Origin of the sequence: Limnohabitans sp. JirII-29, from assembly GCF_003063395.1 — a bacterium.
GTDB lineage: Bacteria > Pseudomonadota > Gammaproteobacteria > Burkholderiales > Burkholderiaceae_C > Limnohabitans.
In genome coordinates this window covers 1-110735 of record NZ_NESB01000007.1, presented here as the reverse complement: position 1 = coordinate 110735, position 110735 = coordinate 1, and the positions used below count along the sequence as shown (strand labels likewise).

Below are 110735 nucleotides of genomic sequence, written 5' to 3'. Positions count from 1 at the left end.
GCGAGGCCACACCCGGAAAACTGCCCAACACGACCAAGCGGGTGTTGGCGCTGAGCAAAGGCGGCAGGCCTTGCAGCGTGGGCTGCGGCGTCGGGTGGCGTGTCATGGGTGCAGCGCCGCCAACGGCCAGGGTGGGCTGAGCTGGACTCAGGGCCGCACCACGTCCACGCCCTTGGGCGGCACAAAGTTGAACTGCGCCACACCCAGATTGGCAGGGTTGATCTCGAAGCGCTCAAAGCTCAGCACCGAGCGTTGGCCCAAGGCGTCCAAGATGTCGAGCTTGTCCAAGGCTGTGCCCTGTGCTTGCACACGCAAGCCAATGCGCACCGACTGCAAAGCACTGTCGCGGCCCTTGGGTGTGGCTTGCACCCACTGCAAGCCGTTGGCGTCGGGCTCGGCTTGCAAGGTGAATTCTTTTTGCAAGGCCGCCAGATCGGCGGCAGTGGCAATCAAGGCGGCGGGCGTGCTGCCCAAGGCTTGGGCTTGCTTGCGGGCTGTCACCTGGGCCAAGTCTGCGTCATACAACCACAAGGTTTGCCCGTCGGCAACGATGGTCTGAGGAAACGGTTTTTGGTAGTCAAAGCGAAAGCGCACCGGCCGCACAAATGCAAAGCTGCCCACCGAGGTTTTGCTGCGCACGGCTTGGTCGGGCCTGGCCGGGGACGTCACCACCTGGGTGAAGTCGGCGCGTCCACTTTGGGTGGTTTTCAAAAAAACAGCCAAGGTGTCTAGGCTGTTGGCATGCGCCACGCCGACGCACGCACACGCCCCAGCCAAAACCCACCCCATCGCCGCATGCCGCATCGCGTGTGTCCAACGCTTCAAGCTGCCCAGAGTCTGTGCGAGCGACACATGAAGTGCTGGCTTGTTCATGGCGAACAGCCGAGGTTTGTCATGCGGTGGACGTGTGACGCTACTCATCGCGCTTGGGCACCAAGATTTCGCGCTGGCCGTTGTTGCTCATGGCGCTGACCATGCCGGCTTTTTCCATGTCTTCCACCAAACGCGCGGCTCGGTTGTAGCCAATTTTCAAGTGGCGCTGCACCAACGAGATGCTGGCCTTGCGGTTTTTCAACACCACCTCGACGGCTTGGTCGTACATCGGGTCTTTTTCTGCGGGTGCGTCGCCAAACAAGTCGGGGCCGCTGGCATTGCCCTCGCCATCGACCGTGCCGCCTTCGAGCACGCCCTCGATGTAGTCGGGCTCGCCTTGGGTCTTGAGGTAGCTCACCACGCGGTGGACTTCTTCATCGCTCACAAAGGCGCCGTGGACGCGAATGGGCAGTCCTGTGCCGCTGGCCATGTAGAGCATGTCACCCATGCCCAACAAGGCTTCGGCGCCCATTTGGTCGAGGATGGTGCGGCTGTCAATCTTGCTGCTGACCTGAAAGGCAATGCGGGTCGGAATGTTGGCCTTGATCAGGCCTGTGATCACGTCCACGCTGGGACGCTGGGTGGCCAAAATCAGGTGAATGCCTGCGGCGCGGGCCTTTTGGGCCAAACGGGCAATCAGCTCTTCGATCTTCTTGCCCACCACCATCATCAGGTCGGCCAATTCGTCGATCACCACCACGATGTGTGGCAAACGCTGCAAGGGCTCAGGCTGCTCGGGTGTCAGGCTGAAGGGGTTGTAGATGAATTCTTCGCGCGCGGCAGCTTCGTCGATCTTGGCGTTGTAGCCGGCCAAGTTGCGTACACCCAGCTTGCTCATGAGCTTGTAGCGCTTTTCCATTTCGCCCACACACCAGTTCAAGCCCTGTGCGGCTTGGCGCATGTCGGTGACCACCGGTGCCAGCAAATGCGGAATACCTTCGTAGACCGACATCTCCAGCATCTTGGGGTCGATCATCAACAGACGCACGTCGCGCGCTTCGGCTTTGTAGAGCAGCGACAAGATCATGGCGTTGATACCCACCGACTTGCCCGAGCCGGTGGTACCAGCCACCAGCACGTGAGGCATCTTGGCCAAATCGGCCACGACGGGGTTACCGACGATGTCTTTGCCCAGCCCCATGGTGAGCATGGACTTGGCTTCGTTGTAAATGTCAGAGCCCAAAATTTCACTCAGGCGAATTGACTGGCGTTTGGCGTTGGGCAGTTCAAGCGCCATGTAGTTTTTGCCGGGAATGGTCTCGACCACACGGATCGACACCAGCGACAAAGAGCGCGCCAAGTCTTTGGCCAGGTTCATCACCTGCGAACCTTTGACACCGGTGGCGGGCTCAATTTCGTAGCGCGTGATCACGGGGCCCGGCGACGCCGCCACCACCCGCACTTCGACGCCAAAGTCTTTGAGCTTTTTCTCGATCATGCGGCTGGTCATCTCCAGCGTCTCGGGGGCCACGGTGTCTTGACGCACCAAGGGGCCGTCGAGCAAGTCCACCTGAGGCAGGCGCGAATCCACCATCTCGGTGAACAAGGGCTTTTGGCGCTCTTTGGCCACGCGCGCGCTCTTGGGCACTTCGACCATTTCAGGCTCAATCACCACCGGCACGGGGTGGTGTTCTTCAATTTCGACCCGCTCTTCAAACACCACTTCTTCGCGTTCACGGGCAGCGGCTTGGCCATAGGCCTCGTCTTGTTCGCGCTCACGGCGCTCGCGCCAAGCCTCGATCCAGCCGTCGACCCAAGCCCCGATGTTCTCGGCGGTTTGAGCCCAGGAGAAACGAAACACCCAAGAGGCACCCACCACACCAAACACAATGAAGATCAAGCCCGACCCGTTGAAGCCCAGCCACTTCAAGCTGAATGGCCCCACCAAATAGCCCAGCACGCCACCGCTCACATGCCCAGGCAAGCGCCCTTCAAAGCGGTACAGGCGGGTCCACTCCAAGCCTACGCTGGAGACGAGCAACAAGGCCAGCCCCGCCCAAAAGGCAAAACGGGTATGCCGCCAGCCCAAGCCATCAGCAGGCGGGGCATCGTCTTCACGCAAACGCTCGGCCAAAGCGGCCAGCCAAGCCACCAAGGCAGCCACATAGCACCACCACACCGAATAGCCGAGCAAGAAAAAGCTCATGTCCCCCAACCAGGCACCCAAGCGGCCACCGAAGTTGCGCACGCTGTTGCCTGTGCCTGAGGTGGTCCACGCAGGATCAAGCGGGTTATGGGTGAGCAGTGCCAACAACCAAAACAGCATGAACACAAAACCAGCGGTGAGCGCGATTTCTTGTGCAAAGCGCCTGAATCCGGTGGGTTTGGCGTCGTCGTCGCCTCGGGTCGGACGACGGTCATTGTTGAGGGTGTTGAGCGAATAGGTCATGTCAGATGGGAGAGCTTACCCGAGGGACGGCCCCACATCACGCAGGGCCGGGGCTGGGTTCTTACAATCTTGTCTTTATTGTCTCTTTCGATCGAGTGGTCCCGATGTCTACCCCCCAACACGCCCAAGTTTTGATTCTCGGTTCTGGCCCTGCGGGCTACACCGCCGCTGTGTACGCGGCGCGCGCCAACTTGAAGCCCTTGCTGATCACGGGCATGGCTCAAGGCGGCCAATTGATGACCACCACCGAGGTGGACAACTGGCCTGCCGATGTGAACGGCGTGCAAGGCCCCGAGCTGATGCAGCGATTTCAGCAACACGCTGAGCGTTTCAACACCCAGATCGTGTTTGACCACATCCACACGGTTGATTTCTCCAAGCGCCCTTTCACACTGACGGGCGACAGCGGTGTCTACACCTGCGACAGCCTGATCATTTGCACCGGTGCTTCGGCCAAATACCTGGGCCTGCCCTCTGAAGAGGCGTTCATGGGCCGTGGCGTGTCGGGTTGTGCCACCTGTGACGGCTTTTTCTACCGCGAGCAACCGGTATGCGTGGTGGGCGGTGGCAACACCGCGGTGGAAGAGGCGCTGTACCTCTCCAACATCGCCAGCGTGGTGCACCTGATCCATCGCCGCGACAAGTTCAAGGCTGAAGCGATCTTGATTGACAAGCTGATGGACAAGGTGGCCGCAGGCAAGATCGTGTTGCAAACCCACAGCACCCTGGACGAAGTGCTGGGTGACGCCTCGGGCGTGACCGGCGTGCGCCTGAAAAGCACCCAAGACGGCAGCACCCGTGACCTGACGCTGCAAGGCTGTTTCATTGCCATTGGCCACCACCCCAACACCGACATCTTTCAAGGTCAGCTGACCATGAAGGACGGCTACATCGTCACCCAAGGCGGCTTGCAGGGTTTTGCCACCATGACCAGCGTGCCGGGTGTCTTTGCGGCTGGCGACGTGCAAGACCATGTGTACCGCCAAGCCATCACCAGCGCCGGCACGGGCTGCATGGCCGCCTTGGACGCCCAACGCTTCTTGGAACAAGAAGGCGTTTGATAAAACGCTATAATTTCAGGCTTTGTTGAATATGGCCCCGTCTTTCAGATGGGGACAAAGCTGCAAATGTCGGGTTACCGCCACCCTTTCTGGCGAGGTGAGGCGCTCGTGACAACGAGCTGCCGTATAGAAAATCATGGAGTGTCCACATGGCACGCGTATGTGAAGTAACGGGCAAAGGCCCGATGACGGGGAACAACGTTTCCCACGCCAACAACAAAACCAAGCGCCGGTTCTTGCCGAACCTGCAATACCGCCGTTTCTGGGTGGAGACCGAAAACCGTTGGGTGCGCTTGCGCGTGTCTAGTGCGGCTCTGCGCCTGATCGACAAAAATGGCATTGACTCTGTGCTGGCCGATTTGCGCGCCCGCGGTCAGGCTTGATGATTTGCGGGACAGACCGAAGCTTGCAAGCTCTGTCCTCAACTGACTAAATCAATTTAAGGAAACGATCATGGCATCCAAAGGCGGACGCGAGAAAATCAAGCTGGAATCGACAGCCGGCACCGGTCACTTTTACACGACCAGCAAAAACAAGAAAACCATGCCCGAGAAAATGTTGATCATGAAATTTGATCCCAAAGCTCGCAAGCACGTGGAATACAAGGAAACCAAGCTGAAGTAATTCAGACTGGCCCAATAAAAAACCCGCTGATCGCAAGAACAGCGGGTTTTTGTTTGAAGGAGCGAGGCTTAAGCGTGCACGGCACGCAAGCGCACAGAGAACTCTTGCAACGCAGCAATGCCACTGTCTTCAGCGCGCTTGCACCAGGCTTGCAGGTCCAGCGCCAACTGGGCGCGGTTGTGGCCCGTGTTGAGCCACAGCTGACGCAGTTCTTCGCGCATACGCACCATCTTGTCTGCCACAGGCAGCACCGCACGGGCTTGGGCGAGTTGGGCCACCACCGCCGCAGGGATTTTCTCTGCATCACGGTGCATCCAGCGCTTGGCGGCAGCCAACACAGATTCGGCAGGCTTGGCTGGCAAGCTGGCAATCTCTTGCTGCATGGCACTGCGCAATTGGCGTGCGTAATTGGCCATCACTTCGTAGCGGTTGGCAATCACGGCTTCCAGAGTCTTCTCATCAGCCACAGGCTTGATGTCGCCAAACGCCAGCTTAGGAGGCGTTTTCTTGACCGTGGCCAAACCGAAAGTTTCCAAAATACGGATGTACGCCCAGCCCAGATCAAACTCATAGGGCTTGACCGACAGCTTGGCCGAAGTGGGGTAGGTGTGGTGGTTGTTGTGCAACTCTTCGCCACCAATGATGATGCCCCAGGGGGAAATGTTGGTGCTGGCGTCAGGGGCCTCAAAGTTACGGTACCCCCAGTAATGCGCCGCACCGTTGATGATGCCCGCGGCAGTGACAGGAATCCACATCATCTGCACGGCCCAAATGGTCAGACCGATGGCACCGAACAGCGCCAAATTGATGATCAGCATCAGGGCCACGCCCTGCCAAGAAAAACGGGTGTAGACGTTGCGCTCGATCCAGTCGTCCGGTGTGCCATGGCCATAACGGGCCAGGGTGTCGAGATTTTTGGATTCTTTGCGGTACAGCTCAGCACCGGTCAACAACACGGTTTTGATGCCGTACACATGGGGGCTGTGCGGGTCTTCAGCCTGTTCGCACTTGGCGTGGTGCTTGCGGTGAATGGCGGTCCACTCTTTGGTCACTTGGCCCGTGGTCAACCACAGCCAGAAACGGAAAAAGTGCGACACGATGGGGTGCAAGTCCAGCGCACGGTGTGCGGAATGGCGGTGCAAATAAATCGTCACGCTGGCGATGGTGATGTGCGTCAACCCTAAGGTCACCAACACCACTTGCCACCAGGTCAGGTCAAGCAGGCCGTGGCCCAACCAAAACAGGGTTGCGTCAAGCCAAGGCCAATTGGGTAACAACATGCGAAGTTTCCAGTTTCAATGAATATTTGATAATTTTACTTGCGGGTCCAGGCGGCAGCAAAAAAGCCATCCGTGGCATGTAGATGGGGCCAAAGGCGCAAATACAAGCCATCTGGCGTGCAAAGAGACGCCGCGTTTTCCACCTTCAGCTCGACCAGGGTCTGGGCTGCCGACATCGGAACAAAGTCAGGATGGGCGGCGCTGAAAGCTTGGGCAATGGCTTCGTTCTCTTCAGGCAACACGCTACAGGTGGCGTACACCAGACGACCACCGGATTTGAGCAAGCGTGCGGCGCTGGCCAAAATAGCCGTTTGTTTGACGGTCAACTCGGCCACCGCTTGCGGGGACTGACGCCATTTCATGTCAGGGTTGCGGCGCAAGGTGCCCAGGCCCGAACAGGGCGCATCGACCAGCACACGGTCAATCTTGCCGCTCAAGCGTTTCACCCGGTCATCACGTTCATGGGCAATGGCCGCAGGGTGCACATTGGAGAGCTTGCTGCGGGCCAAGCGTGGCTTCAAGGCTTCCAAACGGTGGGCGGAGGTGTCAAACGCGTACAACCGTCCAGTGCTGCGCATGGCCGCACCAATGGCCAAGGTCTTACCACCGGCACCGGCACAAAAGTCCACCACCATTTCGCCTCGCTTGGCGTCGAGCAACAAAGCCAAGAGCTGCGAGCCCTCGTCTTGCACCTCGATGGCCCCACGGGCAAAGGCGTCGAGTTGGCTCAGGGCTGGTTTGCCGTCAATGCGCAAGCCCCAGGGGGAATAAGGCGTCAGCGTGGCTTGGATGCCTGCCAGTTTGAGCTCGTGCTGCACATCGCTGCGTTTGTCGGTGAAAGTGTTGACGCGCAAGTCCAGCGGAGCGGAACCATTGAGGCGCGCCACCAAGGGCCAAAACCCATCGCCCACTTGGGCTTTGAGCGGGGCCACCAGCCACTCGGGCAGGTTGTGGCGATGGCGCTCCATCAAATCGGCTGTTTGCACCTGGGCACAGGCGTCGAGCCAGACAATTTCTGGGTCACTCAGGGCACTCTTCAAAAAGTCGCGCGGACCCGAGCTGTCGGCCTTGCGTTTGCCGGGGGCTGGCTTGTTGCCTGACGCGCCCGAAGCCATCGGCGCTTGCTGGTCCAAGTGCTCCGCAAAGCCCAGGATGGCCAAACGGCGCTCTTTGGGGCCAGAGCCTGAGGGCGCAAAGTGGTCGTAGCGCAATTTGTAGCGCAAGACGTTGTAAACCGTCTCAGCCAGGGCAGCACGCTCGCGCGGGCCAAAGGCATAGGTTTTGCGGTAGTCACGGAAAAACTTAGAAACCACGGCGTCAGCCGGGTGGTCAAACTTCAAGGTGAGGCGAACAAGCTCGGTACAAGCTTCTAACAAGGCTTTTGGGTGCATAAGGTGTATTGTCCCACCCATGAACGACCAAGACCTCCCCCCTCTCGAAGAAACCCCCACCGGCCTGTACCGCCACTACAAAGGCGGCATGTACGAGGTGATTGGCACCGCGCGCCACAGCGAAACGCTAGAGCCCATGACGGTGTACCGCGCACTCTATGGCGCCCATGGTCTGTGGGTGCGACCCGCGGCCATGTTCACCGAACAGGTGGTGATCGACGGCCTGCTTCAACCGCGCTTTCAGCGCGCCAACTGAAGGCCACATTCAGCCTGCGTCAGGCAAACACGCCTGCGGTGTCTTGCATTTGCGCCGAGACCTGGCCCAAGTGGTGCAGGGTGTCGCCAAAGCTCAGCTCAAGCTGCGTGAGCTTCTTGAAGTAGTGGCTCACGATGTATTCATCGGTCACCCCAATGCCGCCATGCAGCTGCACCGCCTGTTGGCCCACAAAGCGCATCGACGTGCCCAACTGGTACTTGGCACGCGCCATGGCACGGCGACGTTCGTCCTGCGGGGCGTTGAGCTTGAGGGATGCGTAGTAGCTCATGGAGCGGGCCAACTCCAGTTGCATCTTCATGTCGGCCACGCGGTGGCGCAAGGCCTGAAAACTGCTGATGGCCACACCAAACTGCTTGCGCATGTTCATGTACTCCACCGTGATAGCCACGGTTTTGTCCATCACCCCCACGGCCTCGGCACACACAGCCGCAATGCCAATGTCTTGCGCGTGCAGCAAAGCCGTCATGCCGTCGGCGGTCACCAAGGTGGCTGGCGTTTGGTGCAAGCTCAGCTCAGCCGCACGGCTGCCGTCTTGCGTGAGGTAACCCCGGGTCGCCACGCCAGCGGCGTTGCGCTCCACCAAATACAGCCCCATTTGGCCCTTAGCCATGGCAGGCACCAGCCACGCATCGGCCTGGTCACCCGCAGGCACCACGCTCTTGGCACCAGTCAAGGTCCACTGCCCGTTTTGCAATTCGGCAGTGGTCTGGCAATGGGCCAATTGGTAACGCGCGGCGCGCTCTTGATGCGCCAGCACCACCAAAGCCTCACCCGTGGCCACCTTCTCGCACCATGCCGCTTGCACCTCGGCAGGGGCATAGCCTGAGAGCACTGCCCCGGCGATCAAGGTCTGCGCCAAAGGTTCGAGCACGATGCCACGCCCCAACTCTTCCATCACCACCATGCCCTCGACTGGCCCCATCCCCAAGCCACCCAAGGCTTCAGGAATGTAGAGGCCACCCAGCCCCAAGTCGGTCAATTCGCCATAAGCGGCACGCGAAAAACCGCCCTCGGCCACCACCGCACGGCGACGCTCAAAGTCGTAGCCTTTGTCGACCCACTTGCGTACCGCATCACGCAGTTGCTCTTGTTCGTCTGAAAAATTGAAGTCCATGTCTGTTCCTTATCCGAGCACCACTTGGGCCACGATGTTGCGCTGCACTTCGTTGGAGCCACCGTAAATGGTGGTCTTGCGCATGTTGAAGTAGCTCGATGCCAGCGGCGCAGCATGCATGGCACCGCCCGTCCACAAGCCACTGAGCGCAGGGTCGCCCTGCCAGCCCGCCTCCATCGCTTCTTCGATGAACGGCACACTGGCAGGCCCAGCGGCCAGCATCATCAGCTCGGTGTAACGCTGCTGAATTTCGCTGCCTTTGATTTTCAGCAAGCCTGCGATGTCGAGCGTTTGTTTGCCCGACTTCTCGGCGGACAGCACGCGCAGCACCAGCATCTCCAGCGCCACCACATCCACTTCGAGCTTGGCAATTTCATCGCGAAAACGCAGGGCCTCCACACCGCCTGTGGCCGGGTCGTAGACGCCCTCGGCTTTGGCAATGCGCTTCAAGCGTTCCAATTCACGCTTGGCACGGTTGACGTCGGCAATGTTGGTGCGCTCATGCGCCAGCAAATGCTTGGCGTAAGTCCAGCCTTTGTTCTCTTCGCCAATCAGGTTTTCAACGGGTACCTGCACGTTGTCAAACCACACCTCGTTGACCTCGCACTCGCCGTCCAGCAGCTTGATGGGGCGCACACTCACGCCAGGCGACTTCATGTCAATCAGCAAAAAGGAGATACCGGTTTGCGGTTTGCCCTCGTTGCTGGTGCGCACCAGACAAAAAATCCACTCGCCGTATTGACCCAAGGTGGTCCAAGTTTTTTGGCCATTGACCACATAGTGGTTGCCCACACGCTCGGCACGCGTTTTGACCGAGGCCAGGTCTGAGCCGGAGCCAGGCTCGCTGTAGCCCTGACTCCACCACACCTCACCGCTGGCGATGCCGGGTAAAAAGCGCTGCTGTTGCTCGGCATTGCCAAAGGCCATGATCACCGGGGCCACCATGACCGGGCCAAACGGCACGATGCGTGGCGCGCCTGCCAACGCACACTCTTCTTCGAACAAATGTTTTTGCACCGCTGTCCAGCCTGGGCCACCAAATTGCTTGGGCCAGCCGTAACCCAACCAGTTCTTTTGGCCCAAAATTTTGGCCCAACGCTGCATGTCGTCGCGCGTCAAGCGCAAGGCGTTGTGCACTTTGTGCGAAATGTCAGGCGGCAAATTGGCGTGCACCCATGCACGCACTTCTTGACGAAACGCCTCTTCTTCGGGGGTAAAAGCCAAATCCATCGTGGTACTTCCTTCGCCAAAACGTGATTCCTCGTTTTTAGCACGACCGTGCGATTTTTTACCCCTGGATAATTCGGACCAGATGAAAAATATCGTGATCCTGATTTCTGGCAGCGGCTCCAACATGGCTGCCATCGTGCAAACCGCACAAGCCGAGCAATGGGCCAAGCACCTGAACGCACGCATCAGCGCCGTCATCAGCAACCGCCCCAACGCGCCCGGCTTGGCATTGGCCAAGTCCCAAGGCATTGCCACCGCAGTGGTCGAGCACACCGCTTTTGCCGCACACGCGCAACCACGTGAGGCCTTTGACGCCGCCTTGATGGCCGTGATCGACACCTATCAACCGCATCTGGTGGTGCTGGCGGGTTTCATGCGCATCCTGACCCCTGGATTTGTGACGCATTACGCCGGGCGTTTGATCAATATTCACCCTTCGCTGCTGCCCGCGTTCACGGGACTGCGCACCCACGAACGTGCGCTGAAAGCCGGTTGCAAATTCGCTGGGGCCACCGTGCACCGCGTGACCGCAGAGTTAGACCACGGGGAAATCTTGGCGCAAGCGGTGGTGCCCGTATTAGTCGGTGACACCCCAGACACCTTGGCCGAGCGCGTGCTGGCGCAAGAGCATGTGATGTACCCGAAAACAGTGGCGCAACTGCTGCAATAACTCAAGCCAAGAGCCGAGAGCTCTTGGGCACATGCGCCATCAAAAACTCCATCTGATCGGACAGGATGCGGCGGTTGCGCAAGATGAAGTCTTCCCACAGGCTGGGTACGTAAGGGGCATACAGCAAAGGCATATGCGCCTGTTCCGGCGTGCGGTTGCCTTTGCGGTGGTTGCATGACTTGCACGACGTGACCACATTCATCCAGTGGTCCATGCCTTGTTGGCCAAAGGGCCGAATGTGCTCACGCGTGAGTTCGGTGTCGTGAAAATGGTCGCCGCAGTAAGCACAAATATTGCGATCACGGGCAAACAACTTGGCGTTGGTCAGGCCGGGCTTTAAATCAAAAGGGTTGATGTTGGGCACACCTCGCGTGCCGATGATGCTGTTGACAGCAATCACCGACAACTCGCCCGTGATGGCATTGGTACCGCCATGAAACACCGCCACCTCGCCGCCAGACTCCCAGCGCACGTCTCCCGCTGCGTAATGGATGACCGCTTCTTCCAGCGAGATCCAGGATTGGGGCAGCCCCTGGGCCGAGAGTTTCAAGACCTTCACAACACACCTCCATCATTCGAGTTCAAAACACCGATTCGGAATGCACACGTCTATCAAGGACAATATACAGCGATTGCGTGTCAAGTCCTTGTCACGCACCAACTATTCAGCACCATGCAAGTTTTCAGAGGTTTTCACCACCGTGCGCTCGCACCTGCCTGCGCCCTGACCATCGGCAACTTTGACGGTGTGCATCGAGGCCACCAGGCCATGCTGGCCTTGCTACAAAACGAAGCCCGCCACCGGGGCGTGCCCAGTTGCGTGATGACGTTCGAGCCGCATCCACGCGACTTCTTCGCCCAACGCTTTCAACAGCCCGAACTGGCGCCTGCGCGCATCGCCACGTTGCGCGACAAACTCAACGAATTACGGGCCTGCGGCGTCGACCAATGCGTGGTGCTGCCTTTCAACCACGCCTTCGCTTCTCAACAACCTGAAGCTTTTATCCAGGACGTGCTGTGCCAAGGCCTGGGCGTGAAGTACGTGCTGGTCGGCGACGACTTCTGCTTTGGTGCCAAGCGTGCGGGCGACTACGCCATGCTCGATGCCGCAGGGGCGAAACTGGGCTTCGACGTGGCACGCATGAACAGCTACGAGGTACATGGCTTGCGCGTATCGAGTTCAGCCGTGCGGGATGCCTTGGCGCGGGGCGACATGCACGCAGCGGCTCAGTTGCTGGGGCGTCCCTACGCCATCTCAGGCCATGTGGTGCATGGCCGCAAACTCGGACGCGAACTCAACTGCCGCACCCTGAACTTGCGCTTTTCGCACTGGAAACCTGCTGCCAGTGGCATCTTCGTGGTGCGCGTCCACGGCCTGGACGACACCCCCTTGACCGGGGTGGCCAACTTAGGCATTCGACCCTCGCTTGACGCCAACGATGTGAACGGGGGCCGAGTGCTGCTGGAAACCCATTGCCTGGACTGGCCGACTCGCCTAGGCGACGAAGGGGGCTACGGTAAAATCATCCGCGTGGAACTGCTACATAAATTGCACGACGAGCGCAAATACGACGGTCTGGAAGCCTTGCAACAAGGCATACGCCAAGACTGTGAGGACGCGCGTGCCTGGGCCCTCAGCGCCCGAATTTGACGGGGCACGCCCGACGCACCTTGCCCCGCGTCTGTCCTTGAAGCCCTAAGCCCGCCCCTTCAGCGAGCCTTCGCCCAACCCGCCTTGCCCGATTTGAAACTGCCATGACCGACAAAACCGCCTCCCCCGACACACGCATCAACATGATGGACACGCCGTTCCCCATGCGTGGCGATTTGCCCAAGCGCGAGCCCGGTTGGGTCAAGCAGTGGAACGAACAAGGTTTGTACAAAAAGCTGCGTGTGGCGCGCCGAGGCGCACCCTTGTTTGTGTTGCACGACGGCCCGCCCTACGCCAACGGCAAACTGCACATTGGCCATGCGCTCAACAAAGTGCTCAAGGACATGATCGTCAAGTCCAAGCAACTCGCGGGGTTTGACGCGCAGTACATCCCCGGCTGGGACTGCCATGGCCTGCCGATTGAAAACGCGATTGAAAAACTGCACGGACGCAAGCTCAGCCGCGATGACATGCAAGCCAAAAGCCGCGCCTTTGCCACCGAACAAATTGAGCAACAGCGCGAGGACTTCAAACGCCTGGGCGTGCTGGGCGACTGGGAGCGCCCCTACCGCACCATGGACCCAGCCAACGAAGCGGGCCAACTGCGCGCCTTCAAACGCGTGATCGAGCGTGGCTTTGTCTACCGTGGCTTGAAGCCCGTCTACTGGTGCTTTGACTGCGGCTCGTCTTTGGCCGAGTTTGAAATTGAATACGCCGACAAGAAAAGCGAAACCCTGGATGTGGCCTTCCAATGCGCCCAACCCGACCAGCTCGCCACAGCCTTCGGACTGCCCAAGCTCGACAAAGACGCTTATGCCGTGATCTGGACCACCACCGCATGGACCATTCCTGCCAACCAGGCTTTGAACCTCAACCCAGAGTTGACCTACGCCTTGGTCGACACCGAACGTGGTTTGTTGATGTGCGCCGAGTCCTTGGTGGCGAAATGTCTGGAGCGCTGGCAACTCAGCGGCGCCGTCGTTGCGACCACCTTGGGTAAAACACTCGACCACATCGCATTCCACCACCCGCTGTCACACGTGGACGCAGGCTACCAACGCACCGCACCGGTGTACCTGGCCGACTACGCCACCGCCGACGACGGCACCGGCATCGTGCACAGCGCCCCGGCTTATGGCGTGGATGACTTCAACTCCTGCATGGCGCACGGCATGAAGTACACCGACATCTTGAACCCGGTCCAAGGCAACGGCGCGTATGCCGCTGACTTCCCCTTGTTCGGTGGCCTGCACATCTGGAAAGCTGTGCCTGTGATTTTGGAAACCTTGAAAAGTGCCGGACGTTTGCTGGCCACACAAACCATCACCCACAGCTACCCGCATTGCTGGCGGCACAAAACGCCCGTCATCTACCGCGCGGCGGCCCAATGGTTCATCCGCATGGACGAAGGCCCAGGTGTCTTCACCACCGACAAAGCCCCGAAGACGCTGCGCCAACTCGCACTCGACGCGATCGAACACACCCAGTTCTACCCAGAAAACGGCAAAGCGCGTTTGCGCGACATGATTGCCAACCGCCCCGACTGGTGCATCTCGCGCCAACGCAGCTGGGGCGTGCCGGTGCCGTTCTTCTTGCACAAAGACAGTGGCGAGTTGCACCCACGCACCATGGCCATCTTGGACCAAGCGGCTGACATCGTGGAACAAGGCGGCATCGAAGCCTGGAGCCGCGTGACGGTGGAAGACATCTTGAACCAAGCGGGCGACGACGCAGCCCAGTACACCAAGAGCACCGACATCTTGGAGGTGTGGTTTGACTCGGGCTCGACCTTCCAACACGTGCTGCGCGGTAGCCACAAAAACGCCTATGACCGCGCGCCTTTCCACGCAGAAGGCCCCGAAGCCGACCTGTACCTCGAAGGCCACGACCAGCACCGGGGCTGGTTCCACAGCTCGCTGTTGTTGGGCTGCGCCTTGTATGACCGCGCGCCCTACAAAGGCCTGTTGACGCACGGCTTTGCCACCGACGGTCAAGGCCGCAAGATGAGCAAAAGCCTGGGCAACACGGTCGCGCCCCAGGAAGTCACAGAGAAGATGGGCGCAGAAATTGTGCGTCTGTGGGTGGCCTCCACCGACTACTCGGGTGACCTCAACATCGACGACAAAATCTTGGCCCGCGTGGTCGACGCCTACCGCCGCATTCGCAATACCTTGCGCTTTTTGCTCGCCAACGTGAGCGACTTTGACCCGGCACAAGACGCGGTAGCGTTTGACGATTTGCTGGAGATTGACAAGTACGCGCTGTCACGCGCCGCGCAACTGCAAGCCGATATCCGTGCGCACTTTGATGTGTACGAGTTCCACCCCGTGGTGTCCAAATTGCAGGTCTATTGCTCAGAAGACTTGGGCGCGTTTTACCTGGACGTGCTCAAAGACCGCCTGTACACCTCAGCGCCTAAATCGCTGGCACGCCGCAGTGCGCAAACCGCGTTGCACCAAATCACCCATGCCATGCTGCGCTGGATGGCACCGTTCTTGAGCTTCACCGCCGAAGAGGCGTGGGGTTTGTTTGGCAACTCCGAATCCATCTTCCTGGAAACCTTTGTAGATTTGGGTCAGGCCGACACCGCCTTGCTGGCCAAGTGGGCACGCATTGGCGAAATTCGCAATGCAGTCAACAAAGACATCGAGACCGTGCGTGCTGATGGCAAATTGGGCTCGTCGCTGCAAGCCAACATCGCGTTGCAAGTCAATGCCAACGACTACACCCTCTTGAACAGCCTGGGTGAAGACTTGAAATTTGTCTTCATCACCTCCGCCATTGCCTTGACACAAGGCGAAGCCCTGGCCACCCAAGTGAGCGTGAGCTCCGATGCCAAATGCGAGCGCTGCTGGCACTACCGCGACGACGTGGGCCACAACGCAGCCCACCCCACCTTGTGTGGTCGCTGCACCAGCAACCTGTATGGCGAGGGCGAAGTACGCCACTGCGCTTGACGCCTTCCACTCATACTGACACTCGACACCTGACATATGACACGCCACCACACCCCGTCCCATTGGCTTTGGCTCGGCTTAGCCTTGGTGGTGGTGCTGGCTGACCAGTTCACCAAGGTGTTGATCGTGGGTCGCTATGGCTTGGGTGAGGGTTTTGCAGTCACAGAGTTTTTCAACATCGTGCGGGTGCACAACACAGGCGCTGCGTTTTCGTTTTTAGCCAGCGCAGGTGGCTGGCAACGCTGGTTTTTCACTGGTCTGGGCTTGGTCTCGGCAGGCGTGATCATGTGGATGCTCAAAAAACATCCTGGACAAAAACTCTTTGGCTTTGCCCTGGCCTGCATCTTGGGCGGTGCGGTGGGCAATGTGATGGACCGCGTGCTCTACGGCTACGTGGTCGACTTTCTGGACTTTCATCACGCAGGCATCCACTTTCCGGCCTTCAACTTGGCCGACAGCGCCATCACCCTGGGCGCAGCTTGCTTGGTACTGGACGAGGTGTTGCGCGTGCGGCGCGGGCATTGAACCCACGCACGCCATCAAGCACTGATGGCCAAATGCGCGATGTAGGCTGAACGAGACTCGCCAAATGCCTTGGCCTTGGCATCCAAACGGGCCAGCACACGCTTGGGCAGCGTGATATTCACACGCTCGATCTCGTCGGACAACAAGGCCGGATCAATCTCTGCCACAGCCCAAACCCAGCCTTTGAATTCACGTTTTCTTTGCAACTGCGTGATCGAACTCGCAGCAGGAATGGTTTGTCCCAAATCCAACGCTGTTTCAATCCAAAGCTCAATCGCCTCTTTGGCATTTTCAATGGCCTCATCCATGCCGGAATCAGAGGCAGAAAAACAGCCCGGCAAATCGGGCACCACAACGCCCCACGAGGTCGTGGCGTTTTCAGGTTCAATGGCAATCGGGTACTTCATGGTGTGTTCTCGCTTTAAAAAAGCCCTGCTGTCACCAGCAGGGCTTTTTACCAACTCAGGTTGAACAATCAGATCACAGCGTGATGATGGTGCAACCGGTGGTCTTGCGTGCTTCCAAGTCGCGGTGCGCTTGGGCAATGTCGGCCAGCTTGTAGGTTTGGTCGATGTGGATCTTGACCTTGCCGCTGGTGACGGCTTCAAACAAATCGTCGGCCATTTCTTGCGTGCTCTCGCGAGTCACGATGTGGCTGAACAAGGTTTGACGGGTCACATAGATCGAACCCTTGTTGCCCAAGATGCCGGGGGCAAATGGCGGCACAGGACCGGATGCATTGCCAAAGCTGGCCATCAGGCCGAACGGTGCGATGCAGTCGAGCGATTTGTCCCAGGTGTCTTTGCCCACCGAGTCATAGACCACTTTCACGCCTTTGCCGCCGGTGATTTCTTTCACGCGAGCCAAGAAGTCCTCGGTGGAATAGTTGATCACAAAGGCCGCGCCGTTGTCTTTGGCCAGCTGGCATTTGGCGTCACTGCCTGCGGTGCCAATCAGTTGGTAGCCCAGGGCACGCGCCCATTGGCAGGCGATCAAGCCCACACCACCCGCGGCGGCGTGGAACAAGATGAAGTCACCAGCTTTCAAGCCACCTTGGGGCAAAGTGCGCTTGAGCAGGTACTGGGCCGTCAAGCCCTTGAGCATCATGGCGGCACCGGTTTCAAACGAAATGGCGTCAGGCAATTTGCACACGCACTTGGCAGGCATCACACGCACTTCGCAGTAGCTGCCCGAGGGGTGGCTGGCGTAGGCTGCACGGTCACCGACCTTCAAATGGGTCACGCCTTCGCCTACGGCTTCCACAATGCCGGAAGCTTCCATGCCCAAACGCACCGGCATGGGTGCAGGGTACAGCCCAATGCGTTGGTACACGTCGATGAAGTTCAAGCCAATGGCTTTGTGGCGGATGCGGATTTCACCGGGGCCTGGTTCGCCCACGGTCACATCGACCAATTTCATTTCTTCGGGACCGCCGTGTTTTTCAATGATGACTGCTTGGGTCATGGGATGAGCTCCTGAGGGGAATGGCAAAAAATTTAAGGTTCGGCATCCTGCCATGAAACGCCGTACCTCGGGTGTCACCTCGGTTATTCATGCTCGGTTAGAGTCCAGCCCATGCATTTTTCTGCCCAAGCCCTGACGCCGCGCTCTGCGGCGCTTTTGTTGATACCTCCACTCCTTTGGGCCGGCAACGTCATCGTGGGTCGCATGATCCACGCGATGATCCCGCCGATGACGCTCAACTTTGTGCGCTGGGTCTTGGCCGGGCTGCTGCTCTTGCCCTTTACCTACCAGGTGTTGCGGCGTCACAGCCCCTTGTGGTCGCACTGGAAGCGCTATGCCGTGCTGTCTTTCTTGGGCGTCGGCTGCTACAACAGCTTGCAGTATTTGGCGTTGCAAACCTCCACCCCCATCAACGTCACCTTGGTGGCATCTAGCAACCCGGTGTTCATGCTGGGCATTGGCGCCCTCTTTTTCAAACAAACCGTTCGCAAACGACAAATTGTTGGGGCCTTGTTGTCCATCACCGGCGTGTTGCTGGTGTTGTGCCGAGGCGATTGGCAAGCCTTGCTGCAAGTGCAGTTGGTGATGGGCGATGTGTTCGTGCTCATCGCCACCGCCTCATGGGCGGGTTACAGCTGGCTGCTGGCAAAAACCACCGAGCCCACCGAGGTGCGAAACGATTGGGCCAACTTCTTGATGGCACAAATCGCATTGGGGCTGGTGTGGTCAGGGCTGTTCACCGCAGGTGAATGGGCCATCACCGACGCGCACATTCTGTGGAGCTGGCCGCTGGTGGCTGCGTTGGTGTTTGTGGCCGTGGGCCCGGCCATGCTGGCCTACCGCTGCTGGGGTCTGGGTGTGCAACAAGTCGGGCCCAACATCGCGGGTTTCTTTGCCAACCTCACGCCCTTGTTTGCGGCCCTGCTATCTGTCTTGACCTTGGGTGAGTTGCCCGCTTGGTACCACATGGCCGCATTCGCGCTGATTGTGGGCGGCATCGTGGTGTCGTCGCGGCGATAAAAAAGCCCCTGATGCTTAGGCGCATCAAGGGCTGTGGGTCGAGCAGGTTTCTTTAGAACGTGCCGCTGTAGGCCCCGCCATCGGTCAACACGTTTTGTCCCGTGATGTACCCCGCCTGTGCCGAACACAAAAACGCACAGGTGTCGCCAAACTCCGAAGGGTGGCCAAAGCGCCCCGTCGGAATGGTTTTCTTGCGTGCTTCAGCCACTTCCTCAATCGACTTGCCCGTTTTTTCTGCCGCGCCTTTCAAGGTGGTGCGGATGCGGTCTGTGTCGTAGGCACCTGGCAACAAGTTGTTGATGGTGACGTTGCGTGACGCCAATTTAGGCTGGCGCGCCAAACCCGCCACAAAACCAGTCAGGCCCGAACGTGCGCCGTTGGACAAGCCCAACACATCGATCGGTGCCTTCACCGCGCCCGACGTGATGTTGACGATACGGCCAAAGCCACGCTCGGCCATGCCGTCTACCGTGGCTTTGATCAGTTCAATCGGGGTCAGCATGTTGGCGTCCAAAGCTTTGACCCAATCCTCACGCTCCCAGTTGCGAAAGTCGCCAGGAGGTGGCCCACCAGCATTGGTCACCACGATGTCAAAGCTTTTGCCAGGGCCACCCGCCACCGACCAAACAGCTTCACGCCCCTCAGGGGTTGTGATGTCCATGGGCACGGTCAAAATGGTGGTGCCAAATTTACGCAGCTCCACTGCAGCCGCGTTCAGCGCCTCTGCACCACGCGCCACGATCACCACGTTAACGCCTTCTCGCGCCAGCGATTGCGCGCAGCCCAAGCCCAGACCCTTGCTTGCACCACCCACCAACGCCCACTTACCTTTGAGACCTAAATCCATCACTTTGCTCCGTACTTTGAAACGATAAACACACCACTCAACACCAGCAGGGTTCCTAACCCAATCCACAGATTGAGTGGTTCATCCAGCACCATTACGCCCAGGGCAATGGTGGCCATGGGGCCGATCATGCCAGTTTGCGCTGTCAAGGCGGCACCAATGCGCTCAATGGCCATCATCACCATCAGCACCGGAGCCACGGTACAAGCCACCGCATTCAAGCCCGCCAGCCACAACACATCCACGGGCACATCGGCTGCCGACCAAGGGCGCAGCACCACAAACTGCACGATGCAACACACACAGGCCACACTGGTGGCCCATCCCACCAAGCGCATGGCGCCAATGCGTTGCACCCACTGACCGCTGTAAATCAAATACATCGCATAGGTCAGTGCACTGGCAAACACCAAGCTGCCGCCCAGCAGCACATCGGCACCCGCAAACGACAGTTCATGCGCAAACACGAGCAACACGCCGCTGTAACTCACTGCCATGGCCAACATGCGGATGGGTTGAATGGGTTTTTTGTACAACAGCCAACCGATCAACACCACCAGGGTGGGGTTGAGGTACAGAATCAAACGCTCCAAACTGGCGGTGATGTATTGCAACCCCAAAAAATCGAGGTAGCTCGACAGGTAGTACCCCACAAAACCCAGTGCAGCAATGCGCGCAGCGTCGGCACGGGTCAGCGGGTTGGCACGGGCATGCGCCTGGCGCTCAGACCACCAGCCCAGCAATAAGAAAAACGGCAAGGCAAACAGCATGCGGTACATGATGATGGTGACCGCATCCACGCCATAACGGTAAGACAGCTTGACGATGATGGCTTTGCCACTGAAGGCAATGGCACCTGCAGATGCCAGCAAGAGCCCCGGTACGCTGGGTTTGATGGTGTGTGGCATGCCTCAGAAAAAACGCGACAACACCACCGCCAAAGCCAAGGCTGCCAACACCACGGCGATGAACAACCAAAGGCCGTGTTTGGGCGCGGGCTCGTTGGACGTCACCACAGGACGAGGCGACAAATGCAACTTGGCCCTGAGCTTGCGCAGACTGGTTTGCATGATGGTTTGAAACAACATCAACGGTTCCTTGGGTTCGATGGCCCTCAAGTTTAATGGCCTGGGGATGACCGGTTTGTGTCGAGGTCAATTCGGGCGGTTGATACCATTCACCTATGTCTTCCCTCGAACTGACCCTGCTCTATCTCTGCGCCGCAGTCGTCAGCGTGGTGGGGTGTCGCTTGCTGAATTTGCCGGCCATGCTGGGCTACTTGCTGGCAGGTTTGGTGATTGGCCCCAATGCTTTGGCGCTGGCCAAAGACTCCACTGCCGTTGAGCACTTGGCCGAATTTGGTGTGGTGTTTTTGATGTTCGTGATCGGGCTGGAGTTCAACCTGCCCAAGCTCAACAAGATGCGCAAGGTGGTGTTTGGGCTGGGGCTCGGCCAAGTGGTGCTGACCTTGCTGGGCACCTGGGTGCTCAACCTGGGCATTGCTTGGTGCATGACACAACTCGCCCGCCCCTGGCATGTCAGTTGGCAAACCGCCTTGGCCATGGGCAGTGCACTGGCCATGTCGAGCACGGCCATTGTGGTCAAGCTCATGGCTGACCGGGTGGAGCTTGAATCGCCACACGGCCAGCGCGTGATGGGCGTGTTGCTGTTTCAAGACTTGGCGGTGGTGCCCTTGCTGGTGCTGATTCCCGCGTTGGCCGACATGGGCGACAACAACTTGTGGCGCGCCCTGTCCATCGCCGCGCTCAAAGCCGCTGTATTGGTGGGTGTGCTGCTGTGGGGCGGCCCGCGCGTGATGCGCCATTGGTTGATGCTGGTGGCGCGGCGCAAGAGCGACGAGTTGTTCATGCTCAACCTGTTGTTCATGACATTGGGGCTGGCTTGGTTGACGGAGTGGGCTGGCCTGTCGCTGGCCATGGGAGCTTTCTTGGCCGGCATGTTGATTGCCGAAACCGATTTCAAACACAAGGTGGAAGCCGACATCCGCCCCTTCCACGATGTGCTGCTGGGCTTGTTCTTCATCACCATCGGCATGAAGCTGGACTGGGAGGTGGTGGTCGACAACTGGGCCTGGGTGCTGGGACTCACCGTGGTGCCCGTGCTGATGAAAGCCGCAGTGGTGTTTGTGTTGGCGAGACTGCACGGCGCAACGGCTGGTGTGAGCTTGCGCACCGGCATTTATTTGGCCCAGGCGGGTGAGTTCGGCTTTGTGTTGCTGTCTTTGGGTCAAGGCCACGGGTTGATCCCATCGGCTTGGATCAGCCCTATCTTGGCGTCGATGGTGCTGTCGATGATTGCCACACCTTTTTTGGTGATGAATGCTGACCGCATCGTCAGCCGCTTAGTCAGCACCGACTGGTTCGAACAATCGTTGGCCCTCACCGGCATGGCGCAGCGCACCTTGCAGACGGAGAACCACGTCATTGTGTGTGGCTACGGGCGCAGCGGCCACAACTTGGTAGACCTGTTGAGTCTGGAAGGCGTCGCGTATGTAGCGCTCGACAGCGACCCCGACAAAGTGCAAAGCGGCCGCAACATGGGCCACCATGTGGAGTTTGGCGATGCCACGCGCTTCACCAGTTTGATGTCTGCGGGCTTGGCCCGCGCCGCGGCGGTGGTGGTGACCTACCCCGACACCGCGTCTGCACTCAAAGTGCTGGCGTGGGTCAAAGAGCACGCGCCCCATGTGCCGGTGGTGGTGCGCACCCATGACGACAAAGACTTAGAACAACTGCGCGCCGCAGGCGCTGCCGAGGTGGTGCCTGAAGTGATTGAAGGCAGCCTGATGCTGGCCAGCCAGACCTTGGCCCTGATCGGCACGCCCCTCAAGCGGGTATTCCGCTTGGTGCAAGCGCAGCGAATGAGCCGCTATGCCCTGATGCGCGAGAGTCCCAAGCCTCAGGATGACGCTGCACCTTAACGTACACCCAGTGTCTGCCCTAGCGACCACCCTCACCTTTTTTTCCACATGACCCAATTTTTCGGACGGCGCTTGCGCCTGGCCCAACACCGCACTCACCGCGCCGCAGGCAGACTGCCGCGCCCCTTGCAGGGCATGCTTTGGATGGTGGCCGGCGGCATGATGTTTTCCATGCTCAATGTGATTTCACGCAAGATGTCCATCGAGCTCGATGCATTTGAAACCCAGTTCCTGCGCTACTTCTGTGGCCTGCTGGTACTGCTGCCCGTGGTGTGGCGATCGGGGGCTGCGGCCTATTGGCCCAAAGACATCAAGGGTCAGTTCTGGCGCGGCGGCGTGCATGCTGCGGGCCTGATGCTGTGGTTCATCGCCCTGCCGCATATTCCCATGGCCGACATGACGGCCATCAGCTTCACTGGCCCCATCTTCATCATGATCGGTGCCGCCTGGTTCTTGGGCGAACGCATGCACCGTGACCGTTGGATTGCCGCATTGTTTGGCTTTGCAGGTGTTTTGGTGGTGCTGCTGCCGCACCTCTCCAACAATGGCGGGGTGTACCACTTGGTCATGCTGTCGTCAGCGCCGGTGTTTGCGGCCTCGTTCTTGATCACCAAAGCCTTGACCCGTTACGAAAGCCCTGGGGTCATCGTGCTGTGGCAAGCCATCACGGTCGCCATCTTCAGTTTGCCCATGGCCGTGTTGCACTGGAAAAATCCCAGCGCCTGGCAATGGGCCAACTTTTTTGCCGCAGGCATCATGGGCACTGTCGCCCATTACTGTTTGACGCGTGCCTTCCATGTGGCCGACATCTCGGCCACGCAGTCGATGCGGTTCCTGGACCTGGTGTGGTCGTCACTCATGGGGTGGTGGGTGTTCACCGAGGTGCCCAGCGAAACCACCTGGATAGGTGCCTCGGTGATCTTGCTGTCCACGCTGTGGATTGCCCGACGCGAAGGGCAACGCAAGCCCATCGCCACGCCCGAGCCTTGATCACTGGCCCATGACCACGCCTTCGCGGCGTGGGTCACTCGCGCCCACCCACACCGCACGCCCCTCGCGCGTCTGGCGCTGCAAGATTTGAGTGCCACTGGTGAGGTCGCGTGTTTGCACGTCACCGCCGCGTGCGCGCAAAGCCTCCACACTGGCAGCACTGAAGCGTTGTGTCTCCAACACCATGGGGCCACCGAGATTGCCAAAGTTGGGCAAGTCCACCGCCTGCTGCGGCGAGAGCCCCCAGTGCAGCACCCCCAGCAACACCTTGGCGGTGAAATGAATGATCATCTCGCCACCGGGGCTGCCCAGGCTCATCACCAACGCACCCGTGTCTTGGTCGAACACCAGCAACGGCGACATGGATGAGCGTGGCCGCTTGCGTGGCTCGACCCGGTTGGCCACCGGGCGACCTTGGACATCACGCGGCACAAAAGTGAAATCGGTGAGTTCGTTGTTGAGCAAGAACCCATGCACCATCTGGCGCGCGCCAAACGCACTCTCAATGGTGGTGGTCATGGCCACGGCACGTCCCTGCCCGTCCACGATGCTCAGGTGTGAGGTGCCGTACTCGGGCTGCACTGGGCTGGGCGCGTACTGGCTGTGTTCGTCCCGCACAGGGTTGCCGTGGGTGACCTGGGGCATGCGTGTGGGGCCGATCAAGGCCGCGCGTTCGCGCAAGTAAGTGGGCTTGAGCATGTGCCGCCAATCGCCCCCGGGTGCCGTCACAAAGGCGGGGTCTGCCACATACTGCGCGCGGTCAGCGTAGGCCAGGCGAGAAGCCTCGCTGTAGGCATGCAACCACTGCGGTGTGGGCAGGCCATCGCGCAAGGGGGTATCAGCCTCTGCGGTGTGCTGCAACAGTCCCAAAATTTGGCCAATCGCCAAGGTGCCAGAACTCGGCGGCGGAAAACCGCAAATGCGGTAGCGGCGTTGCATGGCAAGGTGCGCAAAGCACACAGGCTCGCGCTCCAGGGCTTGGTACTGCGCCAAGTCTTGCAGGCTCAAACGGCCGGGATTGCCGGGGTGCTGCTGCACTTTTCGCACCATGGCTTGCGCCACCTCACCGGTGTAAAACGCCTGTGCCCCCTCGGTGGCAATGCGTTGCAGCAAAGTCGCCAAGGCCGGGTTGCGCAACACATGCCCCACGGGGTGGGGCGCGCCATTGGCTTGGTAAAAATAAACGCGGGCCACCGGGTCCAGGCGCAGGTAAGCATCAGCCTTGAGCTGTGCATGCAAGCGCGGGCTGATGGCAAAGCCTTGCTGCGCCAGCCGTATCGCAGGTTCAAACAAACGCGCCCAGGGCAACTGGCCATGACGTGCATGTGCCAGCGCCAGCATGCGCAACACACCCGGTGTGCCTACCGCGCGGCCGCCGACCACCGCTTGGTAAAAAAGCAGGGGCTGCCCTTGGGCATTGAGAAACAGATCTTCGCTCGCTGTGGCAGGGGCGGTTTCGCGGCCATCGAAGGCCTCCACCTGTGTGCCTTGGCTGTGCAGCAACAAAGCGCCACCGCCCAAACCGCTGGACTGCGGTTCGACCAAACCCAACACCATTTGCACGGCCACCGCCGCGTCCACCGCAGAGCCACCGGCTTGCAAGATGTCATAACCCGCCTGTGTGGCCAGCGGGTGCGCCGCCGCCACCGCCCAATGCGCACGAACCACCTCGGTCTTGTGTTGCAAGCCGGTGGCGATTTCTGGTTGCTCAGGCGCTTGCGCCAGCGCGGCGGGTGCAGCGCCCACACACAGCAAGCACACCAACCAGCCAACACCCAGGGCACGCCACGTTGGGCTGAGCTGACACGGGCTGTCACCGCTCAAAGCATGCATGCAGTGGGGCGTTGGCAATGTGAGCTTGTGTGATGGGCTTAAAAGCCTGCGGCCAAACCGTCACGGCGTGCGTCGCTGGCCACCACATAGCCTTCGACCTTGGGGTCGCCAGCGCGCCAGATGAACTGACCGGCCCCAAAGTCTTGGTAGCTGTCGTTGATCACCTCCACGCGGTGACCGCGTGCCTGCAAGCCCGCCACGGTGTCGTGGTTCAGGCTGGACTCGACGTTGATCTCTAGCCCCGCGTTGTAGCGCCAGCGCGGCGCGTCGCACGCCGCTTGCGGGTTTTGTCCGTAGTCCAGCATGCGCACCAAGGTCTGCATGTGGCCTTGCGGTTGCATGTTGGCGCCCATCACGCCGTAGCTCATCACGGGTTGGCCGTTTTGGGTGAGGAAGGCCGGGATGATGGTGTGGAAGGGCCGCTTGCCAGGGGCCACCAAGTTGGCGGGGTTGAGGCCCTGCGCATCCAGGCTGAAGCCGTGACCGCGGTTTTGCAAGCTGATGCCAAAGTTGGGCTCGACACAGCCCGAGCCAAAGCCCATGTAGTTGCTCTGGATGAAGCTGACCATCATGCCGTTTTCGTCGGCGGTGCTGAGGTAAATCGTGCCGCCTTTGACGGGGTTGCCAGCACCAAAGTCTTGCGCCTTCTTCATGTGGATGAGTTGGGCGCGGCTCTTCAAGTACGCGGGGTCCAGCATTTGGGCCGGGGTGACTTCCATCTGCTGGGGCTCGGCGACGTAGCGGTACACATCGGCAAACGCGAGCTTGATGGCTTCGATTTGCAAGTGCTGTGAGTCCACACCGTCCACCGCCAAACTGGCCACGTCAAAGTGCTCCAAGATGCCCAGCGCAATCAGCGCTGCAATGCCTTGGCCATTGGGTGGGATCTCGTGCAAGGTGTAGCCACGGTAGTTTTGTGCAATGGGCGTGACCCATTCGGCTTTGTAGTCTGCAAAGTCACGGGCGGTGATGCTGCCACCGTTGGCGGCGGCAAATTTCTCAATCGCATGTGCGATCTCACCGCCATAAAAAGCCGCCCCTTTGGTTTGCGCAATGGCACGCAGGCCTTTGGCCGCAGCGGGAAACTTGAACAACTCGCCCACATGGGGCGCACGGCCCCAGGGCAAAAAGTTTTGGGCAAAGCCGGGCAAGCCTTGCAGCTCGGGCGTGGCGGCGGCCCACTTTTGTTGCACCACCACGGGCAGCAAGTAGCCACGTTCGGCAATCTCGATGGCGGGTTGCAGCAGGTCTTCAAAGGGCAGCTTGCCAAAGCGCTCACTCATCGCCACCCAACTGGCCACGGCACCGGGCACGGTGACCGAGTCAAAGCCGCGCTTGGGCGGCGTTTTGGCATCAGCGCCGTATTTGCGCTGAAAGTATTCAGGCGTCCAGGTTTGCGGCGCGCGACCAGAGGCGTTCAAACCATGCAGTTCTTTGCCATCCCACAAAATGCAAAACGCGTCCGACCCCAAACCGTTGCTCACCGGCTCGGTCAAGGTGATGGCGGCTGCCGCTGCAATGGCCGCGTCCACCGCATTGCCACCTTGCCACAGCATGCGCAAGCCGGCCTGGGCAGCCAAGGGATGAGAGGTAGACACCACATTGCGGGCGAACACGGGCAAACGGGTGGAGGTGTAGGGGTTGTTGAAATTGAAGTTCATTTTTCTCTTTTACTCTGCGGTGATTTTTCTGTCGACGATGATCTTGCGCCACTTGGTGGATTCGCGTGCCAGCATGGCGCTGAACTCTGCGGGTGTGCCCCCGACGGGTTCGATGCCTAGGCGAAACAACTTGTCTTTGACTTCTGGGTCTGCCAAGGTGTGGTTCACGGCCGCATTGACTTTGGCCACAACCTCGGCGGGCAAACCTTTGGGACCGTATAAGCCAAACCAAGTGTTCGATTCGTAACCCGGCACGGTCTCGGAGATGGCGGGCAAATCGGGTGCCAAAGGCGTGCGCTTGGCACTGGTCACGCCCAAAGCGCGCAAGCGACCATCACGCACATGGGGAATACCGCTGGGCAAGGAGTCAAACAGCACATCGAGTTTGCCGCTCACCAAATCGGGAATCGACAAGGCCGTGCCCTTGTAGGGAATATGGACCACAAACAAACCGGTCTCGGCTTTGAACAACTCGGCCGTGAGTTGCACGATGGTGCCGTTGCCACTGGAGGCGTAATTGAGTTTGCCGGGGTTGGCGCGGGCATAGGCGATCCACTCTTTCACACTGTGTGCGGGCGAGCTGTTGGGCACGAGCATGATGCTGGGCGCATTGCCCACATGAACAATGGGCGTGAAGTCGCGCACCGCGTCATACGGCAAGCGCGCGTTGAAGGCTGGCCCGATGGTGTGGGTGCTGGTGGTGGCCAGCAGCAACACATAGCCATCGGCGGGCGCTTTGGCGGCCAAGTCGGTACCTAAGGTGCCGCCAGCGCCTGGGCGGTTTTCCACCACCAGCGAGGTACCTAATTTCTCCGGCAACTTGATCGATAAAGCGCGCGCAAAAATGTCGGTGGCGCCGCCCGCCGGGAACGGCACGATCAGACGGATCGGTTTGTTCGGGTAGATTTGTGCCAGGCTAGGTAGGGCGCATGCAGCCAGCGCCAGTGCGGTGCACAGTCGCACCCAACGTGAAAGAGTCATGATCGCAAATCCTGTATGTGCTTAAGCTTGAAAGACCTTGTGGTGCAGACGGCGCATCGACCACCACACCGCAGCAGCCACCAACGGTAACGCACAAGCCGCCGTCAAATCGGGTGAAAAAGGCCAGCCAGAATGCACCGCGCCCTTGGCTAAATAACTCACCAAGCCCGTGATGTAGTACGTGATAGCGGCCACCGACAAACCCTCCACCGTGGACTGCAACTTGAGTTGCAAACCTTGGCGTTGGTTCATGGCTGCCAGCAGCGCTTGGCTGCTTTCTTGCTGCTCAAAGTCCACCCGCGTGCGCAACAAGTTGCTCATACGCGAGACCCGCTCGGACAACGCCGTTTGTCGCCGCGCCGCCCAGTCGCAAGTGCTGCGCGCAGGAGACAAACGTCGCTCCATGAACTCGCCGATGGTTTGCATGCCAGGCATGCGCGATTCGGCAATGTCACGGATGCGGCGATCGACCAACTCAAAATAAGCGCGGGTGGCCGAGAAGCGCGAATGGGTGGCCGCGTATTGACCTTCCACCTCACCCGCCAAACGGGTCAATCGGTCCAACAGACCTGCCTCGTGCTGGGTCTGGGCGCTACGCACCGCGTGGGCCAAGGCTGCCAGCTCACGCTCGGCATCGGCCAAGGCCGCAGATGCCTCACGGGCCGCCGGTAAACCCAGCAAGGCCGCCATGCGGTAGGTCTCGATCTCCAGCAGTTGCTGCACCAAACGTCCTTGGCGACGGGGCGACAAAGAGCCCGCCAGCAACACGATGCGGGAATACCCATCGGGGTGCAACTGAAAGTCGGTGTAGACCTCGCCATGGCCTTCGGCCACGGTAGATGCGACCAAGGTGTCCTCGTGCAGCATGCGCGGCAACATGTCATGCATGTCGTGACCGCCGGTGGCAAGCAACCACAAATGCAAGCGGGCCAAACACTGACCCGGCAAATCGGACAACCACTGCTGGGGCACGCCTTCAATCGCCGTGACCAGGTTGCTCTGCGTCAACATCTGCGAGGACCCCGCTCGCATGAACGTCCACGACACGAACTCGGTGTGCAATTCCCAGCGCAGGCGAAAGGCCCCCAGGTCCATGCGCACGTGGTTGGTGTGCACGTCGGGTGCTGGCAAATGGTGATCTCGCAGCAAACGCGCCAAATGGGCCCGACTGGCTTGGGCCGTGTCACGGTCAACCCACATCACCACGTGCGAGATCGCCAAGGGTGCGTGCATAGGTTCAGGCGGGCGTGCATGAACTTCGTTGTGCAATGCGAGGCGTTGCGAGTGATCCATCATGGGCAGCCTTTCTGTTTAGAAAGATTGTGTCGCAAAACTCAAGCCCTATGAAAAACGGCACCCGAAGGTGCCGTTTCAAGACAAGGCGTGAGCCCTGATCACTCTTCCACGAAGGCTTCTTCGCGTTTGGAGCGGATCGATGGCAACAGCACAATGATCAGCAGCAAGAGTGCAGCAGCCAACAGACCACCCGACAGAGGACGGGTCACGAACACCGACCAGTCACCGCGTGACAGCAGCAGGGCACGACGCAAGTTCTCTTCCATCATGGGGCCCAAGATGAAACCCAGCAGCAAAGGCGCAGGCTCGCAACCCAACTTCACGAACAGGTAGCCGATGAAACCAAAGGCTGCCACCAACCAGATGTCGAAGGTGTTGTTGTTGGTCGAGTACACACCAATGGCGCAGAACAACACAATGGCGGGGAACAAGAAGCGGTAAGGCACCGACAACAGCTTGATCCACATGCCAATCAAAGGCAGGTTCAAGATCACGAGCATCAGGTTACCAATCCACATCGAGGCAATCAGACCCCAGAACAACTCAGGGTTGCTGGTCATCACCTGAGGACCCGGCTGGATGTTGTGAATCGTCATGGCACCCACCATCAAGGCCATCACAGCGTTGGGTGGAATGCCCAAGGTCAGCAAGGGAATGAAGGAGGTTTGTGCACCGGCGTTGTTGGCCGACTCAGGTGCCGCCACACCGCGGATGTTGCCTTGACCGAAAGGAACTTCGCCAGGCTTGAGCTTGGTTTTCTTCTCAATCGTGTAAGCCGCAAACGCTGCCAGCAAAGCACCGCCACCTGGCAACACGCCAAGAATAGAACCCAAAGCCGTGCCACGCAGCACCGCAGGAATCATGTTCTTGAAGTCTTCCTTGGTGGGGAACAAGCCCTCCACCTTGGCGGTAAACACTTCACGCTCGTCTTCGGGTTGCGACAGGTTCGAGATGATCTCGCCGTAACCAAACACACCCATGGCCACAGCCACAAAGCCCACACCGTCGGTCAACTCTGGAATGTCAAAGCTAAAGCGTGCCACGCCAGAGTTCACGTCGGTGCCAATCAGGCCCATCAGCAAACCCAACACGATCATGGCGATGGCTTTGAGCAACGAACCCGAAGCCAACACCACGGCACCCACCAAACCCAAGATCATGAGCGAGTAGTACTCGGCAGGACCGAACTTGAAGGCCAACTCGGTCAAAGGCGGTGCGAACGCAGCCAAGATCAAAGTACCCACGGAGCCGGCAAAGAACGAACCCAGGCCAGCAGCAGCCAGTGCAGGACCCGCACGGCCTTTGCGCGCCATTTGGTAGCCGTCGATGGTGGTCACCACGGACGACGACTCACCGGGCAAGTTGACCAAAATCGCGGTGGTCGAACCACCATACTGGGCGCCATAGTAAATACCGGCCAACATGATCAGCGCTGACACAGGGGGCAGCGCATAGGTGGCAGGCAACAACATGGCGATGGTGGCGACTGGGCCGATGCCTGGCAACACGCCAATCAGCGTGCCCAAGATACAACCGACCAGGGCGTACATCAGGTTGATGGGCGTGAAGGCCACGCCAAAACCCAAAGAAAGGTTTGAAAGCAGATCCATTTTTTATTCTCCCGACTCAACCAGTGATGAAGGTAGGCCACACCGGCATCTGCAGTTTGAGCAGAACGATGAACGCCAAGTAGCTGCCAACCGACAGAATGGTTGCAAGAACCAACACGTCTTTGAGGACGAAGTTTTCACCCGCTTTGCTGGCAATCAAAACCAAGGCATAAATCGCCATGATCAAGCCCATGGCTGGCAGACCGATGCTGGGCAGACCACCCAACAACACACCAAACGCCAAGTTAGAGCCCAAGATGTAAAAGATAGGCCGCCAAGCGAACTTGCCCACCTTGTCACCGTCTTCGGCGTGCTCTACCAGCGAATAAAAGATGATGAAGGCACCCAACACGGCCAGCACGATGCCCAACAACAACGGGAAGTACCCAGGGCCCATGCGAGCACCGGTACCCACGGAGTAATTCATGGCACCTACAGCAAAACCACCACCGACCAATGTGAACATTAGGCCGGAGAAAAAGTCTTTTTGACTTTTGATCATTTCTTCTCCTCAAAGAACAGCGAACATGGCGCGAATTGTGCGGGTCACAGTGCTTACACATGATGTGGGTTCCACCTACGCCCTGTCACGTCGGGAAACCGGGTAAACCCTGATCTGGTGCGGCTTGGCGCTCAGAGGCTCAAGGGTTTGAAGACACGCACCCATTTGGTCGCAGGCAATGGCCAGCGGGCTTGGATGGCTTCCGCCCGGGCCATCAACTCGGCCCGCTTCACCACCTTGGGCGTGCGTTGCGCCAACACAATGGTGTTGCCCTCGCGTGTCGGCTTGAAAGCCCACAAGGCATCGGCGCCAAAGGCTTGTGCCATTTTTTCCACGCTCTGGGCAAAGCTGGAGCTGCGACCAAACAAATTCACCGTCATGCACCCGTCGTCGGTCAGCAAGCGGCGGCAGTCGGCATAAAACTCGGCGCTGTCGAGCACGGGTGAGGCGGCTTCGTGGTCGTAGAGATCAACCTGCAAGGCATCGATTTGACCTTGCCAATGGGCATGCTTGGCCACCTCGGCCGCATCGCCCAGCACCACGTTGAGCTTGGCCGTGTCGGCGGGCAGCTTGAACCACAGGCGGCACGCCGCAATGACCTGCGGGTTGAGCTCGATGGCGGTGGTCTTCATGCGCAAATGTTTGTGGCAAAACTTGGTCAGCGCCGCAGACCCCAAGCCCAGTTGCATGGCATGCAGTTTGGCCACGCGGTCGGGCTCGACAAACAGCAGCCACGCCATCATGCGCTGCACATACTCCAGCTCAATGTCGAACGGCTTGTCAATCAGCATCGAGCCCTGAATCCATTCGGTGCCCAGGTGCAAATAGCGCACGGGTCCGTACTCGGAAAAATTCACGTCGGGGAGCTGCTGCTTTTTATGGGTCGCCATGGGTATCTCGGATGTGTCGGTTTATTCGCCCATGGCTTCCACCACAAAGCGCACGCGTTGGTTGCCCTGCCACTCGTCGGCTTCCAGGCGAAAAGCCAAATGGGCAAGAGAGGGCAAAGGGTCAACCCGGCCAAACCATATGCCGTCCACCAGTTGGCCTTGGTGGCGCAACTTCAAGGCCAAGTGTTTCTCGCCCACCAGCCGCTGACCCAAGACCTCGACTTCTTCGCTGAAGGTGGGTGCCGCAAAACCTTGGCCCCAAACCTCACGCGCCAACGTATGGGCCACATCGTGGCGGCGGTACTCAGGCAGCAAGGGGCCATCGGTTTCCAGGCGGCGTTGCAAGGTGGCGGCATCGAGCCACTCCTGAGCCACCTGTTGCAAGGCTTCTTCGAAGGTGGCCAGGTGTTCTTCGTCCAGCGTGCAACCCGCGGCCATGGCGTGTCCACCAAAACGCAGCAACACACCGGGGTGGCGTTTGGCCACCAAGTCCAAGGCATCGCGCAAATGAAAACCTGGAATGGAACGGCCCGAGCCTTTGAGCTCATGACTTTTGCCATTCGCTTGGCTGGGGGCAAAGACAAAGGTGGGGCGATGGTGCAGGTCTTTGAGCTTGGAGGCCACGATGCCCACCACGCCTTCATGAAAGTCGGGGTCAAACACGCACAAGGCCGACGGCGGTTCTTCCTCGGGGTCGAACATGTCTTGCGCCAAGGCCAACGCTTGTTCACGCATGTCGCCTTCGATGTCACGGCGCTCTCGGTTGATGCGGTCGAGCTGGGTGGCCAGCTCGGTGGCGCGCGCCACGTCGTCGGTGCTCAAGCACTCGATGCCCAAGGTCATGTCCGACAGACGCCCCGCAGCGTTGATGCGCGGCCCTAAGGCAAAGCCAAAGTCTTGCGAGGTGCATTGCGCGCTCTGTCGGCCTGCTGCCACAAACAAAGCCGTCATGCCAACTGGCATGTGGCCTTTGCGCACACGCACCAAACCTTGCGCCACCAAACGGCGGTTGTTGGCGTCGAGCTTGACCACATCGGCCACAGTGCCCAGCGCCACCAGAGGCAGCAAACTGTCAAGCTTGGGCTGCGCCGCCAAGGCGAACACGCCACGCGTGCGCAGCTCAGACCGCAGTGCCAACAGCACATAAAACATCACGCCCACCCCGGCCAGGGATTTGCTGGCAAAGGTGCAGCCGGGTTGGTTGGGGTTGACGATGGCGTCGGCTTGCGGCAACACCGCAGCAGGCAGATGGTGGTCGGTCACCACCACTTGCAGACCCAGAGCTTTGGCCGTGGCCACGCCGTCCACACTGGCAATGCCGTTGTCCACGGTGATCAACACATCCGCACCACTGGCCTTGACGCGCTCGGCAATCGGTGGCGTCAGGCCATAACCATCCACCACGCGATCGGGCACGATGTACGACACATGACGTGCCCCCAACATGCGCAGCCCACGCAGCGCCACGGCACAAGCGGTGGCCCCGTCGCAGTCGTAGTCGGCCACGATGCACAGCCGTCGGTCGGCAGCCACCGCGTCGGCCAACAACACCGCCGCTTGTTGAATGCCCTTCAATCCGTCAGGGGACAATAAATGCGCCAGCGAGACGTCCATGGCGTGCGGATCGCTCACGCCACGTGCGGCATACAGACGCGCCAGCAGTGGGTGCAGGCCTGCTTGCTCCAAAGCCCAGACACTGCGAGGCGGCATATCGCGTGGAATCAATTGCATGGGGTCATTCTTTCGGGGCAGTCACCGCTAACACAGTGTCTAAGATGAGGGGCTTGAAGTGGCCACGTAAACGTTGCCACAAGCCTGGCTTGGCGCTGTCGTACACATGGTGCTCATGCTCGCCGCACAGCACCAACTGGGGCGTCTGCCCTTGGGACACCGCAGCCAGCAAGGGTGCAATGACCTCCGCGTCCACGCGCTGCCAGGCCTCTAGCCAGGCCATCAGGTCTTGTTGCATCGCGCTGTCGCGCAAGTGGTTCACCAAGTGCATGGGTACGGGCTGGTGTGCCAACGACACAGGCAACGCACCGGTGCCATGCAACCAAAACGAGTTGATGCTCACCGCACGGTGCGCGTTGACCGCATGGGTGTAGAGCAACATTTGCATCTCGTTTTGCAAACGTCGCAGCAACTTGGCCACCCCGCTCGGAGCGTCACCGCCCACCAGCCAGGGGTCGATGTTGCGACCGATCACGCGCTCGAGCGAGGCCGTGGGCACATCGGCCAACACAGGCGAGTGCACCAGCCAACGTCCCGGGACATCGCGGTGGAGCGTGAAGCCGTCTTCGGCAAAAAATGGGGCCATGGCGTTGAACAGCGCCGAGTCGGTGCCGTCATCGAGCGCCAGCTGTGCCGGGTGACCCAGGGTGACTTGACCATTGCTCACTTGCCAATTGCACAAGCTGATGAAGCCCCAGGCGGCGGGCGCCCCCGTGTCAGACGAGGCGACCTGTAGCCCAAGTTCAGCGGCGCGCTGCGCAGCCCAAGGCAGACAGCCATCGACCACGGGCCAGCCCAGGGCTTGGGCCTGAAGGCGCTCGTGCGGCAACGACAACGCAGCGGGTGCCCACCCTGTCGGCGGTTCTTGCACCACGACACGGCGTTGCGACTGCGAACCCCAAGCGCGCAGATTGGGCAGGGGCAGCGCATTGAGAACTTGCGCCAACGCGGCTTGTTCACTCTCGTGCACGGTCCACAAGGCATAGGGCAACACAGTGAGAGGGACAACTGACGCAGGCAAAACAGAAGGCATGGGCGTGATTGTCTGTGATGTGATGACACAATCGCGCCTGACATGACTGCCCCCTCCCGAATTCCCTACGAACTGCTGATTGGCTGGCGCTACACCCGCGCTGGCCGCTCCAGCGGACGCAATGGTTTCATCTCGTTCATCTCGGGGGTGTCCATGCTGGGCATTGCCTTGGGCGTGGCGGCGCTGATCATTGTGTTGAGTGTGATGAACGGTTTTCAAAAAGAAGTGCGTGACCGCATGTTGGCTGTGGTGGCCCACATCGAATTACTAGCCACCGACAGTGAAGGCTTTGCGGATGTGACGGGCTTGATGGCCCAAGCGCGCCAACACCCCTCGGTGCTGGCAGCCGCGCCTTTTGTGGCACAGCAAGCGCTGATGGCGCGTGGTGACGACATGCGCGGCGCCATGGTGCGTGGCATTGCGCCTGAACTGGAAACCCAGGTCACTGACTTCACCTTGCAATTGCCTCCGTCGGTACGCGATGCCTTGCAACCCGGCAGCTTCAACGTGGTACTGGGTGGCGAGTTGGCACGCGCACTCAGCGTGCAAGTGGGTGACCGCGTGACGCTGGTGGCACCCGGCGGCCAAGTGACCCCTGCGGGCGTGATGCCACGCCTGAAACAACTCACCGTGGCCGGGCTGTTTGACTCAGGCCACTACGAATACGACGCCACGCTGGTGCTGCTGCACATTGACGATGCACAGCGCATCTTTCGCTTGACCTCGCCGAGTGGCGTGCGCCTGAAACTCAAAGACAGTCAACAAGCCCGCAGTGTGGCCTCTGACTTGGCAGCGCAACTGGGACCGAATGTGATCGTGCGCGACTGGACCCGACAAAACCGCAACTGGTTTGCGGCCGTGCAGGTGGAGAAACGCATGATGTTCATCATCCTCACACTCATCGTGGCGGTGGCAGCGTTCAACCTGGTCACCACCCTGGTGATGACGGTGACCGACAAGCGGGCCGACATTGCCATCTTGCGCACCTTGGGTGCGAGCCCGCGCAGCATCATGACCATCTTTGTGGTGCAAGGTGCCACCGTGGGCGTGCTCGGCACCTTGGCGGGCTTGCTGCTGGGCTTGGGCGTGGCCTTCAACATTGACGTCATCGTGCCCGCCATCGAAAACGCCTTGGGGGCGAGCTTTTTGCCGCGCGACATTTACCTGATCAGCCGCATGCCCAGCGACCCGCAATCGGCCGACATTTGGCCCATTGTGTTGCTCTCACTGGCCATGGCACTGGTGGCCACGCTGTACCCGAGCTGGCGCGCCAGCCGCATCAACCCTGCCGAGGCGCTGCGCTATGAGTGAACACAGCCAGACCGTCCCATCAGACCCCGTGCTGGTGGCACGCGCTTTGGGTCGACGCTTTCGCGAAGGCCCTTTGGATGTGACCGTGTTGCAAGGCGTCAACTTGACGGTCCATGCAGGCGAAACCTTGGCCATCGTGGGCGCATCAGGTTCTGGCAAAAGCACCCTGCTGCATTTGCTGGGTGGCCTGGATGCTCCCACCTCAGGCACCGTGTCTTGGTCAGGGCAGCCACTGCAAGGACTCAGCGTGACCCAGTTGGGCGTGTTACGCAACCAACACCTGGGCTTTGTCTACCAGTTTCACCACCTGCTGCCCGAGTTCAGCGCTCTCGATAACGTGGCCATGCCGCTGTGGATTCGTCGCCTAGACCGCGAAGCGGCCACGGTGCAGGCCCAAGCCATCTTGCGTGCTGTGGGCCTGGGGCAACGTTTGCACCACCGTCCTGCCGAGCTGTCTGGCGGTGAACGCCAGCGCGTGGCGATTGCCCGTGCATTGGTCACACGTCCCGCCTGTGTGCTGGCCGACGAGCCCACCGGCAACCTCGACCGCAGCACCGCCGACCAAGTGTTTGGCTTGATGCTGCAACTGGCCCGAGAGCAAGGCACCGCTTTTATCTTGGTGACCCATGACACCGCACTGGCCGCACGGTGTAGCCGCCAATTGCAGTTGAACCAAGGCCAGCTCGAAGACGAATTGAATTCAATCAAATAATTCACTTCTGTTAATTTGTAATACTTTTTATTGGTTTTTCTATACAATCCGCCACATGGACGGATTTCAAGACCATTACGCATTGCTAGGCGTGGCACCGACGGCGGAGCCCGACGTCATTCGTGCGGCTTATCGCGCCTTGGCCAAGCGTTACCACCCAGACCGCACGACAGGCCAACTGCCTGCCAGTGGTGAGCACATGGCCGAACTCAATGCCGCTTATGCCACCCTGTCTTCGCCTGAGCGGCGCTACGCCTATGACCAATGGTTGCGCCAGGTGCAGGGGCCTCGTGCCATCCTCCAGCCCGCTGCCCACGCTGACGACCCGCATGCCCTGTCAGACCACCACGGGGTGTTGACCACCTACGACCGTCGGGGTCGATTGCACGCCTACATCTGAGCGATCCTCCGCACCTGCGCTATGCGCTTGGCCTCGATAATCAAAGGCCATGTTCTGGATCGACACTCACTGCCACCTTGACGCTGCGGAATTCGCCACTGACCGCGCCCTGGTTCGGGCTCGCGCACGAGAGGAAGGCGTGACATGTTGCGTCATTCCCGCCGTACAAGCCGCTGACTTTGACGCTGTGCGCGCGTTGTCACATCAAGGTAGCGACGCCTACGCGCTGGGCATTCACCCGCTCTACACGCCACAAAGCACGCTGAGCGATCTCGAACAACTTGACCAGTGCCTGCATGCCCAACGTGACGACGGTCGTTTGGTGGCTGTGGGTGAGATCGGCTTGGACGGCTTTGTACCCACTTTGAACACGCCAGAAGCCTGGCAAAAACAACTGCTGTTTTACCGCGCGCAACTCAAGCTTGCGCAACGCCACCAACTGCCGGTGATCTTGCATGTGCGTCGCTCGGCAGACAGCTTGCTCAAGGGCCTGCGCGATATTCCCGTGGTGGGTGGGATTGCCCATGCCTTCAACGGCAGCCTGCAACAAGCGCAAGCCTTCATCGATATGGGGTTTAAATTGGGCTTTGGCGGCGCGCTCACGTTTGACCGCGCCTTGCAGTTGCGCCGCTTGGCCACCGAGTTGCCGCTGTCGGCCATCGTGCTCGAAACAGACGCACCCGACATTCCACCGCACTGGCTGTATGCCACCGCAGCCCAACGCAGCGCCGGCCAGCCACAAGGTCGCAACACGCCGGCTGAGTTGCCACGCATTGCGCAAGTGCTGGCCGATTTGCGCGGCATCCCCTTGAGCGAGTTGGCCCATGCCACCTGTGCCAATGCGTGCGCAGCGCTGCCACGCCTACAATTGGGCGCGTGAGTACCTCCATCTTGAACGCCGATTTGCACTGCCACTCCGTGGTGTCGGACGGCACGCTCACACCCGAAGCGCTGGCCGCACGGGCACATGCCAACGGTGTGGAGTTGTGGGCCTTGACCGACCATGATGAAGTGGGCGGTCAACAACGCGCCGCAGCCGCTGCCAAAGCGCACGGCATGAAGTACCTCACAGGCACCGAAATTTCTGTCACCTTTGCTGGCCAAACCGTGCACATCGTGGGCTTGGGCTTTGACGCCGAAGACGCACGCATCGTCGAGGGCCTGCGCCGTACACGCGGTGGGCGCAGTGAACGCGCCCAGGAAATGTCCGAAGGTTTGGCCAAGGTTGGCATTCGCGGAGCCTATGAAGGGGCGCTCAAGTACGTGGGCAACCCCGAGCTGATTTCGCGCACGCACTTTGCCCGCTTCATGGTGGAGACCGGCGTGTGCCAGGACACCTCTGAGGTATTTCGCCACTACCTGACAGAAGGTAAGCCCGGTTTTGTGCCACACCGCTGGGCCGCACTCAAAGATGCCGTGCAATGGATCACCGACTGCCAAGGCGTGGCGGTGATTGCGCACCCAGGCCGCTACAACTTCACCGCCAACGAAGAGTACGCGTTGTTCACCGAATTCAAGGCACACGGCGGCCAAGGTGTCGAAGTGGTCACGGGCAGCCACACACCGCCCGAGTACGTGAAATACGCCGACATGGCGCGTGAGTTCAACTTGGTCGCCTCGCGTGGCAGCGATTTCCACAGCCCCGATGAAAGCCGCATCGACTTAGGCACCCTGCCTTGGTTGCCTGGCCAGCTCACACCCGTGTGGGAGTTGCTGGCCGACCGCATCCAATGAAGGCAGGCGTTCATTCCCGTGTGCCATTGGCAGGCATGACCTACGCCATTTTGGCGATGGCTTGTTTTGCCGTGCTCGATACCACCAACAAGTTTTTGATTGCCAGCGTACCGCTGCTCATGGTGCTGTGGTTCCGTTACGCCTTTCAGGCGGTGGCGAGCACCGCCATGCTGTGGCCGCGCAGTGGCGTGACGATGTTCCAGACCCAGAATGTCCGCCTGCAAATCGTGCGTGGGTTGCTGCTGCTGATGTGCAGTGTGTTGGGTTTTGCCAGCTTGAAATACATGCCGGTGGCCGAATTCACGGCCTTTGTCATGCTCACGCCTTTGGTGGTCACGGCCTTGGCGCGCTTTGTCATGAAAGAACAGGTGTCGGTGTTGCGCTGGTTGTTTGTCAGCGGTGGTTTGGTTGGGGCTTTGCTGATCGTGCGTCCCGGTGGCAGCATGGACACCAGCCATGCATGGTTGCCCTTGAGCCTGGTGGTATCGAATGCGCTGTTCCAAATTTTGACCAGCCACATGGCCAAAACCGAAAGTCCCGTCACCATGCACCTCTACACCGGTTGGGTCGGTGCGCTGATTGCTTCTGGGCTGGTGGGCTTGGGCGCTTGGACCACCGACCTCACGCCCTTTGAATGGGTCTTGATGTGTCTGATTGGCTGCGCGGGCACCCTGGGCCACTACCTGTTGATCTTGGCTTTTTCGCGCGCGCCAGCGGCCAACGTGACCCCTTGTCTCTACAGCGGCATCGCCTTCGCCACTTTTGCTGGCTGGCTGGTGTTTGCCCATGTGCCTGATCATTGGGCACGCATGGGCATGCTGCTGATTGCCTTGTGTGGCTTGGGCGCAGCTTGGCTCAGCCAGCGTGAACACCAATCGGTTTGACATGGCCCAGTTTCTTCAAGTTCACCCCGACAACCCACAAGCACGCTTGCTCAAACAAGCGGTGGCCTTGCTCACACGCGGAGGCGTGGTGGCCGTTCCCACCGACTCCAGCTATGCCTTGGTGTGCCAACTCGATGACAAAGCCGCCGTTGAACACATGCGCCGCATGCGCCAAGTCGACGACAAACACCACCTGACGCTGATGTGTCGCGACCTGTCGGAATTGGCCAACTACGCACGGGTCGACAACCGTCAATACCGCCTGCTCAAAGCCGCCACCCCTGGGGCCTACACCTTCATCCTGGAAGCCACCAAGGAAGTACCTCGTCGGGTCAGCCACCCACAGCGCAAAACCATTGGCCTGCGGGTGCCGCAAAACCGCACCCTGCTCGACTTGCTGGCACTGCACGGCGCGCCTTTGCTGGCCACCACCTTGATTGCCCCAGGTGACAGCGACCCCATGAACGACGCCGAAGCGATTCGCGATCGTTTTGAGCACGATCTGGCCGCCGTCATCGATGCAGGGGCCTGCCCCTTGGCCCCTACCACCGTGGTGGACCTGACCTCGATGGACGGCGGGGGTGACCCCACCTTGATCCGACAAGGCCGTGGGCCGTTGAGCACGTTGGGAATGGATTAACACGCAAGTGTTCGATGCGACAATGGGTGTGTGAATTTTTCTGACCTGATTCAAACCGTTCTGATTTATGCCTTGCCGGTGATCTTTGCCATCACCTTGCATGAAGCCGCGCATGGCTATGTGGCTCACCGTCTGGGTGACAACACGGCCTGGATGATGGGTCGCGTCACCTTGAACCCCATTCCACACATCGACCCCATGGGCACTCTGGTGATGCCGGTGTTGTTGTTCCTCGCCACGGGCGGCAATTTTTTGTTTGGCTATGCGCGCCCCGTGCCCGTTCGCTTTGGCAACCTCAACCATCCCAAACGCGACATGGTGTGGGTGGCCTTGGCAGGTCCTGCCATCAATTTGGCACAAGCCCTGGTGTGGGGTATCGCTTTGTATCTGTGCGTTGGCATGGGCGTGAACGAGCGCTTTGTGCTGGAAGTGTGCAAAGCGGGCATCAAGGTCAATGCCGTGATGTTTGCCTTCAACCTGTTTCCCCTGCCGCCGCTCGACGGTGGCCGCATCTTGGTCGGCGTGTTGCCTTGGAAGCAAGCCGTTTGGCTGTCCAAAGTGGAACCCTGGGGTTTCTACATCGTGATGGCCTTGGTCGTGATGGGCGTCATCAACAGCTTGTGGATGGCCCCTTTGATGACCCTCACCTTTGAGTTGCTGAGCCTGTTGCTCAGTCCTTTGGAATTTTTGTTGAAGCCTTGATCTCATGAAAGAACGCGTTCTCTCCGGCATGCGCCCCACGGGTGCTCTGCATTTGGGCCATTACCACGGCGCCTTGAAAAACTGGGTGCGTCTGCAATCCGAGATGGACTGCTACTTTTTCGTGGCCGACTGGCATGCATTGACCACCCACTACGCAAGCCGTGAGGTGATCGAGAAGAACGTCTACGAGATGGTGATCGACTGGCTGGCCACCGGGCTCGATCCCGAACAATGCACGCTGTTCTTGCAAAGCCGCATCCCCGAACATGCCGAGTTGTTCACACTCTTGGCCATGGGCACACCGCTGGGTTGGCTGGAACGTGTCCCCACCTACAAAGACCAACAAGAAAAGCTCAAGGACAAAGACCTGACCACCTACGGCTTTCTGGGCTACCCGCTGCTGCAAGCGGCGGACATCTTGATCTACAAAGCCAAATACGTGCCCGTGGGCGAAGACCAAGCCAGCCACGTCGAATTGACGCGTGAAGCCGCGCGCCGCTTCAACCACCTGTATGGCCGTGAAATCAACGCCGAGGCCAAGATTGAAGCCAGCCTGGCCAAATTGCCCAAAGACAGCGTCAAACGTTTGGAAAAATCACGCAAGGCTTACCAAGAAACTGGCGACACCAAGGCCATGGAAGGTGCGCTGGGCTACATCGCCTCGGCACCTGAGCTCTCGGTCGAAGACCGTGAACGCCTGGAAGGCTACTTCAAGGGCACGGGCAAGATCGTGCTGCCTGAACCCCAGATCCTGCTGACTGAGGCCAGCAAATTACCCGGGCTGGATGGTGCCAAGATGAGCAAGAGCTACAACAACGCCATCGCCATCCGTGAAGACCGTGCCACCATCGAGCAAAAAGTCAAACGCATGCCCACCGACCCGGCACGCGTCAAACGCACCGACGTCGGCAACCCTGAAAAGTGCCCTGTCTGGCAATTTCATGTGGTCTACGGCAACGAAGCGCAGCGTCAATGGGTGTCGCAAGGCTGCACCACGGCAGGCATTGGCTGCCTGGAATGCAAGCAGCCGATCATTGATGCCATCTTGCGCGAACAGCAGCCAATGCTCGAACGCGCGGAACCTTATATGAAGAACCCTAAAATAGTTCGTGATATCGTTGACGCAGGTACTGAAAAAGCACGTGTCACCGCCCAAGAAACCATGCGCGATGTGCGCGAGGCCATCGGTCTGAACTACTGAAAGCAGGAGAAGAAAATGAGTTTGTACATCATCGATGACCACCCACTGGTTCGCCAAGCGATAGCCATGTTGCTGCGCCGCATGAAACCAGCAGCCAAAGTGGTGGAGCTGGAAAAATTCAGCGAGCTGCAAGCCGCCATCATCAAGAACGGCACGCCCGAACTGTTCGTGCTCGACTTGCTGTTGCCCGGCGTCAAGGGCACCTCTGCGGTGAGCGAAGTCAAAGGCATGTACGGCGAAGTGCCTCTGGTGGTCATCTCGTCCATGCCCGCTGGTGAAGCCGAAGAAACCTGCATCGAAGCAGGTGCCGACCTGTACATCGAAAAATCAACCCCTGCGAACGAAATCTCGGCAGCCATTCAGGGCCTGTTTGCGGCAACTGACGGCAACCCGGATGAAGAAGTCGTGGTGGCCGGCGACACCAAGTTGTCCAAGCGTCAAAAGCAGCTGATCATCATGCTCGACCGAGGCTTGAGCAACCGCGACATTGCCACTGAGCTCGACATCAGCGAACACACGGTGAAAGTTCACCTGTGGCGTTTGTTCCGTCGTTTGAACGTCAAGAGCCGCACCCAGACGCTGCACTTTGCACGCATGAACGGCTTGCTGTAAACAGCTTCTTGGCCCCAAAAAAATCCCCCAACACTGGGGGATTTTTTTATGCCTTCACCAACACCAGCCTCAACGCAAGGTGTCTCTCACCATCAGGTTTAAGCCCGTGGTTCCTGGTTTGACCGGGCTCACGCTCACACCCAAATCACCGGGCTGCGCCACGGCTTGGCCGCTCTTGGAGATACGCACGCGCACCGTCACTTCGTCAGCACTTGAGAGTTTGGCTGCCGGGTTCATGGCGGTGCTGTCATCGAGCACAAAGTCAAACGGCAACTTGGCCGCTGTGGTGCGCACAATGGCCAAGGGCATGCGTGAACCCGTGACCGGTGTGGCATACACAAACACGGTGTCCGTAGGTGCCACCTTGCCCTCCAACTCACTGACCAAACTCACGCGACCACTGATGCTTGACGCTTGAAGCGCTGCATCTCGCTCGCTCACGCTGTCCGCACGCGGTGGAATGGGCGGCAAGCCCATCTTGCTGCGCGCCTGCGCAATGGCACGGTCCAGTTCGGGTGCATCGGGTGAGTCAGGAGACACCTCTTCGCGGGCACGTTCCCAAAAACGCAAGGCAGAACGGAAGTTTTCTTCGGCATACGACGCACTGCCCGCCAGCAGCAGGGCATTGAGTTGATGCGGATCGGCTGTCAGCACCCGCTGAATGATGGCCCAAGGCTCACCGGTGAAGTTACCGCCATTCTTTTGGGCCAGCACTTCAGCGCGCTCAATCAACACGTTGTCGTCATGGCTGAGTTCGAGCGCCTTGCGCAAGGCTTCATCCGACTCACCAAAGCGACCCAAGGCGCGCTGCACGCGCCCCAGCATGACCCAACCGTCCACATTGTTGGGCTCATCTTGCAAGCGACGTGACAAGGCACTGGCCATGGAAGCGAGCTTTTCCGGGGTGACATCGCCTTCTGTGTCTGCGCCTTGTTGCAACGCCAAGGGATCCAAGGCCTGGGGTTGCCCCAAAACACCGTACATCACCATCGACAAAACTGGCACCAAAAAGATCACCGCAAACATCAACGCCCATGGTTTGCGCATGCTTGCCACAACCGCTGAGGTGGACGCAGACACGCGTTCCTCAGACAGCGCTTGCGGTTGGGCCAAAGCCTCAGGCCCCACGTCGTCCAACAAGCGCCGGGTCAACTCGTCGCGTCCGGCTTGCAGCTCTTCATCGTTCAAATTGCCCAAGGCGTGTTCGCGCTGCAAGTCGGCCAACTGGTCGCGATACACCGCGGCATTGGCTTGTGCGGGATGGTCCAGCGCCTGGGCAGCGTTCAACGTGGCACGTGCGCCACGCAACGCACCACGCCAAAGCGCCATGCACAACACAGCCACCACCAACAAGGTCAAGCCTGTGGCAGCAAAGATAAAAGCAAGCGCTGGCGTCACATCAATCTTTCAACAGTTGCTCAGCACGTGCACGATCTTCGTCGCTGAGTGCTTGGGGGTTGAGCTGGGCACGGCGCGCCTGCAAATAACGGCCTAAGAATAAAACCGCCAACAACAGCAATACAAAGGGGCCAAACCACAGCACCCACGTCAGGGGTTTGACTTCGGGGCGATACAGCACAAAGTCACCATAGCGCGCCACCAGAAAATCTTTCACCTCTTGGTCGGTCTTGCCTTGTCGAATCAAGTCACGCACCTCGCGGCGCAAGTCATCGGCCAACTCGGCGTGCGACGACGCCAGTGATTCGTTTTGACACACCAAGCAACGCAGCTCTTGTGACAGGCCGACCAGTCGAGCTTCGACCACCGGGTCTTGTGCCAGCGGTGCTGCCTCAGGCCCTGTTTGTGCGTGTGCACTCAGAGCGGCCACACCACAGGCCATGCAAAGCCAAAAATGTTGTAGCCAGCTCATGATTTATTCAGCGTATCAATCAGCGGCATGATTTTTTCAGCCAGCAAGGCAGGGGTCACCGCACCCACATGCTTGAAGCGAATCACGCCGGTTTTGTCGATGATGTAAGTCTCGGGCACGCCATAGACCCCATAGTGAATGCCGACACGACCATCCAGGTCCATCACCGAGTTGATGTACGGGTTGCCATGGCGTTTGAGCCACACCTGGCTGCGCTCGCGTGCCACTTGCAACTTGATGTCAACGCTTTGTTTGGCCGCCTCATCTTGCGGCTGGATTTCTTTGTAACTCAAGCCCACGATGGGCACGTTGTACTTTTGTGCAAAGGCCACCAGCACGGGATGCTCTTCGCGACACGCCACACACCAGGTGGCCCAGACGTTGAACATCCACACCTTGCCACGCATGTCGGCGGGCGAGAACGGCGTGTCACCGTTCAAGGTAGGCAGGCTGAATTCAGGCGCCGGTTTGTTGATCAGCGGCGACGGGATTTCACGCGGGTCACGGTTCAAGCCGATGGCCAAAAAAATCACCAAGCCCAGAAACAAGACCAAAGGAATCAGAAACTTCTTCATGACACAGCCTTGCGGTATCTGCGGTCCAAAGCGGCCAACACACCGCCCAACACCATCAGCAACACCCCGCCCCACAACCAGGGCACAAAGGGTTTGTAGTACACGCGCATGCTCCACTCGGTGCGCGCATCGTCGAGCGCGTCGCCCAAGGACACATACAAATCACGCATAAAGCCTGAATCAATGGCCGCTTCGGTCATGGGCATGGCCGACGAGAAATAACGCCGCTTCTCGGGCTGCAACACCTCGACCACCTGACCCTCGCGCAGCACTTGCACATCGGCACGCACCGCCTTGTAGTTGGGCCCCAGCACTTCGGCCAGTTTGTCCAGACGGAAGGTATATGGAGCAATCGTCACCACATCGCCCACGTGCATGCGCACATCGCGCTCCACCTCGTAAGACTTGACGCCCGTGACACCGATCACCAGCACCGCCATGCCAAAGTGGGCAATCTGTTGCCCCCAAAACGACAAGCCAATGCGCCCGGGCTTGCGCACACGCGCCAACACTTGCTGCGCCGTGCCCAATGCCACCCAAGCGCCCAAGAACAAGCCCAGCACGGTGCCCGCAGACCAACCGCCCAAAAAGTAGGGCCAAACCAAGGCCACCGCCAACGCGCCTGCTGCGGTGAAGCGCAACTGGTGCGCCATTTCCGCCACGCGCGCCTCGCGCCAACGCGCGATCGAACCCGGAATCATCAAGAACACCACCGGCACCAGCAGCGGTGCAAACACGGCATTGAAATAAGGCGGTCCCACCGACAGCTTGCCCAAGTTCAAGGCATCGATGATCAAGGGGTAGATGGTGCCCAGTAACACAGCCGCCGTAGCCACCACCAGCAACACGCTGTTGGCCAGCAAGAACGACTCGCGCGACACCAAGGCCATGCGCCCACCCAAGGTGACACGCGGGGCACGCCAAGCGAACAGGGTGAGCGACGACCCCACCACCACAGCGAGGAAGATCAGCACAAAAATACCGCGCTTGGGATCTGACGCAAAGGCATGCACCGAGGTCAGCACGCCCGAGCGAACCAAGAACGTGCCCAACAGCGAGAGCGAAAACGCCGCAATCGCCAGCAGCACCGTCCAGGCTTTGAAGCTGCCGCGCTTTTCGGTCACCATCAGGGAATGGATCAAGGCCGTAGCCACCAGCCAGGGCATGAGCGAAGCGTTTTCGACCGGGTCCCAAAACCACCAACCGCCCCAGCCCAATTCGTAATACGCCCACCACGAACCCAAGCCAATGCCAAAGGTCAGGAAGGTCCAGGCAATCACCGTCCATGGGCGCGACCAACGCGCCCAGGCGGCATCCAAACGACCACTGAGCAAAGCAGCCACCGCAAACGCGAACGCCACCGACATGCCCACATAGCCCATGTAGAGCATGGGCGGGTGAATCACCAAACCGGGGTCTTGCAACAAGGGGTTCAAGTCCCGGCCATCCAGGGCCGCAGGCAACAAACGTTCAAACGGATTGGAGGTGGTCAAGATGAACAGCAAAAAGCCCACCGAAATCAGCCCCAGCACACCCAGCACCCGCGCCACCATGTCCAGCGGCAAGCTGCGCGAAAACAGCGCCACCGAGACCGACCACAGCGCCAGCAACAACACCCACAGCAGCAGCGAGCCTTCATGGCCGCCCCACACCGCAGCAAACTGGTAGGGCTTGGGCAACAAAGAATTGGAGTGTTGTGCCACGTACTGCACAGAAAAATCGTTGTTCAAAAAGCACGATGCCAAGGCACCAAAAGCCAGCGCCACCAACACGAACTGCAAGGCCGCCGTGGGACGCGCCAGGCTCTGCAAGGTGACTTGCATCTGCGTGCCGCGCACATACGTGCCCAGCAAGGGCAGCACGCCTTGTAGCAGCGCCACCACCGCCGCCAAGATCAGCGCGAAATGTCCGAACTCAGCGTTCATGGGGTAGCTTTCAGAGATTGAGCGGCTTTGGCAGCCGTGGCTTGATCGAGCGCATGTTTGGCTTCCGGTGGCATGTAGTTTTCGTCGTGCTTGGCCAATACCTCGCTGGCCACAAACACACCGTCCTCACCCAGCTTGCCTTGGGCCACCACGCCGCGGCCCTCTTTGAACAAGTCGGGCAACAGACCGACATAGGTCACAGTCATGTCTTGCGCGGTGTCGGTGATGACAAAACGCACGGTGTTGCCATCGCGCTGCAAGCTGCCGTCTTTCACCATGCCACCCGCACGGAAGGTACGCCCCTTGGGAGCCTCGCCCTGGCTGACCTGGGTCGGCGTGAAGAAGAACACCAAGTTGCTTTGGAAAGCATTCAACACGAAGGCCGCAGCGGCTGCAAGCACCACGATGCCTGCGGCAATCAGGGCAAAGCGTTTGGTTCTGGGTTTCATCACGACATATCCTCTGCCGGCAATTCGGCCAACACACGTTCGGCACGCAACTGCGCCAGCACCTGGCGACGCGCCACACGCGCTTGCAGCACTTCCAGCGCCAACAGGCCAAAAGTCACCCCCATGCTGCCCCACACATAAACGGCATAGCCGCCCATGGCCCAAAAATCAGCCCAACTGTTCCAGGTCATGACTGCACCTCCGGCAACTCGTTGACCCAGCTTGCATGGCGCTCACGCTGCAAGATCAAGGTACGCACGCGGTACAGCACCAGCGCCAAGGTGTAAAACCAAAACGCCAAGGCCATCAACAACATGGCCCACAGCATGACCGCCGCCATGGTGGGCGATTTGGTCAACGACACAGAAGCACCTTGGTGCAAAGTGTTCCACCACTTCACTGAGAAATAAATGATGGGCACATTGATGGCGCCCACGATGGCCACCAAGGCGCCGGCTCGGTCACCACGTCGCGTGTCGTCAATGGCCGAGGTCAAGGCGATGTAGCCGAGGTACAAAAAGAAAAGGATCAACTCTGAAGTCAGGCGCGCATCCCACACCCACCAGGCGCCCCACATGGGCTTGCCCCACAAGGCACCGGTCCACAACGACAGAAACGCAAACAAAGCGCCCGTGGGTGCCAGCGCACGCGTCATCATGCCCGACAAGCGTGTGTTGAAGGTCAAACCCAACACGCTCCAAAACGCCATGGCCAGGTATATGACCATCGACATCCAAGACGCGGGCACATGCACGAAGATGATGCGATAGCCCTCGCCTTGCTGGAAATCGGTGGGAGCCACCATGAAGCCCAACCACAGCCCAGCCCACAACAAGACCGATGCCAACACGGCCAACCACGGCCACCAGCGACCCGCCAAACCATAGAAAGTTTGCGGGGCCGCATAGTAAAACCAGGGGGTGCCGGAGCGAGACTTATTGATCACCAATTGATTACAGCGCAATGCGCAAAAACAGCTAACGGCACAGAATACCAAACAGCCCATCGGTCCATGGTCTATAAGGTCATCACGGAGCTCACAGGCCCCATTCGCGCGAGGCCTTGATTTTAAGCGCCGCCCCAGACAGCCCTCAGCCTTAGCCCTCAGCTTCTTCTTTTGATGTGGGTCAAGCGGTCATGAGGCTTGGTATGACATCCTGCGAACACAACATTTCGTACCCAAGAGGCAAGACCATGACACACCCCAGCATCCGCATCATCCGAGAAGAACACGCAGCCTTGTCGGCCATGCTGCAGTCGCTGCGCATGATGCTCCAGCGCGGCCCCAAAGATGCGCCAGAAAGATTCTTTGATGTGCTGCGCAGCATGCTGTTCTACATCGACGAATTTCCCGAACGCTTGCACCACACCAAAGAATCGGCCTTGCTATTTCCGGCTGTGGCCGAAAAATCACCGCAGTGCAAAGAGGTGATCCAGCAACTCGAGCGCGACCACACCAAAGGCGAAGCCAACGTACGTGAGTTGCAGCACCTGCTGCTGGCTTGGGAACTGCTGGGCAATTCGCGCCAAACCGCTTTCGAGTTGGCGGCCAATCGCTTCATTGACTTCTACATGCAGCACATGCAGTTGGAAGAAACAGCTGTCATTCCCGCAGCACTCCAGGTGCTCAGCCCGCAAGACTGGGAAAAACTCGATGCAGCGTTTGAGAAAAACTGCGACCCCTTGACCGGCAAATACCCACGCGAACCTTTGTACGACCGCCTGTTCACCCGCATCACCATGAACGCCCCCGAGCCCATTGGACTGGGCCGCGGTTGACCCCCTCACTCCAACGCAATGCGCAAGGCGGCGGAACAGGCCCAGGGACTGAAGAAGGTGGCGGGCAACAACATGGCCATCAAAATCGAGAAATGGGCCTGGCTGCCCAAGCCACTGGCCTGGGCCTCGACAGCGCCCGCGCCAAACACCAACACTGGCACGAACAAGGGCAAGACCAGCAAGGACAACAACACCCCGCCTCCGCGCACACCCAGCGTCAACGCGGCACCAATGCCCCCCACCAACGACAGAATGGGCGTGCCCACCAACAAGGCCAAGGTGAGGGTGAGCAAAGCATCTGCGGACAGATCAAACTGCAAACCCAGCACCGGTGCCAGAAGTACCAAGGGCAGTCCGGAGACCAACCAGTGCGCCAGCATCTTGGCGCTCACCAAAACCGGCAAAGGTGTGGGTGACAAAGCCATTTGCTCCAAGGTGCCGTCTCGGTAGTCAGCCTCAAACAAACGCTGCAAGGCCAGCATGCTCGACAACAGCGCGCCCACCCACAACACACCCGGTGCCACCAGACGCAAGGTGTTGAGCTCGGGGCCAATGCCCAACGGAAACAAGGCCGCCACGACGACAAAGAAAAACACAGCGGTCAAGACTTCGCTTTTGCGGCGCATGGCCAGCAGCAAGTCCCGTCTTAGCACCGCAGCAAAAGCGGCCCCAGTGGTCGAACTCATGGAGCAGCCTCCAAGCGATAACGCTGCACATCGACCGGTGTGCCATCGGTGCGCGCCAGACTGACCGTTTGGTGGCTGGTGAAGAGCACCATGCCACCCTGGGCCACATGCTCGGCCATCAACACCCGCAACGCATCCACCGCCTTGATATCCAGGGCCACAAAAGGTTCGTCCAGCACCCACAGCGGGGCCTGACTGGCCCACAAACGGGCCAAGGCCGTGCGACGTTTTTGCCCCTGCGACATGACACGCAATGGCAAGTGTTCACGCCCACGCAAACCCATGCGGGCCAACGCAGACAGTGCTTCGGCCTGGCTTAAAGCACGTCCGGCCACAGCCGCATCGGACAACAGGTTTTCCAAGGCGGTGAGTTCTTCTTTGAGCGACAACGCATGCCCCAAATAGAACAAAGCTGCGCGAAAGGCAGCAGGGTCGTCCCGCGTGGGGTGGCCCATCCAACGCACCTCGCCGGCATCAGCCGGCGACAAGCCGCACACCATGCGCAGCAAACTGGTTTTACCCACGCCGTTGTCACCCTCCAAGTGCAGGGCTTGGCCAGCTTGCAGGTCCAGATTCACCTCAGCAAACAAAGGTTTGTGGCCACGGGTGCAAGAGAGCTGAGACAAAGTCAACATGTGCGTGCGCTCAGATGAAAGTGCCAGCATAGGTGATCACGCGTCCGCCAGTGCTCATCTTGAAACGCGCAATGCCCGCGCTGCGGATGGTGTTGACGCCACCCAAGTCCAGCATGCGCACACCGCGTTCACGCAAGGCTTCGATGCCACGCCACAAAATCAGGTTGTGGGCGTGCAGGTCACGTCCCGCATCGCTGGTCCACCCCACGTGGTAGGTGGCGGCTTCGCCGTGGATCAAAAACATCATGCCCGCCATACGGTCGCGCCCCACATCCGCGCGCACCGTCAGCATGGTTTTGCTGGGCTGCTGACGCGAAGGCACATACATGTCAAAAAAGGGCAAAGGCAAACCATGTAAGCCACGTTGTTCACGTTGCTGCATTTCAGCGTCCAGCAACCAACGGTACTGGCCTGCATTGGTGCCCACGCGGTGTACGGTCAACGCCGAGGCCTCGGCCCCGCCCAGACGGTGACGCCAACGTTTGTCGAGTTGTGCGCGCAACACGTCCATCGACGGCGTGAGATCGAGCATCACTGTGCTGTGGCCCGTCATCACACGACGCCACATGGACAGGCCCAACTCAGGCCCCGCAGGCTCTTCTGGCGTGATGGCCACCAAACGCAAGTGGGTCAACGGGATGGTGCGACGCAGTGCTTGGTACACACGGCTTTTGTCGGGCCCGCTCAAATCTTGCAGCCACACTGGCCCACGCGAGCACAGCGCCATGCCAGCCGTTTGCCCCAAGAATCGACGCACGATGAACTGCGCCAAAGCCACAGGCTTGCCATCTTGACTGACACAGGCGCGCAACACAGGCACACCCAAAGTTTTCATGGTGGAGCCATAGGCCCAGTCTTGCTGCAAGGGTGCCGCCGCACGGGCGTGCTGGGCATCCCAAAAGGCCATGTCCACCTGATCCCATTGAACGTTCATGCCTCTAGAATCCTCACACGCTTGTCACACCCACACCCATGCTGAACTTCCTGCGCGAACGCCGAAAGAAACAAACCGTGATGGGTCACCGTCTGGAAGAGCCCCGTCTGACGTTGCAAGCCGTGTTGTGGGCGCTGGTGTACCTGGGACTGCCGTTGCTGGCGTTGGGCACCTTGATGGACCTGCTGATACAAGCCATCACAGGCCACTGCACGGGCTTTTGGTGTGGGCTGTGAGCGGGCTGGGACCCACCTGCGGGGAGTGAACGGCACGGTGTGTTGACAAGGTCGATTGAAACGAGAGGAATGATCGCACACGACGTCTGGCCTCACTGTGCAGGCACCGTACACGGCCCCTCAAACTGAAGACGTACCGTTTTGCCACGGTAGATGATGTCGTTGAAGGCGTACAGCGTCACCGTCTCGCGCTCAATCCGAATTTCTGACATCAAGCCTGTGAGCTGGTGTTTGCGCTGTGCCCCCATTTGCTTGGAGCTGGTGAGGTTTTTGCCCGCAAAGTCATCGGTGGTCAAACTGCTGGCTTGCACTTGGTAGAGCTTGGAGCCATTGACCTTGAGGAAAATGTTTTTGCCCAAGGACTGAATTTCCACCTCCACCTTTTCAGGTGGGATCTTGCGGTCGTCCAATGCAGGAATGACGCCCTCCACCTGGCAGGGCATTTTGAAGGTCTGCGCCGAAGCAGCCTGCACGCCGAGCACACACAGGCACATCACCACCAACGAACGTGGCCAAAACAAGGCGGCAAACATGGGCTTCATAAGTGCTTCTTGTGATCAATGCGCTGTGCGCGGTAAATGCCGGTATGACCTGAAAACAAATAGCTGCTGACACACGCGAGGGCGGCAAACACGCCCACCTCAGCGCCGAACAACTCCATGGCCATCAAGGTCGATGCAATCGGTGTGTTGGCAGCGCCCGCAAACACGGCCACAAAGCCCACGGCGGCCAGCAAGCCGAATGGCAACTGCAGCAAAGGTGCCAAAGCATTGCCCAAGGTGGCCCCGATGTAGAACAGGGGTGTGACCTCGCCGCCTTTGAAACCGGTACCCAGGGACACCACGGTGAACACCATCTTGCCCAACCAATCCCACGGGGCCAACGGTTGCTCAAAAGCTTGCACCATCACCGGAATACCCAGGCCGATGTAGCGCTCCAAGCCCCACAGCATCACCACCGCGGCCACGACGACGCCGCCCATGAAAGCGCGCGCAGGTGCGTAAGCCACGTGTTGTTTCATGAACGTGCCCAGTGCATGGGTGCTGTGCGCAAAAGCTTGTCCGGTGAGACCAAACACCGCACCTGCCAGCACCATCGCCAGCAAACCCCAGGCAGTCACTGCGGGCACAGAAGCCAAGGTATAGGCCGTGTGGTGCACACCCCACAGCAAGCCCACTTGGTCTGCCACCACCGCCGCCACCACGCACGGCAGCAAGGCGTCATAACGCAAACGGCCAATCGCCAGCACTTCCAAGCCAAACACGGCCCCTGCCAAAGGCGTTCCAAACACCGAGGCAAAACCGGCACTGATGCCGGCCATCAAAATCAAACGGCGGTCTTGGTGCTTGAGCTTGAAGAGATGGGTCAACTGGTCAGCCAATGCGCCGCCCATTTGCACCGCCGTGCCTTCGCGGCCCACTGACGCGCCAAACAAATGCGAGATCACCGTGCCTCCCAGCACCAGAGGTGCCATGCGCAAGGGAATGATTTTTTGCGGGTCGTGGATTTCGTCCATCAACAGGTTGTTGCCCGCATCAACCGACTGGCCCCAAACCAGGTACAGCCAGCCCACCGCAAAACCAGCCACCGGCAAAGCCCAGATGAGCCCAGGGTGCGTGTCGCGGGTGGTGGTGGCCCAGTCCAGTGCCCACAAGAAGAAAGCAGAAGCGCTGCCTGCCAAAACAGCCACGAGGGTTGACAGCAACAGCCACTTGAGCAGTAGTGGCCACATCAGCCACCATTCGGGACGCTTGAAGTCAGCCATCCATCGGCCCCAAGCCACAGACCTCGAAGACATCACGATGTGCAGGGCGTCTGTTGGGAGTGAAGTCCATATGGCGGTGGATTCTAGCGATCACTCACTGAGCGACTCAGAGACCCGCGGCATTCCAGTCAGGTGCTGGCTCGCCAGGTTCGGGCGTCAAACCTGCCGCTTTGATGGCTTCAATCGCGCAGAACTCGTCTTTCTCAGACGCATCGCCGCTGATACCCACCGCACCAATGGCAATGTGCTCGCTGTTCAACAACAACACACCGCCCGGCGTAGGAATAAACCGGCCGTCTGAGGCTGCTGCCAAGGCACTCTGAAAATTCGGTCGTGTCGCCGGACAGTTCGCAGCGTCTCCGATCAATTAAAAAGTTGTCTATACATCATCGGATTGCATCAGAATGTAGGCACATTCGAGGCAGATGGCTGTCTGACCGCCAACAAATAGCGCTCGGTCTCAACGGAGATGAGTTTGCTGCAACTCTTGAAAGAATTTTTACCATGATCGACCGTCGTACCTATCTCTGCACAGCGGCCGCGTTAGTCGCCTTGCTTTCAGTGACTCCCCTGTTTGCGCAAAGCAAATACCCGGCTCAACCAATAAAAGTCATCGTCGCATTGCCAGCGGGCGGTGGGGTCGACATGTTGGCGCGCACATTGGGTCAAAAGTTATCTGCCAATTTAGGGCAGCCGGTGATAGTGGACAACAAGGCCGGGGGATCTGGCCAAATTGGTATGTCTCAGGTGGCCAAGGCGCCTGCGGATGGCTACACAATCACCATCTCGCCACTTTCCTTTTTGGCGACCAATAAAAGCATCTTTAAATCACTGTCGTACGATCCAGAGACTGACTTTGCACCAATCACACGTTTGGTCACTCAGCCCATGGTCTTAGTGGTTAAGGACAAACAAAAATACCCCAACGCAGGTGCATTCGTAGCCGCCGCGAAAGCCAACCCAGGCAAGCTGACCTATGCCAGCTCCGGAGATGGCAGCCCGCAGCATTTGGTCGGGCTTTTGTTCGAATCTAAGACCCGTACCAATTTGCTACATGTGCCGTACAAGGGCGGTGCTTTAGCGATCAATGATTTATTGGCTGGCACAGTCGATAGCGTGTTTGCGGTGATGACCGAAGCCATGCCGCACATCAAGGCTGGCACCTTGCATCCGCTTGGTGTGATGGGTCAAAACCGCTCACAGCTGTTTCCGCAAGTTCCGACTATGCAAGAACAAGGTCTGGCTAACCTGAGCGTGGAGTTATGGATCGCCATGCTGGCACCCGCCAATACACCTGCACCCATCATCAATCAGCTCAATCGCGCAGTAAGGGATGCATTTGATCCGGAAATGAAAGCCAAATTGGCAGAAACCGCGATGGATGTGGCGACAACCAGTCCGGAGGAATTGCGCCAGATGATTTCCCGCGAAATCAAGTTGCACAGTGAATTGCTCAAAGGGGCAGGTTGGGTGCCTCAATGATCGAGCCTGACCCTATGGGCCTAAAGATGCTCTGCGAAACCCCGGTCAGCGCGAGCTCGCGGTTGTACAGCCGCCCCAAGTGCAAGCAATAAGTGGATGGATTAGACGGTAGAAACAAAAAAGCGCCCGGAAGGCGCTTTTTTGTTTACTGGCGGAGCAAGAGGGATTCGAACCCTCGATACGGCATAACCGTATACCGGATTTCGAGTCCGGCGCATTCGACCACTCTGCCATCGCTCCTGTGTTCGAAGCCGCTATTCTATCTCAGGGGCGGCGCGCGCCTGTGCTGCCCAAGGGTTGCGCCACTGCTGCGGGCAGGGATGCCGCAGGACTTCCCGTTGGGCTGACGGTGATGTGAGCCACCACATTGCTCAACAAGCCCCCTTCATCCAGCTCTATCGTGGCCGAGCGGTCACCACGCGTGAACACCAACAGGTTTTTCTTGCCACGCACAGCAGCCACCAAGGTCCAGCCCTGGCGTGGGAACTGGTCGGCAAAGAAGTTGTAACTGGCTGACGCATCGGTGGGCAGCTCCACCACGGCACGCCCCATCCAGTTGTCGCCCACACCAAAAATCAAAGACTCAGGGCCGCGCATTTTGGCGCCCACCGGCAAAGGTGTGCGACCGAGTTGGTCCACACCCAATCGCGCGGTGGTGCTGTCAGGGCCATTCTCAAGGCTCACCGAGGGCGCGGTTGAGCTGCACGCCACCAAACCGACCGCCAAGCAAACCATGAGGATGTGTTTCATGCGCGCAACTCCGTGATGCCACCCATGTAAGGGCGCAGCGCCTCTGGCACGCGAATGCTGCCATCGGCTTGTTGGTGATTTTCAAGCACCGCCACCAAAGTGCGGCCCACGGCCAAGCCAGAACCATTCAAGGTGTGAACCAATTCGTTTTTGCCTTGTGCATTTTTAAAACGCGCTTGCAAGCGGCGTGACTGGAAGGTTTCGCAGTTGGACACCGAGCTGATTTCGCGGTAGGTGTTTTGCGCGGGCAACCACACCTCCAAGTCGTGAGTTTTGCTGGCACCAAAGCCCATGTCGCCCGTGCACAGTGCCATCACGCGGTAGGGCAAACCGAGCTTTTGCAAAATGGCTTCGGCATGGCGCGTCATGTCTTCCAAAGCCGCGTAGCTTTGGTCCGGATGAACAATTTGCACCATCTCCACTTTGTCGAACTGGTGTTGGCGAATCAGGCCACGGGTGTCACGCCCTGCACTGCCCGCTTCGGAGCGAAAGCACGGGGTGTGTGCCGTCAACTTGATGGGTAACTCGCTCTCGGCCACGATGACGTCGCGCACAAAGTTGGTCAAGGGCACTTCGCTGGTCGGAATCAAATACAGCGCGGTGTTTTCGCCACTGGCTTCGCCATCTTGACCGCCTTTTTTGGCGGCAAACAAATCTTCTTCAAACTTGGGCAACTGACCCGTGCCTTTGAGGCTTTCGGCGTTGACGATGTAAGGCGTGTAGCACTCGGTATACCCATGCTCCTGGGTTTGCACGTCCAACATGAACTGCGCCAAAGCGCGATGCAAACGGGCAATCGGGCCCTTCATCACGGTGAAGCGCGAGCCTGAGAGCTTGACGCCCATTTCAAAATCCAGACCCAGTGGCTCGCCCAAATCCACATGGTCTTTGGGCGCAAAGCCCAAGGGCGTGGGTTGGGTGCCTGTGGGGCTCCAGCGGCGCAGCTCCACATTGGCGTGTTCATCGCTGCCCACGGGCACGCTGTCGTGCGGCAGATTGGGTACCGCCAACAGCAGGTTTTGCAGTTCGGCTTGCAGCGCATCCAGGCGCACGGCCGAGCTGTCGAGTTCGGCTTTGAGGTCAGCGACTTGCGCCATCACCGCATCGGCGTTTTCGCCTTTGGCTTTGAGCTGCCCAATTTGTTTGGACAAGCTGTTGCGGCTGGACTGCAATTCCTCGGTGCGGGTTTGCAGCGTCTTGCGCTCGTTTTCAAGCGCCTGGTAAGCCGCCACATTCAGAAAAGCTTGTGGGTTTTTACGGGTTTCGAGGCGGGCGATGACGTGGGGTAAATCGCGGCGAAGCAGGGTGATGTCTAGCATGCCACCATTGTAATGAGGCCTACTTCAAGCCCTTGGGCAATGGGAACTTGATGGTTTCTTGCACGCCATCCAAGGTGCGCACCGAGAGTGCGCCCAAGGCGCGTATGCGGGCAATGACTTGTTGCACCAAGATGTCGGGGGCTGACGCACCGGCAGTCAAACCAATGTGGGTCTTGCCGACAAACCACGCCTCTTGCAGCTCGTCGGCGCTGTCGACCATGTAACTCTCGGCACCGTAGCGTTGTGCCACATCGCGCAGGCGGTTGCTGTTGGAGCTGGTGGGGCTGCCCACCACGATGACCAAGTTGACCTGCGCGCTCAAGAGCTTGACCGCGTCTTGGCGGTTTTGCGTGGCGTAGCAAATGTCTTGCTGCTTGGGTGGGCGCACATTGGGGAAGCGCGCGGTCACCGCACGGCTGATCTCTGCCGCATCGTCGACGCTCAAGGTGGTTTGGGTCACCACGGCCAAGCGCTCGGTCTGGCTGGGTTGAACACGGGCCACATCGGCCACATCTTCCACCAAATAAATGCCACTGCTCAACTGGCCCATGGTGCCTTCGACCTCGGGGTGGCCTTTGTGACCAATCATGATGAATTCGTAGCCCTCTTTGTGCAGCTTGGCCACTTCCACATGGACCTTGGTCACCAACGGACAGGTGGCATCAAAGACCCGAAAACCCCGTCGCTCGGCCTCTTGCTCAACCGACTTGGGCACGCCGTGGGCGCTGAACACCAGGGTGGCACCAGCGGGCACGTCGTTCAAGTCTTCGATGAAGATGGCACCACGCTGCTTGAGGTCTTCCACCACAAAGGTGTTGTGCACGATCTCATGACGCACATAAACGGGAGTGCCAAATTTTTGCAAGGCACGATCAACGATTTCGATGGCGCGGTCCACCCCTGCACAAAAGCCACGCGGCTCGGCCAGCACGATGTCTTGCAGGGTGTTCATAAGATGCCAATGACCTGCACTTCAAATGTCACGGGCTGGCCTGCCAAGGGGTGGTTGAAGTCAAACAGCACCGCGTCATCGCCGACCTGCTGCACAGCGCCTGCAAACGAACCCTGTCCATTGGGCGCTGGGAACTGCACCACATCGCCCACAGCGTATTGCTCGTGCGGATCGCCCAATTCTTTGAGCAGGCTCTTGCCCACCCATTGCTGCATGTCGGGGTTGCGTTCGCCAAACGCCTCGCCAGCGGCGAGTTCAAACGTGGCACGCACGCCCTCGGCCAAACCCATCAGGCGAAGCTCCACCGCAGGCGACAACTCGCCGGAGCCCAGCGACAAGGTGGCTGGTTTTTCGGCGAAGGTGTTGATGATGTCGCCTTGCGGTCCCGAAAGCCGGTAGTGCAAGGTTAAAAACGAGCCGGGGCCGATGGTAGGGTGGTCGGTGGAGTGAGGTGCAGACATGGCCTCCATTGTAGAAACCTCCAATCCCACACCAGGAGATATGTTTCATGACCGACTCGATGCACATGCGTGACCTGCCCGCAGAGATGCGCCCCCGCGAGAAACTGCTCACACACGGCGCCGCATCGCTGACCGACACCGAATTGTTGGCGCTGCTGCTGCGCACGGGCATTCCCGGTAAAAGCGTGTTTGTGTTGTCGCAAGAGTTGTTGGCACGCTTCAATGGGTTTGCGGGTTTGATCCATGCCAGCGCTGCCGAGCTAAAAACCTTCAAAGGCATGGGGGGAACGGCCAAACGGGCACAGTTGGTGGCGGTGCTCGAAATTGCCCGACGCGCCTTGACGCAAGAATTACGCGAAACCACGGTCATGAATTCGCCCAAGGCAGTGAAACAATACCTGCAACTTGAATTGGCCCAACTCAAACACGAGGTGTTCGCTGTGTTGTTTTTAGATGCGCACAACCGCTTGTTGTCTTACCAGCCCATGTTCCGGGGCTCGCTCTCACAAACCACGGTGTACCCACGTGAGGTGGCCAAAACCGCCTTGGCGCTGGGTGCCGATGGTGTGGTGCTGGCACACAACCATCCCGGTGGCACGGTCAAGCCCTCGCAAGCCGACTTGCAGCTCACGCGCACCCTGCGCGAAGCGCTGGCTTTGGTGGACGTGGCGGTGCGCGACCACATCATCGTGGCGCAGGGGCAATACCTCTCCATGGCAGAAGAAGGCTTGTTGTGAAATCCAAATCCTTGCAAGACCTGGGGGCCATTCGACAAAAAATCAACGATGTGGCACAAGCCGCCGCTTTGGCTGAACTGGCGCGCCGCGAAGCAGAACGCCGGGCCGAGGCCGAGCGCCACCTGTTTGCCCGCGCCGTGGGTGCCGTGCAACCCCTGCCCGTGAAAGAGCGGGTACATATTCCGCCATACCGCCCCACGCCGCGTCCGCTGCAACAAGACCTGGACGATCAAGCGGCCTTGGTGGAGAGCATGAGTGACGAGTTTGACGTGAGCACGCTGCTCGACGTGGACGACCAGTTGAGCTTCAGACGCCCGGGCATTGGCACCGACGTCACGCGCAAACTGCGCAAGGGCGAATGGAGCATCCAAGGTCAGCTTGACCTGCACGGCCTGCGCAGCGACGAGGCGCGCACGGCGCTGGGTCAGTTCATTCGCGACGCCAAGCGCATGGGCTGGCGCTGTGTGCGGGTGGTACACGGCAAGGGCCTGGGATCGCCCGGCAAAGAGCCAGTGCTCAAGTCCAAGGTGCAGCGGTGGTTGGTGCAAAAAAACGAGGTGCTGGCCTTTGTACAGGCCAAGCCTTCAGACGGCGGTGCCGGGGCCTTGGTGGTGTTGCTCGCTCCAGGCAACGCATGAGAGCACAGCGGTCACGCTGGGATGGCCATGGGCCATGGGCCATTGGCCTCAGGCCAGCCGTGCATCACACGCCTTGGTTGCGCATCCAGTCGGCGGTTTGAAAGAAACTGTTTTTCAAGCGCTCGCGCAAGTCAGCGGGCACATCGGTTTCTCCCATGGCTTGGTCCATGCACGCCAGCCACTGGTCGCGCTCTTGGATGCCGATGGTGAACGGCATGTGGCGCATGCGCAGGCGCGGGTGGCCAAACTGCTCGGTGTAGTGCTGCGGCCCGCCCAGCCAGCCGCACAAAAACCAAAACAGGCGCTGGCGGGCGTTGTCCAAATTGGGGCCATGCGCCGCACGCAAAGCGGTGTAGCCGGGCTCCAAATCCATCAGGTCGTAAAAGCGCTCGGTCAGCGCCTTGACGCGCGCTTCGCCACCAATCCACTCAAACGGGGTGTTGATGGGGTCTGTGGGGGTGTCGTCATCGGTGTGCATGGCGTTGATTGTCGACGCCCTCACAGCGTGGCTTGACGCAAGGTCTGCACCACCGGACGGCGCAGCACATCGCGCAAGCCCCACCAGCCTGCAGCCAGCGCCAGCAAAGCGCCTGTCGCCGCGCCAATCAAGGGCACCCAAGGGCTCGGGTTCCAATTGAATTCAAAGGTGTAACGCGCCAAACCCCAGCCCAAGGCCATGGCCACACAAGCGGCCAAGAACCCCGCCAAAGCACCTACCCCGGCCAACTCGGCACGCTGCACCCGTGCCAGCAAGTGGTTGGATGCGCCCAGCGCACGCAACACCGCGTATTCGCGGGCACGCTCTTCACGCGTGGCTGTGACGGCGGCAAACAACACCACCAGCCCTGCCGCCAGGGTGAACAAAAACAAAAACTCCACTGCTTGCACCACTTGACCCAGCACCTGTTGCACCTGGTTCAAGGTCGCCCCCATGTCCACATTGGTCACGTTGGGAAAGCGGCGCACCAGTTGGTTGTCAAAACTCGCGCTGTGGCTGCGATCAGGCAGCAGTGCAGGTGGGGGGGCACGAAATGCGGCGATGTAGGTAAGCGGCACATCGGCCATGCGGCTGACCGGGTACATGACAAAGAAGTTGGCACGCATCGAGGTCCAGTCGACCCGCCGGATGGAGGTGATGCGCGCTTCATGCAGCACCCCCGCCATGTCAAAGCGCAGCACGTCACCGAGCTTCAAGCCCAGGGTTTTGGCAATGCCTTCTTCCACGCTCATGGCGTTGGCTTCTTCGGGCACCCAGGCGCCCGCCACGATGGTGTTGTGCGCAGGCGCACGCGGGCTGTAAGACAGGTTGAACTCGCGGTCCACCAAGCGCTGCGCGCGCTCATCTTTGTAATGCTCAGGCATCACGCCTTGTTGGTTGATGGCCACCAAACGCCCACGCACCATGGGGTACCAGTCGAATTGGCTCACCCCGGCATCACGCAAGGTGTGCAAAAAATCATCGGCTTGGGTGGGCTGGATGTTGATGACGAATCGGTTCGGGGCATCGGCAGGCGTGGCATTGCGCCAACTGCTAACCAAGTCGGTGCGCAACAACACCAACAGTGCCAGCGCCAACAAGCCCACCGCCAAAGCGCTCACTTGCACCATGGCATACACAGGTCGGGCACTGATTTGCCGGGTGGCCAACATCAGCCACGGTGGGGCCGTGCCTTCGCGCACGGTGCGACGCAGCAGCCACACAGCCAGCCACGCCATGCCCGCAAACACAAGCACAGCACCCGCAAAACCACCCACCACCATCAGGCCCAATTTGACATCGCGACTCACAGCGACCAGCAACACACCAAAACCCAACAGACCCAGGGCCCAGACCGACAGCGTGGTGGCCTTGAGCTGGCCCACATCGCGACGCATCACACGCAAGGCGGGCACGCTGGCGAGTTGCAACACCGGTGGCAAGCCAAAGGCCAGCAACAGGGTCAAGCCCGTGCCCAGACCATAGACCACAGGCCACACACTGGCGCCAGGCAAGGCGGTGTCGACCAGCCCGGCCAGCAACTGCACAAACAACAGATGCACGCCATAGCCCAGCGCCAAACCCAGCAAACTCGCCACGCTGCCCACCAACACAAACTCAAGGCTGTAGGCCAGCGCAATGCGTTTTTGGCTCAGGCCCAGCACACGCAGCATGGCGCAGTCGTCCAGGTGGCGTGCGGCAAACGCACGCGCTGACAACGCCACCGCCACCGCACTGAGCAAGGCCGCCAGCAAAGCCACCAAATTCAGAAACTTGCCTGCACGGTCCAGGGTTTGGCGCATTTCAGGACGTCCTGCCTCCAGCGACTCCACGCGCACGCCACGCACCTCGGGCTTTTTGGATTCAAGCGTGGCCCAGTCGTTGAAGCGCTGCACCACCGCCGCTGGCCCGACCACCGCGTAGCGCCAGGTCACCCGACTGGCGGGCTGCACCAAGGCGGTGGCCGCCAGATCGGTGCTGTTCATCAGCACACGTGGCGCAAAGCTCATGAAGCCGGCACCACGGTCGGGTTCTTGCATCAGCACACGGCTGATGCGCAAACTGCTGTTGCCCAGCATCAGACGGTCTTGGATATTGAGCCCCAAGGCTTCCAGCACGCCCAGCTCCACCCACACCTCGCCTGGGGCGGGAATGTCAGTGGCAATGACTACATCGGCACGGGCGCCGCCCACAGCGGCCGTCGCGGTACCTTGCACCAAAGCCGCTTGGGCTTGCGCCAGGCTTGGGCTCACCTTGAGCTGACCACGCAAGGGGTAGCCCGCCTCCACCGCTTTGAGGGCCACCAAGCGGCTCTCCCCGCCCTGTGTTTGCGCAGCGCGCGCCATGGTGGGAAAGCTCAGCGTGGTGACGCCCTTCAAACCCATGGCCTGTGCATAGGTGACGATGTGCGCGGGCGTGGGCGTGTCGCTCACCACCACCGCATCACCGCCGAGCAACTGCCCGGCATCACGCTGCAAGCCTGCGTTCATGCGGTCGGCCAAGAAGCTGACCGAGCTCAAGGCGGCCACCCCCAAGGCCACGGCCACCATCAGCAGGCGCAATTCGCCCGCACGCGCATCACGCCACAAGCTGCGCCAGGCGATGGACCACCAGGCACCGCTGTGCGTCATTTGCGTTGAACTCATGCCACCTCCCTGCGCTGGGCCAAGCTGGGGTCGAGCTGCACACGCTGTGGCGCGGTGTAGACCAAGAAGTGTTTGTTGGTGGCACGGCCCAAAGTGCACAGCCCCAGGCGCTCGGCCAGGTCGTAGCCCATTTGCGTGATGCCACTGCGCGAGATGACCACGGGCACCCCCATCTGGGCCGACTTCAGCACCATCTCGCTGGTCAGGCGACCGGTGGTGTAAAAACTTGATGCAGCACCCGAGACCACGCCATGCATCCACATCCAGCCCGCAATGGTGTCGATGGCGTTGTGGCGGCCCACGTCTTCGACAAACACTTGCAAAGTTTCGCCATCGAACAAAGCACAACCATGCACCGAGCCAGCCGATTTGTAAGTGCTTTCTTGCAGGCGAATCGCGTTCAAGATGGCGTACAGACGGGCTTGGCTCAACTGCGCCTCGGGCAGCACCAGGGTGTCGATCTCGTCCATCAAGTCACCAAACACACTGCCTTGTCCGCAACCGGTGGTGACCACACGGTGCGCAGTGCGCGCCTGGATATCGGCAATGCCTGCATGCGTTTTGACAGCGGCCACGCCAGCCCCGCCCTCCCCTGCGTCCCAGTCCACCGTGATAGACGCCACCTCCTGTGGCGCCCCCACCAAACGCTGGTTGCGCAAATAGCCCAGCACCAGCAACTCGGGGTGCGCGCCCAAGGTCATGAGGGTGACGATCTCTCGCTTGTCCACATACACCGTGAGGGCGCGTTCTGCCGGAATAGACGTCAGGCTGCGTTCGCCATGTTCGTTGAGCACGCTGACCTCGCGTGTCAACGGCGTTTGGGCTTGGGTGAGATGGGGAAGGTTCAAAACAACAGACATAGGTGCAGGCTACAACAAAACGGGCCGCCACCCACAGGTGCGGCCCGATGCACAGCCAAGCTGTGATGGATTTAAGATTTTTTGGCGGGAGCAGCAGGAGCGGCGGCAGGTGCAGCGGCGGCGGCTGCAGGGGCCGCTTCAGGCGGTGTGTAGACAAACTTGCCAGGGTCCGCACAAGGCGCGGTGGCGACAGGCTTGCCGGCTTTGGACTTGTTGGTCTTTTGCACATGAGCCGCCACTTTGTCTTGCGACTTGCACAGCAAGTAGCCGTCCACCTTGCCTGCATGTGCCGTCTTGGCGGCGGCTTCGGCGGCTTTGGCCTTGGCTTCGTCGTTGGGCGCAGGTAACTTGGCCAATGCGCCAGCACTCAGGCCAGCCAGGATGAGTGCAATGAGGTTTTTGTTCATAGAAATTCTCCTGAGATCAAGCCTGTGCCGTCGAGCCAGGTGCTTCGGGGCTGCGGTGCGCAGGAATTTTGCCTGCTTGGATGTCGGCATGCCAAAGTTCGTGGTGTTCTTTGGCCCAGGTTTCATCCACATAGCCGGTCTTCATGGCTTTGTAGGCGCCTTCCATACCGATGGTGCCAATGTAGATGTGTCCCATGAACATGGCCATCATCAACACCGTGGCCACGGCGTGGACCATGTGCGCCACTTGCATGGTGCCGCGTTCGTAAATCAAGCCAGGGACGATTTTGTCAAGCACGAAACCTGACGCCACCACCACCGCACCCAAGAAGAACACGCCACCCCAGAACACCAGTTTTTCACCGGCGTTGAAGCGGTGCGAGGGCACTTCGTGACCGCTCAAAATACCGCCGCCTTTGAGCAACCAGTTCAGGTCGCCTTGGCGTGGCATGTTGTCTTTCAAGAAGGTGACGAACACCACCACCAAAGACACAGCAAACAACGGCCCCGCAAAGTTGTGGGCGTTTTTCAGCAAGTAGGTGAGCCAACCAAACAAGGTGTCACCGATGATGGGTTGCAACACAAACTTGCCAAAGGCCATGGTCAAACCAGAAATGGCCAACACCACAAACGCAATCGCGTTGGCCCAGTGCGCGGAGCGCTCGAACGGGGTGAAGCGCTCGATCTCGCGACCCGTGGGCTTGCCGTGCATGGCAATCGCGCCCTTGCGCCAAAAGAAAACGGCAATCGCACCTGCCACAATCAACAGCAACGAACCACCATAAGGAATCAGCCACTGGTTGCGCACTTGTCGCCAAGCCTCACCCGCATTGGTCACACGCGATCCGGGATATTGCACAAAGGGCTGAATCAACACACCTGCTTCAGGCGCGGTTTCTTTGGGCAAGCTGCTGTAGCCTGCAACCCCTTTGCCCACATCACGCCACATGGGCGCGTTGTTGCCTGGCTGCACTTTGCTGCGCTCAGCGTTGGTTTGGTCAGCGTAACCAGGTGCATCGCTGGCGTCGGGTTTGACGTCTTGGATGTTGACGCTCTGCACGGCAGGCGCTGTGGCAGCGACAGGTGCTGCCGCTTTGTCTTGCGCGTCGGCTGACAGTGCAAGCACCGTCAACACCGCACACAACACCGATTGAATAGAACGTGACATGGTGTGCCCCTGGTTCACGGTGCGCGTGTGTTGTCGTTCATGCCATATTGCGCGCGCGCACGCAGGTGCTGCTCCCAGCTGTTCTTGTCACCGGCTTGCCAGCCTGGTGCCACGAAGGCGTTGGTCACACCGCTGAAGGCGGTGGCGTCATTTTTGGTGCCCAGGGTTTGTGGCTTCTCACCACAAGCGCTCAAGCCCGCCACGCTGGCCACAGCCAACACGGTCAACAGCGAAGTACGCGACATCATTTTTTGACTCCTTCAGCAGCGAGTTTTTGACCTGCTTGTTTGGAACCATAAGCAGTGCCCCAGCCCCACACTTCAGCACCCTTGTTGCGTTTGACCACGCGGTTGCGGAAGATGTCGGCCACCACGTCGCCGTCACCGGCGAGCAGGGCTTTGGTCGAACACATTTCAGCGCACGCTGGCAGCTTGCCTTCGGCCAAACGGTTGCGACCATATTTTTCAAATTCGGCTTGGCTGCCGTTGGCTTCTGGACCACCCGCGCAGAAGGTGCACTTGTCCATCTTGCCGCGCACACCGAAGGTGCCCTGCGAAGGGAACTGAGGAGCACCAAAGGGACACGCGTACGAACAGTAGCCGCAGCCGATGCAGACGTCTTTGTCGTGCAACACGACGCCTTCGTCGGTTTTGTAAAAACAGTTGACGGGGCACACCGCCATGCAAGGTGCATCGGAGCAGTGCATGCAGGCCACCGAGATCGACTTTTCGCCGGGCACACCGTCGTTCAAGGTCACCACGCGGCGGCGGTTCACGCCCCAAGGTACTTCGTGTTCGTTCTTGCAAGCGGTCACGCAACCGTTGCACTCGATGCAACGCTCTGCGTCACAGATAAATTTCATGCGGGCCATGGTTGTTGCTCCTTCAAGCGCGTTCGAGGTTGCAGACCGTGGTCTTGGTCTCTTGCATCATGGTCACGCTGTCGTAACCGTAGGTGGTGGCGGTGTTGACCGCCTCGCCACGCACAATGGGCGCGGCCCCTTTGGGGTAATGCGCCAGCATGTCGGCACCTTGCCAACGACCCGAGAAGTGGAAAGGCATCCACACCGTGCCGGTATCGACACGCTCGGTCACCAAGGCCTGCACATTCAGACGTGCGCCCGTGGGGCTATGCAGCCACACACGTTCGCCGTTGCGAATGCCGCGATCCGCCGCCGTCTTGGGATGCACCTCGACATAGGCTTCCTGTTGCAACTCAGCCAGCCAGGGGTTGGAACGGGTTTCTTCGCCACCGCCCTCGTACTCGACCAAACGGCCCGAGGTGAGGATGAGCGGGAACTTCTCGTGCACCTTGTCGGCCACGTTTTTGTCTTGCACGGTTTTGTACAAGGTGGGCAGGCGCCAGAAGGCTTTCTTGTCGTCGTGCGTGGGGTACTTGGCCACCAGGTCAGGACGCGTGCCATACAAAGGCTCGCGGTGTTGCGGGATGGGGTCTGGGAAGTTCCACACCACAGCGCGGGCCTTGGCGTTGCCAAACGGGTGGCAGCCATGGTTTTGCATGAACACGCGGATCATGCCGCCTGAGTTGTCGGTCTTCCAGTTCTTGCCTTCAGCCAACGCCTTTTCGGCATCGGTGAGTTCGTCCCACCAACCCAGCTTCTTGAGCAGCACGTGATCAAGCTCGGGGTAGCCCGTGGTGATGTCAGCACCTAACGAATGAGAGCCGTCTTCAGACAATAGGTTCTTGCCTTCACGTTCCACACCAAAGTTGGCGCGGAAGTTACCGCCGCCGTCCATGACGTGCTTGGAGGTGTCGTACAGGTTGGGCGAGCCAGGGTGCTTGAGTTCAGGTGTGCCGTAGCAAGGCCAGGGCAGACCGAAGTAGTCGCCGCCGAAGTCGTAACCGGTTTCTTTGTCTTTGCCACCCTTTGACTTCAAGGTCTTGACGTCAAACAAATGCATGTTGCGCATGTGCGCCTTCAAGCGCTCTGGGCTTTGGCCGGTGTAGCCAATGGTCCAAACCGACTTGTTGATTTCACGCAAGATGTCTTCCACCATGGGCTCGTCCATGCCGTTGACTTTTTGCAGCTTGTAGTTCTTGACCAGCTCCTTGCCAAAGCCGAGTTTTTCGGCAAATTGGTACATGATCATGTGGTCTGAACGGCTCTCCCACAGGGGCTCGATCACTTTCTCACGCCATTGCAGCGAGCGGTTTGAGGCCGTGGCCGAACCACTGGTTTCAAACTGCGTGGCCGCAGGCAACAGGTACACCGCGCGGTTGGGGTTGAGGTCTTCAGCCTTGCCGGGCATGGCTGCCATGGCGGCGGTGGCGGAAGGGTAAGGATCGACCACCACCAACAAGTCGAGCTTGTCCATGGCGCGCTTCATGTCTAAGCCACGGGTCTGCGAGTTGGGTGCATGACCCCAGTAGAAAACGCCGCGCAGGTTGCTGTCTTGGTCGATGAGTTCGTTCTTCTCCAGCACACCATCGATCCAGCGCGAGACGGTGATGCCAGGCTTGCTCATCATGCCGGGGTTGGCAAAGCGGCCTTTGATCCACTCAAAGTCCACGCCCCAGGCTTTGGCAAAGTGCTTCCAGGCACCTTCGACCAAGCCGTAGTAACCGGGCAATGAGTCGGGGTTCGGGCCCACATCGGTGGCGCCTTGCACGTTGTCGTGGCCGCGGAAGATGTTGGTGCCACCGCCCGATTTGCCCACGTTGCCCAAAGCCAATTGCAAGATGCACGACGCACGCACGATGGCGTTGCCGGTGGTGTGTTGGGTCTGACCCATGCACCACACGATGGTGCCGGGACGGTGCTCGTTCAACATGGTGGCGATCTTGAGCAACTGGTCTGGCTTGACGCCGCAGACCTCTTCCACTTTGTCGGGCGACCATTTGGCCAGCACTTCTTCCTTGACCTTGTCCATGCCGAACACGCGGTCGTTGATGTATTTCTTATCTTCCCAGCCGTTCTTGAAGATGATGTGCAACAGGCCAAACAGGAACGCAATGTCCGAGCCCGAACGGATACGCACGTACTCGTCAGCCTTGGCCGCTGTGCGGGTGAAGCGTGGGTCGACCACGATCATCTTGCAACCGTTTTCTTTGGCATGCAGCATGTGCAGCATGCTCACAGGGTGAGCTTCGGCAGCGTTGGAGCCGATGTACAGAGCGACCTTGCTGTTTTGCATGTCGTTGTACGAGTTGGTCATGGCGCCATAACCCCAGGTGTTGGCCACACCGGCCACGGTGGTGGAGTGGCAAATACGGGCCTGGTGGTCACAGTTGTTGGAGCCCCAATAGCTCACAAACTTGCGCAGCAAATAGGCTTGCTCGTTGTTGTGCTTGGAAGAGCCAATCCAGTAAATCGAGTCAGGACCGCTGGCTTTGCGCAGCTCTAGCAACTTGGCGCTGATTTCGGTCAGGGCCGTGTCCCAGCTGATGCGCTCGTACTTGCCGTTGACCAGCTTCATGGGGTAGCGCAGGCGGAATTCACCATGACCGTGCTCACGCAGGGCCGCACCTTTGGCGCAATGTGCGCCCAAGTTGATGGGGGAGTCGAACACAGGTTCTTGACGTACCCACACACCGTTTTCCACCACAGCATCGACCGCACAACCCACCGAGCAGTGGGTGCACACCGTGCGTTTGACTTCAATCTTGCCCGTGCCGTTGCCTGCGGTGGCATTGGCTGCATCGGCTTTTTTCACCAAGCTGAGTTGGGTGGCGGCCAAGCCAACCCCCACACCCAGACCGGAACGGCGCAAGAAGCCACGACGATCCAAAGTAGGCAACGCTTGCGACAAACCGCGCTGTAGGCGGTCGACCAAGCCAGAACTGCCAGACTGGGCAGCGTCAGATTTACGGGTCAGCAACATAGAGGTACTCCTGCGAATTCGGTTCAGGTCACTCAGACGCGGGTGGTCTGGTAGTAGCGCTTGACGTGTTCGCTCAAGCTGTAACCACCGCCGTTTTCAGGCGCAGGCTTCAAGGCGGCCACTTCGGTGGGAAGGTTCACGCGGGGCAGTGCAGTGACCGCAGCAGCGGCAGCACCCGCCGCAGCGGCACCCATAAAAAATCCACGGCGCGACGCCTGGGTTTGTTCTTTTTTCATGTCGATCTCCTCGTCTGGTCGTGGATATGCACGACATTGCATACTGTAATGGTTCTAGAACCAAAGTTGGTAAGTAATAACGTCATGCCCCATCCCGTTGATGGGGTATCGGCTGAACGCGAAATTATTTCTAAGCCTTTTGACTGAAGGCTTCACGCCAGCATGTCAAAGCCTTGGGTCTCGACGCTGACAAAGGCGCGCGTGAGTTCAGCCAAGGCGGCGTAAAAACGCGCCCGTGGATTGGCTTGCAAGACATCGCACAAACCCAACACCCAGGTCTGAACATGGACCGCAAAGAACTTGGCTTGTTGGGTCAAGTTAGAAACCGCGACATCGTCACCCGCCACCAAAAAACGCATGACTTCCATGAGGTAAGACACATGGTCTTCGGTCTCCGACATGGAGGCTGCATCGCGCGTGAGGCCCAAAGCGGCCAGATCGGTGCGCAGTTGCGCCAACGGCTTTTCGTTCAGGAAACCGCTCAGGTAATGCGAGGCATACACATACACCTCGGGCTTGCCGACGCCGCCAAACAAGGCCTCGTGCTCGCGCTGGATGCTGGCGTCGTCCATGTCGCGCGCCGTGCCCACCAGGGCGCGCCAAGGCTCTTCTAAAAACCCGCCGGAGGCAGGCGCTTCGGTGGCAGCCACACGCAACTGCGCCAACAAGGCAGGCGCAGGCGAGGCGTAAAACAGCTCGGCGATCAGTCCGTACAACTCGGCACGGGCAGTTTCTTCGTCAAGGGCGGAAGACAGATGGGGGGCTGTTTGGGTCATCAGATTTTTTGCTCGTCACCCGAGGAATAAATGTCAATCACACGGCAGTCGCCGCACATTTTGAGGCGCTCCAGCGCCGCGCCTTGGAACATCGAATGTCCCGCCAGTTTGGCCATCATGGCCTCAATGCCCTTGAGCGTGCCAAAGGGTTTGCCACAACGCACACAGCCATAGGGTTGGGTTTCGTTGAGCACGCGCAGCTCTTTGCGTTGTGCGGTCAGCAACAAGCGCGGCACCAACTGCAAGGCGTTTTCAGGACAGGTGGTGACACACAGGCCGCATTGCACGCAGTTCTTCTCAACGAAGCGCAGTTGCGGGGCTTGTTGGTTGTCTTGCAAGGCATTGGCCGGGCAAGCGCTGACGCAACTCATGCACAAGGTGCAGCTGTCTTTGTTCACGTCCACCGAGCCAAACAATGCGCCATCGGCGGGCAGGCTCAAGGCCTCAGGTGCCGTGTTGGCTTTCAAAGCAGGTGCATGCTCCAACAAGTGGTCGACCAGCAAGCTCAAGCTGCTGCGTTTGTCATTCATCAAGGCAAAGGTGGCCACAGGCAGGCGTGAGCGCAGACGCTGTTTGCCACTGCACACACGTTGCAATTCGGCATCCAGCTCCAGCGCCTGCGTGGCATGCACCAGTTGCAACACGGGTTGGCCAGGCAAGGCATAGCCCAAACCTTCGAGCATGGCCTGGGCTTGGTTCATTTGGGCTTGCAAGCCATCGGCGTATTGCGGTGCTTCTTCGCGGGTGACCAACACCAAAACTTGCGCAGCGCCGTAAGCCAGCGCGGACAGCCACACGTCCAGCCCCAGGCTGGCGGTGTGCCACAGCGAGACCGGAATCACATGCGCGGGCACGCCCTGGGCCAGCTGCAACTGGGCCGCACGGCCCAGCTCATGCACCAAGGCAAGACCCGCCTCTTGGCTGTGCAACAGCAACACGGGGTCTTGGCCACCGGCCTGTTGGTAAGTGCTCAGCAGGGTTTTGAGTTTCACACCCTGTTCAGGCGCACTCGGGTAGGCATAGCTCAAAGCGCCCGTCGGACACACCGTGGTGCAGGCACCGCAGCCCACACACAGGTTGGGGTTGACCTTAATCTGTTGACGCGCGGATTCAGAGCTGATCGCTTCAGCCGAGCAGATGTCCACGCACGCCCGGCAACCCACTTGCTCGTTGCGGCTGTGTGCGCACAGCTTTTGTTTGTAGGCAAAGAAACGCGGTTTTTCAAACTCGCCCACCAACTCGCGCAAGCGCAGCAAGGTGGCCGCATCGGCTTGGCGGAAATAACCTTGCGGCAGCGCGTGGCGGCTGAAGGCGCTGTGTGCGCGCAAGTCGAGCACCAAGTCAAAGTCGGCCGTTTCTGGCGCGGCCTCACGCTGGAAGTTGATGGCGCCCACCGCACCGCAGGCGGTCACGCAGTCGCGGTGTGACTGGCACTTGCTCAGGTCAATTTGGTAGTCCAAGCCAATGGCTTGTTCTGGGCAAGCCACCACACAGGCGTTGCAGCGGGTGCACATATCCAAGTCGATCGGGTTGTTGCTGGACCAGGTGAGTTTGAACGCGCCCAACCAGCCCTCCACGCGCAGCACCTGCCCGCCCAAGACGGGGTAGCGGCGACTTTGTGCACCCCCCGCCTCGCCTGGCCCTTGGGTAAAAAGAGTGACGTTGAGCACATCCGAGAGCAAGGCCGCCGCTTGTTCAGCCGCATCCAGGGCGCCAATGATCAGCAAGCGCCCCGCACTCTTGAAGGTGACGGTGGGCACGGGCTCTGGCTCTGGCAAATGCGCGGTGGCCAACAGTGCGGCGATTTTGGGCGAGGCTTGTTTGGCGTCGCGGCTCCAGCCGCCGGTTTCGCGGATGTTGACAAACTTGATGACCGAAGTTTTGGCTTGCGCTTGCGCAGCCAAGTCACCAAACAAGCGCTGCTCTTGCGTGCACGCCACCACCACCTCGTCGGTGGTGCTTTGTACCGCGTTGAGAAAAGCGCCCGCTTCACGACGGCACAGGGCCGTGTGCAAGGTCAGGTCTTCATGCAGGCTCTGGCCCAGTGCTTTCGGGTCGAGGGGTTGGGTCTGGTTGCAGTCGCAAATCAGCGTGGTCATGCGTGGTGGTGTCGGTGGGTGAAAGGGTTTGGGCAGGGACGGACTGTGCCACGAGTTGAGGTGGGGCGTCTGCGGGCGTTTGGGTTTCTTCGTCAAACAGGTTCAAAAACTTGGCGCCATTCATTTGACGCAGCATGGCCAGAGGAATCGGGTCGGGTTGACCGTAGTCGTCGATGTACACATCCATGCGGTCCATCACATTGAAGTGAGGATCGGTGAAGAGTTTTTTCATGGCTGCGTTTTTCACGTCCGACGTGACGCCACGGGCCATGAAGGGTGTGTAGTCAGACTCGGGGGTGAGTGACTGCACATCGTCCAAGGTGGGCGCAGGCGTGGCAGACGTTTGGGTCTGCGGGTCAGGCGTTGGATCGTTGAGTGTTTGCACGGGCGTCACCACCCGCACGCTGGCGGGCACCGGGTCAGCCACAGGTTTGCCTTCGCGCACCTCGGCCTTGCGGCGCGACCAACGGCCTAAGAAGCCAGCGGGTGTGTCGTCATTCGCCATGTGTTCCCCCATTGCCTGAACCCGGCCCGCCACCACGCAATTTGCTGGTGCTCACCGCCGCTGGATTGCCAAAGCGGTCTTGCAGAGGTTTGAAACTGTCGGGACGTCTGCGGCGCTTGACCTCGGCGACCCAGTGTTCTTCGGCAAATGCGGCCATCCAGGCCACCACCTCTTCGGGAGCAGCGATCTGGTCAACGTTTTCTTGCGCATCCAACCAACGGCCCGCGTCGTGGTAACTCAGGCTCACCATGGTGGGCACCGCCATCACCTGGTCACTGATGGCAGGCTCTTCTTCCATGCGCCACAAGACAAACCAGCACGGTGCGGGGGTGGTGGCGTTGAGGTAGTAGCCTTCGGCGTCGTCGCGAAACAGTTCAACCTTAAAGCCTGGGTGCAGCCACAGTTGCTCGTCGTCGGTGTGACGTAAACAACGTGGTGCGCTGCCAAAGTGCTGCGCGTGTGGCGTGAGGTCGTGGCCCAACACATCGTGCAAGACCCAACGCCAGGGCTGCCACTGGCTCATGGCACCGGGCACACGTTCACGACGCATGACCACGGCAACTTGCAAACTGGGACGAGAATTCATAGAGCGATGTTAGCGGGCCAGCCATACCCCGCGCCACGCTAGGCTTGCTCAGTAGGTCTCTAAATGCAAGCGCCCTTCACGCTTCAAAACAGGTGCCACGTTGTCCCAGCCTAGGCCGGTTTCGTTGGCAATGTCGCGCAAAGCCATGACCACGCCTTCTTCCATGCTCTTCAAACCACACACATAAAAACAAGTGTTGGGGTCTTTGAGCAGGTGCGCCAAATCGGCGCTGCGCTCGCGCATCAGGTCTTGCACATAGCGTTTGGGCTGACCGGCTGTGCGTGAGAAAGCAAAGTGGATATCAATGAAGTCTTTGGGCAACTTTTGCAAGGGGCCAAAGTAAGGCAACTCTTGTTGTGTGCGGGCGCCAAAGAACAGCATGAGCTTGCCGCCTTCAAACTTGCCGCTTTGACGCAAGCGACGACGCCACTCGGTCATGGCACGCATGGGCGCACTGCCCGTACCCGTGCAAATCATCACGATGTTGGACTTGGGGTGGTTGGGCATCAGAAAGCTAGCACCAAAGGGGCCAATCACCTGCACGGCGTCGCCGGTTTTCAAGTCACACAAGTAATTGGAGGCCACGCCTTGAACCGCCTGGCCTTGGTGGTCTTCCACCACCCGCTTGACGGTGAGCGAAAGGTTGTTGTAGCCAGGCCGCTCCCCGTTGCGTGGACTGGCAATGGAGTACTGACGCGCATGGTGGGGCTTGCCCTGGGCGTCTACGCCGGACGGGATGATGCCAATCGATTGCCCCTCCAGCACTGGAAATGGCATGCTGCCAAAGTCCAGCACGATGTGGTGGGTTTCGTTGGCCGTGCCAGCCTCGTTGACCTGCACATTGCCCACCACTGTGGCCATCACGGGCGCTTTGGGACCATGCAAGTTGGTGTACGGATGGGCGGCCGACCAAGGCGGGGTGGTGGCGCCGAATGCACCCGAGTTGAACGCAGTGCCCTCACCCGCAGTGGCCGTGGCAGAAGCCACCGATGCCGCACTGGGGGTTGGTGCAGCGTCTTGCGCGCTGACGTCACCCCCCATGGCCGCAAGCTCGGCCTCGCTCAACGCTGTGGGTAACTCATCCCAACCCAGTTGTTCTTCGACGCTGTACGCCGCCGCCTTGGGCATGGTGCGCCAGTTGTCGATCGACCCCGTGGGACAAGGCGGCACACAGGCCATGCATAGATTGCATTTGTCTGCGAGCACCACATAGTTGCGGCTGTCGTGCGTGATGGCCCCCACCGGACAAGTGGCTTCGCAGGTGTTGCATCGGATACAGATCTCGGGATCGATCAGATGCTGCTGAATGAGTTCGGTGGTGGCGTTCATGGCATGAATTAAAGCGCAAATCAATCAGTTGAAACGGACGTAGTCAAAGTCCACCGGTTGACGGTTGATGCCCATGACAGGCGGCGCAATCCAGTTGGCAAATTTGCCCGGCTCGACCACACGACCCATCAAGCTGCCCACGTAGGCACGGTCTTCGGCGCTTGGCAGCCACTCGCCCACTTTGGCGTTCCATTCGGCTTCGCTCACCACACGGCCATCGGGCGACACCTTGGTGCCAGACAAAGCACCGATGTTGCGGTGGAAAGCCTTGTGTGGCACGGTCAGCTTGAACGGAATGCCCGCCTTGGTGATGACGCGGTTCCAGCGCTCCACGCCACCCACAGAGTCGGTGATGTAGTCATCACGCAGCACCTCGTTCAAGGCGTTGAGCATGGGCACTTCTTTTTCAATCAGTTTGTCACCTTCCACCACCAACACCTTGTAGTGCTCGCCACGCAGGGTGTGGTCATCCGTGCGTTTGCCTTCTTCGTAACGGCCTTTGAGACCCGAGCTGTAGAAGGTGGCGGCGTTGGACGATTGGTCAGCGCCAAACAAGTCGATGGTCACGCTGAAGTGGAAGTTGATGTAACGCTGGATGGTGGGCAGGTCAATCACGCCCGCCGCACGCAGCTTGCCCACGTCGTCGGTTTTGAGCTGGTTCATCATGTCCACCGTGCGCTGGATGACGCGCGAGATACCGCTTTCACCCACAAACATGTGGTGGGCCTCTTCGGTCAGCATGAACTTGGTGGTGCGTGCCAAGGGGTCAAATGATGACTCGGCCAAAGCACAGAGCTGAAACTTGCCATCACGGTCGGTGAAGTAAGTGAACATGAAAAAGCTCAGCCAATCGGGCGTCTTCTCGTTGAAGGCTTGCAAGATGCGGGGGTTGTCGGCGTTGCCGCTGTTGCGCTCCAACAAGCCCTCGGCTTCTTCACGACCGTCTTTGCCAAAGTACTTGTGCAGCAAATACACCATGGCCCACAGGTGGCGGCCTTCTTCGACGTTGACTTGGAACAGGTTGCGCAAGTCATATTGGCTGGGTGCGGTGAGTCCCAAGTGGCGCTGCTGCTCCACCGATGCAGGTTCGGTGTCGCCTTGCGTGACGATGATGCGGCGCAAGTTGGCGCGGTGTTCGCCAGGCACGTCTTGCCAAGCAGCTTCACCCTTGTGGTCGCCAAAGTGAATTTTGCGGTCTTGCTCGGCGGGGTTCAAGAAAATGCCCCAGCGGTAGTCGGGCATCTTGACGTGGCCAAACTGGGCCCAGCCTTGTGGGTCCACGCTGACCGCCGTGCGCAGGTAGACATCAAAGTCTTGCGAGCCGTCTGGGCCCATGTCGTTCCACCAATTCAGGTAGTTGGGCTGCCAATGTTCGAGCGCACGTTGCAGCGTGCGGTCTTCGGACAGGTTGACGTTGTTGGGGATTTTTTCGCTGTAGTTGATGGCTGACATGTGGAACTCCTGGTTAGACCTTGCAGATGAATCGTAGATAACAGGCTTAGACGCGGTTCAAGTCAAAGGCGGCTTTCTCGCCTTTGCCGTAGACCTTGAGGGCACCCTTTTCGCCAACGGCGTTGGGGCGGTTGAAGATCCAGTTTTGCCATGCCGACAGACGCCCAAAAATGCGGGTTTCCATCGACTCTTTTTGGCAGAAACGCAAATTGGCTTCGAGGCCCGTCAAGCTGTCGGGCGACATGGCGGCACGCTCTTCCACGGCGATGCGGATTTCATCGGCCCAATCAATGTCATCGGGTGCCGCTGTGACCAAGCCCAGGGCCAGTGCCTGGTCGGCATCAAGCATTTGGCCGACCACGGCACGCACGTTCTCCAGCGGTGTGACTTCTTCGTAGAAGCGGCGTTGCAAACGCGACTGGTGATTGACCATGGGGAAGTGCCCAAAGTTGAGTTCGCTCAAGGCCATGCGTGGCGCTGTGTCGGGCGAATCGGGCAAAGCCAGCATGTAGGTGCGGTCCGCCGCAAAAGCCAGCTCGGCCAAGGTGCCAACGAAGCAAGAGCCTTCATCCACCAGCGCAAACAAAGAGCGTGACGACACATCAATGCGTGCCAAGGTGCGGCGCAGCATGCCCAGTGTTTCGTTGACCAGCCAATGGCTCTGGTGTTGTGCCAGCACGGCATCGGATTGCAGCGCCAACTGCGCGTCACCAGCGGTGCGCAGCAACCAAGTGCCCACATCGAGCTCGTTGGTGCGCATGCTCAAAATGGCGTCGTCCAACTCGCGTGCCATTTGCAGCGGGTACCAATGGATGCCAGCAGCCTCAATACCTTCCACCGTGGTCGGCACGGCCACCTTGGGCGCATGCACTGTGAAGGTGGCCGTGCGCTTGGCGCGGTCAATCGCCACTTGCACGTACTCATAAGTCAGCGCATCCGCAGTCACGGTTTTGTTCAAAGGTGTGAGCTTCACGCCTTTGCCTGTGGCGGCGGCACCTGGGCGTTTGCTGCTGGCCGCGTATTGGTCGGCACGCGCTTGCACGGCTTCGGCAAATTTGGCGGGCTTGGCAATTTCATCCACCAAGCGCCAGTCCACCGCACGTTGGCCGCGCACACCTTCCACGCTGGTGCAAAAAATATCGGCATGGTCGTGACGAACTTTGCGTTTGTCGGTCACGCGGGTCAGACCACCCGTGCCGGGCAACACGCCGAGCAACGGCACTTCGGGCAAAGACACGCTGGACGAACGGTCGTCCACCAACACAATGTCGTCACAGGCCAAGGCCAACTCGTAGCCGCCTCCGGCACAGGCGCCATTGACCGCGGCAATGAACTTCAGGCCATCGTGACGACTGGAGTCTTCGATGCCGTTGCGGGTTTCGTTGGTGAACTTGCAGAAGTTGACTTTCCAAGCATGCGTGGACAGGCCCAACATGAAGATGTTGGCGCCAGAACAGAAGATGCGGTCTTTCAGACTGGTGACCACCACGCTCTTGACTTCGGGGTGTTCAAAACGGATGCGTTGCAGGGCATCGTGCAACTCAATGTCGACGCCGAGGTCATACGAGTTGAGTTTGAGCTTGTAGCCCGGGCGAATGCCTGCGTCTTCGTTGATGTTGAGCTGCAAGGTGGCGGTTTCGCCTTCAAACTTCATGTGCCAGTGCTTGTACTGGCTGGGGTCTGTTTGGTAGTCGACGGTGATGGCGTTGCTCATGTGAGGTGTCTCCGGTGAGGGGCTGGGCGATAGGTGCTTGAAATGCATTGATGTGCATCATATTGCATGTTTTGAATTATTGCAAATGCATTTTTATGCATGTTTACCCTGAATGTGCAGATGCACAGGCACGCTGTCTAAGGCGCCTTGAATGTCAATGACTCGAACGAGAGTAGGTACTTACAGTGGCAACTTGAGGGCTTGCCGGATTTGGACACGCAGCGCCAAAAAGCTGTCATCCAAGGGCTGAGCGCTGGTGTCAAACGTCAAATCAGCCTTGGCGTAAAAGGCTGAGCGGCCCTCCAGAATGCGCTTCAAATCTTCCAGCGCTTCCGGGCTACCAGCCATGGGCCGCATGTCGCCTTGGGCAGCCACCCGCCCTAGGTGGTCTTCAGGCTTGGCCTGCAACCACACGGTGAAGCAATGCGTGAGCACTTCGTTGAAGGTGGCAGAGTCCGACACCAAGCCACCCGGGGTGGCAATCACGACCTCGGGGTAAATTTGAATCGCCTCTTCCAAGGCCCGTCGCTCATAACGGCGGTAGGCGTTGGTGCCATACAGGTTATGGATTTCGCTGATGCTGCAGCCGGCAAACTTTTCGATGTCACGGCTCAGCTCAATGAACGGAAAGCCCAAATCATCGGCCAAGCGCTGGCCGAGGGTGGACTTGCCAGCACCGCGCAAGCCCACCAGGGCAATGCGGTTGCTGCGTGCTTTTTCGTCGCCATGGCTGCCAAACATCTCGCCAATCTGCAAACGCACGCGGCGCAGTTCAGCCTCGTTGCGGGTGCTCAGCAGCTCACGAATCAGCAGCCACTCGGGCGACGAGGTGGTCACATCACCCAACAACTCAAAAATCGAACATTGCAAGGCTTGTGCGACCTGCAACAAGATCAGGATGGAGGCGTTGCCGGTGCCCGATTCCAGATTGGCCAGGTGCCGCTCTGACACATGGGCCGCTTGCGCCACCGCGCGTCGCGTGAGTCCACGACGCGCACGCAAGGTGCGCACGCGCTCACCCAAGGTGGTGAGAAAAGGGTGGCGGTTGGTGTCGTCGTCTGCGGGTGACATGCCTGCACTTTAATGCAATTTCGAATCGAAATGCACGATAGTGCAGTTGCGCTGCATCAAATAAAGCTCAGGTGTCTTTGGAGATTTTGATGCTGGGGAACTTGGACGAAAAGTCTTTGGCCTTGGCCGCAATCTTCAAGGCCACCTGACGTGCCACAGCTTTGTAGATACCCGCCACTTCACCGTCGGGGTCGGCCACTACGGTGGGTTTACCGCTGTCGGCTTGCAAGCGGATTTGCATGTTCAAGGGCAAAGCACCCAAGTAGTCCATGCCGTATTGCGCGGCCATTTTCTTGCCACCGTCGGCACCGAAGATGTGTTCGATGTGGCCGCAATTGCTGCACACGTGAACCGCCATGTTCTCGACCAAGCCGAGGATGGGTACGCCCACCTTCTCGAACATCTTGATGCCTTTTTTGGCGTCCAGCAGCGCAATGTCTTGGGGGGTGGTGACGATCACCGCACCTGTCATGGGCACGCGCTGGCTGAGGGTGAGTTGGATGTCGCCGGTGCCGGGGGGCATGTCCACGATCAGGTAGTCCAGGTCTTTCCAGTTGGTTTGGCGCAGCAACTGCTCCAGCGCCTGGGTGGCCATGGGGCCGCGCCAGATCATGGCTTCGTCCTGGTCGACCAAAAAACCGATGGACATGACTTGCACGCCATAGTTCTCCAGCGGGTCCATGGTCTTGCCGTCTTCGCTTTCGGGACGCCCCTCAATGCCCATCATCATGGGTTGGCTAGGACCGTAAATGTCGGCGTCGAGCAAACCCACTTTGGCGCCTTCAGCCGCCAAGGCCAAAGCCAGGTTCGCGGCGGTGGTGCTTTTGCCCACGCCACCTTTGCCAGAGGCGACGGCGATGATGTTTTTGACTTGTGGCAACAGCTGCACACCGCGCTGGGCCGCATGGGCCACGATCTGGGTGGTGATGTTGACCGACACATTGCCCACACCGGCCACGCTTTTGGCAGCGGCAATCAGGTGCTTGCGCATGTCGGCAATTTGGCTTTTGGCGGGGTAGCCCAACACCACATCAAACGACACATCGTCGCCTTGAATGTGCAGGTTTTTGAGCGCCTTGGTGCTCACAAAGTCTTTGCCCGTGTTGGGGTCGAGCACGGTTTGTAGGGCTGCACTCAGCGCCTGCTCGGTCAATGCCATGGGGGAGATCTCCAAATATGAATGCGCCAGAGTCTAGCGAACTAAAATTAGTCCCTTCCCCCCAAGGTCTTCCTCTTCATGTCTCAGCGCCAGCTCTTTGTCACCACCGCCCTGCCCTACGCCAACGGCAACTTTCACATCGGCCACATCATGGAGTACATCCAGGCCGACATTTGGGTGCGCTACCAGCGCATGCAGGGCCATCAGGTCGATTTCGTGGGTGCGGACGACACCCATGGCGCCCCCATCATGATTGCCGCAGAGAAGGCTGGCATCACGCCGCAGCAGTTTGTGGCCAACATTGCGGCCGGTCGCAAGCCCTATCTGGACGGTTTTCACATCCAGTTTGACAACTGGCACAGCACCGACGCACCGGAAAACCATGAACTGGCGCGCCAGATTTACCGCGACCTGAAAACCACCGGGCTGATCGAGACGCGCACGATTGAACAGTTCTTTGACCCAGAGAAGAACATGTTCTTGCCAGATCGCTTCATCAAAGGCGAATGCCCCAAGTGCCATGCCAAAGACCAGTACGGCGACAACTGCGAAGTGTGTGGCGCGGTGTATGCCCCGACCGACTTGATCAACCCGTTCTCGGCTTTGTCGGGTGCCAAACCTGAGCTCAAAAGTTCAGAGCACTTTTTCTTCCAACTCTCCGACCCGCGCTGTGTTGAGTTTTTGCAAAACTGGACCCAAGACGGCAAGCTGCAACCCGAAGTGGCCAACAAGGTCAAAGAGTGGTTCAGCGTGCGCACCAACCCTGACGGCACCACCAGCGAAGGCTTGGGCGACTGGGACATTTCACGCGACGCGCCCTACTTCGGCATCGAAATTCCCGATGCACCCGGCAAGTATTTTTATGTCTGGCTTGACGCCCCCGTGGGCTACCTGGCCTCGCTCAAAAACTTGCTCGACAAACGCGGCGTTGACTACGAAGCCTACATGGCCAACCCAGCGCTGGAGCAATACCACTTCATTGGCAAAGACATCGTGACCTTTCACACCTTGTTCTGGCCAGCCATGCTGCACTTCAGCGGCCGCAAGACACCGACCAATGTGTTTGTGCATGGCTTCTTAACGGTCAACAACGGCGAGAAGATGAGCAAGAGCCGCGGCACGGGTCTGGACCCGCTCAAGTACTTGAGCCTGGGCATGAACCCGGAGTGGCTGCGCTACTACTTGGCGGCCAAGCTCAATGGTCGCAACGAAGACGTGGACTTCAACCCCGAAGACTTCATGGCCCGTGTGAACTCTGACCTGGTGGGGAAGTTCATCAACATCGCGTCCCGCTCGGCAGGTTTCATCACCAAGCGTTTTGCTGGCCAGTTAGGCGCTGTGTCGTCTGACGGCGATGCGCTGCTGAGCCACCTGAGCGATGGCCTGACTCCGATTGCGGCGCACTATGCCGAGCGCGACTTTGCCAAAGCGCTGCGCGAAGTCATGCTGCTGGCCGACCGCGTGAACGAATACGTGGACACCAACAAGCCTTGGGAGTTGGCCAAACAAGAGGGCATGGAGGCCCGCTTGCAAGACGTGTGCAGCACCTGCATTGAAGCCTTCCGTCTCCTGACCACCCTGCTCAAACCCGTGCTGCCGGCCCTGGCCAGCCAGGTGGAGGCTTTCTTGAAGGTGGCGCCATTGACGTTTGCCAATGCCGCACAGCCCTTGGGCGCAGGACACACGATTGGCGAGTACAAGCACCTGATGCAACGCGTGGACGTGAAGATGCTGGATGCACTGTTCGAACCCCCGGCTGTGGTGGAGGAAAAACTCATCCCCGGTGGCAGTTCAAGAGCCCCCACGCTCGGCACTGACGTGTCCTCTCTGCCCCCCGAGGGGGCTGGACTCGCCTTGGGGCGGCCTGGCGGCGAGTCCATCGCCCCCACCATCTCCATCGACGACTTTGCCAAGATTGATCTGCGCATTGCACAGATCGTGAACTGCGAAGCGGTGGAAGGCAGCACCAAGTTGCTGCGCCTCACACTCGATGTGGGCGAGGGCCAAACACGCAACGTCTTCAGCGGCATTGCCAGCATGTACAAGCCCGAAGACTTGGTGGGCAAGCTCACCGTGATGGTGGCCAACTTGGCACCACGCAAGATGAAGTTTGGCGTGTCAGAAGGCATGGTGCTCGCGGCCAGCCACGCCGACGAAAAAGTTGAACCGGGCATCTACGTGCTGCACCCCTGGCCAGGCGCTAAACCCGGCATGCGGATTCACTGAGCCCCATGTTTCCACTCATTCGCGGATGGACGAGCGTGGTGCGCTCATCCCAGGCCAACGTCAGGTTGGGGGCCGTGTTGAGTTTTGTTGCCGGGGCTGCCAATGCGGGCGGTTTTTTGGCGGTGGGGCGTTACACCTCGCACATGACAGGGGTCGTGTCGTCAGTAGCCGATGACATTGTGCTGGGGCAGTTCGCGCTGGTGGCTGTGGGCCTGGGCAGTTTGTGTGCGTTTTTGATGGGGGCCATGTGGACCGCCATCTTGGTCAACTGGGGCTTGCGCAAGCAACTGCGCAGCGCGTACAGCTTGCCCTTGGTGGTGGAGTCGGTGGCGTTGTTGGTGTTTGGGCTGTTTGGTGCTGCCATCAGTGGCTTTGCCAGCCTGTTCTTGCCACTCACCGTGCTGCTGCTGTGCTTCATGATGGGTTTGCAAAACGCCGTGATCACCAAGATATCGCACGCCGAAATTCGTACCACCCACGTCACCGGCTTGGTGACTGACCTCGGCATTGAACTGGGCAAGTGGCTCTACGTCAACCGACTCAAAGGACCCAGCGATGTGCGCGCCAACCGCCAACGCTTGCGCCTACAAGCCTTGCTGATTGCCTGCTTTTTTGTCGGTGGCTTGTCGGGTGCCTGGGGCTTTAAGGCCTGGGGGTACATCACCACACTGCCTTTGGCGGTGTTGCTGTGGACCTTGGCCATGCGCCCGGTGTTGGACGACATTCGTCAATGGTGGGAGGCAACTGCATGAAGGCGACATCGTTTTTCTTTCGTCCCCGTGTGCTCGATGCGCTGCAAGGCTACAACCGTGAGCGCTTGATGCAAGACGTGGGCGCAGGCCTGACCGTCGGCGTGGTGGCACTGCCACTGGCCATGGCGTTTGCCATTGCGTCGGGGCTCAAGCCGGAAGCGGGTTTGTTCACCGCCATCATTGCGGGATTTTTGATCTCGGCCTTGGGCGGCAGCCGGGTACAAATTGGTGGGCCGGCGGGGGCCTTCATCGTGATCGTGTACGGCATTTTGGAACGCTATGGTCTCGCCAATTTGATGATCGCCACTGCCATGTCGGGGCTGATGTTGCTGGCCATGGGCGCTTTGCGTTTGGGCACCTTGATTCGCTTCATCCCGGTGGCGGTGGTGATTGGCTTTACCAACGGCATTGCGGTGCTGATCATGGTGTCGCAAGTCAAAGACTTCTTGGGCCTGCAGGTGGCCAGCGTGCCCGCCGATTTTTTGGGCGTTTTGACCACCTTGAGTGCCAACCTGCACACCGTGAATGTGCAGGCGCTGGCATTGGCCAGCCTGTGCTTGGGCGTGTTGGTGGTGTGGCAGGTGCTATTGCCTCGCCTGCACGCGCACTACGCCGTGAGCAAAAAACTCTCCATCGTCCCAGGGTCTATCGTGGTGTTGGTGGGGGCGACGCTGGCCATCACTTGGCTGGGCTTGGACGTTGAAACCATCGCCTCACGCTTTGGCCGCATTCCCAACGCCTTACCCGCCTTTCAACTGCCCACCTTCAGCTGGGAGACGGCCAAGTTTTTGCTGATCCCGGCCACGACCTTGGCCCTGCTGGGCTCGATTGAGTCGCTGCTGTGCGCACGCATTGCAGACCAAATGATGGCGGATTCGCCCTATGGCGACCACCACGACGCCAACCAAGAGCTGATGGCCCAGGGCATTGCCAACCTGGTGACACCTTTCTTCGGTGGCATGCCCGCCACCGGCACCATTGCCCGCACCGTGACCAACGTGAAAAACGGTGGCAACAGCCCCGTCGCGGGCATGGTGCATGCCCTCACCTTGCTGGCGATCATGTGGTTGGCCGCCCCCTTGGCAGGCAGCGTGCCGCTGGCCGCGCTGTCAGCGATTTTGATGTTCGTGGCTTGGAACATGGGCGAGTGGCGCGAGTTTGTGCACCTGCGCCAATTCCGCATGCCCTATCGCGTCTCGCTGATCGCTGTGTTCTTGCTCACAGTGATGGTGGATTTGACCGTGGCGGTTGAGGTGGGCCTGATGGCCGCGTGCTTGACCTTCATTTACCGCATCTCCAGCTTGACGCGCGCGGAGCAGGTGCAGGCACAGCACTTTCCGATGCTGGCTGGCCTTGAAGCCGAAGTGCAGGCCCACCGCTTGTACGGTGCCTTGTTTTTTGGTGCCGTGAAACTGGTGGAAGCCATGCAAGACCAGTTGCCCCGTCGCGCGTTGGTGCTGGATTTGAAAAACCTGATCTACATCGACTCCTCCGGTGCCGACGCCTTGTTGGCCCTGGCACGGGCCTGTCACAAAAAGCAGGTGCGCTTGATCGTGTGTGGCTTGGGCCACCAGCCCCTGGACATTGCCCAACGCAGCGGTCTGCTGGCCTTGGTGCCGCCCGCCGACTTGGCGGCTGACTTGGCCCAAGGCCTGGCACTGGCCACAGGTCGGTAAAATCATTGCAATTGAAGGAAACAAGCCCCATGTCTATTTTTCAGCGTGACCACTACACCTCGGAAACCACCCAGTTCATCGAGCAGCTCAAGGCCCAAAAGCCCCTGCTCGAAGCGCAGCAGCGTGAGGGCCGTGCCTTGTTGTGGGACAAAGCATTAGACCGTGACGTGCAAGCCGAGTTCGGTGAAGCACGCGTGGCACAAAAGCCCTACGTCTACCAAACCAACGCCTGAGCGTTGCGCTGTCTCTAACCCCAAACGGTTTTGGCGTGAACCCCTCCGACACCACGCTGCCTGAAGCGGCAGAGTCACCTGCGGTCATGCCCGAGGTGGTGGACCACGTGGCTGTGGCCAAGCTATATGGCGAACCTCTGTTCGCCATGCCGCACGACCTGTACATCCCACCCGATGCGCTGGAAGTTTTTCTGGAGGCCTTTCAGGGGCCGCTGGATTTGCTGCTGTACCTCATCCGCAAACAAAACTTCAACATCCTCGACATCCCCATGGCTGCGCTCACGCGCCAGTACCTGAGCTATGTGGAAGAGATTCGCAACCGCAACTTGGAGCTCGCCGCCGAGTACTTGCTGATGGCGGCCATGCTGATTGAAATCAAATCACGCATGTTGCTGCCCCCTAAGAAAGTGGCGGAAGGTCAAGAGCCTGAAGACCCACGTGCCGAGCTGGTACGTCGCTTGCTCGAATACGAGCAAATGAAACTGGCCGCAGCCAAGCTCAACGAAGTGCCGCAGTTTGGTCGCGACTTTTTGCGCGCACAGGTCTACATTGAGCAATCGTTGCAACCGCGTTTTCCTGAAGTGCATGTGGTGGAGTTGCAGCAAGCCTGGGCCGACATTTTGAAGCGGGCCAAGCTGGTGCAGCACCACAAGATTTCACGCGAAGAGTTGTCGGTGCGCGAACACATGAGCATCGTGCTGCGTCGCCTTCAAGGTCAGCGTTTTGTCGAGTTTGAAAAACTCTTCGACCCCAGCCAGGGCGTGCCCGTGCTGGTGGTGACCTTCATTGCCTTGCTCGAACTGGCCAAAGAAACCCTGATCGACATCACCCAAGCCGAGGCCTTTGCGCCCATCTACGTGCGCCTGGCCTACACCCCGAGTTGACGCTGCCCACATGGGCGCTTCTTGCCAACATACCCCATGAGCCACACCACCAACGCCACGCCTTACGGCACCTTGCCCCCCGCCTCTCCGGTGTCCGCACGCAAGCCCATCAGCCTGCCGCGCTTGAACGAGATGCGCGCACGCGGCGAAAAAATTGCCATGCTCACGGCCTACGACGCCACCTTTGCCGCCGTGGCTGACGCAGCGGGTGTGGAGTGCATCTTGGTGGGCGACTCGTTGGGCATGGTTTGTCAAGGCTTGGCCAGCACCGTGGGCGTGTCGCTGGAGACCATGCGCTACCACGTGGAGAGCGTGGCGCGTGGCTTGCAACGCGTACAAGGCACCGCCTGGATCATTGGCGACCTGCCCTTTGGCAGCTACCACGCCTCGCGCGAAGAGGCGCTACGCAGCGCCTGCGTGCTGATGCAAGCGGGCGCCCACATGGTCAAACTCGAAGGTGGTGGCTGGACCACCGAGACCGTGCGTTTTTTGGTGGAACGCGGCATTCCGGTGTGCGCGCACTTGGGGCTGACACCGCAAACCGTGCACGCCTTGGGCGGCTACCGCGTGCAAGGCCGTGGCGACGAAAGTGTCAAGCAACTTCGCCAACACGCACTCGAATTACAAGACGCAGGCGCCACCATGTTGGTGCTGGAGATGGTGCCCGAGGCACTGTCCACCGCACTCACACAGGCACTGCCGCGTTGCCACACCATCGGCATTGGGGCGGGCAACGGCACCGCAGGCCAAGTGCTGGTGATGCACGACATGCTGGGCGTCAACCTGGGCAAAAACCCAAAGTTTGTGCGTAACTTCATGCACGGCAGCAGCGGTGTGCAAGAAGCCATCGCCGCCTATGTGAAAGCCGTCAAGGATGGCAGCTTTCCCGTCAACGCCAAGCACGCTTGGTAAGGAGCACCCCTTGCAAATCATTCACACCATTGCAGACTTGCGCCGCACCTTGAAGCCCGCCACGCTGCGCGCCTTTGTGCCCACCATGGGCAACCTGCACGACGGACACCTGGAGCTGATGCGCATGGCACGCCACACCGTGGATGCGCGTGCGGGTGGGCCTGGCGCCATGACGGTGGCGAGTATTTTTGTCAACCGCTTGCAGTTTGCACCGCACGAAGACTTTGACAGCTACCCCCGTACCTTTGAGCGCGACTGCGAACTGCTCGCCGCCAACGGCTGCGACGTGCTGTTTGCCCCGTCCGAGAAAGACCTGTACCCCGAACCTCAGGTGTTCAAGGTGCACCCGCCAGCCGAATTGGCCGATATGTTGGAAGGCGCTTTTCGCCCCGGTTTTTTTGTCGGCGTGAGCACCGTGGTGCACAAGCTGTTCAACTGCGTGCAACCCGACATCGCCGTGTTCGGCAAGAAGGACTACCAGCAGCTGATGGTGATTCGCCGCATGGTGCAACAAATGGCCTTGCCCATCGACATCATCGGCGGTGAAACGCGTCGTGCAGCCAATGGCTTGGCCCTGAGCTCACGCAACGGCTACCTGAGCGAGGCTGAATTGACCGAAGCTGTGCAGCTCTCACTCGCCCTCAAAAGCCTGGCTGCTGCGGTTCGAGACGGCAACGCCAAAGGGGCGCTTGATGTGGCTGTCGCCGAAGAAGCAGCCATGCAAGCGCTGCGCGCGCGCGATTGGGTGCCCGACTACCTGACCGTGCGCCGCCAGCACGACCTGTCGCCCATCACCGGGCCCTGTGCAGAGCCGTTGGTGGTGTTGGGTGCGGCCAAGTTGGGTAAGACGCGGTTGATTGATAACTTGGAGGTTTGAGGGGTCCTAAGGTGGCACCATCGGAAAGCTACCAATCTTGGGTATGGCGCGTTAAATTCTTCATTGTTTGGCCTAGTGACTTGCCGTTAGGAATTGGATTGGGTGAAGGGGCAGGCTTCACTGATCGAGGTCACGCTTTGCTTCGGCAATGAAGCTTTTCAACGCTCGATCTGTCACTGCGTAGTCATGGTCAAGATAGTCGTGCCACATGATGATTCCCTTTGTATCGCCAAGTTCGGCTTCGTAGTTTGTGACGATTTTCAGCGCAAGCTCGGACAGTGAGAAGCTCCCAATCTCGGCAGCACGACGAATCTCTTCTCGTGCTTCCTTGGCTAAGGTACGAAGCTCTATGTTTCTTTCCTCCAGTACCTCGCGGCCCTCATAGACCGCGTCTAGATTCTCAGAGGAGAACCTCTTGGCCTTGTGAAAAGCCTCAATCACACGTTCATAAGCAACGGCCTTACGATCCCAGAGACGCTCGGCCCGGAACTTTCTTTGGGAGAGCCTTATCGTGAGCCATGTGCTGAACACGGCGATGACGAACGTGCTAAGCGCCTGCAAAAGGATAGTTGTGACGGATGCCACCATATGAAGCCCAACGTAACGTATTGCGCAAAACCTGTGTGATAAAACAAACGGCAATATCTTCCACAAATCCGATAAAGACTGGGCTAATTGACAACAGCCTTAACAGCACAAGTACGAGCCTGTCTGCAAACGCTCTCGACAAGAACACTTGCGCCACATCAATTGTGGCTAAATTTATTTTTTATTTTATGATTCAATTTTAATTCAAAATTTCACTCAAAAAGACCCTATGTCCACCCACGCCGAACTCCTGCGCCTGCGCCTAGCAGAAGGCCCCAAGTCGGGCACGCAGATGGCAAAGGAAATTGGCATCAGCCAGCCCACAGCCACACGTGCGCTGGCGGCCATGGATGACGAAGTGATGAAGATCGGGCAGAAAAAAGGTTCCCGCTATGTGCTGCGTGACACAGGCCGTGGTTTTGGCGATGTGCCCGTGTTTCGTGTGGATGCCAATGGCAAGCTCAAAGCGCTGGGCGTGCTCACACCCGTGCGGCCTGATGGGTTTGTGTTCACGCAAGCCGATGGGTTGCAGGTGCACAGCGACGGCTTGCCATGGTGGCTGCTGGACATGCGGCCTCAAGGCTACTTAGGCCGCGCTTACGCGGCGCGCTACGGTGCCTCCTTGGGGCTGCCAAGCACACTCAAAGAATGGACCGACAGCCACGCCGTGCGTGCCCTGCTGGTACATGGGCACGACTTGGTGGGAAACCTGCTCCTAGGCAGCATTGCACGCGACAAGTTCATTGCCATGCCGGAGCCCGTGTGCTTGACCCAGACCAACAAAGCGCAGGCCTACGCCAGCATGGCCGTAGGTGCGTCGCAGGGTGAGTCACCCGGTTCTTCTGCGGGGGGCGAACAGCCGAAGTTCACCGCCTACGCCGAAACAAACGAAGGCCCCCAGCATGTGATGGTGAAGTTCAGCGAAAAGCTCCCTAGCCCGGTAAGCCAACGCTGGCGAGACCTTTTGTTGGCTGAGCACATCGCGCTCACCACCTTGCGTCAAGCGGGTATGGCTGCCGCCCAGTCTTCTGTGGTGGACTTTGAGGGCCAACGCTTTTTAGAGGTGGCGCGCTTTGACCGCGTGGGCACGTTGGGCCGCAAGGCCGTGGTGTCGCTGGCCGCTTTAGATGCAGAGTTTGTGGGTGCCGCGCACCATCCTTGGCCGGTGGTTACGCAGCGACTGGCAGCGCTGGGCGCGGTCACACCCGAAGCAGCCGAGACCGCCGAAGTGCTGTGGGCGTTTGGGGCTTTGATGGGCAACACAGATATGCACGCAGGCAACTTGTCGTGGGTGTCTGAGCATGGCAGGCCTTACAGCATCGCCCCTGCTTACGACATGACGCCCATGGCCTTTGCGCCCAGCAGCAGCGGCAAGCTGCCCGACACAGTACCAGCGATCACGCTGCATGCCAGCGTTCGCAACGACCATTGGCGCACTGCACAAGCGATGGCGCAAAGTTATCTGGCGGCACTGCGTGCAAGCAGTCAATTCAGCGCTGACTTTGAAATTTGTATCGATGCACTGGCCGCGCATATGTACAGCGCCAGCAAGCAGATTGCGCGGTTGGCTTGACAGACAAGCTCGGGTGCGCTTTCAACTACTTCTTAACGCTTTTACTCGCCTTTGGCCCCGCGCCCCATCAACAGAGCCACAGCTTGCTGCGGGTTGATCTGGCCATCGAGCAAGGCCACCACAGCTTGTGCAATGGGCATCTCTACACCCAAGGCACCGGCCCGCTGCACCACGGTGCGGGCGCTGTACACACCTTCGGCCACATGGCCCAACGAATCCACCGCTTGTTGCAAGCTCAGGCCCTGGGCCAGCGCCAAACCCACTTGGCGGTTGCGGCTCAAATCGCCCGTGGCGGTGAGCACCAAGTCGCCCAAGCCCGACAGGCCCATGAAGGTTTCGGTCTTGGCACCCAAGGCCAACCCTAAGCGGGTCATTTCAGCCAAACCACGGGTGATCAGGGCCGCACGGGCGTTGAGCCCCAACTGCAAGCCGTCGCACAAACCGGTGGCTATGGCCAAGACGTTTTTCACCGCACCACCGACTTCGACACCTACGATGTCGTCGTTGGCGTAGACCCGCAAGCTGCTGTTGTGAAAGGCTTGCACCAAGCCTTCGCGCACATCCGCATACCCACTGGCGGCCACCAAGGCAGTGGGCTGGCCACGTGCCACTTCTTGCGCAAAGCTCGGCCCACTCAAGGCCCCTCCGCGCAAGGCGGGTGCCACCTGGGCACACACCTCGTGGGCCATACTGCCCACCCCGTTCGGGGCGGCCTCAAAGCCTTTGCACAACCAAGCCACAGGCACCTGTGCGCCCAACAAAGGCGCCAACTCAGACAGCATACCGCGCAATGCACGCATGGGGGCCCCAATGACCACCAAGTCTTGTGTGGTGACCCAGGCGCCCAAAGCTTGTGAAGAGATCTGCAAACCCGGGCTGAACGGCATGTCGGGCAAGTAGCGTGCATTCACACGGGTGGTGTGCATGGCTTGCGCTTGGGCCGCATCACGCGCCCACAAGGTGACGTCATGTTGATGGCCCGCATGGATGGCCAAGGCAGTGCCCCATGCACCTGCGCCCAAAACGGCGATTTTCATCGCGGTCTATCGGTCAAAGATTACTGTGCCGCAGCTTGTTGCTGCTCGTACATGGCCTGGAAGTTGATTTCCGCCAAGTGCACAGGTGGGAAGCCAGCGCGTTGAATCACATCGGCCACGTTGCCACGCAGGTAGGGGTAGACGATTTGCGGACAAGCAATACCCACCACAGCACCCATTTGGTCTTCCGGCAAGTTGCGGATTTCAAAAATACCGGCTTGCTTGGCTTCCACCAAAAACACGGTTTTGTCTTGCAGCTTGGTGGTCACGGTGGCGGTGACGGTCACTTCCACCACGCCGTCGGCCACTTGTTCCATGCCAACGCCCAACTGAATGTCCACGGAAGGCTGCTCTTGTGACGTCAAGATGGCGGGTGAGTTGGGTTGCTCCAACGACAGGTCTTTCAAGTAGACGCGCTGAATTTGGAACACGGGGGTGAGGTCGTCAGACATTTTTTTCCTTGTACAAAAAAGCCCGCGTCGGCGAACACCGAAGCGGGCAGCAAATCGGGATGGCGCCGATTATGTCAGCTCAAGATTGCAGCAAAGGCACCAAACCGCCTTGGCTGTCGAGAGCGATCAAGTCGTCACAACCGCCCACGTGGGTGTCGCCAATGAAGATTTGAGGGACGGTGCGTCGACCCGTCAGGTCCATCATGCGCATGCGCTCGTCAGGGTTGGTGTCGACACGCACTTCTTCGATATGTGCCACGCCTTTGGCTTGAAGAATTTGTTTGGCCCGAACGCAGTAAGGGCAAACAGCGGTGGTGTACATCTTGACGGCTTGCATGAGGGTCTTTCTTTAAAAATTCAAGCTTTGGTGACGGGAAGATTAGCTTCTTTCCAAGCTTTCAGCCCACCTTGCAACGAATGCACCTTCTCATAGCCCAGTTTTTGTGCCACAGCCTGGGCGCGTTTGGAGCGGACGCCCGAGGCGCACATCATGATCAACGGCACGCTTTTGTTCTTGACCACGGCGGGCAAACGCGCTTCCAGTTGGTCCAGGGGCACATGCACAGCACCCGACACGTGACCAGCGGCAAACTCGTCGTCGCCACACACATCAATGACCACGCCTTTTTCGCGGTTCATGCATTGCACCGCTTGCGTAGGCGACAGGCCAGAGCCCGCTGCATCTTGCACCACGGGCAGCAGCAAAAAGAAGCCGCTGGTCAGCGCAACAGCAATCAACATCCAGTTGTCGAGGATAAATTTCACGGGGGGTCCAGTTCAGGAGAAGTTGTAGTAAAAAAATCAGTGTCAGGACGGCATTCTAAAATCAGCCCACTCCTTTAGCTGACTTTGTTTCAAAACACCCTATGTACAAGCTCGTTTTAATCCGCCACGGCGAATCCACCTGGAACCTTGAAAACCGCTTCACCGGCTGGACCGATGTGGACTTAACCCCCACCGGCATCGCCCAAGCGCAAAACGCGGGTCGTCTGCTCAAGGCGGAAGGTTTTCAATTTGATGTGGCCTACACCAGCGTGTTGAAACGCGCCATCCGTACCCTGTACCTGGCGTTGGAAGAAATGGACTGCACCTGGCTGCCCGTGGTCAAAAGCTGGCGACTCAACGAGCGCCATTACGGCGGCTTGCAAGGTTTGAACAAAGCCGACATGGCCAAGCAGTACGGCGAAGACCAGGTGCTGATCTGGCGTCGCAGCTATGACACGCCCCCACCGGTGCTAGAAGCCACCGACCCCCGCAGCGAACGCAGCGACCCGCGCTACGCCAAGCTCGCGCCGGAACAAGTGCCGCTGACCGAGTGTTTGAAAGACACCGTGGAGCGCGTGATGCCGTTCTGGAACGAATCGATGGCACCGGCCATCAAGGCAGGCAAACGGATTGTGGTGGCCGCACACGGCAACTCGATCCGCGCTTTGGTGAAGTACCTGGACAACATCTCCGACCAAGACATCGTGGGGCTGAACATCCCCAATGGCATTCCCTTGGTGTATGAGCTTGACGAGAACCTCCAGCCCATTCGCCACTACTACCTGGGTGACGCACAAGCCGCCGCCAAAGCGGCTGCCGCAGTGGCCTCACAAGGCAAAGGCTAATTACCTGCCAGACACAATGCGCCGTGCGGGCGCGTTGTATATTGAGCCTCTCTTACATCACGTCTACACGCAAGGGCACCATGGGCCACAAACTCAAGATCGCAGGTTGGATCACCGTCGGGGCATTGACCGGGGCACTCACCACCGTGTCACTGCAAACCACGGCACGCGCCAACATGGCACCACTACCGCTGGAAGAGTTGCAACAACTCGCCGCTGTGTTCAGCATGGTCAAGAGCGATTACGTCGAGGCCGTGGACGAGAAAAAACTCATCAACGACGCCATCACTGGCATGGTGGCCAGCCTGGACCCACACTCGCAGTACTACGACAAGAAAACTTTCAAAGAGTTCCGCGAAGGCACCACGGGTCGTTTTGTGGGCGTGGGCATTGAGATCACCCAGGAAGAGGGTCTGGTCAAGGTGGTGTCCCCCATCGAAGGCTCCCCAGCTTTCCGAGCTGGCATGAAGTCGGGCGACCTGATCACCAAGATTGATGACACCGTGGTCAAGGGCCTGTCGCTCAATGACGCCGTGAAACGCATGCGCGGTGAGCCTGGTACCAAAGTGCTGTTGACCATCTTCCGCAAAGACGAGAACCGCACCTTCCCTGTGACCATCGTGCGCGAGGAAATCAAAACTCAAAGCGTCAAGGGCAAAGTGATTGAGCCTGGGCTGGGCTGGATTCGTTTGAGCCAGTTCCAAGAACGCTCGGTAGAAGACTTCACCAAAAAACTCGAAGAGATTTACAAGCAAGAACCCAAGCTCAAAGGCTTGGTGCTTGACCTGCGCAACGACCCAGGCGGTTTGCTGGATGCTGCAGTGGCCGTGTCGGCTGTGTTCTTACCAGAGAACGTGACCGTGGTATCAACCAACGGTCAAATGGCTGAAAGTAAATTTGCCTACAAAGCCTCGCCCGAGTTTTACCGCCGTGGCAATGCCGACCCGATTGCCCGCCTGCAACAAAACACCAAAGGTATTTACAAAAATGTGCCGCTGGTGGTGTTGGTGAACGAAGGCTCGGCTTCGGCCAGCGAGATCGTGGCAGGTGCGCTGCAAGACCACAAACGCGCCACCATCATGGGCAGCCAAACCTTTGGCAAGGGCTCGGTGCAGACCGTGCGCCAGTTAGGCACAGACACTGCCCTGAAGATCACCACCGCGCGCTACTACACCCCCAGCGGACGCTCTATCCAGGCCAAAGGCATCGTGCCCGATGTGCTGTTAGATGACACCGCAGAGGGCAGTCCGTATGCCATCTTGCGCATGCGTGAGGCCGACCTCGACAAGCACCTGCAAAGCGGCCAGGGCAATGAAGCCACGAAAGAACAAGAAAAAGAGCGCGAAAAGGCGCGTGAAGAAGCCATCAAGCGCTTGGAAGAAGAGTCCAAAAAACCCAACAGCGAACGCCGCCCGCCCGAGTTTGGCAGCGACAAGGACTTCCAGTTGCAACAGGCCATCCAGCGTCTCAAAGGACTGCCTGTGTTGGCTAGCAAAACACAAACCGAGCGCCCTCCTGTCGTGGAAGCCAAAGACAAGTGACACACGGGTGAGCCTGCCGTGAACGACGACCAACTGCTGCGCTACTCGCGCCACATCCTGTTGGATGACCTCGGTGTGGAGGGCCAACAACGCTTGCTCGACAGCCATGCCTTGATCGTCGGCGCAGGTGGGCTGGGCTCTCCAGTGGCGATGTATCTGGCGGCATCGGGTGTGGGCCACATCACGATTGCTGATCATGATGTGGTGGACCTCACCAACCTGCAACGCCAAATCGCCCACACCACCGAGCGTGTCGGCATGAGCAAGGTGGCCTCGGCCACCCAAGCCATGCAGGCCTTGAACCCCGAGGTGCGCGTGAGCGCTTTGGCACACAAGCTCGACGCCACAGAACTCGACGCCTTGGTACCCACCGTGCAAGTGGTGGTGGACTGCTGCGACAACTTCGCCACTCGCCAAGCGGTGAACGCAGCCTGCGTGAAACACCGCGTGCCCCTGGTGTCGGGCGCGGCAATTCGCATGGACTCACAACTGGCGGTGTACGACGCACGCGACGCCAAGTCGCCCTGTTACGCCTGCATCTTCCCGCCCGACGAAGCCCCTGAAGAAGTGCGTTGCGCCACCCTGGGGGTGCTCGCGCCTTTGGTAGGCGTGATCGGTAGCTTGCAGGCCATGGAAACCGTCAAATTACTGGCGGGGTTGGGTTCACGCCTGACGGGCCGTTTGCAAATGCTCGACGGACGCAGCCTGGAATGGAACGAGGTGCGCTTGCAGCGCAACCCCAGCTGCCCGGTGTGCAGCCACGCCCATTGAATTGACGCGTCAAGGGCAAGCGCCAAAGCGCTTCCTGAACCAACGTGGCGGCATGGCACGTGGGTCTGCAAACAAGCCCCTGCGTTGCCCTTGTGCCTGCATTTGTAAAGCGTCATACACGCCCGCCTGCTGCTGGTAGCTGTACGACCACGCATGGCCTTGCGCCACCATCCAAGCCCCCACGTCATGGCCCTGGCGTGACAGCTGCGCCAGCAAGCGCCCATAGGTGTCGCGGTGGTGGCCCAACACCTCGACCGTTTGGCCTTGCAACAAAGCATGCAAGGCATCACGCGATTGAGGGCCCCAGGTTTGGCAAATCTCTGGGGCGTCAATACCCAGCAAGCGCACCTTGTGCACCTCACCTCCTTGGACCGACTGCACCCACACGGTGTCACCGTCGCTGACATGCGTGACCACACCGACCCAAGCTCGCTCAACGCTGGCCAGCGTCACCCCCGCCCATAGGCAAACCACGCCCACGCAGGCGCGCAACCGATAGAGAGTTCTGAGTTTTTGCATCACGACATATTGGACGCCATTGACCACCGAAGATTTGGCAGCGTCGCTCACAGACATCGAGAGGCAGCCGTTGATACAGCCCCCAGTTAGGATCGACCCATGCGTGATTTGAAACACTGGTTTCCGTTTTTAAACTGGCCTCGCCCTACCCCACAACTGCTACACAGCGAGGCCTTTGCCGGCTTGAGTGTGGGCTTGATGGTCATCCCACAAGGCGTGGCCTATGCCGCGCTGGCGGGCATGCCCTTGATCACGGGCATTTATGCCTCGCTCATTCCGGCGCTGGTGGCGGTGCTGTTCAGCGCGTCAAGCCGCTTGTCGGTCGGGCCCACCGCCCTCACCGCCATCTTGGTGTCGGCTTCGCTCACAGGCATGGCCGAGCCGGGCAGCGCCGAGTGGGTCAACCTCACCGTGTGGCTGTCGCTGATGACGGGTTTGCTGCAAGTGGGCTTGGGGTTTGCGCGTTTTGGCTGGCTGTTGAATTTGGTCAGCTCCCCCGTGTTGATGGCCTTCACGCAAGGGGCAGGTGTGCTGATCATTGTCTCGCAACTGCCCGCGCTGCTGGGCCTCACGCACGGTTGGTCATCGCTGTGGCAGCCGCAGCACATCGACGGGGCCAGCTTGCTGTTTGGGCTGGTGACCTTGGTGCTGCTGGTGTGGGCACGCCGCTGGCGCCCCACGTTTCCCACCGTGCTGGTGGTGGTTTTAGGTGCTGCGGGTGTGAGCGCTGGGCTGAACTTACCGGCCCAAGGCACAGCGGTGGTGGGTGCCTTGCCGCAAGGTCTGCCCAGTGTGTACTGGCCCACGGTGTTGGACTGGGAAACCTTCAAACACTTGGTGTTGCCCACGCTGGTGATCACCCTGGTGAGCTTTTTAGAAACCGCCTCGAGTGCCAAGGTCGACAACGACCGCAGTGGCAAACGCTGGGACCAAGACCAAGACCTGATTGGCCAAGGCTTGGGCAAAGTGGCCTCGGGTTTGTGTGGCGCGTTTCCCACCAGTTCTTCGTTTTCGCGTTCGGCCTTGAATCTGTACGCAGGCGCACAGTCTGCGTGGGCGACGGTGTTTTCTGTCGGCGTGATTTTGCTGATCTTGCTGTGGTTCACCTCGGTGCTACAACCCGTGCCGCAGTCGGTGTTGGCAGCGATTGTGGTGGCGGCCGTGATGGGGTTGATCAAGCCACGCGCGTTTGTGAAGCTGTACACCATCAACCGAGTCGAAGCCGCCACGGCGGTCGTGACCTTGGTGATCACCCTGCTGTCGGCGCCGCGTTTGTATTGGGGCGTGTTGGCTGGCATGCTGATGGGCTTGAGCCACTTCTTGCACACGCGTTTGCACCCACGCATCATCGAAGTGGGCTTGCATGCCGATGGCAGCCTGCGCGACCGCCACTTGTGGAAACTGCCCCCCTTGGCCCCACAGCTCTATGCCCTGCGCATGGATGCCGAGTTGGACTTTGCCGCGGCCAGCTCATTGGAGAGAGCGGTGGTGGAGCACCTGAGCCACCACCACGACGTGCATCATGTCTGCCTGTTTGCCCAGCCGATCAACCGCATTGACGCCACGGGTGTGGAGAGCCTAGCCAAGCTCGAAGCCATGCTGGCGGAGCGATGCATCACCCTGCACATCAGCGGCATGAAGCTGCCCGTCGAAACCGTGTTGCACCGTGCAGGCTGCTTGCAACCCCACGCGGGCTTGCGCATGTACCGCACCGATGCAGAGGCGATTCATGCCTTGCAGCGGGTGGATGACTTCACCGAAGAGTGGCACATTTGACACCATGATACTGTATTTAAATACAGTATCATGGGCAGATGCTCCGCACCCTCTTCGTCGACTTCAACAGCTATTTCGCCTCGGTTGAGCAGCAGCTCAACCCTGCACTGCGCGGTCGGGCAGTAGGCGTGGTGCCCGTGATGGCCGAGACGTCGTGCTGCATTGCAGCCAGCGTGGAGGCCAAGACGTTTGGCATTCGCACCGGCACCGGCGTAGCCGAAGCGCGCCGCTTGTGCCCCGACATTCACTTTGTGCTGGCCGACCACGCCAAGTACGTGGAGATTCACCACCAGGCCGTGGCTGCCGTTGACCGCATCGTGCCAGTGCGACAGGTGCTGAGCATTGACGAGATGGAGTGCGAGTTGACAGGCCGCTGGCGCGAGCGTGACCGCGCTGTGGCCCTGGCGCAGCAAGTGAAGGCCGAGGTGCAACGCACGGTGGGCGAATGTTTGCGCAGCTCAATTGGCATTGCGCCCAACACCATGCTCGGCAAGTTGGCATCTGACATGCATAAGCCCAACGGATTGACGGTGATTGAACTGCACGAGTTGCCTGAGCGCTTGTACCCGCTCAAGCTGTCTGACATTCAAGGCATTGGCCCACGCATGCGCGAGCGTTTGGCACGCTGCGGCATTGAGTCGATGCAGCAGTTGTATGCCGCCCCGCGCAATGTGCTGCACACCGCCTGGGGCGGTTTGGCGGGGTCAGACATGTACGACAAGCTGCGTGGTCAGTGGTATGGGCCACGCGAAACCGTGACGCGCTCGCTCGGGCATTCGCATGTGTTGCCGCCTGAGCTGCGCAACCCGCAAGGGGCATGGCAGGTGCTGAACCGCCTGACGCAAAAGGCGGCCATGCGGCTGCGCAAACAAGGTTTTTATGCCACGGCCATGCAGGTGTTTGCACGTTGCGCCCACCGCTGGCAAACCGAGCCGGGTGGCGAGCGCTACACACAGATGGGTGAAACACAAGACACCGCCACGCTGCTGCATGCCCTGGAGCAACTGTGGTTCAGTGGCTTGCATCGTTTGCCCCGTCCCCTGGCCGTGGGGGTGCAGCTGTGTGGGCTGGTGCCCGCGGCGCAACACACACCCGATTTGTTTGACGCTCCGGCGTTTGAGCTTGGCGCGGCACCGGGACACACCGGGCAAAACCGCGCCGTGCAGCGTGACCGCACTCGCCTGATGGCGGCAATGGACATCTTGAACCGCACGCATGGCAAGAATGCGGTGTACTTTGCCAGCGCACACGAGGCGCTGGACACCGCGCCGATGCGCATTGCCTTCAATCGAATTCCTGACCTGGAAACCGAGCGCTGACGCACAGGCAGCTCAGGCGGTGACGATCCACCCCTCCAGCGGATCACACGCAGGCAAGCCATAGTGCGGGTGCCCTGCTTCGTGCTGCGTCTGAGCCCATGCAGCTTGCACCATGCACAGCACAGCATCCAAGCTGTCGCCGGAGGCGTCGTCTACCAAGGTGTCGTGTTGGGCGTGGGTGAGTTTGAGGCGAAGACCCAAGCGGGTCTGGCCCAACTCCAGGGCCTGCAACAGTTGCTTGCGGGCAATCAAGCGCTCAGGGGTTTGCTTGGCTTTGTCGTCGCTTTTGTAGCTGGTATTGCCAATCAGCTCTCGCGCCAACAAGCCAGGGTAGGCCTCCAAGGCAATGCGTCGCTCTACAGATGGGTGACTCACGGGGGCAGGCACATGCAAGCGTGGCACACACACACCAGCTTGCATGAGCAAAGGCACACCGGCGTGCAGCATGTAGGCCACAGGCGGGTTGACCCACTTCATGGAAGGGCTGGAGCCCGCCGGTATGTCAGTGGCGCGATGGGCAAATTTGCCGCCCACAGGGCGTGCATCGCAAAAGGCTTTGAAGGTCGCGCGGATGTCGGCACGACTCAGGGCGGCATAGTGCTGCATGCAGGCTTGCCAATCGGTCGGCCAGCCCAAGGTCTGCACCAGTTCACGCGGCAAGCCAAAAGGCAAATCAAAACCACCCACCCAAGCCTGCGGTTGTTGCAGCCAATTGGCAAAGTCTGGCAGGGTGTGCAAGCGCACCAGCTCGCGCAACTGAACCCGACCTTGCGCCACATGGCCCAGGGCCAACACGATGGGTTTACGTGGAGAGGGGCTGCTGCTGAAGTCGCAGCCCAGCAAAACAGGCGAGGCACTCATGCCGGCCAAACTGCAAGGCGTGTTCAGGCGCGGCCGACGATGGACGCGGTGGCCATCAACTCTTCCAGCAGCGCAAACGACACTTGGCCCGACACGCCGTAGGGGTCGAGCTCTGCGGTTTCAGAGTACTTGAGCACGATGGAGGGGTTGAGTTTGTCCAGTCGCACCTGACCCATGGTCCATCCACCAAAACGGCGTTCGCTGATTTCTTGGTAACTGAGCAAGACCACGTCTTTGTGACGCTCATCGCGCACGATGTGGGTATAGAGCGCGTTGACTTGGTTGCGCCCGCCCTCAATGGCTTGCAGGTAAATGCCCCCGCCATAGCACAACACACCGGTGATGCCGTTGCCAAGATTGTGGTCACGCGCACTGGCCAAGATGGACTCGGTGGCTTCGGGCGACTCAGGGTGCACCGCACGGCTCACATACAACAAACGAACCAGCATGGCATCAGTCCTTTTTAGGAATCAGAGACAAAAACTCACGGCGCAAGTTGGGGTCTTTCAAGAAAGCACCGCGCATGACCGAGTTGATCATCTTGCTGTCCATGTCTTTGACACCGCGCCAAGACATGCAAAAGTGGCTGGCTTCCATGACGATGGCCAAGCCATCGGGCTGTGTTTTTTCTTGGATCAAGTCAGCCAGTTGCACCACAGCCTCTTCTTGAATTTGAGGACGCCCCATGACCCATTCGGCCAAGCGCGCGTATTTAGACAAGCCGATCACGTTGGTACGTTCGTTGGGCAACACACCAATCCAGATCTTGCCGATCACCGGGCAAAAGTGGTGGCTGCATGCGCTGCGCACGGTGATGGGCCCGACGATCATCAACTCATTGAGGTGTTCGGCGTTGGGGAATTCGGTGATGGCAGGAGCCGTGAGGTAACGCCCCTTGAAGACTTCTTGCAAGTACATCTTGGCCACACGACGGGCAGTGTCGCCCGTGTTGTGGTCATGCTCGGTGTCAATGACCAGACTGTCGAGCACGCCTTGCATCTTGATTTCGACCTCGTTGAGCAAGGCCTCCAACTCACCAGGTTGGATGAACTCGGCAATGTTGTCGTTGGAGTGGTAGCGCTTGCGCGCGGCGGTCAAACGCTCGCGAATCTTGACCGAAACGGGCGTGCCTTCGAAGGTGTCTTTCTCATTCATGGCGAGCATGGTAGCAGCGAACGTAAAGCCCCACAGTCAGTACCGCTTGCCCGTCAAAAACACCCCAAAGCGCAAGACCAAAGAGGCCATCATGTCCACGGCGCGCTGCCACCAACCACGCTGAACATAAGCCTGTGGATCGACCTTGACGGAACCTGTGTCCATGGCATCCACCACACTGGCTTGCAGGGTTTGGGCCAACGTGGCATCACGCACCACGACATTGGCTTCACGCGCCAGCAGCAAACTCAAAGGGTCGAGATTGGACGAGCCCACCGTGGCCCAAACCCCATCGACCACGGCCACTTTGGCATGCAAGAAGCTGGCGTGGTACTCATAAATCTCTACCCCTGCCGCCAACAGCTGGCCATACAACTGACGAGAGGCGTGGTAAGGCAAAAAGTACTCGTAGTGCCCTTGCAGCAGCAAGCGCACACGAACACCGCGCTGCGCAGCCATCACCAGGGCACGACGCAAGCGCAGCCCCGGAAAGAAATAGGCACAGGCCAGCACAATGTCTTGGTGTGCCACACCAATCGCTTTGCGGTAAGCGCGCTCTATGTGGACACGGTGGCGCACGTTGTCACGCAACACCAGTTGCGCGGTGCCTCGGGTTGACAACTGCACGGTCTGATCAGCACTCAACAAAGCATCCAACGCGCCCACCACATCTTTGCTGCGCAATTCGCGCACGGCCTCCAAGCGTGACCAAAGCTGTGTCATGGTGTCGTGCACGGCGTCAACCAAAGGCCCCCGCAGGCTGACCGCGTAATCCAGCCTGGCCACTGCCAGCAAGCCCTTCACATGTGGGTCCAAGAAGTCATCGAGGATGTTGATGCCGCCACAAAAGGCCAGCTCGCGGTCCACCACACACAGCTTGCGATGCAAACGTCGCCAGTGGCTGGGGAGCCACAAGCCGCCGCCACTCAAGGGCGCATACACGCGACATTGCACCCCCGCGCGTTCAAAGCGCTGGCGCCAAACTTCAGGCAGCTCGCGCGTGCCCACGCCGTCGACCACCAAGCAGACAGACACCCCGCGCGCTGCCGCACGCACCATGGCATGTGCAACGTCTGCCGCAGCGCCCGCCGTGTCAAAAATATAGGTCTCCAAACGCACTTCGTGTTGGGCGCTATCCATGGCCTCAATCAGTGCAGGGAACAAGTCCACCGCACCACGCAGCAAGCAAATGTCGTGTGCCGCGTGTTGTTGCATCAGGCAGCATCCCAGGCAAATTCGACCAACAAGGGCAGGTGATCTGACATACGGGCCCAGATGTTGCCTTGTGGCGTGACGCTGTTCACAGCCTGCACGCCCCGCGCATACACGTGGTCCAGTTGAACCAATGGCAAACGTGAGGGATAGGTCGGTGCCGACGCACCCAGGTGCCCTTGAAACCCGAATTCAGCCATCATGCGAGACACCGTGTTGCCCCAATCGTTGAAGTCGCCCGCCACCAGCACCGGCATGTCTGCGGGAACCTCGCGTGCGATGTAGCTTTGCAATTGTTTGACCTGCCGCACGCGACTGGCAGGCAACAAGCCCAAATGCACCACGATGACATGCACATCACGCGTTTGAACTTGCAAGGTGACGTGCAGCAAACCACGCTGTTCAAAGCGATGGTCAGACATGTTTTCATGGCTGTGGTCGACCACAGGCCAACGGCTCAACAACGCGTTGCCATGTTCACCGTGCTTGGTGATGGCATTGGTTCGGTAGATCGCGGTGTAACCCTCGGGGGCTAAAAAATCTGCTTGCCCCATGTCAGGCCAATGCACAAAGCGGCGTGCATGCAAGCGGTTGAAGGCTCGCACCTCTTGCAGGCACACGATGTCTGCATCGAATTGCTCAACCGCATGGCCAAGGTTGTGAATCTCCAAACGACGTGCTGGCCCCAAGCCCTGCACACCTTTGTGAATGTTGTAAGTAGCGATTTTGAAGGTTTTCATGAATATTCAATGATATATATAAAATAAATAATAATTAAAGAAATTGATACAATTTAATTAATTTGTGTTAAAAATCAGAAATGAAAAAAGCTTTACATTTCATATTCGGTACTGTTTTTACCATTTTTACTGAAAACTCAAGGGCTGAGCCCCCCGAGCATAAATGGTCTACCAGTGTCGGAATGAACCATTACAAAGAACCCGAAATGCAACTGCATGGACCTGAGCTGGGGCTACACGTCAGAACACTGAGCCTGGGCAAACAGGCGGGTTTGCTTGGCGAAGGAGACTTGTTTGTCGGTCAGCAACATTACAGCAGCGACAAAACGGGCGCCATGGATCGTGTCATCAACATTGAGTCGCGCTGGCGCAGCATGACCCGTGTGCTGCCCGGCACAGGCAATACCGAGGGGTTGTATGCGGGCTTAGGCATCCACACCTTGTGGAACGATTTACGCGGCACGACCAGCACAGGCAGCGCAGGTTACGAACGACAAGCGGTCCAACTGTGGTTGCCTCTGCGTTGGGTGAGCAGCAACGCGTGGCAAATAGACACCGGCATCTTGTTACGTGGCCAGCACATTTCACGTTTGTCAGAAACCGGCAATGGCAAGCAAGACGTGACCAACACCCAAAAACATGGCACATACGCGCAAATCAGTTGGGACTACAGCCTGGACTCGCGCAACGTGGTCACACCTTACCTGCGCTACACCCACTTGGCAGACTCCGACCAAGTGATAATGAACGGAAAGTATTGGTATGAACCCGACAGCAAACGCTGGCAACTGGGTCTGACTTGGTACTGGAAAAACACCCCCTAGAAATCTCCCCCTTTTGACAGACCCCTTATCTTTGAATTGGCGCGCTGAAAGCGGCGCACCAGCCCCCCGGCGCGTGGTGCTGGCAGACGACACCCTCAATGCAGATGCGGCTTACCGTTTGGCCTGTGAAGGCACGGGTTTGTTATGGCAAGGCGACTTTCACAACGCGCGCCAACTGCTGCAAGCCTTGGTCAGGCGCGCGGACCGCAAGCCACGCAAAGCCGCCAAAACACCAGTAACACACCCCACAGCCGCACAAAGCTTTCACTTGCACCGCCAAGCCTTGGGCCAACGCGCCCGCACACTGGGCATGGTGCTGGTGCCGTTCAACGCTGACTACAGCATTCCCTTGCGCCGCGCACCCGACTTGCGCGTGGCCTGCCAAGAAGCCTGGGGGCCAAGCAACGGTAAAGGCTGCATGGTGTCATTGCGCGAACTCTTAGGCGTGGTGGGCGCGCACGAGTGGCGCAAAAAAGGCGTAGAAATTACGGCCTTGGGAGAGCCTCCCAACAACCGCATCCACCCCTATTACGGCGTGTTCTCCCCCATCCGTGGCGAATATGTGGACTTGGTGGCCAACACCCCACTGCCCGACACGCAATTGGCATTTGACATTGGCGTCGGCACCGGTGTGCTGTCTGCTGTGCTGGCACGACGCGGCGTGCGGTGTGTGGTTGCCACAGACCAAGACCCGCGTGCACTGGCTTGTGCCCGTGAGAACTTGCAGCGCTTGAAGGTGACGCAGGTTGAACTGCTGCAAACCGATTTATTTCCCCCAGGCCAAGCACCCTTGGTCGTGTGCAACCCACCTTGGGTGCCCGCGCGACCTAGCTCGCCCATTGAACATGCGGTGTATGACGAAGGCAGTCGCATGCTGCGAGGCTTCTTGGCGGGCTTGCGCGAACACCTGACGCCACAAGGCGAAGGTTGGCTCATCTTGTCCGACTTGGCAGAGCACCTGGGCCTACGCAGCCGTGAAGAGCTGCTGGACTGGATCACACAGGCCGATCTGCAGGTGCTGGGACGGCACGACATTCGTCCACGCCACAGCAAAGTGATGGACACCAGCGACCCGCTGCATGCAGCCAGGGCCCAAGAAGTTACTTCGCTTTGGCGCCTAGGTAGCGCCGTTTGAGCCAAGGCCAAAAGCCTTGGTCTTGACCGGGTGTGGTGGTCTGTGCCCACAGCTCTTGTTGGGTAAATTCTGAATGTTTCTTATGCGCCACGGGTGCAGGCTTGAGGGCCATCAACACAAATTGGCAAACTGCATCGGTATACGGTGCAGGATGCTCAGCACCGGCAACTAAAAACAGCGGACTACCCGGCAACACGCGCTTGATTTCGTTGAGTTGCTCTCGCGTACACACAGCCGACTCACCGCCATAAATCCAACGTACCGGGCCATTGAAGGTCTCTAAGAGATGCGCAAAGTGCATGCCCTTCCAGTCTTTCTTGTGGGGCAAATCAAAGTGCGTGCTCGATTGCACAGCCTCGACTGACCCAACCGTCACGTTCAGTTGTTGTGCCAGCTCGTGCGGTGCGGGCATACGCCCTCCTTGCTTCATGCTGCCGTACAAACCGTAGATAGCCATCCAATTCAAACTCAAGCCAATGTCGTTGAGGAACAAGCCTTTGATTTGCAACTGCGGGTCTTGCGCCAAGTACATGGCCAAGATGCCCCCCATGCTGGTGCCCAGCACCTCGATACGAGGCACCGGTGCGCCATCTGGCATCACCACCTGGCGCATAAACTGCGCCGTATCTTGCAAATACACCGACATCGCATAGCCGCTGTCGTGGGGCAAGGGGTCAGAGTCGCCCCGACCGCAATGGTCCAGGCTGATGACACGCAAATCGGGAATCGTCTGCGCCGCGCGCAGCAAAGGCTCAAACGTGGTGCGGGTTTCCAGCAGACCGGGCAAGCACAACAGCACCTGCGTGCTGTTGGCGTCACCGACGTCGCTGTAAGCCAGTCGACGTTTTGTCGGTAGCAACTGGCTGAACTGGGTAGGAAGAGATACGGTGGTCATGGATAGGTCATCCTAGTCCATGCTGTTGTCTCAACAAAGGCAACTTGTTGAATAGGATCACACCATGCCGACATCCACCATGAATACCTCTTCTTTTTTGCTGCAAGCACACCACTTGAGCGGCGGACCTGCAGGCTTGTCCATCATTGAGCACCTCAACTTCAACTGCCCCCCAGGTGTGAGTTGGATTTGCGGCGACGAAGGCACTGGCAAAACCACGCTGCTGCGGTTGTTGGCTGGTGATATGCCGCCAACCAGTGGCTCGGTGACGGTGCCCGCCGGTGGCGTGTTCTGGACTGACCTGCAAGCAACCGCACATGACCACACCACCGTGCAAGCCTGCTGGGATGCGCTGCGCAAGCGCTACCCCAACTGGAGCGACGCATTGCAAGACGAGTTGGCACACGCGCTGGACATGCACACACACCGCCACAAACGTTTGAACATGCTGTCCACAGGCAGCCGGCGCAAAGTGATGGTGATTGCCGCGCTGACATCGGGGGCCACCGTCACGTTGCTGGATCAACCGTTTGGCGGGCTTGACCTAGCGTCTATTCGTGTGATCAAAGACTTCTTGCGTGAGGCTGCTGATCGCCCCCACCGCGCGTGGCTAGTGGCCGATTACGAAGCACCGCGCGATGTACCACTGGCGAGTGTGCTGAATTTAGACGCGACGTTGTAAACCACAAACAGGACTCGCCAACAAAAAAGGCGCTGAATGAACTCAGCGCCTTTTTGTTGGCACCGAAGTGCCTGCCTATCAAGGCCTATGAAGCCTTCACTGCGTCCACATTGCGCAAGCGAATGTGCAATTCGCGCAACTGTTTTTCGTCCACCGGGCTTGGCGCTTGGGTCAGCAAGCACTGCGCACGCTGGGTTTTGGGGAAGGCAATCACATCGCGGATCGACTCGGCACCGGTCATCAAAGTGACGATGCGGTCCAAACCAAAAGCCAAGCCACCGTGTGGCGGTGCGCCGTATTGCAGTGCGTCGAGTAAGAAGCCAAATTTCAGCTGGGCTTCTTCAGGCGTGATCTTCAAAGCATCAAACACTTTTTGCTGCACGTCCGCACGGTGGATACGCACTGAGCCGCCGCCCATTTCCCAACCATTCAACACCATGTCGTAGCCCTTGGAGATGCACTTCTCGGGCGCGGTGACCATCCAGTCTTCGTGGCCATCTTTGGGTGCCGTGAAGGGGTGGTGCGTGGCGGTGTAGCGCTGGGCTTCTTCGTCGAACTCGAACATGGGGAAGTCAACCACCCACATCGGGGCCCAACGGTCTTCGAACAAACCGTTTTTCTTGCCGAATTCGCTGTGGCCAATTTTGATGCGCAGCGCACCGATGGCGTCGTTGACGATCTTGGCCTTGTCGGCACCAAAGAAAATCAGGTCACCGTTTTGTGCGCCAGAGCGTTCCAGCACGGCGTTCAATGCTGCGTCATGGATGTTCTTGACGATGGGCGACTGCAAACCGTCACGCCCTTTGGAAAGGTCGTTCACGCGGACGTAAGCCAAGCCCTTGGCACCATATATTTTGACGAACTCGGTGTAGGCATCAATCTCGCCACGGCTGATGCCGCCGCCTTCTGCCGAGCCATGGGGCACGCGCAGGGCCACCACGCGACCACCCTTCATGTTGGCGGCGCCAGAGAAGACTTTGAAGTCCACATCGCCCATCACGTCGGTCACTTCTGTGAACTGCAACTTGACGCGCAGGTCTGGCTTGTCCGAACCGTACAAGTGCATTGCGTCGGCGTAGGTCATGACGGGGAACTCGCCCAGGTCAACGTTGATGGTGTTCTTGAACACCGTGGTGATCATGCCTTGGAACATGTCACGGATTTCTTGTTCGTCCAAGAAGGACGTTTCAATATCGATCTGGGTGAATTCAGGCTGGCGGTCAGCGCGCAAGTCTTCGTCACGGAAGCATTTGGTGATTTGGTAGTAGCGGTCGTAGCCGGCCACCATCAACAACTGTTTGAACAACTGGGGCGACTGAGGCAGCGCAAAGAACTGGCCGTCGTGTACACGGCTGGGCACCAAGTAATCGCGTGCGCCTTCGGGCGTGCTCTTGGTGAGCATGGGGGTTTCGATGTCGACAAACCCATTGGCGTCCAGGAACTTGCGCACTTCCATGGACACGCGGTAGCGCAGCATCAGGTTGTTTTGCATGTAGGGGCGACGCAGGTCGAGCACGCGGTGCGTGAGGCGCGTGGTCTCCGACAGGTTGTCGTCGTCGATTTGGAACGGGGGCGTGACCGATGCGTTAAGCACGATCAACTCATGGCACAGCACTTCAATCTTGCCGCTTTTGAGGTTGTCATTGGTGGTGCCTTCAGGACGCGAACGCACCAGGCCCTTGACCTGGATACAAAACTCGTTGCGCACGTCTTCTGCCACCTTGAACATGTCAGGACGGTCGGGGTCGCACACGACTTGCACGTAGCCTTCGCGGTCACGCAAGTCGATGAAGATCACGCCACCGTGGTCACGACGGCGGTTGACCCAGCCACACAGGCTCACCGTTTGGCCAGTCAGGGCTTCGGTCACCAGACCGCAATAGTGGGAACGCATTGCCATGTTCAATTACTCTTTGTTTGAATTGGAGGGGTACCGGGCGACACAGCGCCCATCGAGATCACATAAGTCAGGGCTTCGTCCACGCTCAGGTCAAGCTCTTTGACCTCCGAGCGCGGCACCACCAAAAAGAAGCCGCTGGTGGGGTTGGGTGTGGTGGGCACATACACGCTGACGTAGTCGCCAGGCAGTTTGTCTGCGATCTCACCGCTGGGGGTGCCTGTTTGGAATGCAATGGTCCACACCCCTGCACGCGGGTATTGCACCAACAAGGCTTGCCGAAACGCATTCCCATTGCTGGAAAACAAGGTGTCCGATACTTTTTTGACACTGGTGTAAATGGACTTGACGATTGGGATGTGGGTGAACAACTTGTCCCACTGCTTGACCCACCAGCGTCCTGCCACGTTAGACACCAAAGCCCCGGTGATCAGCAACCCCAAAAACACCAGCACCATGCCCAAACCGGTGATGTCACGCAGTTCAACCAAAGTCTCGTGTGACACCAAGGACGACACGGTGTTGATGAACATGCCGTCCATCACACCGACCAACCAAGTCAGCACCCAGACCGTGATGGCCAAAGGCGTCCAGACCAACAGGCCGGCGAGCAGGTATTTTTTAAGTGGCATGGTGTGCGTGGTGGTGAAGGTGCAAAAAGTTCAATGGCAGGCGCACGAAGCGCCACAACCACCAGCAGCAGCCGGCGCGCTGGCAGCCGTGCTGTCGCCCGAACTGGGGGCTGCTGAGGGTGCGGCCGAGGTATCAGCGCCGCCAGCAGGTGCAACCGGAGGCGCAGAAGTGCCGCCCGAGCCGCCTTTGAAATCGGTGGCGTACCAACCCGACCCTTTGAGCTGAAAGCCCGCAGCGGTGAGCTGTTTGGTAAACGTAGGTTTGCCGCACTCTGGACAATCGGTCAGAGGGGCATCAGAGATTTTTTGCAAAACGTCCTTGGCATGGCCGCAGGACCCGCATTTGTAGGCGTAGATAGGCATGGCTAAAGGATGAGTAAAACCCGCAATTATAGGCGGTGGCCCTGTCTTCAAGCCCCCCAGCACACAGGCGCAGGGCGCCACGCAAACTGGCTCAGGAGGTCACCAGTTTGTGGTGACTGGCGTGGGCGTTGCGAATGGTTTGTGGCCCCAAAGACCCCCCGAGCATGCCCACCAAGCTGGCCATCAGCCCCGCCAGTTGGGCCGGAAACTGCAGACCTGCAGGGGTGAACATGAACAAGCCCCAGGTCAACAAGCCCAACACGATGGCAAAAACCGCCCCCTGAGTGGTGGCACGCGGCCAATACAGGCCGAACACCAACGGCACGAAAGCCCCCACCAACGGCACTTGGTAGGCCTCAGACACCATTTCATAAATCGAGGTGCCTTGCATCGCAATGGCATAGCACAGCACCAACACGCTGAACACCAGCACGGTCACCCGCATGGCGCGCAACTCTTGCTTGTCGCTTTGGTGAGGATGGAACTGACGCCAAATGTTTTCGGTGAAGGTCACACTGGGCGCGAGCAAGGTGGCCGAGGCACACGACTTGATGGCCGACAACAAGGCCCCGAAAAACAGCACCTGCATGACAAACGGCATGTGCTCCATCACCAAAGTAGGCAACACTTTTTGGGGGTCTTCGGCCATCAAGGCGGTGGCCTTCTCGGGCATGATGAGCATGGCGCTGACCACCAAGAACATCGGCACAAACGCAAACAAGATGTAGCAAATGCCCCCAATCACCGGACCGTGGGTGGCGGCCTTGACGCTGTTGGCAGACATCACGCGTTGAAACACATCTTGTTGTGGAATCGACCCAAACATGATGGTGATGGCTGCCGCGAAGAAAAACACCAGGTCTTTGAAATTGGGTTCTGGCCAAAACTTGAACATGTCTTGGCTGATGGTGGTCTTGACCCTGTAATCCAGTACCGTCGGTATATTCAAGTTACCGATTGTTTTTCCCTGAACACGGTCGGTGGCAAATATCCCAACGCACTGTGCGGGTGATAAGAATTGTAGTCATCGAACCAA

Annotated in this window: 115 protein-coding genes, 1 tRNA gene and 1 pseudogene (1 of these 117 running past the window's edge); 42 read left to right on the top strand and 75 right to left on the bottom strand. The window is 59.2% G+C overall.

Features of this window, described 5'->3' with window-relative positions:
* The 3 genes from B9Z39_RS12265 to B9Z39_RS17230 all read right to left on the bottom strand — a co-directional run.
* On the bottom strand, nucleotides 1-106 hold the beginning of the coding sequence (locus B9Z39_RS12265; RefSeq protein ID WP_100146406.1) for a DNA-deoxyinosine glycosylase. 431 nt of this gene lie to the left of the window's left edge; the window shows 106 of its 537 coding nt (coding positions 1-106); the start codon lies at nucleotides 104-106; its stop codon lies off the left edge, out of view.
* Nucleotides 107-147: 41 nt separating this feature from the next.
* Nucleotides 148-789 (bottom strand): outer membrane lipoprotein chaperone LolA, encoded by a 642-nt coding sequence (lolA, locus tag B9Z39_RS12260; protein WP_233249001.1) that lies wholly within the window; start codon nucleotides 787-789, stop codon nucleotides 148-150.
* Nucleotides 790-913: 124 nt separating this feature from the next.
* Entirely contained in the window at nucleotides 914-3262 is a 2349-nt protein-coding gene (locus tag B9Z39_RS17230; RefSeq protein WP_108301913.1) for a DNA translocase FtsK, read from the bottom strand.
* 104 nt (nucleotides 3263-3366) lie between these two features.
* On the opposite strand from B9Z39_RS17230, the gene trxB reads away from it, so the two are divergent.
* The 3 genes from trxB to rpmG all read left to right on the top strand — a co-directional run bounded on the left by trxB (nucleotide 3367) and on the right by rpmG (nucleotide 4947).
* Entirely contained in the window at nucleotides 3367-4323 is a 957-nt protein-coding gene (trxB, locus tag B9Z39_RS12250; protein WP_108301912.1) for a thioredoxin-disulfide reductase, read from the top strand.
* 149 nt (nucleotides 4324-4472) lie between these two features.
* Entirely contained in the window at nucleotides 4473-4706 is a 234-nt protein-coding gene (gene rpmB / locus B9Z39_RS12245; protein ID WP_100146402.1) for a 50S ribosomal protein L28, read from the top strand.
* A 70-nt stretch (nucleotides 4707-4776) separates the two neighbouring features.
* Nucleotides 4777-4947 (top strand): 50S ribosomal protein L33, encoded by a 171-nt coding sequence (gene rpmG / locus B9Z39_RS12240; protein ID WP_100131508.1) that lies wholly within the window; start codon nucleotides 4777-4779, stop codon nucleotides 4945-4947.
* Nucleotides 4948-5015: 68 nt separating this feature from the next.
* Here rpmG and B9Z39_RS12235 read toward each other — a convergent pair whose 3' ends face one another.
* Both B9Z39_RS12235 and B9Z39_RS12230 read right to left on the bottom strand, forming a co-directional pair.
* Nucleotides 5016-6227, bottom strand: coding sequence for an acyl-CoA desaturase (locus B9Z39_RS12235; RefSeq protein WP_108301911.1), 1212 nt, complete (start codon nucleotides 6225-6227; stop codon nucleotides 5016-5018).
* Between the two features lie 35 nt (nucleotides 6228-6262).
* Nucleotides 6263-7618, bottom strand: coding sequence for an RsmB/NOP family class I SAM-dependent RNA methyltransferase (locus tag B9Z39_RS12230; RefSeq protein WP_108301910.1), 1356 nt, complete (start codon nucleotides 7616-7618; stop codon nucleotides 6263-6265).
* Nucleotides 7619-7637: 19 nt separating this feature from the next.
* Here B9Z39_RS12230 and B9Z39_RS12225 point away from each other — a divergent pair, with 19 nt between their 5' ends.
* Complete coding sequence (locus B9Z39_RS12225) at nucleotides 7638-7874, top strand: DUF1653 domain-containing protein (RefSeq protein WP_108301909.1); 237 nt, start codon at nucleotides 7638-7640, stop codon at nucleotides 7872-7874.
* Between the two features lie 19 nt (nucleotides 7875-7893).
* On the opposite strand, the gene B9Z39_RS12220 is transcribed toward B9Z39_RS12225, so the two are convergent.
* Both B9Z39_RS12220 and B9Z39_RS12215 read right to left on the bottom strand, forming a co-directional pair.
* Nucleotides 7894-9009 (bottom strand): acyl-CoA dehydrogenase family protein, encoded by a 1116-nt coding sequence (locus B9Z39_RS12220; protein WP_100146398.1) that lies wholly within the window; start codon nucleotides 9007-9009, stop codon nucleotides 7894-7896.
* A gap of 9 nt (nucleotides 9010-9018) precedes the next feature.
* The gene (locus B9Z39_RS12215) at nucleotides 9019-10239 is read right to left on the bottom strand and encodes an acyl-CoA dehydrogenase family protein (protein WP_100146397.1); all 1221 of its coding nucleotides are present in this window, start codon (nucleotides 10237-10239) and stop codon (nucleotides 9019-9021) included.
* Between the two features lie 82 nt (nucleotides 10240-10321).
* Between B9Z39_RS12215 and purN the strand changes: the two genes are divergently transcribed.
* The gene (purN, locus tag B9Z39_RS12210) at nucleotides 10322-10909 is read left to right on the top strand and encodes a phosphoribosylglycinamide formyltransferase (protein ID WP_100146396.1); all 588 of its coding nucleotides are present in this window, start codon (nucleotides 10322-10324) and stop codon (nucleotides 10907-10909) included.
* A gap of 1 nt (nucleotide 10910) precedes the next feature.
* Here purN and B9Z39_RS12205 read toward each other — a convergent pair whose 3' ends face one another.
* Entirely contained in the window at nucleotides 10911-11468 is a 558-nt protein-coding gene (locus tag B9Z39_RS12205; RefSeq protein WP_100146395.1) for an HNH endonuclease, read from the bottom strand.
* Nucleotides 11469-11582: 114 nt separating this feature from the next.
* Between B9Z39_RS12205 and B9Z39_RS12200 the strand changes: the two genes are divergently transcribed.
* From B9Z39_RS12200 to lspA, 3 genes are all read left to right on the top strand, one after another.
* A complete protein-coding gene (locus tag B9Z39_RS12200) occupies nucleotides 11583-12560 on the top strand; it encodes a bifunctional riboflavin kinase/FAD synthetase (protein ID WP_108301908.1) in 978 nt (325 codons plus the stop codon).
* 104 nt (nucleotides 12561-12664) lie between these two features.
* Complete coding sequence (gene ileS, locus B9Z39_RS12195) at nucleotides 12665-15517, top strand: isoleucine--tRNA ligase (RefSeq protein ID WP_108301907.1); 2853 nt, start codon at nucleotides 12665-12667, stop codon at nucleotides 15515-15517.
* A gap of 36 nt (nucleotides 15518-15553) precedes the next feature.
* The gene (lspA, locus tag B9Z39_RS12190; RefSeq protein WP_108301906.1) at nucleotides 15554-16042 is read left to right on the top strand and encodes a signal peptidase II; all 489 of its coding nucleotides are present in this window, start codon (nucleotides 15554-15556) and stop codon (nucleotides 16040-16042) included.
* Between the two features lie 14 nt (nucleotides 16043-16056).
* Here the strand turns inward: lspA and B9Z39_RS12185 are convergent, their stop codons facing one another.
* Together B9Z39_RS12185 and B9Z39_RS12180 are read right to left on the bottom strand one after the other, a co-directional pair.
* Complete coding sequence (locus B9Z39_RS12185; RefSeq protein WP_100146391.1) at nucleotides 16057-16449, bottom strand: type II toxin-antitoxin system HicB family antitoxin; 393 nt, start codon at nucleotides 16447-16449, stop codon at nucleotides 16057-16059.
* Nucleotides 16450-16522: 73 nt separating this feature from the next.
* On the bottom strand, nucleotides 16523-17506 hold the full coding sequence (locus B9Z39_RS12180) for a quinone oxidoreductase (protein WP_108301905.1): 984 nt from the start codon (nucleotides 17504-17506) through the stop codon (nucleotides 16523-16525).
* Nucleotides 17507-17617: 111 nt separating this feature from the next.
* Here B9Z39_RS12180 and B9Z39_RS12175 point away from each other — a divergent pair, with 111 nt between their 5' ends.
* Nucleotides 17618-18526: a DMT family transporter gene (locus B9Z39_RS12175; protein ID WP_100146389.1), complete on the top strand. Its 909-nt coding sequence runs from the start codon at nucleotides 17618-17620 to the stop codon at nucleotides 18524-18526.
* Nucleotides 18527-18578: 52 nt separating this feature from the next.
* Here B9Z39_RS12175 and B9Z39_RS12170 read toward each other — a convergent pair whose 3' ends face one another.
* The 3 genes from B9Z39_RS12170 to B9Z39_RS16995 are packed head-to-tail and all read right to left on the bottom strand — an operon-like array spanning nucleotide 18579 to nucleotide 20461.
* Entirely contained in the window at nucleotides 18579-19373 is a 795-nt protein-coding gene (locus tag B9Z39_RS12170; RefSeq protein ID WP_100146388.1) for an SDR family oxidoreductase, read from the bottom strand.
* On the bottom strand, nucleotides 19373-20281 hold the full coding sequence (locus B9Z39_RS12165; protein ID WP_100146387.1) for a DMT family transporter: 909 nt from the start codon (nucleotides 20279-20281) through the stop codon (nucleotides 19373-19375). The genes B9Z39_RS12170 and B9Z39_RS12165 overlap by 1 nt, the downstream gene beginning before the upstream one ends.
* Nucleotides 20282-20284: 3 nt before the next feature.
* Complete coding sequence (locus B9Z39_RS16995; RefSeq protein ID WP_158236149.1) at nucleotides 20285-20461, bottom strand: hypothetical protein; 177 nt, start codon at nucleotides 20459-20461, stop codon at nucleotides 20285-20287.
* Nucleotides 20462-20556: 95 nt separating this feature from the next.
* On the opposite strand from B9Z39_RS16995, the gene B9Z39_RS12160 reads away from it, so the two are divergent.
* On the top strand, nucleotides 20557-22314 hold the full coding sequence (locus B9Z39_RS12160; protein WP_108301904.1) for a cation:proton antiporter: 1758 nt from the start codon (nucleotides 20557-20559) through the stop codon (nucleotides 22312-22314).
* Between the two features lie 48 nt (nucleotides 22315-22362).
* Entirely contained in the window at nucleotides 22363-23304 is a 942-nt protein-coding gene (locus B9Z39_RS12155; protein WP_108301903.1) for a DMT family transporter, read from the top strand.
* Here the strand turns inward: B9Z39_RS12155 and B9Z39_RS12150 are convergent, their stop codons facing one another.
* The 9 genes from B9Z39_RS12150 to B9Z39_RS12110 all read right to left on the bottom strand — a co-directional run bounded on the left by B9Z39_RS12150 (nucleotide 23305) and on the right by B9Z39_RS12110 (nucleotide 34841).
* Nucleotides 23305-25137: a gamma-glutamyltransferase family protein gene (locus B9Z39_RS12150; protein WP_108301902.1), complete on the bottom strand. Its 1833-nt coding sequence runs from the start codon at nucleotides 25135-25137 to the stop codon at nucleotides 23305-23307.
* Nucleotides 25138-25175: 38 nt separating this feature from the next.
* The gene (locus tag B9Z39_RS12145; protein WP_100146383.1) at nucleotides 25176-26798 is read right to left on the bottom strand and encodes a gamma-glutamyltransferase family protein; all 1623 of its coding nucleotides are present in this window, start codon (nucleotides 26796-26798) and stop codon (nucleotides 25176-25178) included.
* Nucleotides 26799-26807: 9 nt separating this feature from the next.
* Nucleotides 26808-27779 (bottom strand): tripartite tricarboxylate transporter substrate binding protein, encoded by a 972-nt coding sequence (locus B9Z39_RS12140; protein ID WP_100146382.1) that lies wholly within the window; start codon nucleotides 27777-27779, stop codon nucleotides 26808-26810.
* Between the two features lie 21 nt (nucleotides 27780-27800).
* Nucleotides 27801-29075: a DUF3422 family protein gene (locus B9Z39_RS12135; RefSeq protein WP_100146381.1), complete on the bottom strand. Its 1275-nt coding sequence runs from the start codon at nucleotides 29073-29075 to the stop codon at nucleotides 27801-27803.
* A gap of 98 nt (nucleotides 29076-29173) precedes the next feature.
* On the bottom strand, nucleotides 29174-30685 hold the full coding sequence (locus B9Z39_RS12130; RefSeq protein WP_100146380.1) for a tripartite tricarboxylate transporter permease: 1512 nt from the start codon (nucleotides 30683-30685) through the stop codon (nucleotides 29174-29176).
* A gap of 16 nt (nucleotides 30686-30701) precedes the next feature.
* Nucleotides 30702-31187, bottom strand: a complete 486-nt coding sequence (locus B9Z39_RS12125) for a tripartite tricarboxylate transporter TctB family protein (protein ID WP_100146379.1) — start codon at nucleotides 31185-31187, stop codon at nucleotides 30702-30704.
* A gap of 131 nt (nucleotides 31188-31318) precedes the next feature.
* Nucleotides 31319-32077, bottom strand: a complete 759-nt coding sequence (locus tag B9Z39_RS12120; protein ID WP_108301901.1) for a spermidine synthase — start codon at nucleotides 32075-32077, stop codon at nucleotides 31319-31321.
* Between the two features lie 21 nt (nucleotides 32078-32098).
* Nucleotides 32099-33808, bottom strand: a complete 1710-nt coding sequence (gene recJ, locus B9Z39_RS12115) for a single-stranded-DNA-specific exonuclease RecJ (protein WP_100146377.1) — start codon at nucleotides 33806-33808, stop codon at nucleotides 32099-32101.
* Between the two features lie 4 nt (nucleotides 33809-33812).
* The gene (locus B9Z39_RS12110) at nucleotides 33813-34841 is read right to left on the bottom strand and encodes a phosphoglycerate mutase (protein ID WP_146183330.1); all 1029 of its coding nucleotides are present in this window, start codon (nucleotides 34839-34841) and stop codon (nucleotides 33813-33815) included.
* A gap of 42 nt (nucleotides 34842-34883) precedes the next feature.
* Between B9Z39_RS12110 and B9Z39_RS12105 the strand changes: the two genes are divergently transcribed.
* The 10 genes from B9Z39_RS12105 to B9Z39_RS12060 are packed head-to-tail and all read left to right on the top strand — an operon-like array spanning nucleotide 34884 to nucleotide 43037.
* Nucleotides 34884-36152, top strand: a complete 1269-nt coding sequence (locus B9Z39_RS12105) for a lipoprotein-releasing ABC transporter permease subunit (RefSeq protein WP_108301899.1) — start codon at nucleotides 34884-34886, stop codon at nucleotides 36150-36152.
* Nucleotides 36145-36864: a lipoprotein-releasing ABC transporter ATP-binding protein LolD gene (lolD, locus tag B9Z39_RS12100; protein WP_108301898.1), complete on the top strand. Its 720-nt coding sequence runs from the start codon at nucleotides 36145-36147 to the stop codon at nucleotides 36862-36864. The genes B9Z39_RS12105 and lolD overlap by 8 nt, the downstream gene beginning before the upstream one ends.
* Before the next feature lie 55 nt (nucleotides 36865-36919).
* Nucleotides 36920-37264: a J domain-containing protein gene (locus B9Z39_RS12095; RefSeq protein ID WP_100146373.1), complete on the top strand. Its 345-nt coding sequence runs from the start codon at nucleotides 36920-36922 to the stop codon at nucleotides 37262-37264.
* Between the two features lie 49 nt (nucleotides 37265-37313).
* Nucleotides 37314-38144, top strand: coding sequence for a TatD family hydrolase (locus B9Z39_RS12090; RefSeq protein WP_108301897.1), 831 nt, complete (start codon nucleotides 37314-37316; stop codon nucleotides 38142-38144).
* Nucleotides 38141-38998, top strand: a complete 858-nt coding sequence (locus tag B9Z39_RS12085) for a 3',5'-nucleoside bisphosphate phosphatase (RefSeq protein WP_108301967.1) — start codon at nucleotides 38141-38143, stop codon at nucleotides 38996-38998. The genes B9Z39_RS12090 and B9Z39_RS12085 overlap by 4 nt, the downstream gene beginning before the upstream one ends.
* 35 nt (nucleotides 38999-39033) lie before the next feature.
* Complete coding sequence (locus B9Z39_RS12080) at nucleotides 39034-39882, top strand: DMT family transporter (protein ID WP_233248995.1); 849 nt, start codon at nucleotides 39034-39036, stop codon at nucleotides 39880-39882.
* A gap of 1 nt (nucleotide 39883) precedes the next feature.
* Nucleotides 39884-40522, top strand: a complete 639-nt coding sequence (locus B9Z39_RS12075) for an L-threonylcarbamoyladenylate synthase (protein ID WP_108301895.1) — start codon at nucleotides 39884-39886, stop codon at nucleotides 40520-40522.
* Nucleotides 40523-40552: 30 nt separating this feature from the next.
* Nucleotides 40553-41224, top strand: coding sequence for a site-2 protease family protein (locus tag B9Z39_RS12070; protein ID WP_108301894.1), 672 nt, complete (start codon nucleotides 40553-40555; stop codon nucleotides 41222-41224).
* Between the two features lie 4 nt (nucleotides 41225-41228).
* Nucleotides 41229-42425, top strand: coding sequence for a tryptophan--tRNA ligase (locus tag B9Z39_RS12065; RefSeq protein WP_108301893.1), 1197 nt, complete (start codon nucleotides 41229-41231; stop codon nucleotides 42423-42425).
* A 15-nt stretch (nucleotides 42426-42440) separates the two neighbouring features.
* A complete protein-coding gene (locus B9Z39_RS12060; RefSeq protein ID WP_100146366.1) occupies nucleotides 42441-43037 on the top strand; it encodes a LuxR C-terminal-related transcriptional regulator in 597 nt (198 codons plus the stop codon).
* Between the two features lie 69 nt (nucleotides 43038-43106).
* Here the strand turns inward: B9Z39_RS12060 and ccmI are convergent, their stop codons facing one another.
* From ccmI to ccmC, 7 genes are read right to left on the bottom strand one after another with little or no spacing between them, the layout of a single operon-like run.
* Nucleotides 43107-44435, bottom strand: a complete 1329-nt coding sequence (gene ccmI, locus B9Z39_RS12055) for a c-type cytochrome biogenesis protein CcmI (RefSeq protein ID WP_108301892.1) — start codon at nucleotides 44433-44435, stop codon at nucleotides 43107-43109.
* A 1-nt stretch (nucleotide 44436) separates the two neighbouring features.
* Complete coding sequence (locus B9Z39_RS12050; protein ID WP_100146364.1) at nucleotides 44437-44907, bottom strand: cytochrome c-type biogenesis protein; 471 nt, start codon at nucleotides 44905-44907, stop codon at nucleotides 44437-44439.
* Nucleotides 44904-45482 carry a DsbE family thiol:disulfide interchange protein gene (locus B9Z39_RS12045; protein WP_108301891.1) on the bottom strand — a complete coding sequence of 193 codons (579 nt, stop codon included), beginning with the start codon at nucleotides 45480-45482 and terminating at the stop codon, nucleotides 44904-44906. Before B9Z39_RS12045 ends, B9Z39_RS12050 begins: the two co-directional genes overlap by 4 nt.
* The gene (locus B9Z39_RS12040; protein ID WP_108301890.1) at nucleotides 45479-47407 is read right to left on the bottom strand and encodes a heme lyase CcmF/NrfE family subunit; all 1929 of its coding nucleotides are present in this window, start codon (nucleotides 47405-47407) and stop codon (nucleotides 45479-45481) included. Before B9Z39_RS12040 ends, B9Z39_RS12045 begins: the two co-directional genes overlap by 4 nt.
* Nucleotides 47404-47856: a cytochrome c maturation protein CcmE gene (gene ccmE / locus B9Z39_RS12035; RefSeq protein ID WP_108301889.1), complete on the bottom strand. Its 453-nt coding sequence runs from the start codon at nucleotides 47854-47856 to the stop codon at nucleotides 47404-47406. The genes B9Z39_RS12040 and ccmE overlap by 4 nt, the downstream gene beginning before the upstream one ends.
* Nucleotides 47856-48047, bottom strand: a complete 192-nt coding sequence (gene ccmD / locus B9Z39_RS12030; protein ID WP_100146360.1) for a heme exporter protein CcmD — start codon at nucleotides 48045-48047, stop codon at nucleotides 47856-47858. The genes ccmE and ccmD overlap by 1 nt, the downstream gene beginning before the upstream one ends.
* Complete coding sequence (gene ccmC / locus B9Z39_RS12025; protein ID WP_233202575.1) at nucleotides 48044-48802, bottom strand: heme ABC transporter permease CcmC; 759 nt, start codon at nucleotides 48800-48802, stop codon at nucleotides 48044-48046. The genes ccmD and ccmC overlap by 4 nt, the downstream gene beginning before the upstream one ends.
* 248 nt (nucleotides 48803-49050) lie before the next feature.
* Here ccmC and B9Z39_RS12020 point away from each other — a divergent pair, with 248 nt between their 5' ends.
* A complete protein-coding gene (locus B9Z39_RS12020) occupies nucleotides 49051-49635 on the top strand; it encodes a hemerythrin domain-containing protein (protein WP_108301888.1) in 585 nt (194 codons plus the stop codon).
* Nucleotides 49636-49640: 5 nt separating this feature from the next.
* Here the strand turns inward: B9Z39_RS12020 and ccmB are convergent, their stop codons facing one another.
* The 3 genes from ccmB to B9Z39_RS12005 are packed head-to-tail and all read right to left on the bottom strand — an operon-like array spanning nucleotide 49641 to nucleotide 51890.
* Nucleotides 49641-50321 (bottom strand): heme exporter protein CcmB, encoded by a 681-nt coding sequence (gene ccmB, locus B9Z39_RS12015; protein ID WP_100146357.1) that lies wholly within the window; start codon nucleotides 50319-50321, stop codon nucleotides 49641-49643.
* The gene (gene ccmA, locus B9Z39_RS12010) at nucleotides 50318-50956 is read right to left on the bottom strand and encodes a cytochrome c biogenesis heme-transporting ATPase CcmA (RefSeq protein ID WP_108301966.1); all 639 of its coding nucleotides are present in this window, start codon (nucleotides 50954-50956) and stop codon (nucleotides 50318-50320) included. The genes ccmB and ccmA overlap by 4 nt, the downstream gene beginning before the upstream one ends.
* A 10-nt stretch (nucleotides 50957-50966) precedes the next feature.
* Nucleotides 50967-51890, bottom strand: a complete 924-nt coding sequence (locus B9Z39_RS12005) for a GNAT family N-acetyltransferase (RefSeq protein ID WP_108301887.1) — start codon at nucleotides 51888-51890, stop codon at nucleotides 50967-50969.
* 38 nt (nucleotides 51891-51928) lie between these two features.
* On the opposite strand from B9Z39_RS12005, the gene B9Z39_RS12000 reads away from it, so the two are divergent.
* Complete coding sequence (locus tag B9Z39_RS12000; protein ID WP_108301886.1) at nucleotides 51929-52126, top strand: hypothetical protein; 198 nt, start codon at nucleotides 51929-51931, stop codon at nucleotides 52124-52126.
* A gap of 92 nt (nucleotides 52127-52218) precedes the next feature.
* Here the strand turns inward: B9Z39_RS12000 and B9Z39_RS11995 are convergent, their stop codons facing one another.
* From B9Z39_RS11995 to B9Z39_RS11985, 3 genes are all read right to left on the bottom strand, one after another.
* The gene (locus B9Z39_RS11995; RefSeq protein ID WP_100146354.1) at nucleotides 52219-52668 is read right to left on the bottom strand and encodes a hypothetical protein; all 450 of its coding nucleotides are present in this window, start codon (nucleotides 52666-52668) and stop codon (nucleotides 52219-52221) included.
* The gene (locus tag B9Z39_RS11990) at nucleotides 52665-53891 is read right to left on the bottom strand and encodes a voltage-gated chloride channel family protein (RefSeq protein ID WP_108301885.1); all 1227 of its coding nucleotides are present in this window, start codon (nucleotides 53889-53891) and stop codon (nucleotides 52665-52667) included. Before B9Z39_RS11990 ends, B9Z39_RS11995 begins: the two co-directional genes overlap by 4 nt.
* Before the next feature lie 106 nt (nucleotides 53892-53997).
* Nucleotides 53998-54204 (bottom strand): heme-binding protein, encoded by a 207-nt coding sequence (locus B9Z39_RS11985; protein WP_199221213.1) that lies wholly within the window; start codon nucleotides 54202-54204, stop codon nucleotides 53998-54000.
* A gap of 191 nt (nucleotides 54205-54395) precedes the next feature.
* Between B9Z39_RS11985 and B9Z39_RS11980 the strand changes: the two genes are divergently transcribed.
* Nucleotides 54396-55373: a tripartite tricarboxylate transporter substrate binding protein gene (locus B9Z39_RS11980; RefSeq protein ID WP_100146351.1), complete on the top strand. Its 978-nt coding sequence runs from the start codon at nucleotides 54396-54398 to the stop codon at nucleotides 55371-55373.
* Nucleotides 55374-55522: 149 nt separating this feature from the next.
* Here the strand turns inward: B9Z39_RS11980 and B9Z39_RS11975 are convergent.
* From B9Z39_RS11975 to B9Z39_RS11955, 5 genes are all read right to left on the bottom strand, one after another.
* Nucleotides 55523-55613, bottom strand: a tRNA-Ser gene (locus tag B9Z39_RS11975).
* Between the two features lie 24 nt (nucleotides 55614-55637).
* On the bottom strand, nucleotides 55638-56123 hold the full coding sequence (locus B9Z39_RS11970) for a hypothetical protein (protein ID WP_108301883.1): 486 nt from the start codon (nucleotides 56121-56123) through the stop codon (nucleotides 55638-55640).
* Nucleotides 56120-57442, bottom strand: a complete 1323-nt coding sequence (gene serS / locus B9Z39_RS11965) for a serine--tRNA ligase (RefSeq protein WP_108301882.1) — start codon at nucleotides 57440-57442, stop codon at nucleotides 56120-56122. The genes B9Z39_RS11970 and serS overlap by 4 nt, the downstream gene beginning before the upstream one ends.
* Before the next feature lie 19 nt (nucleotides 57443-57461).
* A complete protein-coding gene (ispH, locus tag B9Z39_RS11960) occupies nucleotides 57462-58394 on the bottom strand; it encodes a 4-hydroxy-3-methylbut-2-enyl diphosphate reductase (RefSeq protein WP_108301881.1) in 933 nt (310 codons plus the stop codon).
* A complete protein-coding gene (locus B9Z39_RS11955) occupies nucleotides 58391-58855 on the bottom strand; it encodes a peptidylprolyl isomerase (protein ID WP_233248994.1) in 465 nt (154 codons plus the stop codon). Before B9Z39_RS11955 ends, ispH begins: the two co-directional genes overlap by 4 nt.
* A 59-nt stretch (nucleotides 58856-58914) precedes the next feature.
* Between B9Z39_RS11955 and radC the strand changes: the two genes are divergently transcribed.
* Together radC and B9Z39_RS11945 are read left to right on the top strand one after the other, a co-directional pair.
* Nucleotides 58915-59592 carry a DNA repair protein RadC gene (gene radC / locus B9Z39_RS11950; protein ID WP_108301879.1) on the top strand — a complete coding sequence of 226 codons (678 nt, stop codon included), beginning with the start codon at nucleotides 58915-58917 and terminating at the stop codon, nucleotides 59590-59592.
* Nucleotides 59589-60230, top strand: a complete 642-nt coding sequence (locus B9Z39_RS11945; protein WP_100146346.1) for a Smr/MutS family protein — start codon at nucleotides 59589-59591, stop codon at nucleotides 60228-60230. The genes radC and B9Z39_RS11945 overlap by 4 nt, the downstream gene beginning before the upstream one ends.
* Before the next feature lie 64 nt (nucleotides 60231-60294).
* Here the strand turns inward: B9Z39_RS11945 and B9Z39_RS11940 are convergent, their stop codons facing one another.
* From B9Z39_RS11940 to apbC, 18 genes are all read right to left on the bottom strand, one after another.
* Nucleotides 60295-60708, bottom strand: a complete 414-nt coding sequence (locus B9Z39_RS11940) for a group II truncated hemoglobin (RefSeq protein ID WP_108301878.1) — start codon at nucleotides 60706-60708, stop codon at nucleotides 60295-60297.
* Nucleotides 60709-60728: 20 nt separating this feature from the next.
* Complete coding sequence (locus B9Z39_RS11935) at nucleotides 60729-63353, bottom strand: ABC transporter permease (RefSeq protein WP_233248993.1); 2625 nt, start codon at nucleotides 63351-63353, stop codon at nucleotides 60729-60731.
* Nucleotides 63350-64213: a formate dehydrogenase accessory sulfurtransferase FdhD gene (locus B9Z39_RS11930; RefSeq protein WP_108301876.1), complete on the bottom strand. Its 864-nt coding sequence runs from the start codon at nucleotides 64211-64213 to the stop codon at nucleotides 63350-63352. Before B9Z39_RS11930 ends, B9Z39_RS11935 begins: the two co-directional genes overlap by 4 nt.
* Before the next feature lie 71 nt (nucleotides 64214-64284).
* The gene (locus B9Z39_RS11925; protein ID WP_108301875.1) at nucleotides 64285-64620 is read right to left on the bottom strand and encodes a hypothetical protein; all 336 of its coding nucleotides are present in this window, start codon (nucleotides 64618-64620) and stop codon (nucleotides 64285-64287) included.
* Between the two features lie 16 nt (nucleotides 64621-64636).
* On the bottom strand, nucleotides 64637-65788 hold the full coding sequence (locus B9Z39_RS11920; protein WP_108301965.1) for a formate dehydrogenase subunit gamma: 1152 nt from the start codon (nucleotides 65786-65788) through the stop codon (nucleotides 64637-64639).
* Between the two features lie 14 nt (nucleotides 65789-65802).
* The gene (locus B9Z39_RS11915; protein ID WP_369823299.1) at nucleotides 65803-66036 is read right to left on the bottom strand and encodes a hypothetical protein; all 234 of its coding nucleotides are present in this window, start codon (nucleotides 66034-66036) and stop codon (nucleotides 65803-65805) included.
* Complete coding sequence (fdh3B, locus tag B9Z39_RS11910; RefSeq protein WP_100146341.1) at nucleotides 66033-66659, bottom strand: formate dehydrogenase FDH3 subunit beta; 627 nt, start codon at nucleotides 66657-66659, stop codon at nucleotides 66033-66035. Before fdh3B ends, B9Z39_RS11915 begins: the two co-directional genes overlap by 4 nt.
* A gap of 13 nt (nucleotides 66660-66672) precedes the next feature.
* Nucleotides 66673-69630 (bottom strand): formate dehydrogenase subunit alpha, encoded by a 2958-nt coding sequence (locus B9Z39_RS11905; RefSeq protein WP_108301874.1) that lies wholly within the window; start codon nucleotides 69628-69630, stop codon nucleotides 66673-66675.
* 32 nt (nucleotides 69631-69662) lie between these two features.
* The gene (locus B9Z39_RS11900; protein WP_100146488.1) at nucleotides 69663-69866 is read right to left on the bottom strand and encodes a formate dehydrogenase; all 204 of its coding nucleotides are present in this window, start codon (nucleotides 69864-69866) and stop codon (nucleotides 69663-69665) included.
* A gap of 152 nt (nucleotides 69867-70018) precedes the next feature.
* Nucleotides 70019-70642 (bottom strand): molecular chaperone, encoded by a 624-nt coding sequence (locus B9Z39_RS11895; protein ID WP_108301873.1) that lies wholly within the window; start codon nucleotides 70640-70642, stop codon nucleotides 70019-70021.
* Complete coding sequence (locus B9Z39_RS11890; RefSeq protein WP_100146338.1) at nucleotides 70642-72741, bottom strand: 4Fe-4S binding protein; 2100 nt, start codon at nucleotides 72739-72741, stop codon at nucleotides 70642-70644. The genes B9Z39_RS11895 and B9Z39_RS11890 overlap by 1 nt, the downstream gene beginning before the upstream one ends.
* A complete protein-coding gene (locus B9Z39_RS11885) occupies nucleotides 72668-73246 on the bottom strand; it encodes a DUF3306 domain-containing protein (RefSeq protein WP_108301872.1) in 579 nt (192 codons plus the stop codon). Before B9Z39_RS11885 ends, B9Z39_RS11890 begins: the two co-directional genes overlap by 74 nt.
* A complete protein-coding gene (locus tag B9Z39_RS11880; RefSeq protein WP_100146336.1) occupies nucleotides 73236-73832 on the bottom strand; it encodes a DUF3305 domain-containing protein in 597 nt (198 codons plus the stop codon). Before B9Z39_RS11880 ends, B9Z39_RS11885 begins: the two co-directional genes overlap by 11 nt.
* 48 nt (nucleotides 73833-73880) lie before the next feature.
* A complete protein-coding gene (boxA, locus tag B9Z39_RS11875) occupies nucleotides 73881-75161 on the bottom strand; it encodes a benzoyl-CoA 2,3-epoxidase subunit BoxA (protein ID WP_108301871.1) in 1281 nt (426 codons plus the stop codon).
* A gap of 24 nt (nucleotides 75162-75185) precedes the next feature.
* Entirely contained in the window at nucleotides 75186-76613 is a 1428-nt protein-coding gene (boxB, locus tag B9Z39_RS11870) for a benzoyl-CoA 2,3-epoxidase subunit BoxB (protein WP_100146334.1), read from the bottom strand.
* Between the two features lie 46 nt (nucleotides 76614-76659).
* Nucleotides 76660-78327, bottom strand: coding sequence for a 2,3-epoxybenzoyl-CoA dihydrolase (gene boxC, locus B9Z39_RS11865; protein ID WP_108301964.1), 1668 nt, complete (start codon nucleotides 78325-78327; stop codon nucleotides 76660-76662).
* Between the two features lie 180 nt (nucleotides 78328-78507).
* Nucleotides 78508-79398, bottom strand: coding sequence for a helix-turn-helix transcriptional regulator (locus tag B9Z39_RS11860; RefSeq protein ID WP_108301870.1), 891 nt, complete (start codon nucleotides 79396-79398; stop codon nucleotides 78508-78510).
* Between the two features lie 67 nt (nucleotides 79399-79465).
* Complete coding sequence (apbC, locus tag B9Z39_RS11855; RefSeq protein ID WP_108301869.1) at nucleotides 79466-80557, bottom strand: iron-sulfur cluster carrier protein ApbC; 1092 nt, start codon at nucleotides 80555-80557, stop codon at nucleotides 79466-79468.
* 78 nt (nucleotides 80558-80635) lie between these two features.
* On the opposite strand from apbC, the gene metG reads away from it, so the two are divergent.
* The 7 genes from metG (at nucleotide 80636) to panC (ending at nucleotide 88117) form a co-directional block, all read left to right on the top strand.
* Nucleotides 80636-82783, top strand: a complete 2148-nt coding sequence (gene metG / locus B9Z39_RS11850) for a methionine--tRNA ligase (RefSeq protein ID WP_108301868.1) — start codon at nucleotides 80636-80638, stop codon at nucleotides 82781-82783.
* A gap of 5 nt (nucleotides 82784-82788) precedes the next feature.
* Entirely contained in the window at nucleotides 82789-83535 is a 747-nt protein-coding gene (locus B9Z39_RS11845; protein WP_100146330.1) for a YoaK family protein, read from the top strand.
* Nucleotides 83532-85211 (top strand): SulP family inorganic anion transporter, encoded by a 1680-nt coding sequence (locus tag B9Z39_RS11840; RefSeq protein WP_100146329.1) that lies wholly within the window; start codon nucleotides 83532-83534, stop codon nucleotides 85209-85211. The genes B9Z39_RS11845 and B9Z39_RS11840 overlap by 4 nt, the downstream gene beginning before the upstream one ends.
* A 29-nt stretch (nucleotides 85212-85240) precedes the next feature.
* Entirely contained in the window at nucleotides 85241-85444 is a 204-nt protein-coding gene (locus B9Z39_RS11835) for a DUF3460 family protein (protein WP_100146328.1), read from the top strand.
* Nucleotides 85445-85530: 86 nt separating this feature from the next.
* Nucleotides 85531-86328, top strand: a complete 798-nt coding sequence (locus B9Z39_RS11830) for a ScpA family protein (RefSeq protein WP_100146486.1) — start codon at nucleotides 85531-85533, stop codon at nucleotides 86326-86328.
* Nucleotides 86329-86364: 36 nt separating this feature from the next.
* The gene (gene panB, locus B9Z39_RS11825; RefSeq protein ID WP_100146327.1) at nucleotides 86365-87240 is read left to right on the top strand and encodes a 3-methyl-2-oxobutanoate hydroxymethyltransferase; all 876 of its coding nucleotides are present in this window, start codon (nucleotides 86365-86367) and stop codon (nucleotides 87238-87240) included.
* 10 nt (nucleotides 87241-87250) lie between these two features.
* Nucleotides 87251-88117, top strand: a complete 867-nt coding sequence (gene panC, locus B9Z39_RS11820) for a pantoate--beta-alanine ligase (RefSeq protein ID WP_100146326.1) — start codon at nucleotides 87251-87253, stop codon at nucleotides 88115-88117.
* A gap of 117 nt (nucleotides 88118-88234) precedes the next feature.
* Here panC and B9Z39_RS11815 read toward each other — a convergent pair whose 3' ends face one another.
* Nucleotides 88235-88705: a hypothetical protein gene (locus tag B9Z39_RS11815; RefSeq protein ID WP_100146325.1), complete on the bottom strand. Its 471-nt coding sequence runs from the start codon at nucleotides 88703-88705 to the stop codon at nucleotides 88235-88237.
* A gap of 229 nt (nucleotides 88706-88934) precedes the next feature.
* Here B9Z39_RS11815 and yjjJ point away from each other — a divergent pair, with 229 nt between their 5' ends.
* Entirely contained in the window at nucleotides 88935-90278 is a 1344-nt protein-coding gene (yjjJ, locus tag B9Z39_RS11810; RefSeq protein WP_100146324.1) for a type II toxin-antitoxin system HipA family toxin YjjJ, read from the top strand.
* Nucleotides 90279-90319: 41 nt separating this feature from the next.
* Here the strand turns inward: yjjJ and B9Z39_RS11805 are convergent, their stop codons facing one another.
* From B9Z39_RS11805 to B9Z39_RS11790, 4 genes are all read right to left on the bottom strand, one after another.
* Nucleotides 90320-91315, bottom strand: coding sequence for an NAD(P)H-dependent glycerol-3-phosphate dehydrogenase (locus tag B9Z39_RS11805; protein ID WP_100146323.1), 996 nt, complete (start codon nucleotides 91313-91315; stop codon nucleotides 90320-90322).
* A gap of 20 nt (nucleotides 91316-91335) precedes the next feature.
* The gene (secB, locus tag B9Z39_RS11800) at nucleotides 91336-91767 is read right to left on the bottom strand and encodes a protein-export chaperone SecB (RefSeq protein ID WP_100146322.1); all 432 of its coding nucleotides are present in this window, start codon (nucleotides 91765-91767) and stop codon (nucleotides 91336-91338) included.
* Between the two features lie 79 nt (nucleotides 91768-91846).
* Nucleotides 91847-92104: a glutaredoxin 3 gene (gene grxC, locus B9Z39_RS11795; protein ID WP_100146321.1), complete on the bottom strand. Its 258-nt coding sequence runs from the start codon at nucleotides 92102-92104 to the stop codon at nucleotides 91847-91849.
* Nucleotides 92105-92124: 20 nt separating this feature from the next.
* Nucleotides 92125-92532 carry a rhodanese-like domain-containing protein gene (locus B9Z39_RS11790; RefSeq protein ID WP_100146320.1) on the bottom strand — a complete coding sequence of 136 codons (408 nt, stop codon included), beginning with the start codon at nucleotides 92530-92532 and terminating at the stop codon, nucleotides 92125-92127.
* A 101-nt stretch (nucleotides 92533-92633) separates the two neighbouring features.
* On the opposite strand from B9Z39_RS11790, the gene gpmA reads away from it, so the two are divergent.
* From gpmA to B9Z39_RS11775, 3 genes are all read left to right on the top strand, one after another.
* Nucleotides 92634-93377: a 2,3-diphosphoglycerate-dependent phosphoglycerate mutase gene (gene gpmA / locus B9Z39_RS11785; protein ID WP_100146319.1), complete on the top strand. Its 744-nt coding sequence runs from the start codon at nucleotides 92634-92636 to the stop codon at nucleotides 93375-93377.
* An 80-nt stretch (nucleotides 93378-93457) separates the two neighbouring features.
* Nucleotides 93458-94918, top strand: coding sequence for a S41 family peptidase (locus B9Z39_RS11780; protein ID WP_100146485.1), 1461 nt, complete (start codon nucleotides 93458-93460; stop codon nucleotides 94916-94918).
* Between the two features lie 18 nt (nucleotides 94919-94936).
* Nucleotides 94937-95689 (top strand): molybdopterin-synthase adenylyltransferase MoeB, encoded by a 753-nt coding sequence (locus B9Z39_RS11775; RefSeq protein WP_100146318.1) that lies wholly within the window; start codon nucleotides 94937-94939, stop codon nucleotides 95687-95689.
* A gap of 9 nt (nucleotides 95690-95698) precedes the next feature.
* Here B9Z39_RS11775 and B9Z39_RS11770 read toward each other — a convergent pair whose 3' ends face one another.
* The gene (locus tag B9Z39_RS11770) at nucleotides 95699-96265 is read right to left on the bottom strand and encodes a thermonuclease family protein (RefSeq protein ID WP_233202573.1); all 567 of its coding nucleotides are present in this window, start codon (nucleotides 96263-96265) and stop codon (nucleotides 95699-95701) included.
* 42 nt (nucleotides 96266-96307) lie between these two features.
* Between B9Z39_RS11770 and B9Z39_RS11765 the strand changes: the two genes are divergently transcribed.
* Nucleotides 96308-97984 carry a SulP family inorganic anion transporter gene (locus B9Z39_RS11765; RefSeq protein WP_100146317.1) on the top strand — a complete coding sequence of 559 codons (1677 nt, stop codon included), beginning with the start codon at nucleotides 96308-96310 and terminating at the stop codon, nucleotides 97982-97984.
* Nucleotides 97985-98022: 38 nt separating this feature from the next.
* Nucleotides 98023-99303: a DNA-directed DNA polymerase gene (locus B9Z39_RS11760; protein WP_100146316.1), complete on the top strand. Its 1281-nt coding sequence runs from the start codon at nucleotides 98023-98025 to the stop codon at nucleotides 99301-99303.
* Between the two features lie 12 nt (nucleotides 99304-99315).
* On the opposite strand, the gene B9Z39_RS11755 is transcribed toward B9Z39_RS11760, so the two are convergent.
* From B9Z39_RS11755 to B9Z39_RS11735, 5 genes are read right to left on the bottom strand one after another with little or no spacing between them, the layout of a single operon-like run.
* Nucleotides 99316-100164 (bottom strand): DUF429 domain-containing protein, encoded by an 849-nt coding sequence (locus B9Z39_RS11755; RefSeq protein ID WP_100146315.1) that lies wholly within the window; start codon nucleotides 100162-100164, stop codon nucleotides 99316-99318.
* A 23-nt stretch (nucleotides 100165-100187) separates the two neighbouring features.
* Nucleotides 100188-100613 carry a BLUF domain-containing protein gene (locus B9Z39_RS11750; protein WP_100146314.1) on the bottom strand — a complete coding sequence of 142 codons (426 nt, stop codon included), beginning with the start codon at nucleotides 100611-100613 and terminating at the stop codon, nucleotides 100188-100190.
* A gap of 4 nt (nucleotides 100614-100617) precedes the next feature.
* Nucleotides 100618-101319 carry a GTP cyclohydrolase I gene (folE, locus tag B9Z39_RS11745; RefSeq protein WP_233202572.1) on the bottom strand — a complete coding sequence of 234 codons (702 nt, stop codon included), beginning with the start codon at nucleotides 101317-101319 and terminating at the stop codon, nucleotides 100618-100620.
* 36 nt (nucleotides 101320-101355) lie between these two features.
* Nucleotides 101356-102534 (bottom strand): cardiolipin synthase ClsB, encoded by a 1179-nt coding sequence (gene clsB, locus B9Z39_RS11740; RefSeq protein WP_100146312.1) that lies wholly within the window; start codon nucleotides 102532-102534, stop codon nucleotides 101356-101358.
* Entirely contained in the window at nucleotides 102534-103271 is a 738-nt protein-coding gene (locus B9Z39_RS11735) for an endonuclease/exonuclease/phosphatase family protein (RefSeq protein WP_100146311.1), read from the bottom strand. Before B9Z39_RS11735 ends, clsB begins: the two co-directional genes overlap by 1 nt.
* Before the next feature lie 182 nt (nucleotides 103272-103453).
* On the opposite strand from B9Z39_RS11735, the gene B9Z39_RS11730 reads away from it, so the two are divergent.
* Both B9Z39_RS11730 and B9Z39_RS11725 read left to right on the top strand, forming a co-directional pair.
* Nucleotides 103454-104095, top strand: a complete 642-nt coding sequence (locus B9Z39_RS11730) for a hypothetical protein (protein WP_100146310.1) — start codon at nucleotides 103454-103456, stop codon at nucleotides 104093-104095.
* Between the two features lie 13 nt (nucleotides 104096-104108).
* Nucleotides 104109-105230 (top strand): class I SAM-dependent methyltransferase, encoded by a 1122-nt coding sequence (locus B9Z39_RS11725; RefSeq protein WP_108301867.1) that lies wholly within the window; start codon nucleotides 104109-104111, stop codon nucleotides 105228-105230.
* On the opposite strand, the gene B9Z39_RS11720 is transcribed toward B9Z39_RS11725, so the two are convergent.
* Nucleotides 105196-106125: an alpha/beta fold hydrolase gene (locus B9Z39_RS11720; RefSeq protein WP_108301866.1), complete on the bottom strand. Its 930-nt coding sequence runs from the start codon at nucleotides 106123-106125 to the stop codon at nucleotides 105196-105198. The genes B9Z39_RS11725 and B9Z39_RS11720 overlap by 35 nt on opposite strands.
* Before the next feature lie 79 nt (nucleotides 106126-106204).
* Here B9Z39_RS11720 and B9Z39_RS11715 point away from each other — a divergent pair, with 79 nt between their 5' ends.
* Nucleotides 106205-106807 (top strand): ATP-binding cassette domain-containing protein, encoded by a 603-nt coding sequence (locus tag B9Z39_RS11715; RefSeq protein ID WP_233248992.1) that lies wholly within the window; start codon nucleotides 106205-106207, stop codon nucleotides 106805-106807.
* An 85-nt stretch (nucleotides 106808-106892) separates the two neighbouring features.
* Here the strand turns inward: B9Z39_RS11715 and aspS are convergent, their stop codons facing one another.
* The 5 genes and pseudogenes from aspS to B9Z39_RS17275 all read right to left on the bottom strand — a co-directional run.
* Nucleotides 106893-108707: an aspartate--tRNA ligase gene (aspS, locus tag B9Z39_RS11710; RefSeq protein ID WP_100146306.1), complete on the bottom strand. Its 1815-nt coding sequence runs from the start codon at nucleotides 108705-108707 to the stop codon at nucleotides 106893-106895.
* Nucleotides 108708-108709: 2 nt separating this feature from the next.
* Nucleotides 108710-109336 carry a DUF502 domain-containing protein gene (locus B9Z39_RS11705; protein ID WP_108301864.1) on the bottom strand — a complete coding sequence of 209 codons (627 nt, stop codon included), beginning with the start codon at nucleotides 109334-109336 and terminating at the stop codon, nucleotides 108710-108712.
* Between the two features lie 30 nt (nucleotides 109337-109366).
* The gene (locus B9Z39_RS11700; protein ID WP_100146304.1) at nucleotides 109367-109699 is read right to left on the bottom strand and encodes an FmdB family zinc ribbon protein; all 333 of its coding nucleotides are present in this window, start codon (nucleotides 109697-109699) and stop codon (nucleotides 109367-109369) included.
* Between the two features lie 91 nt (nucleotides 109700-109790).
* A pseudogene (locus B9Z39_RS11695) lies at nucleotides 109791-110603 on the bottom strand (sodium:solute symporter); the annotation flags it as partial.
* 41 nt (nucleotides 110604-110644) lie between these two features.
* Nucleotides 110645-110735, bottom strand: a 91-nt coding sequence (locus tag B9Z39_RS17275; RefSeq protein WP_143474155.1) for an integrase core domain-containing protein, incomplete at its 5' end; no start/stop codon positions are given.

What these genes read in the sequence shown, in the direction of transcription:
- lolA (WP_233249001.1), bottom strand. Translation starts at nt 789, where the DNA reads ATGGGGTGGGTTTTGGCTGGGGCGTGTGCGTGCGTCGGCGTGGCGCAT.
- B9Z39_RS17230 (WP_108301913.1), bottom strand. Translation starts at nt 3,262, where the DNA reads ATGACCTATTCGCTCAACACCCTCAACAATGACCGTCGTCCGACCCGA.
- trxB (WP_108301912.1), top strand. Translation starts at nt 3,367, where the DNA reads ATGTCTACCCCCCAACACGCCCAAGTTTTGATTCTCGGTTCTGGCCCT.
- rpmB (WP_100146402.1), top strand. Translation starts at nt 4,473, where the DNA reads ATGGCACGCGTATGTGAAGTAACGGGCAAAGGCCCGATGACGGGGAAC.
- rpmG (WP_100131508.1), top strand. Translation starts at nt 4,777, where the DNA reads ATGGCATCCAAAGGCGGACGCGAGAAAATCAAGCTGGAATCGACAGCC.
- B9Z39_RS12235 (WP_108301911.1), bottom strand. Translation starts at nt 6,227, where the DNA reads ATGTTGTTACCCAATTGGCCTTGGCTTGACGCAACCCTGTTTTGGTTG.
- B9Z39_RS12230 (WP_108301910.1), bottom strand. Translation starts at nt 7,618, where the DNA reads ATGCACCCAAAAGCCTTGTTAGAAGCTTGTACCGAGCTTGTTCGCCTC.
- B9Z39_RS12225 (WP_108301909.1), top strand. Translation starts at nt 7,638, where the DNA reads ATGAACGACCAAGACCTCCCCCCTCTCGAAGAAACCCCCACCGGCCTG.
- B9Z39_RS12220 (WP_100146398.1), bottom strand. Translation starts at nt 9,009, where the DNA reads ATGGACTTCAATTTTTCAGACGAACAAGAGCAACTGCGTGATGCGGTA.
- B9Z39_RS12215 (WP_100146397.1), bottom strand. Translation starts at nt 10,239, where the DNA reads ATGGATTTGGCTTTTACCCCCGAAGAAGAGGCGTTTCGTCAAGAAGTG.
- purN (WP_100146396.1), top strand. Translation starts at nt 10,322, where the DNA reads ATGAAAAATATCGTGATCCTGATTTCTGGCAGCGGCTCCAACATGGCT.
- B9Z39_RS12200 (WP_108301908.1), top strand. Translation starts at nt 11,583, where the DNA reads ATGCAAGTTTTCAGAGGTTTTCACCACCGTGCGCTCGCACCTGCCTGC.
- ileS (WP_108301907.1), top strand. Translation starts at nt 12,665, where the DNA reads ATGACCGACAAAACCGCCTCCCCCGACACACGCATCAACATGATGGAC.
- lspA (WP_108301906.1), top strand. Translation starts at nt 15,554, where the DNA reads ATGACACGCCACCACACCCCGTCCCATTGGCTTTGGCTCGGCTTAGCC.
- B9Z39_RS12185 (WP_100146391.1), bottom strand. Translation starts at nt 16,449, where the DNA reads ATGAAGTACCCGATTGCCATTGAACCTGAAAACGCCACGACCTCGTGG.
- B9Z39_RS12180 (WP_108301905.1), bottom strand. Translation starts at nt 17,506, where the DNA reads ATGACCCAAGCAGTCATCATTGAAAAACACGGCGGTCCCGAAGAAATG.
- B9Z39_RS12175 (WP_100146389.1), top strand. Translation starts at nt 17,618, where the DNA reads ATGCATTTTTCTGCCCAAGCCCTGACGCCGCGCTCTGCGGCGCTTTTG.
- B9Z39_RS12170 (WP_100146388.1), bottom strand. Translation starts at nt 19,373, where the DNA reads ATGGATTTAGGTCTCAAAGGTAAGTGGGCGTTGGTGGGTGGTGCAAGC.
- B9Z39_RS12165 (WP_100146387.1), bottom strand. Translation starts at nt 20,281, where the DNA reads ATGCCACACACCATCAAACCCAGCGTACCGGGGCTCTTGCTGGCATCT.
- B9Z39_RS16995 (WP_158236149.1), bottom strand. Translation starts at nt 20,461, where the DNA reads ATGTTGTTTCAAACCATCATGCAAACCAGTCTGCGCAAGCTCAGGGCC.
- B9Z39_RS12160 (WP_108301904.1), top strand. Translation starts at nt 20,557, where the DNA reads ATGTCTTCCCTCGAACTGACCCTGCTCTATCTCTGCGCCGCAGTCGTC.
- B9Z39_RS12155 (WP_108301903.1), top strand. Translation starts at nt 22,363, where the DNA reads ATGACCCAATTTTTCGGACGGCGCTTGCGCCTGGCCCAACACCGCACT.
- B9Z39_RS12150 (WP_108301902.1), bottom strand. Translation starts at nt 25,137, where the DNA reads ATGCATGCTTTGAGCGGTGACAGCCCGTGTCAGCTCAGCCCAACGTGG.
- B9Z39_RS12145 (WP_100146383.1), bottom strand. Translation starts at nt 26,798, where the DNA reads ATGAACTTCAATTTCAACAACCCCTACACCTCCACCCGTTTGCCCGTG.
- B9Z39_RS12140 (WP_100146382.1), bottom strand. Translation starts at nt 27,779, where the DNA reads ATGACTCTTTCACGTTGGGTGCGACTGTGCACCGCACTGGCGCTGGCT.
- B9Z39_RS12135 (WP_100146381.1), bottom strand. Translation starts at nt 29,075, where the DNA reads ATGATGGATCACTCGCAACGCCTCGCATTGCACAACGAAGTTCATGCA.
- B9Z39_RS12130 (WP_100146380.1), bottom strand. Translation starts at nt 30,685, where the DNA reads ATGGATCTGCTTTCAAACCTTTCTTTGGGTTTTGGCGTGGCCTTCACG.
- B9Z39_RS12125 (WP_100146379.1), bottom strand. Translation starts at nt 31,187, where the DNA reads ATGATCAAAAGTCAAAAAGACTTTTTCTCCGGCCTAATGTTCACATTG.
- B9Z39_RS12120 (WP_108301901.1), bottom strand. Translation starts at nt 32,077, where the DNA reads ATGGCGACCCATAAAAAGCAGCAGCTCCCCGACGTGAATTTTTCCGAG.
- recJ (WP_100146377.1), bottom strand. Translation starts at nt 33,808, where the DNA reads ATGCAATTGATTCCACGCGATATGCCGCCTCGCAGTGTCTGGGCTTTG.
- B9Z39_RS12110 (WP_146183330.1), bottom strand. Translation starts at nt 34,841, where the DNA reads ATGCCTTCTGTTTTGCCTGCGTCAGTTGTCCCTCTCACTGTGTTGCCC.
- B9Z39_RS12105 (WP_108301899.1), top strand. Translation starts at nt 34,884, where the DNA reads ATGACTGCCCCCTCCCGAATTCCCTACGAACTGCTGATTGGCTGGCGC.
- lolD (WP_108301898.1), top strand. Translation starts at nt 36,145, where the DNA reads ATGAGTGAACACAGCCAGACCGTCCCATCAGACCCCGTGCTGGTGGCA.
- B9Z39_RS12095 (WP_100146373.1), top strand. Translation starts at nt 36,920, where the DNA reads ATGGACGGATTTCAAGACCATTACGCATTGCTAGGCGTGGCACCGACG.
- B9Z39_RS12090 (WP_108301897.1), top strand. Translation starts at nt 37,314, where the DNA reads ATGTTCTGGATCGACACTCACTGCCACCTTGACGCTGCGGAATTCGCC.
- B9Z39_RS12080 (WP_233248995.1), top strand. Translation starts at nt 39,034, where the DNA reads ATGACCTACGCCATTTTGGCGATGGCTTGTTTTGCCGTGCTCGATACC.
- B9Z39_RS12075 (WP_108301895.1), top strand. Translation starts at nt 39,884, where the DNA reads ATGGCCCAGTTTCTTCAAGTTCACCCCGACAACCCACAAGCACGCTTG.
- B9Z39_RS12065 (WP_108301893.1), top strand. Translation starts at nt 41,229, where the DNA reads ATGAAAGAACGCGTTCTCTCCGGCATGCGCCCCACGGGTGCTCTGCAT.
- B9Z39_RS12060 (WP_100146366.1), top strand. Translation starts at nt 42,441, where the DNA reads ATGAGTTTGTACATCATCGATGACCACCCACTGGTTCGCCAAGCGATA.
- B9Z39_RS12050 (WP_100146364.1), bottom strand. Translation starts at nt 44,907, where the DNA reads ATGAGCTGGCTACAACATTTTTGGCTTTGCATGGCCTGTGGTGTGGCC.
- B9Z39_RS12045 (WP_108301891.1), bottom strand. Translation starts at nt 45,482, where the DNA reads ATGAAGAAGTTTCTGATTCCTTTGGTCTTGTTTCTGGGCTTGGTGATT.
- B9Z39_RS12040 (WP_108301890.1), bottom strand. Translation starts at nt 47,407, where the DNA reads ATGAACGCTGAGTTCGGACATTTCGCGCTGATCTTGGCGGCGGTGGTG.
- ccmE (WP_108301889.1), bottom strand. Translation starts at nt 47,856, where the DNA reads ATGAAACCCAGAACCAAACGCTTTGCCCTGATTGCCGCAGGCATCGTG.
- ccmD (WP_100146360.1), bottom strand. Translation starts at nt 48,047, where the DNA reads ATGACCTGGAACAGTTGGGCTGATTTTTGGGCCATGGGCGGCTATGCC.
- B9Z39_RS12020 (WP_108301888.1), top strand. Translation starts at nt 49,051, where the DNA reads ATGACACACCCCAGCATCCGCATCATCCGAGAAGAACACGCAGCCTTG.
- ccmB (WP_100146357.1), bottom strand. Translation starts at nt 50,321, where the DNA reads ATGAGTTCGACCACTGGGGCCGCTTTTGCTGCGGTGCTAAGACGGGAC.
- ccmA (WP_108301966.1), bottom strand. Translation starts at nt 50,956, where the DNA reads ATGTTGACTTTGTCTCAGCTCTCTTGCACCCGTGGCCACAAACCTTTG.
- B9Z39_RS12005 (WP_108301887.1), bottom strand. Translation starts at nt 51,890, where the DNA reads ATGAACGTTCAATGGGATCAGGTGGACATGGCCTTTTGGGATGCCCAG.
- B9Z39_RS12000 (WP_108301886.1), top strand. Translation starts at nt 51,929, where the DNA reads ATGCTGAACTTCCTGCGCGAACGCCGAAAGAAACAAACCGTGATGGGT.
- B9Z39_RS11995 (WP_100146354.1), bottom strand. Translation starts at nt 52,668, where the DNA reads ATGAAGCCCATGTTTGCCGCCTTGTTTTGGCCACGTTCGTTGGTGGTG.
- B9Z39_RS11990 (WP_108301885.1), bottom strand. Translation starts at nt 53,891, where the DNA reads ATGGCTGACTTCAAGCGTCCCGAATGGTGGCTGATGTGGCCACTACTG.
- B9Z39_RS11980 (WP_100146351.1), top strand. Translation starts at nt 54,396, where the DNA reads ATGATCGACCGTCGTACCTATCTCTGCACAGCGGCCGCGTTAGTCGCC.
- B9Z39_RS11970 (WP_108301883.1), bottom strand. Translation starts at nt 56,123, where the DNA reads ATGAAACACATCCTCATGGTTTGCTTGGCGGTCGGTTTGGTGGCGTGC.
- serS (WP_108301882.1), bottom strand. Translation starts at nt 57,442, where the DNA reads ATGCTAGACATCACCCTGCTTCGCCGCGATTTACCCCACGTCATCGCC.
- ispH (WP_108301881.1), bottom strand. Translation starts at nt 58,394, where the DNA reads ATGAACACCCTGCAAGACATCGTGCTGGCCGAGCCGCGTGGCTTTTGT.
- B9Z39_RS11955 (WP_233248994.1), bottom strand. Translation starts at nt 58,855, where the DNA reads ATGTCTGCACCTCACTCCACCGACCACCCTACCATCGGCCCCGGCTCG.
- radC (WP_108301879.1), top strand. Translation starts at nt 58,915, where the DNA reads ATGCACATGCGTGACCTGCCCGCAGAGATGCGCCCCCGCGAGAAACTG.
- B9Z39_RS11940 (WP_108301878.1), bottom strand. Translation starts at nt 60,708, where the DNA reads ATGCACACCGATGACGACACCCCCACAGACCCCATCAACACCCCGTTT.
- B9Z39_RS11935 (WP_233248993.1), bottom strand. Translation starts at nt 63,353, where the DNA reads ATGAGTTCAACGCAAATGACGCACAGCGGTGCCTGGTGGTCCATCGCC.
- B9Z39_RS11930 (WP_108301876.1), bottom strand. Translation starts at nt 64,213, where the DNA reads ATGTCTGTTGTTTTGAACCTTCCCCATCTCACCCAAGCCCAAACGCCG.
- B9Z39_RS11925 (WP_108301875.1), bottom strand. Translation starts at nt 64,620, where the DNA reads ATGAACAAAAACCTCATTGCACTCATCCTGGCTGGCCTGAGTGCTGGC.
- B9Z39_RS11920 (WP_108301965.1), bottom strand. Translation starts at nt 65,788, where the DNA reads ATGTCACGTTCTATTCAATCGGTGTTGTGTGCGGTGTTGACGGTGCTT.
- B9Z39_RS11915 (WP_369823299.1), bottom strand. Translation starts at nt 66,036, where the DNA reads ATGATGTCGCGTACTTCGCTGTTGACCGTGTTGGCTGTGGCCAGCGTG.
- fdh3B (WP_100146341.1), bottom strand. Translation starts at nt 66,659, where the DNA reads ATGGCCCGCATGAAATTTATCTGTGACGCAGAGCGTTGCATCGAGTGC.
- B9Z39_RS11905 (WP_108301874.1), bottom strand. Translation starts at nt 69,630, where the DNA reads ATGTTGCTGACCCGTAAATCTGACGCTGCCCAGTCTGGCAGTTCTGGC.
- B9Z39_RS11900 (WP_100146488.1), bottom strand. Translation starts at nt 69,866, where the DNA reads ATGAAAAAAGAACAAACCCAGGCGTCGCGCCGTGGATTTTTTATGGGT.
- B9Z39_RS11895 (WP_108301873.1), bottom strand. Translation starts at nt 70,642, where the DNA reads ATGACCCAAACAGCCCCCCATCTGTCTTCCGCCCTTGACGAAGAAACT.
- B9Z39_RS11890 (WP_100146338.1), bottom strand. Translation starts at nt 72,741, where the DNA reads ATGACCACGCTGATTTGCGACTGCAACCAGACCCAACCCCTCGACCCG.
- B9Z39_RS11885 (WP_108301872.1), bottom strand. Translation starts at nt 73,246, where the DNA reads ATGGCGAATGACGACACACCCGCTGGCTTCTTAGGCCGTTGGTCGCGC.
- B9Z39_RS11880 (WP_100146336.1), bottom strand. Translation starts at nt 73,832, where the DNA reads ATGAATTCTCGTCCCAGTTTGCAAGTTGCCGTGGTCATGCGTCGTGAA.
- boxA (WP_108301871.1), bottom strand. Translation starts at nt 75,161, where the DNA reads ATGAACGCCACCACCGAACTCATTCAGCAGCATCTGATCGATCCCGAG.
- boxB (WP_100146334.1), bottom strand. Translation starts at nt 76,613, where the DNA reads ATGTCAGCCATCAACTACAGCGAAAAAATCCCCAACAACGTCAACCTG.
- boxC (WP_108301964.1), bottom strand. Translation starts at nt 78,327, where the DNA reads ATGAGCAACGCCATCACCGTCGACTACCAAACAGACCCCAGCCAGTAC.
- B9Z39_RS11860 (WP_108301870.1), bottom strand. Translation starts at nt 79,398, where the DNA reads ATGTCACCCGCAGACGACGACACCAACCGCCACCCTTTTCTCACCACC.
- apbC (WP_108301869.1), bottom strand. Translation starts at nt 80,557, where the DNA reads ATGGCATTGACCGAGCAGGCGCTGAGTGCAGCCCTACAAACCGTGCTC.
- metG (WP_108301868.1), top strand. Translation starts at nt 80,636, where the DNA reads ATGTCTCAGCGCCAGCTCTTTGTCACCACCGCCCTGCCCTACGCCAAC.
- B9Z39_RS11845 (WP_100146330.1), top strand. Translation starts at nt 82,789, where the DNA reads ATGTTTCCACTCATTCGCGGATGGACGAGCGTGGTGCGCTCATCCCAG.
- B9Z39_RS11840 (WP_100146329.1), top strand. Translation starts at nt 83,532, where the DNA reads ATGAAGGCGACATCGTTTTTCTTTCGTCCCCGTGTGCTCGATGCGCTG.
- B9Z39_RS11835 (WP_100146328.1), top strand. Translation starts at nt 85,241, where the DNA reads ATGTCTATTTTTCAGCGTGACCACTACACCTCGGAAACCACCCAGTTC.
- B9Z39_RS11830 (WP_100146486.1), top strand. Translation starts at nt 85,531, where the DNA reads ATGCCCGAGGTGGTGGACCACGTGGCTGTGGCCAAGCTATATGGCGAA.
- panB (WP_100146327.1), top strand. Translation starts at nt 86,365, where the DNA reads ATGAGCCACACCACCAACGCCACGCCTTACGGCACCTTGCCCCCCGCC.
- B9Z39_RS11815 (WP_100146325.1), bottom strand. Translation starts at nt 88,705, where the DNA reads ATGGTGGCATCCGTCACAACTATCCTTTTGCAGGCGCTTAGCACGTTC.
- yjjJ (WP_100146324.1), top strand. Translation starts at nt 88,935, where the DNA reads ATGTCCACCCACGCCGAACTCCTGCGCCTGCGCCTAGCAGAAGGCCCC.
- B9Z39_RS11805 (WP_100146323.1), bottom strand. Translation starts at nt 91,315, where the DNA reads ATGAAAATCGCCGTTTTGGGCGCAGGTGCATGGGGCACTGCCTTGGCC.
- secB (WP_100146322.1), bottom strand. Translation starts at nt 91,767, where the DNA reads ATGTCTGACGACCTCACCCCCGTGTTCCAAATTCAGCGCGTCTACTTG.
- grxC (WP_100146321.1), bottom strand. Translation starts at nt 92,104, where the DNA reads ATGCAAGCCGTCAAGATGTACACCACCGCTGTTTGCCCTTACTGCGTT.
- gpmA (WP_100146319.1), top strand. Translation starts at nt 92,634, where the DNA reads ATGTACAAGCTCGTTTTAATCCGCCACGGCGAATCCACCTGGAACCTT.
- B9Z39_RS11780 (WP_100146485.1), top strand. Translation starts at nt 93,458, where the DNA reads ATGGGCCACAAACTCAAGATCGCAGGTTGGATCACCGTCGGGGCATTG.
- B9Z39_RS11770 (WP_233202573.1), bottom strand. Translation starts at nt 96,265, where the DNA reads ATGTCTGTGAGCGACGCTGCCAAATCTTCGGTGGTCAATGGCGTCCAA.
- B9Z39_RS11765 (WP_100146317.1), top strand. Translation starts at nt 96,308, where the DNA reads ATGCGTGATTTGAAACACTGGTTTCCGTTTTTAAACTGGCCTCGCCCT.
- B9Z39_RS11760 (WP_100146316.1), top strand. Translation starts at nt 98,023, where the DNA reads ATGCTCCGCACCCTCTTCGTCGACTTCAACAGCTATTTCGCCTCGGTT.
- B9Z39_RS11755 (WP_100146315.1), bottom strand. Translation starts at nt 100,164, where the DNA reads ATGAGTGCCTCGCCTGTTTTGCTGGGCTGCGACTTCAGCAGCAGCCCC.
- B9Z39_RS11750 (WP_100146314.1), bottom strand. Translation starts at nt 100,613, where the DNA reads ATGCTGGTTCGTTTGTTGTATGTGAGCCGTGCGGTGCACCCTGAGTCG.
- folE (WP_233202572.1), bottom strand. Translation starts at nt 101,319, where the DNA reads ATGAATGAGAAAGACACCTTCGAAGGCACGCCCGTTTCGGTCAAGATT.
- clsB (WP_100146312.1), bottom strand. Translation starts at nt 102,534, where the DNA reads ATGCAACAACACGCGGCACACGACATTTGCTTGCTGCGTGGTGCGGTG.
- B9Z39_RS11735 (WP_100146311.1), bottom strand. Translation starts at nt 103,271, where the DNA reads ATGAAAACCTTCAAAATCGCTACTTACAACATTCACAAAGGTGTGCAG.
- B9Z39_RS11730 (WP_100146310.1), top strand. Translation starts at nt 103,454, where the DNA reads ATGAACCATTACAAAGAACCCGAAATGCAACTGCATGGACCTGAGCTG.
- B9Z39_RS11720 (WP_108301866.1), bottom strand. Translation starts at nt 106,125, where the DNA reads ATGACCACCGTATCTCTTCCTACCCAGTTCAGCCAGTTGCTACCGACA.
- B9Z39_RS11715 (WP_233248992.1), top strand. Translation starts at nt 106,205, where the DNA reads ATGAATACCTCTTCTTTTTTGCTGCAAGCACACCACTTGAGCGGCGGA.
- aspS (WP_100146306.1), bottom strand. Translation starts at nt 108,707, where the DNA reads ATGGCAATGCGTTCCCACTATTGCGGTCTGGTGACCGAAGCCCTGACT.
- B9Z39_RS11705 (WP_108301864.1), bottom strand. Translation starts at nt 109,336, where the DNA reads ATGCCACTTAAAAAATACCTGCTCGCCGGCCTGTTGGTCTGGACGCCT.
- B9Z39_RS11700 (WP_100146304.1), bottom strand. Translation starts at nt 109,699, where the DNA reads ATGCCTATCTACGCCTACAAATGCGGGTCCTGCGGCCATGCCAAGGAC.